This window comes from Ruegeria sp. CG11 (assembly GCF_056537245.1).
In genome coordinates, this window is the sequence record NZ_JBQFRE010000001.1 from 56,395 (window position 1) to 171,251 (window position 114,857).

General features: G+C 57.2%; 102 protein-coding genes and 3 tRNA genes (2 of these 105 only partly in view). 57 read left to right on the top strand and 48 right to left on the bottom strand.

Features of this window, described 5'->3' with window-relative positions:
- From ACR0KW_RS00285 to ACR0KW_RS00325, 9 genes are all read left to right on the top strand, one after another.
- Positions 1-125 carry the end of a hypothetical protein gene (locus tag ACR0KW_RS00285; protein WP_480803228.1) on the top strand. 367 nt of this gene lie to the left of the window's left edge, so only the last 125 of its 492 coding nucleotides appear in the window; its start codon lies beyond the left edge, outside the window; it ends in the stop codon at positions 123-125.
- A 2-nt stretch (positions 126-127) separates the two neighbouring features.
- Positions 128-1,426, top strand: a complete 1,299-nt coding sequence (locus ACR0KW_RS00290) for an AAA family ATPase (RefSeq protein ID WP_480803229.1) — start codon at positions 128-130, stop codon at positions 1,424-1,426.
- Between the two features lie 160 nt (positions 1,427-1,586).
- Entirely contained in the window at positions 1,587-3,629 is a 2,043-nt protein-coding gene (locus ACR0KW_RS00295) for an ATP-dependent nuclease (RefSeq protein ID WP_480803230.1), read from the top strand.
- Positions 3,611-4,525 carry a UvrD-helicase domain-containing protein gene (locus ACR0KW_RS00300; protein ID WP_480803231.1) on the top strand — a complete coding sequence of 305 codons (915 nt, stop codon included), beginning with the start codon at positions 3,611-3,613 and terminating at the stop codon, positions 4,523-4,525. The genes ACR0KW_RS00295 and ACR0KW_RS00300 overlap by 19 nt, the downstream gene beginning before the upstream one ends.
- Positions 4,522-5,700: a hypothetical protein gene (locus ACR0KW_RS00305; RefSeq protein ID WP_480803232.1), complete on the top strand. Its 1,179-nt coding sequence runs from the start codon at positions 4,522-4,524 to the stop codon at positions 5,698-5,700. The genes ACR0KW_RS00300 and ACR0KW_RS00305 overlap by 4 nt, the downstream gene beginning before the upstream one ends.
- Before the next feature lie 347 nt (positions 5,701-6,047).
- Complete coding sequence (locus ACR0KW_RS00310) at positions 6,048-7,451, top strand: Wadjet anti-phage system protein JetA family protein (protein WP_480803233.1); 1,404 nt, start codon at positions 6,048-6,050, stop codon at positions 7,449-7,451.
- A gap of 18 nt (positions 7,452-7,469) precedes the next feature.
- Positions 7,470-8,252 (top strand): DUF4194 domain-containing protein, encoded by a 783-nt coding sequence (locus tag ACR0KW_RS00315; RefSeq protein WP_480803234.1) that lies wholly within the window; start codon positions 7,470-7,472, stop codon positions 8,250-8,252.
- Positions 8,253-8,264: 12 nt separating this feature from the next.
- Complete coding sequence (locus ACR0KW_RS00320; RefSeq protein WP_480803235.1) at positions 8,265-11,840, top strand: SbcC/MukB-like Walker B domain-containing protein; 3,576 nt, start codon at positions 8,265-8,267, stop codon at positions 11,838-11,840.
- A gap of 58 nt (positions 11,841-11,898) precedes the next feature.
- Entirely contained in the window at positions 11,899-13,026 is a 1,128-nt protein-coding gene (locus tag ACR0KW_RS00325; protein ID WP_480803236.1) for a Wadjet anti-phage system protein JetD domain-containing protein, read from the top strand.
- Positions 13,027-13,590: 564 nt separating this feature from the next.
- Here ACR0KW_RS00325 and ACR0KW_RS00330 read toward each other — a convergent pair.
- The 4 genes from ACR0KW_RS00330 to ACR0KW_RS00345 all read right to left on the bottom strand — a co-directional run bounded on the left by ACR0KW_RS00330 (position 13,591) and on the right by ACR0KW_RS00345 (position 17,047).
- Positions 13,591-14,916: a tyrosine-type recombinase/integrase gene (locus tag ACR0KW_RS00330; protein ID WP_480803237.1), complete on the bottom strand. Its 1,326-nt coding sequence runs from the start codon at positions 14,914-14,916 to the stop codon at positions 13,591-13,593.
- Positions 14,917-14,928: 12 nt separating this feature from the next.
- Positions 14,929-15,141, bottom strand: a complete 213-nt coding sequence (locus ACR0KW_RS00335; protein WP_480803238.1) for a hypothetical protein — start codon at positions 15,139-15,141, stop codon at positions 14,929-14,931.
- Between the two features lie 420 nt (positions 15,142-15,561).
- A complete protein-coding gene (locus ACR0KW_RS00340) occupies positions 15,562-15,834 on the bottom strand; it encodes a helix-turn-helix domain-containing protein (RefSeq protein WP_480803239.1) in 273 nt (90 codons plus the stop codon).
- A gap of 778 nt (positions 15,835-16,612) precedes the next feature.
- Positions 16,613-17,047, bottom strand: a complete 435-nt coding sequence (locus tag ACR0KW_RS00345; RefSeq protein WP_480803240.1) for a hypothetical protein — start codon at positions 17,045-17,047, stop codon at positions 16,613-16,615.
- Between the two features lie 535 nt (positions 17,048-17,582).
- On the opposite strand from ACR0KW_RS00345, the gene ACR0KW_RS00350 reads away from it, so the two are divergent.
- The gene (locus ACR0KW_RS00350; RefSeq protein WP_480803241.1) at positions 17,583-21,203 is read left to right on the top strand and encodes a vitamin B12-dependent ribonucleotide reductase; all 3,621 of its coding nucleotides are present in this window, start codon (positions 17,583-17,585) and stop codon (positions 21,201-21,203) included.
- A gap of 540 nt (positions 21,204-21,743) precedes the next feature.
- Positions 21,744-21,989: an EF-hand domain-containing protein gene (locus ACR0KW_RS00355; protein WP_480803242.1), complete on the top strand. Its 246-nt coding sequence runs from the start codon at positions 21,744-21,746 to the stop codon at positions 21,987-21,989.
- A gap of 52 nt (positions 21,990-22,041) precedes the next feature.
- Here the strand turns inward: ACR0KW_RS00355 and ACR0KW_RS00360 are convergent, their stop codons facing one another.
- Complete coding sequence (locus tag ACR0KW_RS00360) at positions 22,042-23,583, bottom strand: trimethylamine methyltransferase family protein (protein WP_480803243.1); 1,542 nt, start codon at positions 23,581-23,583, stop codon at positions 22,042-22,044.
- 417 nt (positions 23,584-24,000) lie between these two features.
- Between ACR0KW_RS00360 and ACR0KW_RS00365 the strand changes: the two genes are divergently transcribed.
- The gene (locus tag ACR0KW_RS00365) at positions 24,001-24,519 is read left to right on the top strand and encodes an outer membrane protein (protein WP_480803244.1); all 519 of its coding nucleotides are present in this window, start codon (positions 24,001-24,003) and stop codon (positions 24,517-24,519) included.
- Between the two features lie 6 nt (positions 24,520-24,525).
- On the opposite strand, the gene ACR0KW_RS00370 is transcribed toward ACR0KW_RS00365, so the two are convergent.
- Positions 24,526-25,716, bottom strand: coding sequence for a pyridoxal phosphate-dependent aminotransferase (locus tag ACR0KW_RS00370; RefSeq protein ID WP_480803245.1), 1,191 nt, complete (start codon positions 25,714-25,716; stop codon positions 24,526-24,528).
- A 265-nt stretch (positions 25,717-25,981) separates the two neighbouring features.
- Between ACR0KW_RS00370 and cysS the strand changes: the two genes are divergently transcribed.
- Genes cysS through ACR0KW_RS00385 form a run of 3 tightly spaced genes read left to right on the top strand, consistent with a single transcriptional unit; the run spans position 25,982 to position 29,849 of the window.
- Positions 25,982-27,436, top strand: a complete 1,455-nt coding sequence (cysS, locus tag ACR0KW_RS00375; RefSeq protein WP_480803246.1) for a cysteine--tRNA ligase — start codon at positions 25,982-25,984, stop codon at positions 27,434-27,436.
- Positions 27,436-29,070 (top strand): citramalate synthase, encoded by a 1,635-nt coding sequence (gene cimA, locus ACR0KW_RS00380; RefSeq protein WP_480803247.1) that lies wholly within the window; start codon positions 27,436-27,438, stop codon positions 29,068-29,070. The genes cysS and cimA overlap by 1 nt, the downstream gene beginning before the upstream one ends.
- Before the next feature lie 2 nt (positions 29,071-29,072).
- On the top strand, positions 29,073-29,849 hold the full coding sequence (locus ACR0KW_RS00385) for a squalene/phytoene synthase family protein (protein WP_480804181.1): 777 nt from the start codon (positions 29,073-29,075) through the stop codon (positions 29,847-29,849).
- A 3-nt stretch (positions 29,850-29,852) separates the two neighbouring features.
- Here the strand turns inward: ACR0KW_RS00385 and ACR0KW_RS00390 are convergent, their stop codons facing one another.
- Complete coding sequence (locus ACR0KW_RS00390; RefSeq protein ID WP_480803248.1) at positions 29,853-31,079, bottom strand: MFS transporter; 1,227 nt, start codon at positions 31,077-31,079, stop codon at positions 29,853-29,855.
- Positions 31,080-31,175: 96 nt separating this feature from the next.
- Here ACR0KW_RS00390 and ACR0KW_RS00395 point away from each other — a divergent pair, with 96 nt between their 5' ends.
- From ACR0KW_RS00395 to ACR0KW_RS00410, 4 genes are read left to right on the top strand one after another with little or no spacing between them, the layout of a single operon-like run.
- Positions 31,176-31,808, top strand: coding sequence for a DNA-3-methyladenine glycosylase family protein (locus tag ACR0KW_RS00395; RefSeq protein WP_480803249.1), 633 nt, complete (start codon positions 31,176-31,178; stop codon positions 31,806-31,808).
- Positions 31,805-32,470: an alpha/beta hydrolase gene (locus ACR0KW_RS00400; RefSeq protein WP_480803250.1), complete on the top strand. Its 666-nt coding sequence runs from the start codon at positions 31,805-31,807 to the stop codon at positions 32,468-32,470. The genes ACR0KW_RS00395 and ACR0KW_RS00400 overlap by 4 nt, the downstream gene beginning before the upstream one ends.
- Positions 32,471-32,472: 2 nt before the next feature.
- Positions 32,473-32,976 (top strand): N-acetyltransferase family protein, encoded by a 504-nt coding sequence (locus tag ACR0KW_RS00405; RefSeq protein ID WP_480803251.1) that lies wholly within the window; start codon positions 32,473-32,475, stop codon positions 32,974-32,976.
- The gene (locus ACR0KW_RS00410; protein WP_480803252.1) at positions 32,970-33,272 is read left to right on the top strand and encodes a putative quinol monooxygenase; all 303 of its coding nucleotides are present in this window, start codon (positions 32,970-32,972) and stop codon (positions 33,270-33,272) included. Before ACR0KW_RS00405 ends, ACR0KW_RS00410 begins: the two co-directional genes overlap by 7 nt.
- Before the next feature lie 4 nt (positions 33,273-33,276).
- Here ACR0KW_RS00410 and ACR0KW_RS00415 read toward each other — a convergent pair whose 3' ends face one another.
- On the bottom strand, positions 33,277-33,702 hold the full coding sequence (locus ACR0KW_RS00415; protein WP_480803253.1) for a VOC family protein: 426 nt from the start codon (positions 33,700-33,702) through the stop codon (positions 33,277-33,279).
- Positions 33,703-33,733: 31 nt separating this feature from the next.
- Positions 33,734-34,339 (bottom strand): rRNA large subunit pseudouridine synthase E, encoded by a 606-nt coding sequence (locus ACR0KW_RS00420; protein WP_480803254.1) that lies wholly within the window; start codon positions 34,337-34,339, stop codon positions 33,734-33,736.
- A gap of 213 nt (positions 34,340-34,552) precedes the next feature.
- Here ACR0KW_RS00420 and ACR0KW_RS00425 point away from each other — a divergent pair, with 213 nt between their 5' ends.
- A complete protein-coding gene (locus tag ACR0KW_RS00425) occupies positions 34,553-35,140 on the top strand; it encodes an HNH endonuclease (protein WP_170335684.1) in 588 nt (195 codons plus the stop codon).
- Here the strand turns inward: ACR0KW_RS00425 and ACR0KW_RS00430 are convergent.
- Together ACR0KW_RS00430 and ACR0KW_RS00435 are read right to left on the bottom strand one after the other, a co-directional pair.
- Complete coding sequence (locus tag ACR0KW_RS00430; RefSeq protein WP_480803255.1) at positions 35,137-35,604, bottom strand: disulfide bond formation protein B; 468 nt, start codon at positions 35,602-35,604, stop codon at positions 35,137-35,139. The genes ACR0KW_RS00425 and ACR0KW_RS00430 overlap by 4 nt on opposite strands.
- Positions 35,601-36,179 (bottom strand): YqaA family protein, encoded by a 579-nt coding sequence (locus tag ACR0KW_RS00435; protein WP_480803256.1) that lies wholly within the window; start codon positions 36,177-36,179, stop codon positions 35,601-35,603. The genes ACR0KW_RS00430 and ACR0KW_RS00435 overlap by 4 nt, the downstream gene beginning before the upstream one ends.
- Before the next feature lie 145 nt (positions 36,180-36,324).
- On the opposite strand from ACR0KW_RS00435, the gene ACR0KW_RS00440 reads away from it, so the two are divergent.
- A tRNA-Leu gene (locus ACR0KW_RS00440) sits at positions 36,325-36,410 on the top strand.
- 120 nt (positions 36,411-36,530) lie between these two features.
- Here the strand turns inward: ACR0KW_RS00440 and ACR0KW_RS00445 are convergent.
- Positions 36,531-38,024 carry a BCCT family transporter gene (locus ACR0KW_RS00445; protein ID WP_480803257.1) on the bottom strand — a complete coding sequence of 498 codons (1,494 nt, stop codon included), beginning with the start codon at positions 38,022-38,024 and terminating at the stop codon, positions 36,531-36,533.
- Positions 38,025-38,428: 404 nt separating this feature from the next.
- Between ACR0KW_RS00445 and ACR0KW_RS00450 the strand changes: the two genes are divergently transcribed.
- The 3 genes from ACR0KW_RS00450 (at position 38,429) to ACR0KW_RS00460 (ending at position 42,538) form a co-directional block, all read left to right on the top strand.
- Complete coding sequence (locus ACR0KW_RS00450; RefSeq protein WP_480803258.1) at positions 38,429-39,397, top strand: TAXI family TRAP transporter solute-binding subunit; 969 nt, start codon at positions 38,429-38,431, stop codon at positions 39,395-39,397.
- A gap of 103 nt (positions 39,398-39,500) precedes the next feature.
- A complete protein-coding gene (locus tag ACR0KW_RS00455) occupies positions 39,501-42,110 on the top strand; it encodes a TRAP transporter permease (protein WP_480803259.1) in 2,610 nt (869 codons plus the stop codon).
- Positions 42,107-42,538 carry a universal stress protein gene (locus tag ACR0KW_RS00460; protein WP_480803260.1) on the top strand — a complete coding sequence of 144 codons (432 nt, stop codon included), beginning with the start codon at positions 42,107-42,109 and terminating at the stop codon, positions 42,536-42,538. The genes ACR0KW_RS00455 and ACR0KW_RS00460 overlap by 4 nt, the downstream gene beginning before the upstream one ends.
- A gap of 2 nt (positions 42,539-42,540) precedes the next feature.
- Here the strand turns inward: ACR0KW_RS00460 and ACR0KW_RS00465 are convergent, their stop codons facing one another.
- From ACR0KW_RS00465 to ACR0KW_RS00475, 3 genes are read right to left on the bottom strand one after another with little or no spacing between them, the layout of a single operon-like run.
- On the bottom strand, positions 42,541-43,581 hold the full coding sequence (locus ACR0KW_RS00465; RefSeq protein WP_480803261.1) for a lipocalin-like domain-containing protein: 1,041 nt from the start codon (positions 43,579-43,581) through the stop codon (positions 42,541-42,543).
- The gene (locus tag ACR0KW_RS00470) at positions 43,571-45,985 is read right to left on the bottom strand and encodes an FtsX-like permease family protein (protein ID WP_480803262.1); all 2,415 of its coding nucleotides are present in this window, start codon (positions 45,983-45,985) and stop codon (positions 43,571-43,573) included. Before ACR0KW_RS00470 ends, ACR0KW_RS00465 begins: the two co-directional genes overlap by 11 nt.
- Positions 45,982-46,629: an ABC transporter ATP-binding protein gene (locus ACR0KW_RS00475; protein WP_480803263.1), complete on the bottom strand. Its 648-nt coding sequence runs from the start codon at positions 46,627-46,629 to the stop codon at positions 45,982-45,984. Before ACR0KW_RS00475 ends, ACR0KW_RS00470 begins: the two co-directional genes overlap by 4 nt.
- Positions 46,630-46,787: 158 nt before the next feature.
- Between ACR0KW_RS00475 and ACR0KW_RS00480 the strand changes: the two genes are divergently transcribed.
- Positions 46,788-47,222 (top strand): ion channel, encoded by a 435-nt coding sequence (locus ACR0KW_RS00480; protein WP_480803264.1) that lies wholly within the window; start codon positions 46,788-46,790, stop codon positions 47,220-47,222.
- Here ACR0KW_RS00480 and cls read toward each other — a convergent pair.
- The 3 genes from cls to ACR0KW_RS00495 form a co-directional block, all read right to left on the bottom strand.
- A complete protein-coding gene (cls, locus tag ACR0KW_RS00485) occupies positions 47,219-48,631 on the bottom strand; it encodes a cardiolipin synthase (protein ID WP_480803265.1) in 1,413 nt (470 codons plus the stop codon). The genes ACR0KW_RS00480 and cls overlap by 4 nt on opposite strands.
- A gap of 23 nt (positions 48,632-48,654) precedes the next feature.
- Positions 48,655-49,629, bottom strand: coding sequence for an HAD family hydrolase (locus ACR0KW_RS00490; RefSeq protein ID WP_480803266.1), 975 nt, complete (start codon positions 49,627-49,629; stop codon positions 48,655-48,657).
- A gap of 68 nt (positions 49,630-49,697) precedes the next feature.
- Positions 49,698-51,308 carry an arylsulfatase gene (locus tag ACR0KW_RS00495; RefSeq protein ID WP_480803267.1) on the bottom strand — a complete coding sequence of 537 codons (1,611 nt, stop codon included), beginning with the start codon at positions 51,306-51,308 and terminating at the stop codon, positions 49,698-49,700.
- A gap of 200 nt (positions 51,309-51,508) precedes the next feature.
- Here ACR0KW_RS00495 and ACR0KW_RS00500 point away from each other — a divergent pair, with 200 nt between their 5' ends.
- Positions 51,509-52,189: a Crp/Fnr family transcriptional regulator gene (locus ACR0KW_RS00500; RefSeq protein WP_480803268.1), complete on the top strand. Its 681-nt coding sequence runs from the start codon at positions 51,509-51,511 to the stop codon at positions 52,187-52,189.
- 2 nt (positions 52,190-52,191) lie between these two features.
- Here the strand turns inward: ACR0KW_RS00500 and ACR0KW_RS00505 are convergent, their stop codons facing one another.
- The 8 genes from ACR0KW_RS00505 to ACR0KW_RS00540 all read right to left on the bottom strand — a co-directional run bounded on the left by ACR0KW_RS00505 (position 52,192) and on the right by ACR0KW_RS00540 (position 60,637).
- Positions 52,192-53,424, bottom strand: a complete 1,233-nt coding sequence (locus ACR0KW_RS00505) for a hypothetical protein (RefSeq protein WP_480803269.1) — start codon at positions 53,422-53,424, stop codon at positions 52,192-52,194.
- Positions 53,421-54,926, bottom strand: coding sequence for a VWA domain-containing protein (locus tag ACR0KW_RS00510; protein WP_480803270.1), 1,506 nt, complete (start codon positions 54,924-54,926; stop codon positions 53,421-53,423). The genes ACR0KW_RS00505 and ACR0KW_RS00510 overlap by 4 nt, the downstream gene beginning before the upstream one ends.
- Positions 54,923-55,906: a VWA domain-containing protein gene (locus ACR0KW_RS00515; protein WP_480803271.1), complete on the bottom strand. Its 984-nt coding sequence runs from the start codon at positions 55,904-55,906 to the stop codon at positions 54,923-54,925. Before ACR0KW_RS00515 ends, ACR0KW_RS00510 begins: the two co-directional genes overlap by 4 nt.
- Positions 55,906-56,379 (bottom strand): DUF4381 domain-containing protein, encoded by a 474-nt coding sequence (locus ACR0KW_RS00520; protein ID WP_480803272.1) that lies wholly within the window; start codon positions 56,377-56,379, stop codon positions 55,906-55,908. The genes ACR0KW_RS00515 and ACR0KW_RS00520 overlap by 1 nt, the downstream gene beginning before the upstream one ends.
- Positions 56,376-57,323 (bottom strand): DUF58 domain-containing protein, encoded by a 948-nt coding sequence (locus ACR0KW_RS00525; RefSeq protein WP_480803273.1) that lies wholly within the window; start codon positions 57,321-57,323, stop codon positions 56,376-56,378. Before ACR0KW_RS00525 ends, ACR0KW_RS00520 begins: the two co-directional genes overlap by 4 nt.
- Before the next feature lie 19 nt (positions 57,324-57,342).
- Entirely contained in the window at positions 57,343-58,320 is a 978-nt protein-coding gene (locus ACR0KW_RS00530; protein ID WP_480803274.1) for an AAA family ATPase, read from the bottom strand.
- 118 nt (positions 58,321-58,438) lie between these two features.
- On the bottom strand, positions 58,439-59,548 hold the full coding sequence (locus ACR0KW_RS00535; protein WP_480803275.1) for an acetoin utilization protein AcuC: 1,110 nt from the start codon (positions 59,546-59,548) through the stop codon (positions 58,439-58,441).
- Between the two features lie 3 nt (positions 59,549-59,551).
- The gene (locus tag ACR0KW_RS00540; protein WP_480803276.1) at positions 59,552-60,637 is read right to left on the bottom strand and encodes an AI-2E family transporter; all 1,086 of its coding nucleotides are present in this window, start codon (positions 60,635-60,637) and stop codon (positions 59,552-59,554) included.
- A gap of 150 nt (positions 60,638-60,787) precedes the next feature.
- On the opposite strand from ACR0KW_RS00540, the gene ACR0KW_RS00545 reads away from it, so the two are divergent.
- Together ACR0KW_RS00545 and ACR0KW_RS00550 are read left to right on the top strand one after the other, a co-directional pair.
- Positions 60,788-61,654 (top strand): YihY/virulence factor BrkB family protein, encoded by an 867-nt coding sequence (locus ACR0KW_RS00545; RefSeq protein ID WP_480803277.1) that lies wholly within the window; start codon positions 60,788-60,790, stop codon positions 61,652-61,654.
- Positions 61,651-63,549 (top strand): multiheme c-type cytochrome, encoded by a 1,899-nt coding sequence (locus ACR0KW_RS00550; protein WP_480803278.1) that lies wholly within the window; start codon positions 61,651-61,653, stop codon positions 63,547-63,549. The genes ACR0KW_RS00545 and ACR0KW_RS00550 overlap by 4 nt, the downstream gene beginning before the upstream one ends.
- Positions 63,550-63,836: 287 nt before the next feature.
- Here ACR0KW_RS00550 and ACR0KW_RS00555 read toward each other — a convergent pair whose 3' ends face one another.
- Positions 63,837-64,553: an RlmE family RNA methyltransferase gene (locus ACR0KW_RS00555; protein WP_480803279.1), complete on the bottom strand. Its 717-nt coding sequence runs from the start codon at positions 64,551-64,553 to the stop codon at positions 63,837-63,839.
- Positions 64,553-65,665 (bottom strand): Ppx/GppA phosphatase family protein, encoded by a 1,113-nt coding sequence (locus ACR0KW_RS00560; protein ID WP_480803280.1) that lies wholly within the window; start codon positions 65,663-65,665, stop codon positions 64,553-64,555. Before ACR0KW_RS00560 ends, ACR0KW_RS00555 begins: the two co-directional genes overlap by 1 nt.
- 241 nt (positions 65,666-65,906) lie before the next feature.
- Between ACR0KW_RS00560 and ACR0KW_RS00565 the strand changes: the two genes are divergently transcribed.
- The 5 genes from ACR0KW_RS00565 (at position 65,907) to ACR0KW_RS00585 (ending at position 69,319) form a co-directional block, all read left to right on the top strand.
- Positions 65,907-66,203, top strand: coding sequence for a virulence factor (locus tag ACR0KW_RS00565; RefSeq protein ID WP_480469750.1), 297 nt, complete (start codon positions 65,907-65,909; stop codon positions 66,201-66,203).
- A 26-nt stretch (positions 66,204-66,229) separates the two neighbouring features.
- Complete coding sequence (locus ACR0KW_RS00570; protein WP_480803281.1) at positions 66,230-67,156, top strand: methylenetetrahydrofolate reductase; 927 nt, start codon at positions 66,230-66,232, stop codon at positions 67,154-67,156.
- A gap of 9 nt (positions 67,157-67,165) precedes the next feature.
- Positions 67,166-68,227, top strand: coding sequence for a methyltetrahydrofolate cobalamin methyltransferase (locus ACR0KW_RS00575; protein WP_170324988.1), 1,062 nt, complete (start codon positions 67,166-67,168; stop codon positions 68,225-68,227).
- A gap of 126 nt (positions 68,228-68,353) precedes the next feature.
- The gene (locus tag ACR0KW_RS00580; RefSeq protein ID WP_480803282.1) at positions 68,354-69,181 is read left to right on the top strand and encodes a polyphosphate kinase 2 family protein; all 828 of its coding nucleotides are present in this window, start codon (positions 68,354-68,356) and stop codon (positions 69,179-69,181) included.
- A 64-nt stretch (positions 69,182-69,245) separates the two neighbouring features.
- Positions 69,246-69,319: transfer RNA gene (locus ACR0KW_RS00585), tRNA-Gly, on the top strand.
- A 2-nt stretch (positions 69,320-69,321) separates the two neighbouring features.
- On the opposite strand, the gene ACR0KW_RS00590 is transcribed toward ACR0KW_RS00585, so the two are convergent.
- Positions 69,322-70,179, bottom strand: coding sequence for a class I SAM-dependent methyltransferase (locus ACR0KW_RS00590; protein WP_480803283.1), 858 nt, complete (start codon positions 70,177-70,179; stop codon positions 69,322-69,324).
- 23 nt (positions 70,180-70,202) lie between these two features.
- Entirely contained in the window at positions 70,203-72,245 is a 2,043-nt protein-coding gene (locus tag ACR0KW_RS00595) for an ASKHA domain-containing protein (protein ID WP_480803284.1), read from the bottom strand.
- Between the two features lie 217 nt (positions 72,246-72,462).
- On the opposite strand from ACR0KW_RS00595, the gene guaB reads away from it, so the two are divergent.
- The 3 genes from guaB (at position 72,463) to ACR0KW_RS00610 (ending at position 77,558) form a co-directional block, all read left to right on the top strand.
- Complete coding sequence (gene guaB, locus ACR0KW_RS00600) at positions 72,463-73,911, top strand: IMP dehydrogenase (RefSeq protein ID WP_475209296.1); 1,449 nt, start codon at positions 72,463-72,465, stop codon at positions 73,909-73,911.
- Between the two features lie 93 nt (positions 73,912-74,004).
- On the top strand, positions 74,005-75,162 hold the full coding sequence (locus ACR0KW_RS00605) for an RsmB/NOP family class I SAM-dependent RNA methyltransferase (RefSeq protein WP_480803285.1): 1,158 nt from the start codon (positions 74,005-74,007) through the stop codon (positions 75,160-75,162).
- Positions 75,163-75,266: 104 nt separating this feature from the next.
- Positions 75,267-77,558, top strand: a complete 2,292-nt coding sequence (locus ACR0KW_RS00610) for a hybrid sensor histidine kinase/response regulator (protein ID WP_480803286.1) — start codon at positions 75,267-75,269, stop codon at positions 77,556-77,558.
- Here the strand turns inward: ACR0KW_RS00610 and ACR0KW_RS00615 are convergent.
- The gene (locus tag ACR0KW_RS00615; protein ID WP_480803287.1) at positions 77,555-78,148 is read right to left on the bottom strand and encodes a gamma-glutamyl kinase; all 594 of its coding nucleotides are present in this window, start codon (positions 78,146-78,148) and stop codon (positions 77,555-77,557) included. The two genes, ACR0KW_RS00610 and ACR0KW_RS00615, sit on opposite strands and share 4 nt — an antisense overlap.
- A gap of 192 nt (positions 78,149-78,340) precedes the next feature.
- On the opposite strand from ACR0KW_RS00615, the gene recA reads away from it, so the two are divergent.
- From recA to ACR0KW_RS00635, 4 genes are all read left to right on the top strand, one after another.
- Positions 78,341-79,408 (top strand): recombinase RecA, encoded by a 1,068-nt coding sequence (gene recA, locus ACR0KW_RS00620; RefSeq protein ID WP_170324960.1) that lies wholly within the window; start codon positions 78,341-78,343, stop codon positions 79,406-79,408.
- Positions 79,409-79,546: 138 nt separating this feature from the next.
- Positions 79,547-82,216: an alanine--tRNA ligase gene (alaS, locus tag ACR0KW_RS00625; RefSeq protein ID WP_480803288.1), complete on the top strand. Its 2,670-nt coding sequence runs from the start codon at positions 79,547-79,549 to the stop codon at positions 82,214-82,216.
- Between the two features lies 1 nt (position 82,217).
- A complete protein-coding gene (locus ACR0KW_RS00630) occupies positions 82,218-82,505 on the top strand; it encodes a DUF1330 domain-containing protein (RefSeq protein ID WP_170324958.1) in 288 nt (95 codons plus the stop codon).
- Positions 82,506-82,860: 355 nt separating this feature from the next.
- Positions 82,861-83,484 (top strand): transglutaminase-like cysteine peptidase, encoded by a 624-nt coding sequence (locus ACR0KW_RS00635; protein ID WP_480803289.1) that lies wholly within the window; start codon positions 82,861-82,863, stop codon positions 83,482-83,484.
- 140 nt (positions 83,485-83,624) lie between these two features.
- On the opposite strand, the gene ACR0KW_RS00640 is transcribed toward ACR0KW_RS00635, so the two are convergent.
- From ACR0KW_RS00640 to ACR0KW_RS00665, 6 genes are all read right to left on the bottom strand, one after another.
- Positions 83,625-84,287: a hypothetical protein gene (locus tag ACR0KW_RS00640; RefSeq protein WP_480803290.1), complete on the bottom strand. Its 663-nt coding sequence runs from the start codon at positions 84,285-84,287 to the stop codon at positions 83,625-83,627.
- A gap of 458 nt (positions 84,288-84,745) precedes the next feature.
- A complete protein-coding gene (typA, locus tag ACR0KW_RS00645; RefSeq protein ID WP_480803291.1) occupies positions 84,746-86,563 on the bottom strand; it encodes a translational GTPase TypA in 1,818 nt (605 codons plus the stop codon).
- Between the two features lie 76 nt (positions 86,564-86,639).
- Positions 86,640-86,975, bottom strand: coding sequence for a DMT family transporter (locus ACR0KW_RS00650; RefSeq protein ID WP_480803292.1), 336 nt, complete (start codon positions 86,973-86,975; stop codon positions 86,640-86,642).
- Positions 86,976-87,363: 388 nt separating this feature from the next.
- A complete protein-coding gene (locus ACR0KW_RS00655) occupies positions 87,364-88,521 on the bottom strand; it encodes an HD domain-containing protein (protein ID WP_480803293.1) in 1,158 nt (385 codons plus the stop codon).
- Positions 88,518-88,763: a hypothetical protein gene (locus ACR0KW_RS00660; RefSeq protein WP_170324953.1), complete on the bottom strand. Its 246-nt coding sequence runs from the start codon at positions 88,761-88,763 to the stop codon at positions 88,518-88,520. The genes ACR0KW_RS00655 and ACR0KW_RS00660 overlap by 4 nt, the downstream gene beginning before the upstream one ends.
- On the bottom strand, positions 88,763-89,416 hold the full coding sequence (locus ACR0KW_RS00665; protein ID WP_480670305.1) for an alpha/beta hydrolase: 654 nt from the start codon (positions 89,414-89,416) through the stop codon (positions 88,763-88,765). Before ACR0KW_RS00665 ends, ACR0KW_RS00660 begins: the two co-directional genes overlap by 1 nt.
- 177 nt (positions 89,417-89,593) lie before the next feature.
- Here ACR0KW_RS00665 and iscR point away from each other — a divergent pair, with 177 nt between their 5' ends.
- The 10 genes from iscR (at position 89,594) to ACR0KW_RS00715 (ending at position 97,405) form a co-directional block, all read left to right on the top strand.
- On the top strand, positions 89,594-90,052 hold the full coding sequence (gene iscR / locus ACR0KW_RS00670) for a Fe-S cluster assembly transcriptional regulator IscR (RefSeq protein WP_170324951.1): 459 nt from the start codon (positions 89,594-89,596) through the stop codon (positions 90,050-90,052).
- A 57-nt stretch (positions 90,053-90,109) separates the two neighbouring features.
- Entirely contained in the window at positions 90,110-91,153 is a 1,044-nt protein-coding gene (locus ACR0KW_RS00675) for a cysteine desulfurase family protein (protein ID WP_480803294.1), read from the top strand.
- 18 nt (positions 91,154-91,171) lie between these two features.
- Positions 91,172-92,692, top strand: a complete 1,521-nt coding sequence (gene sufB / locus ACR0KW_RS00680; protein ID WP_480803295.1) for a Fe-S cluster assembly protein SufB — start codon at positions 91,172-91,174, stop codon at positions 92,690-92,692.
- Positions 92,692-92,895, top strand: coding sequence for a hypothetical protein (locus ACR0KW_RS00685; RefSeq protein WP_480803296.1), 204 nt, complete (start codon positions 92,692-92,694; stop codon positions 92,893-92,895). Before sufB ends, ACR0KW_RS00685 begins: the two co-directional genes overlap by 1 nt.
- A gap of 49 nt (positions 92,896-92,944) precedes the next feature.
- The gene (gene sufC / locus ACR0KW_RS00690; RefSeq protein WP_170324947.1) at positions 92,945-93,700 is read left to right on the top strand and encodes a Fe-S cluster assembly ATPase SufC; all 756 of its coding nucleotides are present in this window, start codon (positions 92,945-92,947) and stop codon (positions 93,698-93,700) included.
- Entirely contained in the window at positions 93,700-94,980 is a 1,281-nt protein-coding gene (sufD, locus tag ACR0KW_RS00695) for a Fe-S cluster assembly protein SufD (protein WP_480803297.1), read from the top strand. Before sufC ends, sufD begins: the two co-directional genes overlap by 1 nt.
- Entirely contained in the window at positions 94,980-95,465 is a 486-nt protein-coding gene (locus ACR0KW_RS00700; RefSeq protein ID WP_480803298.1) for a YIP1 family protein, read from the top strand. Before sufD ends, ACR0KW_RS00700 begins: the two co-directional genes overlap by 1 nt.
- The gene (locus tag ACR0KW_RS00705) at positions 95,462-96,028 is read left to right on the top strand and encodes a YIP1 family protein (RefSeq protein WP_480803299.1); all 567 of its coding nucleotides are present in this window, start codon (positions 95,462-95,464) and stop codon (positions 96,026-96,028) included. The genes ACR0KW_RS00700 and ACR0KW_RS00705 overlap by 4 nt, the downstream gene beginning before the upstream one ends.
- Before the next feature lie 13 nt (positions 96,029-96,041).
- Positions 96,042-97,262: a cysteine desulfurase gene (locus tag ACR0KW_RS00710; RefSeq protein WP_480803300.1), complete on the top strand. Its 1,221-nt coding sequence runs from the start codon at positions 96,042-96,044 to the stop codon at positions 97,260-97,262.
- 66 nt (positions 97,263-97,328) lie between these two features.
- Positions 97,329-97,405, top strand: a tRNA-Arg gene (locus tag ACR0KW_RS00715).
- Between the two features lie 412 nt (positions 97,406-97,817).
- Here the strand turns inward: ACR0KW_RS00715 and ACR0KW_RS00720 are convergent.
- Positions 97,818-98,363 (bottom strand): hypothetical protein, encoded by a 546-nt coding sequence (locus ACR0KW_RS00720; protein WP_480803301.1) that lies wholly within the window; start codon positions 98,361-98,363, stop codon positions 97,818-97,820.
- Between the two features lie 717 nt (positions 98,364-99,080).
- On the bottom strand, positions 99,081-99,650 hold the full coding sequence (mepK, locus tag ACR0KW_RS00725; protein ID WP_170324942.1) for a peptidoglycan L,D-endopeptidase MepK: 570 nt from the start codon (positions 99,648-99,650) through the stop codon (positions 99,081-99,083).
- A gap of 354 nt (positions 99,651-100,004) precedes the next feature.
- Between mepK and ACR0KW_RS00730 the strand changes: the two genes are divergently transcribed.
- From ACR0KW_RS00730 to ACR0KW_RS00745, 4 genes are read left to right on the top strand one after another with little or no spacing between them, the layout of a single operon-like run.
- Positions 100,005-101,609, top strand: coding sequence for a L,D-transpeptidase family protein (locus tag ACR0KW_RS00730; protein ID WP_480804182.1), 1,605 nt, complete (start codon positions 100,005-100,007; stop codon positions 101,607-101,609).
- Positions 101,610-101,644: 35 nt separating this feature from the next.
- On the top strand, positions 101,645-102,736 hold the full coding sequence (gene lpxD, locus ACR0KW_RS00735) for a UDP-3-O-(3-hydroxymyristoyl)glucosamine N-acyltransferase (protein ID WP_480803302.1): 1,092 nt from the start codon (positions 101,645-101,647) through the stop codon (positions 102,734-102,736).
- A gap of 32 nt (positions 102,737-102,768) precedes the next feature.
- A complete protein-coding gene (locus ACR0KW_RS00740; protein ID WP_170324939.1) occupies positions 102,769-103,026 on the top strand; it encodes an acyl carrier protein in 258 nt (85 codons plus the stop codon).
- A 9-nt stretch (positions 103,027-103,035) separates the two neighbouring features.
- On the top strand, positions 103,036-104,244 hold the full coding sequence (locus tag ACR0KW_RS00745) for a beta-ketoacyl-[acyl-carrier-protein] synthase family protein (RefSeq protein ID WP_480803303.1): 1,209 nt from the start codon (positions 103,036-103,038) through the stop codon (positions 104,242-104,244).
- Positions 104,245-104,302: 58 nt separating this feature from the next.
- Here ACR0KW_RS00745 and ACR0KW_RS00750 read toward each other — a convergent pair whose 3' ends face one another.
- A complete protein-coding gene (locus ACR0KW_RS00750; protein WP_480803304.1) occupies positions 104,303-104,911 on the bottom strand; it encodes an invasion associated locus B family protein in 609 nt (202 codons plus the stop codon).
- Between the two features lie 428 nt (positions 104,912-105,339).
- Here ACR0KW_RS00750 and ACR0KW_RS00755 point away from each other — a divergent pair, with 428 nt between their 5' ends.
- Entirely contained in the window at positions 105,340-106,881 is a 1,542-nt protein-coding gene (locus ACR0KW_RS00755) for a helicase HerA-like domain-containing protein (RefSeq protein ID WP_480803305.1), read from the top strand.
- 45 nt (positions 106,882-106,926) lie between these two features.
- On the opposite strand, the gene ACR0KW_RS00760 is transcribed toward ACR0KW_RS00755, so the two are convergent.
- From ACR0KW_RS00760 to ACR0KW_RS00775, 4 genes are all read right to left on the bottom strand, one after another.
- Positions 106,927-107,178: a hypothetical protein gene (locus ACR0KW_RS00760; protein ID WP_170324935.1), complete on the bottom strand. Its 252-nt coding sequence runs from the start codon at positions 107,176-107,178 to the stop codon at positions 106,927-106,929.
- A gap of 187 nt (positions 107,179-107,365) precedes the next feature.
- Positions 107,366-108,679, bottom strand: coding sequence for a branched-chain amino acid ABC transporter permease (locus tag ACR0KW_RS00765; protein ID WP_480803306.1), 1,314 nt, complete (start codon positions 108,677-108,679; stop codon positions 107,366-107,368).
- Positions 108,676-109,686 (bottom strand): branched-chain amino acid ABC transporter permease, encoded by a 1,011-nt coding sequence (locus tag ACR0KW_RS00770; protein ID WP_170324933.1) that lies wholly within the window; start codon positions 109,684-109,686, stop codon positions 108,676-108,678. Before ACR0KW_RS00770 ends, ACR0KW_RS00765 begins: the two co-directional genes overlap by 4 nt.
- Positions 109,687-109,895: 209 nt before the next feature.
- The gene (locus ACR0KW_RS00775) at positions 109,896-110,273 is read right to left on the bottom strand and encodes a hypothetical protein (RefSeq protein ID WP_480803307.1); all 378 of its coding nucleotides are present in this window, start codon (positions 110,271-110,273) and stop codon (positions 109,896-109,898) included.
- A gap of 380 nt (positions 110,274-110,653) precedes the next feature.
- Between ACR0KW_RS00775 and ACR0KW_RS00780 the strand changes: the two genes are divergently transcribed.
- Positions 110,654-111,010, top strand: coding sequence for a hypothetical protein (locus ACR0KW_RS00780; RefSeq protein WP_480803308.1), 357 nt, complete (start codon positions 110,654-110,656; stop codon positions 111,008-111,010).
- 140 nt (positions 111,011-111,150) lie between these two features.
- Here the strand turns inward: ACR0KW_RS00780 and ACR0KW_RS00785 are convergent, their stop codons facing one another.
- The 4 genes from ACR0KW_RS00785 to ACR0KW_RS00800 all read right to left on the bottom strand — a co-directional run bounded on the left by ACR0KW_RS00785 (position 111,151) and on the right by ACR0KW_RS00800 (position 114,605).
- On the bottom strand, positions 111,151-111,699 hold the full coding sequence (locus tag ACR0KW_RS00785) for a hypothetical protein (RefSeq protein WP_480803309.1): 549 nt from the start codon (positions 111,697-111,699) through the stop codon (positions 111,151-111,153).
- Between the two features lie 2 nt (positions 111,700-111,701).
- Positions 111,702-112,532, bottom strand: coding sequence for an ABC transporter ATP-binding protein (locus ACR0KW_RS00790; protein WP_480803310.1), 831 nt, complete (start codon positions 112,530-112,532; stop codon positions 111,702-111,704).
- Positions 112,529-113,317 (bottom strand): ABC transporter ATP-binding protein, encoded by a 789-nt coding sequence (locus tag ACR0KW_RS00795; protein WP_480803311.1) that lies wholly within the window; start codon positions 113,315-113,317, stop codon positions 112,529-112,531. The genes ACR0KW_RS00790 and ACR0KW_RS00795 overlap by 4 nt, the downstream gene beginning before the upstream one ends.
- Before the next feature lie 106 nt (positions 113,318-113,423).
- Positions 113,424-114,605, bottom strand: coding sequence for an ABC transporter substrate-binding protein (locus ACR0KW_RS00800; protein ID WP_480803312.1), 1,182 nt, complete (start codon positions 114,603-114,605; stop codon positions 113,424-113,426).
- 160 nt (positions 114,606-114,765) lie between these two features.
- Here ACR0KW_RS00800 and ACR0KW_RS00805 point away from each other — a divergent pair, with 160 nt between their 5' ends.
- On the top strand, positions 114,766-114,857 hold the start of the coding sequence (locus ACR0KW_RS00805; protein ID WP_480803313.1) for a PQQ-dependent sugar dehydrogenase. It continues 1,003 nt past the right edge of the window; the window shows 92 of its 1,095 coding nt (coding positions 1-92); the start codon lies at positions 114,766-114,768; its stop codon lies beyond the right edge, outside the window.

Here is a 114,857-nt window from a genome sequence, read left to right on the forward strand (position 1 = left end):
CGAGGTTCAACATCCAACACCTGCTGGATGACCCGCTCCGGTGTCAAAGTTGCGGCTATTTGGGTCAGATTGCCTGGACGGCAACCGGTCATCGGTGCCCGTGCTGCGTCTCCAAAGGACTGTAGAAATGGTGCTCAAGAGACGGAAATGGGAAGACGCTGAAGTCAGACGGCTCTCTGGGTTCGACTGGGAGTTCCAGCACGTTGTGCGCCGCGCTGTCGAAGTTGTTGGAGACAAGCGTGAATGGGACGAACTCAAGGCGCGCATTATCGACCAGCAGCCACCTGAAAACGCGTTCAAGGTCATCAAAAGCAGGGGCGCTGAAGCATCAATGTATACCGTTTCGGACGACACAGACTGGCGACAAACCGAGATCGACAAACTGAAAGAAGACGACCCGATCCCGACATCTTACGCGGCCGACGCAATCAACCAGATGCCCAGCATGGATTTGTGGCACCAGGTCGCTGAATTACTTGTCAAAAACTACCAGACGAAGCTCGCAGAAGATGGTGGGTCTGATGAAGATCCCAATAAGCTCGACGCGCGTTACCTCATCGGCCAAAGCGACTTTGATTACCTGCCGCGCAATCTCAAAAACGAAATGCCAAAACACATCCAGGAGTTGGTTGAATGGAGCGGCCAGTTCGCGCGTCTCAAAGTTCCGGATCACCTTGAGAAGCTTCGCTTTCTGACGACAAGTTTCCCGCACTGCAAGCGGGCGGTCGACGGTATTGTTCACGACATCGAATTGAATTGGGGCATGGGATCCGATGTCATCCGGTTCCGACCGACGCTTTTGGTTGGTTCTCCTGGTATCGGCAAAACCAAGTTTTCGAGGGAGCTTTGCAAGGCACTTGGCCTATACGCCCAGTCTGCCAATGTGGGTGGCATCTCGGAAAATCATCTGTTCGGCTTGTCCGCGGGGTGGCACAGCGCACATCCGGGCATTGTAACGCAGGCCGTCGCTTCGGCGCGCGTTCTTAACCCTGCCATTATCCTGGACGAGATCGACAAGACCCATTCGGGTAGAAACGGGGATATCCAGGGTGAACTCCTGGGTCTGTTGGAACCCGAGGAATCCGGAAGTTACCGGGAAAAATACCTGGCCACCGAAGTCGATGCATCACATGTAAACTGGATCTTTACAGCAAACGTGCTGGGCAAGATCCAGGCGCCGCTGCGGAGCCGTTGCAGGGTCTATGAGATCCCGCAACCGACGCAGGAGCAGGTGCCGGCCATCATCAACAGTCTCGTCGATGGATACGCGGCAGACCACGGTCTCAGGCGGGAGTTCTTCTCGCTTGATATCGGCGAGGTCGAAGCGCTGGCTGACACGTACAAGGTGCACAATTCCATCCGGCTCCTGGGGCGCCTAGTGCACGGATACCTCCATGAGAAATCGATAGAACTGCCGTCTGCATGAGGAGGAACGGTCGAGTTTAGCCAGATTGCCTTTGCGGCAATTGGCCGCTAAGATTTTGAAAAAATTACTCTTTTTAAGGTTTCGTGCGTGCATTCGGTTAGAGGTAATGATACCCTGAGGTTGTGAGAGATGCGCGCGAGTCAACACTAAGGAAATTTTCTTGCACATAGAAGCAATAAAGATCGAAAATTTTCGCCTCCTCAAAGATTGCCAGATCGATGTAAGAAAAGAAACGACACTTCTTGTAGGTAAGAACAATACAGGCAAAACCTCATTCGCAGTTCTTTTGGAGAAGTTTTTAGTCAAGCCCGATAGCTTTTCGTATTCGGATTTTCCGCTTGCTCTTCGCAATGAACTAAAGGGCATCAATCAAGATTTCGATCCGGTACAACATGCTATTCGTATGGTGTTTCGCATCTACTACAACGAAGCCGACGACTTATCCGTTCTCTCGGAATTTATGCTGGATCTCGACCCAGAACGTCGGCACGCCAACATCTTATTCGAATGCACTGTAGACAAAGACAAGCTCCTTCGAGCCCTCCCTGAGAAAAAAAATGAACGCGACCGGTTCATTGAGAACAATCTGGGTGAAAGGTTTCTTACTACCAGGGTCTATGCATTTGATGACCACGAATATGAAGGTGACGAACCTTATTACCTCACCATGCGGGATCAACTTGAGGAGAAAGATCGTCGGTTTGTAAGCACACTCTGTAATCTTCAGGTTATCCATGCTCGCAGAAACGTTGCCAGTTCTGAAGATACCGGTCGGGGGGCTAAACCATTATCAGCAATATCGACGAAGTTCTTTAAGAAACTTGAAGGCTTCTCCCGATCAGCCGACGGGAAAGTTGAAGCCGTAACCGAAGCAGAGAGCGAGAGCATGGTAAAACTCCGTACGATGCTAGCTGACATTGATAACCAATTGGAGAGCCAGTATGATGAGGTGTTTGGCGAGTTCCTAAAGAATTCGCGCGACTTCTTGGAGCTGGGTGATCTGAAAGTTGTCTCCAATCTTCAATCGCAAGCTCTAATCGAAAGCTCATCTCAAGTCATCTACGGCAACAGGGACGAGTCTCTTCCCGAGCAGTTCAGCGGGCTGGGGTATCTCAATGTGCTATACTTGCTGCTACAAATTGAGCTTTGCCGCGATGATTTTAAGCGGACTGGTGCGCCCTTGAACATTCTTCTCATGGAAGAGCCCGAAGCCCACACACATCCTCAAATGCAGTATGTTTTTGCCGACAAGATCAATGCGTTAGTTGTTGATATTTCGAACCTTCAAACGCTTATGACTACGCATTCGTCACACATCGTTTCAAAATCTAATTTTGAGGACATACGGTATCTTTCTGCTAGTGCCGCTACCAAAACTGTCGTCATCAAGAATTTTCATGATGACCTTCTGGCTATCTACCAGGAACTTGGCGACGATGGCGCAAAGCTTTTCCAGTTCCTTAAGCAGTACCTAACGATTAACTCGGCAGAGCTGTTTTTTGCCAACAAAGCAATTTTCATTGAGGGGACTACAGAACGCATTCTCTTGCCGTGGTTCATCGAAAAACGTGACAAGGATTCTGGTCATGACAAGGCTGGCGGCGGGTTATCATCGCAAAACATCACGGTGCTTGAAGTTGGCGCGAATGCCCGAGCTTTTGCCCCATTCTTGGAACTCATTGATGTTCCGACCCTTATCATTACCGATATCGATACCACAGTAGCTGTGAAAGATGAGAAGACGGGAAAGACACGATTTAGGGCGTGCAAGGTTTCTGAGTCTACGCATACATCGAACGACACGCTGAAGCACTTTTTGTCAGCACCGGACGACATCCACTCAGATGCCTACAAGGAATGGCATAACAACCTTTTGAAGGGTGCCCTTACACAGGAGGATTCCAAAGTGAGAATCGCACATCAAACCGAGGAAAATGGATACCATGCAAGAAGTTTCGAAGATGCATTTATCGCCCTTAACGCAAAATCCGTCTCCGACCGCAAGAATTTGCTTGTGGGCCTGAAGAAAAAGGAACTGTTGGATGATTTAGAAAAACCCGACTATTTCACGCTCACCCAAAACGTTCTTGACAAGAAATCTGACTTTGCCGGGTCGATACTGTTCTCGGCTTTAGTTGAAGGGCAAGACTGGCGAGTGCCTAATTACATAATGGAGGGCTTGGCATGGGTTCAAAAACAGTAAACCCTGTTCAAGCTGTCCTAGAACTCATCCAACAGCGCCATAATTTCCTTCTTCAAGGGGGAGCTGGAAGTGGGAAGACGGAAAGCCTAAAGAGGGTTGTTCAAACTCTTGCAACTGAAGATCCTTCAGTAAGGATCGCTTGTATCACCCACACAAACAAGGCCGCAGATGAGATACAAGAACGCGTGGGGTCAGGCGCCACGGTTTCTACTATCCACTCGTTCCTAGCGTCTCTGATTAAACCGTACGGCCGAAACATCCAGCAGGTATTCCCGAGCCTGTTCAATCTCGAAAAGTTTGAAGCGTTTGCGCCTGATGTCTACGGTGGTGATGAAAAGGTTTGCAAAAAGGGTGAGCATGATCGATTCAAAAAAGCGCATAAATCTCTGACAGATCGCCGAAAGATTGTTCTTGATAAGGGAACTTCAAAAGTCACGGGAAAGAGGGATTACGACAAGAATCCCGGGCAATACAACAACGAGCTGAATGTTCTGATAGATGAGGTCAATGCAGAAATCCTAAGGCAAGTGAGCGCGCGAAAAGCCTCAGAATTTTTTTATAACGAAACCATATTCGACAACTTTCATGATCCTTCGTTTGGGCATGATGGGTTGCTATCTATATCCTCATTCATGTTGGAGCAGTTCCCATTGCTTGGGAAGTTGCTTTCCGACAAATACGACTGCATCTTTATCGACGAGTATCAGGATACGAACTCCGAGGTAATCCGCTCGTTCCTGCAATCATTGCCCCCCAAAAAGACTGTGGTCGGTCTGTTCGGGGATTCCGAGCAAGCGATCTACGAAGACGGCATAGGTAGTGCTCAGGAATATGTTGCTTCAGGGCAACTCATACTTGTTGAAAACGAGACAATTTTCGATGCTCCCCTCAAGTGATCGATGTTGCAAACCGGTTCCGAACCGATGGTCTAACTCAGGAAATTGCACTTAAGAGCCTCGAGAATGGCACTCTGGAGAGCGCGGAGAGCCGCGAAGGAACCGTAGTGTTTTGTTACTCGATTGCGCCAGGAATTGAGGCTACCGGTGATGAGACTAAAGATAAATACAATCACTCAGTAGCTTGTGAAGCGCGACGAGATGAACTTGTTGCTGTCGTCTCTGAGAGGCATCCGAACTATGTACAGTTGAAGTTGACCAACAAATCTATCGCCAGAGATGTAGGTTTTGGGCAATTGTATGACATTTTCAATAGCAGATACCGCGATCCACGAGACCGGATAAAAAGCACCCTTGATAGGCTCCAGTTTGGGGAAGTGATAGAGTTGATTGGGCTTTTTAAATCCTTGCCCGGTGATCGGCGTGCATACAACCAATTAATCTCGAAACTTCGAAGACGCCATTTCTCAATCCGCTCTGTGCAAGATAAGGCAAAACTGGAAGGGTTGCTCTCCGAACTTGTCGCCGAAGAACGAGGTGCCTACGACACGGTTGATTTCGCCGTTGATGCTGGGATAATTCGACGTTCCGATAGCCATACGGCTTTCCTTGAGAGGCGGAAAACAAACTTAGAGGAACTGGCGGTTGATGCTATTTTTCAGGAATTCTGCGGTTTGTATAATCAAGGTGCAAACACCCTTGCCAGAATGAAAAAGGCGTTGCCCGAACATGCGTGCCTAGAGTTGAGCGAAGAACTGCTTGATGAACGATTTGGAGCGTTGGAGCGAAACTTTAAGCACAAACAGTTTCTTGAAAAACTGTTTTCAAAGGACATGCTGTTCTCAGAAATTGAAGCATACTATCGCTACGAAGAAGATGACGCCACATTCGCCACTATGCATAAGACGAAAGGCACAGGCATAGAAAACGTAATGGTGGTTTTGGATGAGTACAATTGGCGAGATTACGATTTTCTCAGTTGTTTCTCGGGGGCTCTTCCGCTGACCAAGACAGAGATATCAACACGGAAGCTCCTCTACGTCGCCTGCTCCCGAGCGAAAAAAAACCTGGTCTGCGTTCGTTTAGTAGGAGATCAGACGGAGGCAGATAGGATTGCTGCCTTTTTTCCCTCTGCGGAACATATCGACTTGGATACCAAAGCCGTCGCTACCTAGAGGGCAAATCCTTGGGTGCAGGAGGGAATGATGGTTTAGTTTCGTCTAGGACGTTTTGGCAGGAAAGCAGCTCAGGAAGAGCCCTGTTTGGCTGATGTATTAGACCCGGCAATTAGCGATCAGTCGTCCGTGATTGTAGCGACCGCAGCTACCTTCGTTGTTGGAGTATTTTGCGTATTCGAATGCAGCTAGGTCGGAATATGGATTTACTGTGTTTACACCTTGTGTTGAAATCGGAATGATACTTGGCCGGGGTGTGAACGCCACACCAATATCGTGCAGTAAATGATAAAATTTTCGCCTTAGGATTGATACGCCTCGGGTGAGTGAAAAGGCAGTCACAAATCATGTTTGGCCCCATCGAGCGCAGACATTTTCAACTGTTTTCAACAAAAAGCGGTCAGTTCTACGCAGACTTACTTGAGCACCTAGAAACTAAAGTACTGAACTTTTCAACGGAACTGCTGAAGAAGAAAGAGCTTCAGGCGGCAATCTTTGAGTTCATTGAACACAAGCAGTGGCAACTCGAACTTGAAAAAGATGAAGATCTAACTTCGGATAATCTACCAATCCATACCTCTGTATATTCTCGCCTCTGTCAATGCGGTTGGTTGGTCGAGCACAGAGTGGGCTTAAAGACGGTAGTTGATCTCGACAGTGAAGCGAGACTGTTACTTCAAGCACTTCTAGATATCAAAAATGGAAAAGTTCGCTCATTTGGGGGCGAGGTTCTACAGGTGAATACACTCGTAGAATCTGCAATCAACAACCCTGATGAAAAGGCTCAAAACATAATTTCAGCGGGCAACCATTCCCGACGCTTCATGACCAACCTTCGGGCGATCATTGGAGCTATGAGAAAGATTGAGCAGGATATGAAAGGGCATTCTACCGTTGGAGGCGTCATAAATAGCTTCTTTGTCACATACGTTTCCAATGAACTGATATCAGACTTCAAAAAACTCCGCGCCAGTAACAACCCTTATCGTTTTCGACATCAATTACTGGAGCGCGTGCAACTACTGATGGAAGATGACTTAAGGCTGAAAGACTTGGTGAGGTCTTACGTTGGAGAGTTAAATCTGAGTCCTGAGAGCGCCGAGGAATCTATTCTTACAGACCTCAATACAATCTTCGAAGTGTTCCGTGTCGTCGACGTTCATTTGGACATGATCGAAGCGGCCAATCTACGCATTGAGCGTCGTATTCGAAATTTGGCGCGCTTTCTTGATCGCATGGGCGACGATCAAACCGGGCAGTTCGTTGAGGCTGCTAAAGTTCTTGGAGCGTCCAACATTGCAGCAGATAAAGATCTCAACATCCAGTGCAACCTGATCCAATTCGAGCGGCCCGTTGGCCCAGGCTCTCTTTACAAAGCCCGCAAAAAGCCTAGGCCAACACCTCCTGTTGTCGCGCGGAAAAAAGTGAGAGATCCGGCGTTAATCATGTTTGAAAACGCGAAACGCTTTTATGCAGATCGAGCACGCGTGAGTGAAGCCAAAGTGAGGATCTATCTCGAACGGGAGCTCAAGGATCGAGAGGAAAAATCTGGTTCAGAGATGCAGATTACTAACCTGGATGATTTTTTCGTATTCGAAAGGCTTCCGCATCTGACGACTCAGTTTCCTGACGGGCTTGAGGAGTACGAAGTTATAAAAGAACCCGGGTTGATCGACAACGACTGGCTAATTACCCCGAACTTCAAAATCCGCAGATCGGCCCCGATAGAAACACTAAACACTAAACACTAAAAAAATTGGAGAGCGGTGGTGATCCTCCTAGAAGAATTTGAAGATCGCATAGAAAAAGAGAAACGGGAAAACCCACAGGCGGGAGAAGATGATGAGATTGTCGCCCGGTTTCAAAAGGCAGCAAGAGAGCTTCTCTTGCGCCAAGTCTTGCACGCTGATGATAATCAGAAAGCCCACTACCAGATTATTGCTCGTCACAGGTCTTACTTTCAGGCTCTAATGGCGTCCTTTGGCTATGGGCTGACCTACGATAGCACCTATCAGTACTTTCACCTGAAGCCTGGTCAAATTGACGTTGAGTCGCGCCGCGGTGCATTCAAGAAGGACGAAACTATTCTCCTTTTTGCCTTACGCATCATGTGGGAAGAAGGTTCGCGTGACGGCGAAATGGATGAGTTGGGCCGGATATTGATCGACACCAACCTTCTGTTGGATCGCTACATGACTATTGGCGGCGGCGAACTGCCATCGACACCTCGCATCAAAGAAATCCTGAATAAGCTCGCTGACCGCCGTTTCATTCGCTTTGGCGAGGAAGACAAGGAAGAAGAAGTCCTAGAAGTGAGTATTATGCCGGTGATTGCCGAGCTAGTAAGTCCGGAGTTGGCTCAGGAAGTCATAGAGTTCGCCGAGGATCCAATCACCAGAAACCCTGAAGGTGATACCATTTTCGAATGCCTCGAAACCAAACGAATGGCTGCCGAGGAGGCTGCGGCCCAAGCATTAGATGACGAAAAACAGAAGTTTCAAAAAGACGATGTGGCAGAACCCGAACAGCCTGGTCTTTTTGTTTCCAAGTAACAAGGTATCCAGATGTACAAGTTGATCCGCATCTCCGCAATGAATTGGAACTTGATCGATGTCGAGGATATCGAAATCAGGAATACAACGGCTATCATTGGTCGAGTGGGCGTTGGAAAATCCACCATACTGGATCTCGTTCAAACTGTGTTGAGCGGCAACCAAAAGCGCGATCTGCGCCTCAACCGAGCTGCTGGCAGCATAAAATCAACCCGAACCGTTCAGGAATATTGCCTAGGCGTCACGGAAGAAACCAAGGCCCTAGGTGAAGTCCGTAATGTTTGCGATTCTATCGTCGCGTTGACGTTTGAACACTCTAGGTTGAAGCATCAGGTTTCCATTGGCCTCTGGCTGCACGCTGACGATGAGATGCCTAAAGAAATTACCAAGATGCGGTTCGTGGCAGCGGGTGCCGGGTTCAGTTTCAACGAGCTTGCTGACCGAGATGATGAAGGGCAAATGATCGTGGCCTCGCCCGAGGTTCTGCTGGACCGTCTGAAAGAGAGGTCTGGCAAAGGGTGGGAGACCTTCAACAACAAGGCCGGCGCATTTGTCGACCACTATTTACGGACAATGCGGATCAAAGGTGCCGCGCCGAATGCTACACAATACCTCAAGCGCCTTCGCAACGCGATTGCCTTTGAAGAGATCGCTAACCCGACCGATTTTATCCGAAACTTCGTACTCGAAGAGCGCCCTATTGAGACAGATGCGCTGAAAGAGAACTTGGAAACCTGGGAAGAAATTTCTGCCAAGATCAAGGAGATTGAGGAAAAGATCAAAGAGGTCCGCCGTATTCAGAATATTTACGTTCGGTATGGCGAATATATTCAAAACGTTCAGCACAATGAATTTCGGCAGACCTGGCATGGGATTCAAAAAGAGAAGGCCATAGTGAAAAGCCTCGCAACAGAAGCCTCTCAAAAGAAAAGACGATTGGACTTCTTGAAGTCGGAAAAGATCAGGATCAAGGCCGAGATCAGGTCAGACGAAGAAGTGTTGGACCGAAAGCAGGCTTTTGTTTCATCCAGTGGACTATCTGACAGTCGAGAGGCAATCCGCCGTGAGATCGAAGCACTCGAAAAACAGATGGGAAATAGCGCTGACTTGATCGTGTCTTCGTTCAGAAAGGCACTCGATCTTAAAGGTACTGAGCGTTTGGATAGATACCTTCCCGCAAAGGTAAAGATCGCGAGGAAGGAGATTGAAACGATTGAGACCATTCGAGACAATATCCGAAAGACTGGCAATATCGGACTTCCAGTGGATGTCTTGCTCGAAGCGCTAGCGACCATCAAGTCAGTTGGAAATCACATTGACGCACTGGACGCCAATCGCGACACCGAGTCACACAAGCTGCGTGATCTCGAAAAGAAGAAAGCAGACCTCGACAGGCAGTTGCGAAATCGACATGGAAAAGGACCCATTTTGGACCCGCAGGTTCAAGACTACCTGAACGATTTGGTGAACCAGGAAATTGTTGGTCAAGCACTCCCCTCTATTGTCGACATCACTCCCGGAATGGACGGCTGGGTTCGCGCGGCCGAGAGTGTATTGGGGCCGTATCGACAGGCGATTTTTGTCGACCCAAGTGACTTCGATGAGGCGTTTCGCATCATGCGCGGAGGTCGCCGACATGGCTACCAGTACTATGACCGGGTTCGCCTGATTAAAAGCGACAAGATTGCAAGAGGCTTCAAAATGCGACCGGCAAAAGAGGGTTCAATTGCTGCCGTTTTGAGCACTGAGAATGAGATCGTCCGCAAATTTCTGGATGACATGTTGGGCTCTATCATCATGGTCAAGGACGAAGAAGATCTCAAGAATTATGAAAACGGCGTTGCCCGGTCAGGTGCGCGAAGTGAACGGCTGACGGTACGTGTTACAAAAACACAAGACCCAATTTTGGGTCAGGCCGCGCAAGCAGCTATGTTGGAAACCTTACAAGTGGAATCCCATCAAATAGCTCGGGAAATAAAAGTCTGGACCAGCTTGGTCCGCGACATGCGCAGCGGGATCAACGCATTGTCTTCTGCATCTTCGATTGATGTTGAGGATGTTTCCAAGGCAATCCATTCTCTGAACCAGGCCAAGGGTCAGATCGATGATCTGAAAAAGCGACGTGAAGCGGAAGAACCACCGGAAGTCGCAAAGGTTTTGCGAGAAATCGACAGCATCAAAGACGGTATCAAGTCTCTCCGAGATATGGTCGAAGAGGACATCCCGGAAGAGGAAAAATCAATCTCTGCTGAGTTGGGTAAGATTGAAGAAAAAGTATCTGAACGGACCCGGGAACTGAAAGAACTAGAAGAAAGAGCGGAAGTGATGCTTCAGGCCGATTTCGGTGAGCCCTACGATACTTTCAGGAAAGCTTTCGGCGATATCGAGCATAAGGGCCGCGGCCACCGTCTGTCGAGCATCAAGGAAGTACTTGAGCGCAGCAATACCGAGGACCCCGATTGGCATGAAGAACAAACTGTTAAGCTGAAAGCTGAGCGCAGGGAATTCGATACCCCTGATAAGCTACGGAACCTGAAACGTAACCTTGGTGATATCCATGGGTATCTAAGGAAGTATAACGAAGATGGCAAAGTAGGCTCGCAAGATCCTGAGCAGATACTGCGATGGTTAATTGCTCGCTTCTTCACGCTTCAGGACAACGAGCTTCGGCATTATCAGGGCGAAGTCGAAGAGCGAAAAGCAGAAGTGCGCAATGAGGTGCGCGAAATCCTTGTAATGAAATTGCATGACAGTTTCCAAGGGGCGCAATCTGAGCTAAAAAAGCTGAACAAGCGGCTATCCAAGCACAAGTTCGAGGGTCTCACGTATTTCTTTAAGCGCTCGGTAGATCCCTCTATGCAGGCTCTCTACCAAATGTGTCAGCAGGTTGCGGCGGACCCAACCAGGGCTAACGAATTCCTCACACATGGCGGTAATGCTCAGCTTGATGAAGCGGTTGAAATTATCCGCGGAATTTTCACCAATGAGGGCATTGAATCCAAGTTTGTCGACTATCGACAGTACTTTCGCTACGAGCTCAACATGACAGCAGATGAGGTCGATGACTATATCATCGACAGTATGGATGACACCGGCGAGGCACCGAGCAATGTGAAAATTCTTGGTAGTCTGTCCGAGCGGTCTGCAAAGGGGTCTGGTGGACAGAAGCAGACGCCGTACTATGTGGCAATCGCGGCCTCGATGGCAGCTGTCTATTTTCCCAATGCACGCCCAGACGACAACGAGGGCATGGGATTGGTTTGCTTTGATGAAGCATTCTCAAAACTGGATATCAAAAACACACAGCAACTCATCCGCTTCTTTCAGGATTTGGGTCTACAAATTCTTGTGGCGGCCCCTGAGGAAAAGAGAACGAGTTTCATGGAGTTGATGGACACAATCATCAATATAGCCAAAGAACCTGGTAAGACAGAGTTGTACATCGATCCCGAATACCCAAAGCAGAAACTTAGAGAGGAGCTTATGGCCGCCAATCCTGAACGTATCGGGATTACAGGATTTCGTGCTAAAATCAGGGAGGGAGACACCATCGCAAATTTGGATGTTTCTCAAGCCGGAAATGCGTAGACGACACACAAACTCAATGGCTCTATTCAATCGTCTTCTAGATCGTTTTGAGGATGCGATGGGTTCCCAAAAGCCTGGCAACCAGTTTGCTGAATTTGTTTCACAGCGCTTTGATTCACTTGCTGAAGAGCAGAGTTTCAAGATTTCAGTTGAGCACGCCGAGCAAACAGGAGCCGTGAGCTTGGAGATGGACAAGGGCGACAATGATCACCTGATGAAGCGAGTGACCCTTGTTGATGCGCAGCGTCTGTATGAATTTCTTGGACGAACACCAAAGAGCGACAAACTGGCAGAGGCTAAGAAAGTCATTGACGCGTTTGTGTTGACACTATCTTCAGAACATCGTCCACACGCATCAGAGGCTGCCGAGAAACTTTTGAAGCAGTGGAAATCAAACAAGCGTCCTCATCGCCTCAGCGAGACCGACATCGATGCCGTCTCGGATTTCTTGAGAGCCTATGGTGCTGCCCTCGCTAAGGAAGATTCGGATGGGAGAGATCTCAGGACCTATTCCCGGGTCAGTTGCGGGGACTCGAAACTGATCGAGAGTCAGCTTCCTAAGATCATTTCCGAACTACGGGAACAGCAGAAATTCGGGCCTGATCTCAGCGACGATGCAATCGTCTCAGAGCTTGGCTTGGATAAGTTTCCACACTTGGTACAATTCGCCGCCGATATTCCATTTTCAAAAGCCCATTTCCAGAACAAGGTTCATATTGGGATTCATCCTAGGATGATTGAAAAACTCGAAGTTCCACCGCTTCATACTTTGATAACTGTTGAAAACTATGCCAGCTTCAATCGGTTTGTATCGGAGGCCATGGAACCGAGAATGGCTGTTGTGTACACAGGAGGGTGGCCTGGATCCGGAGAAAAAGCCTTAATTAGGAAGCTTTCTCGACATCTGAGTGAGGGAGTATTTCACTGGGGCGACATCGATATGGCAGGAGCCGCTATCGCAGACGCGGTGTGGCGGATCGTTGAATGCCCATTTCAACTTCACATGATGTCTCCAGACCTTGCGCGTAAATTCGGAACACCAAGTTCTTTTGACAAAATCTCTGTAGACCCCAAGTCTCCCTCATATGAATTGATCCATTGGCTTTCAGGTGAAGATGCCCATCGCTTGGAGCAAGAGGAACTGGATCCATGCCCAGTGCCTACAAATGCCAAAATCAAGCTTTGATTTAACAATGGTTGCACCACATTAGCATTCTTGGTTAGCGCATTTTGCCGTTGTACAAGCCGATCACTTTCCGCGGTCGTCTCCTCCAAGTGCTCCTTGACTTCACGAAGCTTGCCTTCGAGTTGAACAACTCGCGCCGTTTCGCTTTTCGAAGTGCAGTCATTGAATGAGACGACATCGTAAAAGAGAGCGGTTTTCGCTTCTTACCCGCGTCCTGCAAACTGGACGGCCAGTGTGCCAAATATGCTCAAACATTTCCTCCGCGACCATGAACTGGAGCGGTTTGGTTGCTTCATCGGACTTTGATGTCGTCACGGGTTTCTCCTTCTTATTTGGATGTGGTCACGTTCGGTTTTGCCGAGGGTCCACTTTGAATTGCTTACTCTCGACGCGGATCTGGTTCTCAGTATCACTACGGTTGAGCCAAAGGTTGGTTGCAACTGGAATTTTGCGCCGGAAATCTCGAATGGGGACTACAAACCGCGATGTTCAAAAAGGACAAACTGCCCTATACACAAATGACTAAAAGTTGGGTTTCAGAGCATCCGCGAACACCATGAAGCCTTATTCCACGTTGGACAAAGCTTCCAAGTAGTCACACCATCTCTGTGTAAACTCTCTCCTAAGTTCTTCCATTTCAGCCCTCGCATAAATTGCGTCGACATCTCTTGTTGAAGATTTGTGATTGCTTAGCTTATCGCGAATATCCCTACTACCACCCACATCCTTAACCCATGTCAGTCCCGCCCTTCTGAGATCGTGACTGGACATTTCTTCATTTATGCCAATTTTGGATCTCTGTTTGGCGATTGAATGAACTACGTAATCCTTCGTTACTTTAAAAACTGAACCTTTTCTTTGTCCAGACAGACCTTCTAGTAATTCTACAGATTGAGTGCTCAGAAAAACTTTGTGCTCCTGGCTGTTTTTCACTTTCTCGGCCGGGAGGGTCCAAATGGCTTGTTCGATATCGATTTCACTCCAATCCATTTGCGTGACTTCGCCAACACGGCTAAATGTCTGAGCTTGGAAAAGTAGAGGGAGCCAAGTTTTTTCGAGGTACTTTTCACCCTTTGTCATGAACGCGACAAGATCATCTTTTGTTGGAAAGTATTGATTAGGTGTGTAGTCTAGTCTTTCTGCCAATTGCCCTGGATTGGGGTGGTCACGAGGGAGCCACGCCTTTGCGATGGCACCTTTGGTTTTGATGCCAGAGCCAACTGAATAAATTCGACTGATCAAAGCTCGTACGTTTTTAGCTTGCTTGGGTGCGCCCGCGCCGGTACGCCCACCAAAGTTATACAAATGAAAAGTGAGTTCTTGAACATCCTCATAGGTAACGTCGAGTGCCATTTTTGATCCCAGCTTGGGGCGAATGTGCAGATTGATTCTGTCTTGGTCTTGTTGCCAAGACTTCCTCTTTAGCTTGGCATACCGGTCTAGGAAAAGATCACAGAGGTCGCTTACCGTTAGGCGTTCTCCCTTTTTTTCTCGTAGCTTAGGAACTTTCCCTGCAAGCCTTTGAGCTCGAAGATCGCTGTAATATTCTCTTGCTTGCTCTAAGTCCATCAATCCGTCAGCTCGTTTTCCAAACTTTCCAAACGTCAACTGATTTTGCTTGTTAGTAGCCGGATGCCTATACCGGTAAATGATGGATATGCCCTTTCTGTTCCCGCATTCAAATCTCAGTCCAGGATGCATTGGGTCAGAGAGCTTTTGGCCGGGCCTCATGACTTCAAGAGTTCTAGTTGTAATTTCGGTACGAATTTGTCCGCCGCACATGTCGCGCGCTTGAAGCAGTACGCCACGCAAACAACCTCTAGGATTGAGCGAAAGGGCCTCTTCAATCAGTGGCGCAATCTTCTCTCTAATCGATTTTTTTTCCCCCACCGACAACCCGTGCTATGAGTTGCGGCGACGCTTTGGCATGAATCGATTTTGTTCCAGGAAGGAAGAAAAACTTCTAAGGTCAACGTACGTAGCGCGGCCAACTTTAATCAGTTTGATCTCACCATGTGCTGCTCGGTCATAAATTGTACTAGCTGCCCAGCCAGAAAACCCTACAAAATCAGGGCGCAGCTTCATTGTTTGCGGGATTTGTTTGAGTTGCGTCATAACTTATCTCCCATAAATGTGTTTTGGTGGTTGAATATTTGAGAGGAGTGCCCCCTATCGTGTCAACTAAAAAAATCCACCTAAAGGATTGATAAGAATAAAATAATTTTTTATCCTTGCTGGTCGGTAACGTGCCAAGAATAGTTTGCAGTTTTCGATTACACCAATGTTGGGAACAAGAGCTGCGTACGATGGTATCGAATCACTCTGAGCCTCAGTCGAGAATGCAGCGAAAGCTCCTTGCGGCATCTAAAGTGGGTACATGACACCTCTACAGCATTGGGTTTAAGGCTTAAGTCATCTGCGCATTATAGTTTATACAATTTGGCTCCGATTTGTTTGGGCGAAATTGCTTGTTGGGTCACATTCCATTTTGGTTGGAAGTCGATCCGCATGCAAAATTTGTCTTTTGGTACAAACTTATCCGCGTTCGCCTTTGGAATTTGGAGTTCGCTCAACTTCTATTTCAATTTCGGCAATCAACTGACTGAGTGTTAAGCCTAGGGCTTCGCTCAATAGATTTAATGACTGTAAGGTCGGCTGGTGCTTGCAGCTTTCCAGTAGCGACACATATCGCATGCTCCTGTTTGCGCGATGCGCAAGCTCCTCTTGAGACAATTTTGATGCCTGACGATGCCGTCGTAAGACTTTAGCAAACGCGATGAGTAGGGGGTCGGTATTTGTTTTGGCCATCTTTGACAAATCAAGTATGGCGAGCCATCATTCTATGAAGTAAACTGTGAATGCGGGAGCTGAATTGAGTCCGTCAACCCAACCCAACCCAACCCAACCCAACCCAACCCAACCCAACCCAACCCGTCCCGGGCCAGACGCCTGTTGCACTTCACTGAACGCATGGAGAGGAACCATATGAGCGAAGTAAATCTTTCACAGGCACAGATAGCCGAGTTGGTCGAACAGGTTAAACGGTAAATTTTGGAGAGCACTACTGAAAAAAAGTTCACGACTTGCTGCGCCGGCGAGGAACACAAAACCCAGGAAGTAGCACATCGACCCGCTGGCAGGCCCAGATCGAAATACACTGGGCAGTTGCACCTGAAAGTTTTGAAGGAGGACGAAATCTGGTTCAACGAACTCGCGCGTGAAATTGAGGTGCAGAAGGGTAAGTTATTTAGTCTTCTTAGGCAGTGTTTCGAAACTAATAGGTAAATCAGTCCGCAAACACTTACTGCTTGTACATTCCCGACGCAGAATCTCTCCCTAACAAAGATCTGGTGAGTGGGAGACTCAGATGGCCTTTTTCTTGGATTCGAGATTTTTTCAAGAATCAAGTAGTGTGCTTCGAGCGAAGCAGTGGCTAGGAAAGTGAACTCGATTAGAGATAAGTGAGGCGGGATCGAAGGACCATTCTTCAAGCCTTTGAAATAAATTTAAAAAATAGTTTACTCCCATTGTTTTGGGTACAGGGGGTCGTAGGTTCGAATCCTGCCGCCCCGACCACTTCTTTCCTTCATATCGGTGAACCACCCATCGTCTGGAACAGCGCGCCAAGCGCCTGATCCAGATTCTTGCTTTCCACTGGGACGTTGACTGCAGGGCCCTGTTTTTGGGGCACGCTAAAGAACAGCTCGGCATCCACGCGGTAGCCCGAGGTGTTCTTGGTCGATGTCATCCGCATGACACTCTTGGGCAGGTCCTGCGGGTATCCATCATAATTGAGAATCAGAAAAGCGGTTGTGTCCGGTGGCAGCAACTCGGTGCATTCATAGACCCGATTCCCGATTTTCTGGAATTGCTCACCGGGCCCGGCACATTGGGTTTCGAACGTATCAAAAAGCCGTTCAGGGTATGTGTCGAACTGCGCGCTGCGCGTTGGCTGGGGCACATCTTGTGGTGTGCAGGCCACGATCAACGCCATTACGGGAAGTAAGCGAAACACCAACATTGGATCTGGCCCCCTCGATAATTCGTTTTTCACGAAATGAATTTTGTCCAACACACCGACGAGCGATTTTTTTGATTCTTGTTCAGCCTACCCATCTTAGCGCCGGATTACCAAATGCCGGTAACTGTGCCGAGAAACACAGTTAATCCCGCTGGATGATTTTCACGGAGCGCGGCGTGGCCGGTGGATGAACCTGTGGAGGAATCGCAATCCGGCCGCAGAGGGGCCTCCGAAACCTTTGGGTCAATATAAAAGATTTCGAAAATGACTGAAAAATGACATTGACGATCTATGGCTGAATACGCCAAGTTGTATGGGCCGAAAGGGATGCCACTAAATCTGGTAGAATAACCGGAGCGGGGCATAGGGCGAGGGTCGGAAAGCACTTCTATTAAACGTGCAACCGTACGAACGGTTTCGCGCTGTCAAAAACAGCGCCGGGTCGTTTGCGTCCAAAATTTCTGGCACGGCTGACGGAACGCTAAAAACGCCCCTGATGCCAAGGGACAAGTTGATTGAATCTAGGGCTGCGGACATGAAGATTGACAGGAAATTCACCAAATCGGGGCAGGACGCGTACGCAGAGCTGGACTTTGTGTCCGCGACATCAGAAATCCGGAACCCGGATGGCACCATCGTGTTTCGCCTCGACGAGATCGAAGTTCCCGCAAAGTGGAGCCAGGTGGCCAGCGACGTTATCGCGCAGAAGTACTTCCGCAAGGCCGGCGTCCCTTCAGCGCTGAAGAAGGTCAAGGAAAAGGACGTTCCCGAATTCCTGTGGCGCTCGGTTCCGGCCGAAGGTGCTGAATTCGGTGGTGAAACCTCTTCCAAGCAGGTGTTCGACCGTCTGGCCGGTGCGTGGGCGTACTGGGGCTGGAAAGGCGGCTATTTCTCGACCGAGGAAGACGCGCGCGCCTATTTCGACGAGATGCGCTATATGCTGGCGACCCAGCGCGCGGCACCGAACAGCCCGCAGTGGTTCAACACCGGTTTGCATTGGGCCTATGGAATCGATGGCCCGGCGCAGGGGCACCACTATGTCGACTATAAAACCGGCAAGCTGACCAAATCGAAATCCGCTTACGAACATCCGCAGCCGCACGCGTGCTTCATCCAGTCGGTCGATGATGATCTGGTGAACGAAGGCGGCATCATGGATCTGTGGGTGCGCGAGGCGCGCCTGTTCAAATACGGCTCGGGTACCGGGACCAACTTCAGCCATCTGCGTGCAGAAGGCGAAGCGCTGTCGGGTGGCGGCAAGTCCTCGGGTCTCATGGGCTTTCTCAAGATCGGCGACCGCGCCGCTGGCGCGATCAAATCAGGCGGGACAACCCGTCGAGCAGCAAAGATGGTGATCGTCGATGCAGATCACCCGGACATCGAGCAATTCATCGAATGGAAGGTGATCGAAGAGCAGAAGGTGGCCTCGATCGTTGCCGGATCGAAGATGCACGAGAAGATGCTGAACGGCATTTTCGAGGCCATCCGCAGCTGGGACGGTGCGCAAGACGATGCGTATGATCCCAACAAGAATGAAAGCCTGAAGAAAGCGGTTCGCGAGGCGAAGAAGGTCGCGATCCCCGAGACTTACATCAAGCGCGTGCTGGATTACGCCAAACAGGGCCACGACAGCATCGAATTCCCGACCTATGACACGGACTGGGATTCGGAAGCCTATAGCTCGGTCTCGGGTCAGAACTCGAACAACTCGATCCGCGTGACCAACGCGTTCCTGACTGCGGTCGAGAAAGACGCGGATTGGGAACTGATCAACCGCACCGATGGCAAGGTCGCCAAGACCGTCAAGGCACGTGATCTTTGGGAAAAGGTCGGCCACGCCGCATGGGCTTGCGCTGATCCGGGCATCCAGTTCCACGACACGGTGAACGAGTGGCACACATGCCCCGAAGACGGTCAGATCCGTGGCTCGAACCCGTGCTCGGAGTACATGTTCCTGGACGACACGGCCTGTAATCTGGCGTCGATGAACCTGCTGACCTTCCTGAAGGATGGTGAGTTCCAGGCAGCGGACTACATGCACGCCTCGCGTCTGTGGACCTTGACGCTGGAAATCTCGGTGACGATGGCGCAGTTCCCGTCGAAGGAAATCGCGCAACTGTCTTATGACTTCCGTACGCTGGGTCTGGGTTATGCCAATATCGGCGGCCTGCTGATGAATATGGGCTACAGCTATGACTCGGATAAGGGTCGGGCGATCTGTGGCGCACTGACCGCGATCATGACCGGTGTGGCCTATGCGACTTCGGCCGAGATTGCCGGAGAGCTTGGCCCGTTCAAAGGCTACGAACGCAACGCCGACCACATGCTGCGTGTCATCCGTAACCACCGCCGTGCGTCGCAGGGTGTGACCGAGGGCTATGAGAAACTGGCGGTGAAGCCGGTTCCTCTGGATCACGACAATTGCCCGGACAAGCGTCTGGTCGATCTGGCCATGTCAGCCTGGGACGAGGCGCTGAGCCTCGGCGAAAAGAACGGTTACCGCAATGCGCAAGCGACTGTAATTGCGCCCACCGGCACCATTGGTTTGGTGATGGATTGCGACACCACCGGGATCGAGCCGGACTTCGCTCTGGTGAAGTTCAAGAAGCTGGCCGGCGGCGGTTACTTCAAGATCATCAACCGCTCAGTGCCGTCGGCACTGGAAAAGCTGGGTTATTCCTCGTCTCAGATCGAAGAGATCGTAGGCTACGCGGTTGGCCACGGCACCATCGGCAACGCGCCGGGGATCAACCACACGTCGCTGACCGGTCACGGCTTTGGCCCGAATGAGCTGGCCAAAGTGGATGCAGCTCTGGAAAGTGCCTTCGACATCCGGTTCGTCTTCAACCAGTGGACTTTGGGTGAGGATTTCTGCACCGGCGTTCTGGGCATCCCGGCGACAAAGTTGAATGACCCGACCTTTGATCTGCTGCGCCATCTTGGCTTTACCAAGGCGGATATCGACGCAGCGAATGACCATGTCTGCGGAACCATGACGCTGGAAGGTGCGCCGCACCTGAAGGAAGAGCATTATTCGATCTTCGACTGCGCCAACCCGTGTGGCAAGAAAGGCAAGCGTTTCCTTGGCGTTGACAGCCATATTACCATGATGGCGGCGGCGCAGAGCTTCATCTCGGGCGCGATCTCGAAGACGATCAACATGCCGAATGACGCGACCATCGAGGATTGCCAGAAGGCCTACGAACTCAGCTGGTCGCTGGGTGTGAAAGCCAACGCGCTGTACCGCGACGGCTCGAAATTGTCTCAACCTCTGGCCGCAGCTCTGGTCGAGGATGATGACGAAGCGGCGGAAGTGCTGGAAAGCGGTTCGGCGCAGGAAAAAGCCGTCGTTCTGGCCGAGAAGGTGATCGAGAAGGTTGTGGTCAAGGAAATCATCCGCAGCCATCGCGAAAAACTGCCCCATCGCCGCAAGGGATACACCCAGAAGGCGATCGTAGGCGGCCACAAGGTCTATCTGCGCACCGGTGAGTTCGAAGACGGCAAGCTGGGCGAAATCTTCATCGACATGCACAAGGAAGGCGCTGGCTTCCGGGCGATGATGAACAACTTTGCAATCGCAGTGTCGGTCGGCCTGCAATACGGGGTGCCGCTGGAAGAGTTCGTGGATGCCTTCACGTTCACCAAGTTCGAACCGGCCGGGATGGTGCAGGGCAACGACTCGATCAAGAACGCGACGTCGATCCTGGATTACATCTTCCGCGAGCTGGCCGTGTCCTATCTGGACCGCACCGATCTGGCCCATGTGAAGCCCGAAGGTGCAACCTTTGACGATCTGGGGCGTGGCGAAGAGGACGGTTTGTCCAATGTCTCGGAAATCAGTGACAGCGCGGCCTCCAAGTCTTTGGAAGTGCTGAAACAAATCAGCTCGACTGGGTATCTTCGCAAGCGTCTGCCGCAAGATCTGGTGGTCTTTAATGGCGGTCAGGCAGAGGTGAACGGCATGGCCGAAACCGCGCCCACCTTTGAAGCGCCTTCAACTGAAACCGCTGTTGCAACCAGCATGGATGCACGGACCAAAGCCAAGATGCAGGGCTATGAGGGCGATCCTTGCGGCGAATGCGGAAACTACACGCTGGTGCGCAACGGCACCTGCATGAAATGCAACACCTGCGGCGCAACCAGCGGGTGTAGCTAAGACAATCGCCCCGGCACCCCGGGGCGCAGGGGTCGGATGCTGCCACAGTGACCGGCCCCGACGAATACGGAGAAAGGGTCTGAGACTTACCTAACGACCTTTCTCCACTCGGCCGACATGCCCGTGTTGGCCGGGAACAGGGTGGGGCGGAATATTTGCTCTTTTCCACTCTTTCACGGGGCGGGTGCGCTCGTCCCATGCGCAGTCCAGGCCGCAGGCAAAAAAACACCGGGCGGTCAACGAAATGAGCCTGGAAGGCGAAACTGGCAGGGGGCTTCGGCCCCCTTTCTTTTTTCAGCGGCTTCACCCGGGATTTGAGCAGAGCTTTGCCGGATTGTGCATGACACGTCGGGCAAGACCCGCCGAATCGAGGATTCCTAGTTTTTTCCGGCGGTTGATCGCAGATGCGACTCCGCCAAACACGCGGAGATTGGCGCGAAATCGGAAACAATCCTGAATGCAGGTGACACAGTATCCCGTTGCGGTGTTTCTGATGCTGTCCGGACGAAAGACACAAAAACTCAATCAGGAGTAATCACAATGAAACCGCAAGTTCTGACCGCTATCTCTGTCCTTGCCCTTGGATTGCCGATGCTGGCCGTCGCCCAAGCCTCGGCTGACGCCAATGGGGATGGTGTGCTGACAATCGAAGAAGTGCAGGCCGTTCTGCCCGATGTTGACGCAGACGGTTTCGCGGCAATGGATGCAAATGGTGACGGCGCGCTGGATGAGGCCGAAATCGCCGTGGCGCAGGAAGCAGGTCTGCTTCCGGCGACTGACGGCTAACCCCGAAATAGAAGGCGGCCAGATCAAATCTGGCCGCTTTTACAATATTCTATCAGGCGAGGTGAATGTTGAACTTGCCGCGAATCTCGGCGTCCAGCAGCGGATCGAACCGGGCCGGTGACGGGGACGACAGGATCTCTTCCTTCCGCTTTGTCGCTTTCTCGATCAGATCGGGTTTGCCAAGTTCCGCCCATTCCTTGGGCGAGGTCCGGTCACCGAAGGTTGGGTAAACATAGTCCGCCTGCATTCGGCTGAGCGTTGCGTCGGTGCCCAGATAGTGGCCTGGTCCGCCCATGCAAACCTCGGCGATCTGGTCCAATGCCAGCGTTTCATCGGTCACTTCGATTCCACGCACACAGCGCTGCGCCTGACCGATCAGGTCGTCGCTGAGGATGAGGCTTTCCAGACAGAAGCCCAGCAATGAGGCGTGCATACCTGCCGCTTCGTACACCATGTTCACACCCGACAGCCCGGCCATGACGTTCGAGCACATCTGCTCCCATCCGGCCTGCATGTCGGGCATTTTCGAGTCGGACGCACCAGCGGCGGCCCCGCCTGCCAGGTCGTAGAACCGGTGCATCTGGGCGCAGCCTGCGGTCAGCAGAGCCTGTTCGCCGGACCCGATCGACATGGCGCCTGTGCGTAGGTCCAGACCAAATGGCCAAGTGCCAAAAATCGCCGGCGCACCGGGGCTTACGGCGTTTACATAAACCAGTCCGGCCAGACATTCCGCCGTGGCCTGAGTGATCGCACCGGCGATTGTCGAAGGTGCGGTCGCGCCCGCCATCCCGGCCGACAGCAACAGAACCGGCATCCCGGCCTTGATGCACAGTTCCATAACCTCGCAGCTTTCGGTCGCAAATTTCATCGGCGGCACGACAAAGCAGTTCGAGTTCGAGATGAACGGACGCTCACGGAATTTATCTTCGCCGCCGGCGATTGTGTAGATCATCTCCATCGCCGGGGCCACGTGATGCGGTTCGGTGAAGGATGTGCCGATATGTTTGAACGTACCCGAACACGCGGCGTAGATCGTGTTTAGATCCATCTCCAGGTTGTCGGGAATGTCGCGACAGACCATCGGACGCTGAACAAAGTGAATATTTTCAAGCTGTTCGCAGATGCGGGATGCGTCATGCAGGTCTTGAACTGTTGAATCACGGTATTCATTCCCGTGAACGTCAACCACGCTGACGGCCGCGCCTGCGGTTCCGTAGTGAACTTTGGTGCCGGACAGGTCCAGATCGGTTTTGCCGTTCCGGCTGTACAACGTGACCGAACGGTTGGCCCTGGCAATCGTGTCCTCAACGAGGGCTCGGGGGAAGCGGATTCGGCCATCGTCGCCCAGTGTACAACCCGCACCGACGAGGTAATCGATCCCGCTTTGCGGGGCGTCGGCCAGGCCGATGGTCTCCAATGCGGTCAGAGCAGCCTCGTGAATGCGTTCTATTTGTGCCTGGTTCAGAACATTGAGGACGCCGCCCTCCATGCCGGGGCGGATGGGACGCAGGTGTTCGGGCAGGGCGGTGGCACGAGCGGCACGGCGCGCGGCGCGTCCGCCGCTGCGGGAAGAGGTACGGGTTTGATCGTTCATGAGTCAGAATCCAGTAGAAAAGGCGTCAGGAGTGAGGGTGTTTTCACGCCCTTGTTGGCCGCCCCCGCGCCGCACGACCACGATCCGCACCAATGGTACGGCTGATCAGCCGAATTTTCCAAACGTCGTTTTGCATCTGTCCTCGCGTTTCGGAGATCAGTATTCCGATGTGCACATCTGCTTTCTGTCCTGTTTGCGACCTGAGAGTTCAAAAGCGAAGCTGTGATACATGTGTCACGGCAATTATTTAGTAGCGGAAGAATTTTTCCCGCTAAGGCAGAAATCTGTTATGGTTCCTTCACTTATTTAAGAGTGGTTCGTGAGCTCAATTGAATCTTAACGATTGCGGACCAGGTTTCTAAGTTACGTTGACTCAAAAGACCAAAGTTCTGGCGAAAGGTTCTTTAGGAGAGTTTAATGAAAGCCCTTAAGGCCCTCAGTCTCATTTTGGTGGCGAGCATTGCAGCCCCGTCAATGGCTGAGGATTGGACCGGGGCTTATGCCGGTTTCAGTTTTGGATATGCCGAAGCAGATGGACCGAACGGATCAAGCGGCAACGACACTGTCTTTGGGCCTCATATAGGGTATGACCGGGATTTCGGCAATTTTGTCCTGGGTGGTGAACTGGAATATAATCGCTTGTCCCTGGATCTGGGTGGCGGCGAGGGCAGTCTGGACAGTATGACCCGCCTGAAACTGCGTGGCGGTTATGATTTCGGTGGCGCCCTGGGTTACGTCGTGGTTGGTGCGGCCCGGTTGGATGCTTCGGTCGACAACGACACCGCCGCCGTCTACGGAATCGGCGTGGCTTATCCCATCAACGACCGTTTGGTGATCAGCGGCGAGGCGTTGCGGCAGAATTTTGACGATGTCACCCGAACGGATGGCGGGTTGGATTCGAACGTGTTCAACTTGCGGACGTCTTTCCGCTTTTGATGTCTGTCAGCCGACGGTGGCGTGACGCTCAGCCAATTCAGATGCAAATGCACAAATCGTGGACAGGGCGGTTGCGAATCTCTCATCGTCAATCGTCATCGCCACGCGGATATGGCCTGCGGCTGCAAACCCGAAGCTCTCACCCGGCATTACCGCGATTGCGTGCGTATCAAGAAGGGCATTGGCGAACCCGTCACCGCTGAGGCCGGTGGCACGGATATCCAGCATCAGGTACATCGCCCCCTGTGCCGGAACCAGCCCGATGGAGTTCTGCGCCTCGAGAATGCCAACGGCCAGCGCGCGACGTCGGCGGAAGGGTTCGGCAATCTGTTCTTCCAGATCATTGCCCGCATTCAGTGCGAAACTGGCGGCGTCCTGAATGAACCCGGGGACACCGTAGGTCGTATGCGTGGCGAGGTTGATCAGATGAGAAATCACCTCTTCAGGCCCGACAATCCAACCGCAGCGAGATCCGGTCATCGCGTGAGATTTCGACATCGATCCGACAACCAGAGTGCGTTCGGCCATATCTGGCAGGGTACGCGGCGAAATGTGTTCGCCTTCCCAAACCTGCGTGTCGTAAACCTCGTCCGAGATCAGCCACAGGTCACGCTGACGGCACACCTCGGCGATCGCTTCGAGGGTCTGGCGGGAATACACAACACCGGTGGGGTTGTTCGGCGTGTTGACCAGCAAGGACACAGCGCCGTCGGCGGCGACCTCGATCTGCTCGGCGCGGGGCTGGAACGCGTCTTCGGCGGTGGTTTGGATCGAACGCGCCACGGCACCGGCGCCGCGGATCGTGCCGGGGTAGGTGGCGTAATACGGGTCGAGATACAGCCCGACATCACCAGGATCACACACCGCGACATGGGCCGCAAACAAGGCCGATTGTCCGCCAGGCGTGATCAATACATTGTTGCGCTTGGTGGGCACTCCGGTACGCGCCTGCAGTCGGGCGGCCACTGTGTCACGCAGCAAATCGGTGCCAGGGACCATCGCATAACCGGTGTGACCTTGCCGGGCGGACAGGTCCATCGCTTCAAGAATCGACGCATCGGTGCGGATGTCATGTTCGCCGATCGTCAGCTCGGTCACTGCGTAACCGTCGCTGATCATCCGGCGGGCCCGATAGAACACTTCCCAGCCGTCACTGCCGCCTTCGGTCAGATGAGTGATACGCTGCGACAATTTCATGGCACGCCTCCGTCTGGTGTCTTGCGCTGACAGGGCCAGAGGCGTTCGGGAATGTCAATCGGCGACGCACAGGGGCGGAACTCGGGGCTTGGCGCAAGGCGGTCTGCGTGCTACTGGGACAGAATGAACCGGATGACCTGCATCATTATCTGCTGCATTACCTGCTGATTTATCACGCGGGCCGGTTTCTTTCGTTTTCATCCCTGAGACAAGTTGCTAAGCCCGCGCCAACGCGAGAAGCCACGCTGTCTTTAGGAGCCGACCGATGACGACGATCAAACTGCACAACACCCGGACTCGGACGAAAGAGGATTTCGTTCCGATCAGCGCCGACAATGTGCGGATGTATGTCTGCGGACCGACCGTCTATGATCGCGCTCATCTGGGCAATGCACGGCCGGTGGTTGTATTCGATGTGCTCTACCGCTTGCTGCGGCACACTTACGGCGCGGATCACGTGACCTATGTGCGTAACTTCACCGACGTGGACGACAAGATCAACGCAACCGCCTTAGCGCGGCAGCAGGCCGGTGCCGCGGGCACGTTGGAACAGTTGGTGCAGGAGCGTTCGGACGAGACCATCGGCTGGTATCTGCATGACATGGGGGCGCTGGGGGCGTTGGAGCCCAACGAGATGCCGCGCGCTACGCAATACATTGACCAGATGATCGCGATGATCGAAGACCTGATTGCTAAGGGTCATGCTTACGCGGCCGAGGGGCACGTTCTGTTCGCCGTGGACAATTGGAAAGAGAAATACGGCGCTTTGTCTGGACGCTCTGTCGATGACATGATTGCAGGGGCACGGGTTGAGGTCGCGCCCTACAAGAAAAATCCGATGGATTTTGTGCTGTGGAAGCCCTCGACCGATGAGCTGCCGGGTTGGAACAGCCCCTGGGGCCGGGGACGTCCGGGCTGGCATATCGAATGCTCGGCCATGAGCTATGAGCTGCTGGGCGACAGCTTTGACATTCACGGCGGCGGCAACGACCTGATGTTTCCGCACCATGAGAATGAAATTGCGCAAAGCTGCTGCGCGCATCCCGAAGGGGAGTTTGCGCGGGTTTGGCTGCATAATGAGATGCTGCAGGTCGAAGGTAAGAAGATGTCCAAATCGCTGGGCAATTTCTTTACCGTGCACGATCTGCTGGAGCAGGGCGTGCCGGGTGAGGTGATCCGCTTTGTCTTCCTGCAGACCCACTATCGCAAGCCGATGGACTGGACCGAGAAAAAGGCGCGTGAGGCCGAGGCGACGTTGCGCAAGTGGCGGGCGCTGACTGCGGGCATCGAGCCCGCCGCCAGCGCGGCGCCCGCAGTTGTCGCTGCGCTGAGTGACGACCTAAACACGGCGGGCGCATTGGCCGAGCTACACGCTCTTTTCGCCCGTGTTTATGCTTTGGAAACAAAAGCCGTTTCGAAGTTAGAAGAATATGAAAGCCCAGAAGACGCCAAAAGAAGTTTTGTTGCTTCAGCTCAGCTTCTTGGGCTTCTTTCCGAACAAATGGGTGAGTGGGCGGATACTGGTTCAATAGACCTGTCTGCACACGCAAACCGGCTTGCAGATGCCCGGGCAACTGCGATGCAAAGCAAGGACTTCTCTGAAGTGGATCGCCTGAAAGCCGCTTATGTGGCCGCGGGTCTGGAAGTTCGCATGAGCAAGGACGGGGTGGAACTGGTGCCGGGTGCCGGGTTTGATGCTGCCAAGCTGGAGGAAGTGTGATGTCAAAGGAACGCCTTTACCTCTACGACACGACCCTGCGGGATGGGCAGCAGACGCAGGGCGTCCAGTTTTCGACCGCCGAAAAGGTTCAAATCGCGCAGGCTCTGGACAAGTTGGGCGTGGACTATATTGAAGGCGGCTGGCCGGGGGCGAACCCGACGGACAGCGCGTTTTTCGAGGTCGCGCCCAAGACCTCGGCCCGTCTGACCGCGTTTGGCATGACCAAGCGATCGGGTCGGTCGGCCGAGAATGACGATGTTCTGGCCGCCGTGATGAATGCAGGGACACAGGCGGTGTGTCTGGTCGGCAAATCGCACGATTACCACGTCACCCATGCGCTGGGGATCTCGTTGGAGGAGAATGTCGAGAACGTCCGCGCCTCGGTCGCGCATATCATGGCGCAGGGGCGTGAGGCGCTGTTCGACGCCGAGCATTTCTTTGACGGCTACAAGGACAATCCGGGCTATTCGGTTGAGGTGTGTCGAGCCGCTCTGGACGCTGGCGCACGCTGGGTTGTGCTGTGTGACACCAATGGCGGCGCGCTGCCGGCTGAGGTCTCGCGCATTGTGTCCGAGGTGATTGCTGCGGGGCTGCCCGGGAATCGGTTGGGTATTCACACACATAACGATACCGAGAACGCGGTGGCCTGTTCTCTGGCCGCCGTGGACGCCGGGGCGCGGCAAATCCAGGGCACGTTGAACGGCTTGGGCGAGCGTTGCGGCAATGCCAACTTGACGGCGCTGATCCCGACGTTGCTGTTGAAGGAACCCTATGCGTCGGGCTTTGAAACAGGTGTCACTTTGCAGGCGCTGGGAAGTCTGACGCGCATCAGCCGGATGCTGGACGATATTCTGAACCGGGTGCCCAGCAAGCAATCAGCTTATGTGGGGGCCTCGGCCTTTGCGCATAAGGCGGGGCTGCACGCCAGCGCGATCCTTAAGGACCCGTCGACCTATGAACATGTCGAGCCGGGCGCGGTCGGCAATGCGCGGATCATTCCGATGTCAAATCAGGCAGGGCAATCGAACTTGCGTAAGCGGCTGACCGAGGCCGGTCTGGTCGTGGAAAAAGGTGACCCGGCGCTGGGGCGTATTCTGGACCGGATCAAGCAGCGTGAGGCTGAGGGGTATTCCTATGACACCGCTCAGGCGAGTTTCGAGCTGCTGGCGCGCGATGAGCTGGGGCAATTGCCCGAGTTCTTCGAAGTCAAGCGCTACAAGGTCACCGTTGAGCGGCGCAAGAACAAGTACAACAAGATGGTCAGCCTGTCCGAGGCCGTGGTTGTCGTGAAGGTCGACGGGGAAAAGAAGCTCTCGGTCAGTGAGTCCATGGATGAAAACGGCAGCGACCGGGGGCCGGTGAACGCGCTGGCCAAGGCGCTTTCGAAGGATCTGGGGCAGTACTCACAGATTCTGGCCGATATGAAGCTGGTCGACTTCAAGGTGCGCATAACCCAAGGCGGGACCGAAGCGGTGACCCGCGTGATCATCGACAGCGAAGACGGGCAGGGGCGGCGCTGGTCGACCGTGGGCGTCAGTGCGAACATAGTCGATGCCTCATTCGAGGCGCTGCTGGACGCGATCCAGTGGAAACTGGTGCGCGATTGCGGGTCGCAGACGGCGGTCGCCGAGTGACCGTGGACTTCGACGACAACGTTAAGGCCTGCGCGGAACTGGTGCATCGCGCCGATCCCGACCGGTTCATGGCGGTGATGGCGGCGCCCGTTGCGGCACGGCCGCTGTTGTTTCCGCTCTATGCGTTGAACGTCGAGGTCGCGCGCGCACCGTGGGTTACTCAGGAAGCGATGATCGCCGAGATGCGGCTGCAATGGTGGCGCGATGCGTTGCAGGAGATTGCCGAGGGTAAGCCCGTGCGCAGGCACGAGGTTGTGACGCCTCTGGCGCAGGTTCTGTCGCCGCATCTTGCTGCTATGTTGGATGAGTATGTGGCCATAAGGCGCTGGGATATCTACCGAGATCCGTTCGAGGATGAGGCGCATTTCGACGCCTATATTAACCATTCAGCCGGGTCTTTGATGGTCGCGTCAGCGCAGGTGTTGGGTGCTGCGGATGAGGGCGTTCTGCGCGACTTCGGTTATGGCGTCGGCGTGGCGAACTGGTTGCGGGCCATTCCAGATCTTGAAACGCGGGGCCGTATCCCTTTGCTGGACGGCACGCCCGATGGAGTTCAGGTTCTTGCGCAGAAGGCTTTGGATCGGCTTCGGCAGGCGCGTTCCAAAGCGTCCGGTGTTTCGGCTGAAGCCCGGCCTGCGCTATACGCGGGATGGCAGGCAGAGTGGGTTCTGCGGCAGGCAGTAGCTCACCCGGATCGTGTGGCCGCCGGGGATTTGGCACAGGGTGAAATTCGCCGCAGGCTGTCGCTTATGTGGACCGTGGCCAGCGGGCGCTGGTAGGTCCTATACCGTTTCCGCCTCGGACGGTTTCAGCACCAGCCACAGCAACGCGCCGCCCGCCAGTGTCAGCAGCGGGATCATGGCGAGGTTCACCGCCGTCCAGCCCTCGACCGCTGAACCGCCCGAGCAGTTCATCAGCCCGCCCGAGGCCAGCGACGCAAGCGTGACGCCACCAAACACCAGCAGATCGTTCAGGCCCTGCATCCGCCCGCGTTCGCTTACGTCATGTGAGGAGGCCAGCATTGTGGTCGCGCCGATGAAACCAAAGTTCCAGCCGACCCCCAGCAGGATCAGGGCGACGAAGAAATTGCCCAACTCGACACCCTGTAGGGCAACCACGCCCGCGCCAGCCAGAATGGCAAGGCCGAGGGCGACGATTTTCTCGACCCCAAAACGCGCGATGAGCTGGCCGGTGAAAAAGCTGGGTACATACATTGCCAGCACGTGGCTGGTGACCACATCCGCGGCGTCATTTGCGCTGAACCCACAGCCCACTACCGCCAGCGGGGTCGAGGTCATCACAAGGTTCATCAGTGCGTAAGACACCATCGCGCAGATGATCGCCACGGCGATGCTCGGGGTCTTCAGCATCTCTAGCCGGGACCGCCCTTGGGGCGCGTCTTCCTTGGGTTTCTCGGGCGTTGGAATGTCGAGGAAAAAGAACAGCGCCGAGCCGAAAACATTCAGAGCGATCACCGCCATGTAGGTGCCTAGGAACGGGATCACATAGGCGGTCGAGGTCAGCTTGACGATCTGCGGCCCGATGATGGCCGCGGCCAGACCGCCCGCCATAACGTAAGAGATCGCCTTGGGGCGGAACGCATCCGATGCGGTGTCGGCGGCGGCGAACCGGTAGAATCCGTGAGCGCTCATGTAAATGCCGGTCAGAAAGCTGCCCAGCAGGAAGATCGGGAACGAACCCAGATACAGCCCATATGCACCTACGAAACCGCCGCAGGCACCTGCGGTGGCACCAACCAGAAAACCGGCACGCCGCCCCCAGCGCTGCATGATCGCCGAAATAGGTGTGGCGGCCAGCATGGATCCCAGTACGATCAGCGAAATGGGCAAAGTCGCCAGACAGGCATTGGTCGCCAGCGACTGTCCCGCAAGACCGCCAACGATGAAGATCATCGGCATCTGAGACCCCAGAATGGCCTGCGCAGCCACCAAAACGGCGACGTTGCGTTTGGCCTGGCTGTTGTCCGGGGTGGTGGCGGTCAGTGTCATGGGCCTATGGGTATCCGCGAAAACTCAGCCGCACAAGCGGGTTGCATATGCGGCAAAGCAGCCTAACGTGCACGTGATCATCAGCCCGGAGCGCGCATGTCCGTAGGACGTATCATCGAAACCAACGAATGTGTGTCGGAAGGGGCCGCGTGGCTGGCCGAAACGTGTCCGCGCATGGCTTATGCGATGGACCAAACCGGGCCATTGCCCTTGCGTCGCCGTCCGGATGGGTTCGCGCAGCTGCTCAGTGCGATTGTCAGCCAGCAAGTCAGCGTCGCCTCGGCCAATGCGATCTGGAAGCGACTGCAGGACGCCAAGCTTACCGGTCCGCGCAAGATCATGTGGGCAACCGATGACGATCTACGCGCCGTGGGGCTGAGCCGCCAGAAAATCCGATACGCCCGCGCGCTGGCCGAAGCACGTATTGATTACAGGGCATTGCGCGATGCTCCTAACGCGGATGTCGTTGCGACATTGACCGAGGTTCCGGGTATTGGCGTCTGGACCGCTGAGATCTACGCGATGTTCTCGCTGGGCCGCGCCGACGTGATCGCGCCGGGCGATCTGGCGCTGCAGGAAGCCGCGCGAATTCTCTACGACCTACCCAAACGCCCGACTGACAAGGAACTGCGACAGATGGCCGAGGCCTGGTCGCCATGGCGGTCGGTTGCGGCGCGGGTTTTGTGGGCCTATTACCGGGTGGCCAAAGAACGAGAAGGGATCAGATGACACGGGTTTTGAATGCGCTCCGAAAAGAGCCGGTTTCGGGCGACGCACGCTCGGTCGTGGTGTTCGTGCACGGCTACGGCGCAAATGGCGCCGATTTGCTGGGGCTGGCCGATCCGCTGGGTGAACACCTGCCTGATACGCTGTTTGTTGCCCCAGATGCGCCCGAGCAGATCCCCGGAATGCCAAACGGCTATCAATGGTTCCCGATCCCGTGGATCGACGGCTCGTCCGAAGAGGAATCGCGGCGCGGCATGGAAATGGCCGCTGATGATTTCAACGCATTCCTCGACGCGCTGATGGTGGACGAAGACGTGCTGCCCGAGCAGGTTGTGCTGTTCGGATTCTCGCAGGGCACGATGATGAGCTTGCATGTCGCCCCGCGGCGTGAGGATCCGGTAGCCGGGATCGTGGCCTTCTCGGGCCGCTTGCTGGAACCCGATCTGCTGCCTGATGAAACCGTCAGCCGGATGCCGATCCTGCTGGTGCACGGGGATTCTGATGACGTGGTGCCACCGCAATCTCTGCCCGAAGCGGCCGAAGCCCTGCAGGCGGCGGATTTCAAGGAAATCTACGCGCATGTAATGAAGGGCACTGGCCACGGTATCGCGCCCGACGGCCTCAGCGTCGCGCTGGCCTTCATGCGCGACAAGCTGAGCCTGTAGCCATGATCGCGGTCCGCCCCATGATGCCCGAGGATGTCAGCGCGGCCTGCCGCATCCTCAACGATATCATCGAGATCGGAGGCTCGACCGCGTTTGAAATCCCGTTTTCCGAGGCTCTGTTTGCGCAAAGTTATCTGGGCGGGGCGGACAGGATTTGCTGCCACGTCACCCTGGACGATCAGGGCGAGGTTGCGGGATTCCAATGGCTGGGGGCGCATGACACGCTGCCCGAAGATTGCGCCGACATCGCAACCTTCACCCGCCGCGCGCCGGTGCTGAAAGGGGCCGGACGGGCGCTGTTTACGGAAACCGCCAGATACGCCGCCGGGGTCGGTTTGAACGCAATCAGCGCAACCATTCGCGCCGATAACGGAATGGGGCTGGGCTATTACGACAAGATGGGGTTCCGTGACTACTCGGTCGCCTACGGTGTGCCGCTGCGGGATGGGCGACCGGTCGACAGAATCACCAAGCGGGTTGACCTGAGAAAGGGCGCCCTGTGCTGATCGTGACGGGAACAGTGGAAGTTTCGCCCGAAGGCGTTGAAAAAGCAGCCAAAGCGGCGCAGGCGATGGTGGTGGAAACGGTGAAAGAACCCGGCTGTCTGGTTTACGAGTTCAGCAGGATTCTGGGGCAGCCCACACGGTTTCGCGTCTATGAGGAATGGCAGGACCAGGCTTCGTTAGAGGCTCATTTTTCGGCGCCGCACATGGCGGCGTTTCAGGCTGTTTTGGCCGAGGTCGGCGTCGTCTCAAGCGATATCTACCGCGTTGTTGGTGGGGAAAAGCAACCTCTGCGGTGACCAGTCAGTCCCACAAATGACCCTCTGCAAACTCGACTGAATTGCCGGACGGGTCGCGCACGTAAAGTGAGCGTGCGCCACCTGGCCAGTCGAATTCAGCATCCACCGGAACATTCCAGTCCAGAAGATGCTTGCGCATCACATCGATCTCATCACGCGTCAGGATCAGGCAGACATGACCGGGACCGCGCGCGCCATGGGGCGGTACTGGCAGGTCGGGGTTGCCGGGCGGTTTCTCGGTTTCATCCGCGTTGAACAGCAACAAGACCGAGCCGCCGACACGGAAGAACACGTGCCGGTCTGCCACGCGTTGAATTTTCTTCAACGCCAGGATTTCGCCGTAGAACCGCTCTGCCGCATCCAGGTCATCGACGTAGAGCGCGGCCTCGAGAACTCCGGCGGGCGCGGGTATGTCCGGTGTGACTTTCATTCTATAAGTGTATCACAACACGTGGTTTTTGTCACCGGCGCGGGCGGCGGTCCCGTTTTCGTTGTGGTGCGGAGTTCAGCGCCGGAGCGGGCAGGCTGTCCCATTGGCCGGGCTCAAGGCCGTCCAGCGACCAGTCGCCGATACGGGCCCGGATCAGGCGCAGGGTGGGGTGGCCGACGGCTGCCGTCATCCGACGCACTTGACGGTTGCGGCCTTCGCGTAATGTCAGTTCGATCCAGCAATCCGGCACCGACTGGCGCACCCTGATCGGAGGATTACGCGGCCACAGCCCTTGCGGTTCATCGATTAGGCGTGCCTTGGCAGGCCGGGTCACGCCGTCTTTTAACTCTACCCCGTCGCGCAAGGCTTTGAGGGCCGCGGCATCAGGCAGGCCCTCGATCTGAACCCAATAGGTTTTGGCCATCTTGTGCTTGGGGTCGGAGATCTGCGCCTGCAGTCGCCCGTTGTCGGTCAGCAGCATCAGCCCCTCGCTATCGCGGTCCAGCCGTCCGGCCGGATAGACGCCGGGCAGGTCGATATAGTCCGACAAAGTGCTGCGCGGCGACTCCGCATTGGCGCGGTCGGTAAACTGCGGCAGCACGTTGAATGGTTTGTTGAATCGGATGAACCAGCTCATGACCTTCGCCATAGCCCGCAGGCCACATTGGTGCAACCTGTGGATAACTGTCACGCAAATGTTACGGATTCGCCTTACCCAATACCCGAGATATTGTGGAAACTCAGGGCTTGTCAGAGTTTTAACACGATATATAGTTAAGTTAAGGCCGGGGCGGGTGTTCCCCGCTCTGATGTCAAAAACGGGCAGAGCAGAGCGAGGAGCGATTCAGAGATGGATGGAGACTTCAGAACCGAATTTGTCAGGGAACCCGGTGCGCTCAAGCATCATCCGGCATTGGTTTTGAACGCCGATTATCGTCCCTTGTCTTACTACCCGCTTTCCCTGTGGCCGTGGCAAGAAGCGATAAAGGCAGCCTGGCTGGACAGGGTGGACATTGTGGCCGAGTACGACGAGGTCGTCCGAAGCCCGAGTACCGAGATACGAATACCGTCGGTCGTTGTCCTCAAAGATTATGTAAAACCCAGAAAGCGCGTGGCCTTCACGCGCTTTAATTTATTCTTGAGGGACGAATTCCGCTGTCAGTACTGCGGCAGCAAGGGAGATCTAACCTTTGACCATGTTGTGCCGCGGGCCGCTGGGGGTGTGACCAGCTGGCAGAACGTGGTCGCGGCGTGTAGCCCCTGCAACCTGAAAAAGGGGTCGAAATCGCTGAGGCAGGCGGGAATGACCCTACGCAAACCGCCACGTCAGCCGGATGCCGAGGCGCTGCGCAACGTTGGGCGCAAATTCCCGCCGAACCACCTGCATGACAGCTGGATCGACTTTCTATATTGGGATGCGGAACTGGACGAGTTCTAACGGCCCGCCCGCCACGCGGCGATCCAGACCAGCACCAGAACGCCCGACAGGATAGCGTTCCACCCGGCCATCGAAACGCCCAACATCTGCCACGGGATATCATCGCAACGCACCAGCGGCGCAGACATGATCTGATCCATCAGCTCTTGCGTCGACAGGCCGCCGATATCGCCCGAGGTACAGCTGGTGGGGCCTTCCCACCATTTTTGCTCGACCCCGGCGTGGAACACACCGATGGCTGCGGTCGTCAGTGCGGCGAGCGCGCCCAGAAGGGGCAACAGGTTTACACGCGGCAGAACCAGCGCCACTGCACCGATCAGAATGGCTACGCCGTGGGGATACCTTTGCCAGATGCACATTTTGCAGGGCGCGAGCCCACCGAGATGCTGAAAGCCCCACGCCCCAAGCAGCAGCGCCAACGAACCGCAGCTCGCGATCAGGACCAGAATGTTTTTGCGTGTCATAGGTACCTCACCGCAAGAAACCCGCCGAACAGAAGTACGACGAACAGTGTGAACATAAGGCCCAGGCGCTTCTCAATGAAGGCCCGGATCGGTTCTCCGAAGCCCCAAAGAAGTCCAGCGACCACGAAGAAGCGCAGCGCGCGGGCAAGAATCGAGGTGGCGATGAAGGTGCCCAGCGGCATCCCGGTCCAGCCCGACATGATGGTGATGACCTTGTAGGGAAACGGTGTGACACCGGCGCCCAGAACGGCCCAGAAGCCGAAATCGTTGAAGCGGGTGTTGAACTCTTCCATGGCGTGCGCCTTGCCCATGGATTCCAGAATCGGCTGGCCGATGCTTTCGTAGAAGAACGCCCCGATAGCATAGCCCAACAAGCCCCCCAGGACCGAGGCCACCAGTGCGACCGTTGCAATTAGCCATGCGCGCGAGGGGCGGGCCAGGATCATCGGAATCATCAGCACATCGGGCGGGATCGGAAAGAACGAGCTTTCGATAAAGGCCACAACGGCCAGCGCCCACAGGGCATGCGGATGTTCGGCCAGACGAATGGTCCAGTCATAAAGCGAGCGCAACATATGGTGCTAAAATCCTGTGCTTACGTTGCGCAAGCCAAACCACGCGCCCGGTGAGGCGTCAACCACCGCTGTGAAAACAAAGTGGATTTGGGTTGGTTTTTGCCTCTGGACCTTCCCGGACTTGGGCGCTAATCCAGTGTTCGTGGCCCAAGTGGCGGAATGGTAGACGCAGGGGATTCAAAATCCCCCGATGGTAACATCGTGAGAGTTCGAGTCTCTCCTTGGGCACCACCTCCGTGAATGAAGTGAATAAGCGATAGTTTCACGGATCGCGCCTCAGGCTCAGCCAGATCAGAAACCCGATATAGGCAAAAACGCTGAGGTTTAGTAGGGTGTCGATGAAGGCGCTACTCATGTCTGTTCCTCTCGCGCCAGGCTTTTGAACAGGCAGACCACGAGGACCGGCACAATAAACACAAAGGCCATAGCCGACAGTGCAATGATTGACCGGACCAGAGAAATATCCCCCACCAGTATCATCGCCAGTCCCAACGCCCCCAGAATCAACCCCCAGACCGTCCGGACGCCGGGGGACGGATTGTCGTCTCCGCCCGTTCCGATCATTGCCAGAGTGAACCCGGCGCTGACGACGCTGGTCACGACGAACAGAAACGCAGCCAGGATTGTTGCAGTCTGCGTCAGGCCGCCGAGAGGGAATTTGGCGAGCAGGGCGAATGTTGTCGCGTCCAGATTCTCGGCGTTGACGGCGGACAGGGCGCCGTCCTGCCGCAGTGCGTCGTAAAACCCGAGACCACCAAAGATGCCGAACCACAGGATCGAGAAAAGGGTCGGGGCGACGATGACGCCGATCAGGAACTCTCGGATGGTGCGTCCGCGCGATATGCGTGCGATGAAGATACCCACAAAGGGGGACCATGCCAGCCACCAGATCATGTAGTTCAGGGTCCAGCCATGAAACCAATCGACGATGGTGTCGTCAAAGAACTCTGCTGTTGAAAATCCCGCAGGCAGGACCTTGAACACGTAACGCCCGAACCCGGCAACGATATCGTTCATCAGAAATGAAGTCGGACCGAGGATCAGCAGATAAACCATCATCCCGACGGCGATCAGCATGGCGGCATTGGACAGCAGGGACATCCCTTCACCAAGGTCCCGCCGCAAGGGGATGATGAACGCGACACAGAGCGCGGCAAATACAGGGAGTGTCAGCATTCCGGGTGTTTCGACGCCGATCAGACCCGCCAAACCTGTCTGTATCTGAAATACGCCCATCGCCATCGAACCCGCCAGACCCACGGCAATGGCAACAATCGACAGCAGATCGAACATCCACCCCATCGCCTTGATCCAGCGCGCCTCGCCCAGCGCTTCGGTCAGCGGGGCGCTCAGCAGTAGCGTGCGGTGTCGACGATAGGCGAAATAGGCGATGACCAGCCCGACAATCGCGTAGATGGCCCAGGCGTGGAAGCCCCAGTTCAGATAGGTCACGAACAGGGCATAACTGGCGGCCTCGGGGTCGGGGTTGTACTGACGCAGGACTTCGAAATGGGTCAGTGGTTCCGCCGCGCCATAGAACAGCAGCCCGACACCCATTCCGGCTGCAAACAGCATGGCGATCCAGGCCGGGGTAGAGAATTCGGGCTCGGCACCGTCCGGGCCAAGGCGAATGTCGCCGAACCGCGACAGGGCCAGATACAGCGCCACAAAAAGCAGGCCGCTGACCTCGAGCATGATGAACCAGCCGCGGCTGTTGAACTGTGTTGCCACCGCTTCTGATGCAAGACGCCCCAATCCTTGTGGGTCGGCGATACCCCAGGCCGCAATCGCCGCGCTGATGGCAAGGGCGATGATAAGCAAAGGGCTGGGCGAGGGGCGTTTCATTCGGGGTCCTTTTTTCCGGTTTCGGAACAAATTCCTTTATTGCCGTGCGGTTACAGAGATGTACCAAGGCTGCACGAAGACTAGAGGCACGGTTCGCGACATTCAAAAGAATAATATCTGGCAGTGGTTGCGCCTGTGGGGGGGACTTTTCACGCCTTCAAGCCGGTTGGTGGGGGGAAACTTTGGAAAAACCCCTCAGATATGCAGCTTGGGGCGGTTGGACCGCGCGCGGGGGTTGACAAGTTGAGTGTCTGAATGAAACGTCGAAGATGTTGGGAGATTTTGGAATTTCAGGCGCTTGCACCTGTTGCAAGGGGCTTGCGCTTGCCTTAGTCGGCGAAGTCCCTGGAGGGGGGGCCGCCGGGCGGTTTCCCATCCACCATAAGAATTGGGAGTTCTCAAAAATGAAAAACAGCAGCAAGCTCAGCCTCGGCGCGGTGGTTACCGCGGCCCTTATGGCTCCTGCCGCATATGCAGAAGAATTCATCACCATCGGCACCGGCGGTGTGACCGGTGTGTATTACCCGACCGGTGGTGCGATCTGCCGTCTGGTCAACAAAGGTCGCAAAGAGCACGGCGTTCGCTGCTCGGTCGAGTCGACTGGTGGTTCTGTCTACAACATCAACACCATCCGCGAAGGCGAGCTGGAGTTCGGTGTGGCGCAGTCCGACTGGCAGTACCACGCGTACAACGGCACCTCGAAATTCGAAGAGGCCGGCCCGTTCGAAAACCTGCGCGCCGTATTCTCGGTACACCCCGAGCCGTTCACCGTTGTGGCCCGTGCCGATTCCGGCATCAGCAGCTTTGAGGACCTCAAAGGCAAGCGTGTGAACATCGGTAACCCCGGTTCAGGTCAGCGTGGCACCATGGATGTTGTGCTGGAAGCAATGGGCTGGACCATCGACGACTTCGAGCTGGCGTCCGAGCTGAAAGCGGCCGAACAGTCGGCAGCGCTGTGCGACAACCAGATCGACGCAATGATCTACACTGTGGGTCACCCTTCGGGTTCTATCCAGGAAGCCACCACCGCGTGTGACTCGGTTCTGGTGAACGTGACCGGTGACGCGATTAGCGGCCTGATCGACGGCAACTCGTACTACCGCACCGCGACCATTCCGGGCGGCATGTATCGCGGGTCCGACGGCGACACCACCACCTTTGGTGTGGGCGCGACCTTTGTGACTTCGGCAGACGTGTCGGAAGACGCGGTTTATGCGGTTGTCAGCTCGGTCTTCGAAAACTTCGACGACTTCAAAAAGCTGCACCCTGCATTTGCAAACCTGAAGCCTGAAGAGATGATCGCGGACGGCCTGTCGGCACCGCTGCATCCGGGTGCCGAGAAGTACTACAAAGAAAAAGGCTGGATTCAGTAAGCCAGACCTGATGCAGGGTGCCTACGGGCACCCTGCCACCCAAGCCCGGTTCGAACGGGCGGTGAATAAGGCCAAAATGGCCGCATGACGGGGAGACATCTATATGAGTTCCGACACACAATCCAACCGACCGCTATCCGAAGAAGAGCTACAGGAGCTTGTAGCCTCATCCGATGCGGGCGGGCGCAACCCGGTCGGTAATGTCGGGATTTTCTTGGCCGTTGTGGCGGCGCTCTGGTCGGTGTTTCAGGTTCTTCTGGCCTCACCGATTTCAAACGTTGTGCTGCCGGGCAGCGTGGTGAACAACTCGCGCCAGATCCATCTGGCCTTTGCGATGTTCCTGGCTTTTGCAGCCTATCCGGCGCTGCGCTCCAGCCCGCGGGATTACATCCCTGTGCAGGACTGGATCATGGGCGCGCTTGGCGCGTTTGTGGCGCTCTACGGGTATTTCTTCTACGACAAGATCGTGAATGCGGGCGGTCTGGCGGACGACACCGACAAATGGGTCGCGCTGGGTGGTCTGCTGTTGTTGTTTGAGGCCGCGCGTCGCGCGCTTGGCCCGGCGATGGCGATCATCGCGACGATCTTCCTGGCTTATGTCTTCTTCGGTTCCTCGGAATGGGTGCCTGAGGTGATCCGCTGGAAAGGCGCAAGCCTGAAAAAGGCCATGAGCCATATGTGGATCACGTCCGAGGGCGTGTTCGGCATCGCCCTGGGTGTTTCGACGAAATTCGTGTTCCTGTTCGTTCTGTTCGGCGCATTGCTGGATAAGGCCGGGGCAGGGAATTACTTCATCAAGATGGCCTTTGGTGCTCTTGGCCACCTGCGCGGTGGTCCGGCTAAGGCGGCGGTTGTTGGTTCTGCCGCGACCGGTCTGATCTCGGGTTCTTCGATTGCCAATGTGGTGACCACCGGGACCTTCACCATTCCGCTGATGAAGCGTGTGGGCTTCAGCAGTGAACAGGCGGGCTCGGTCGAAGTTGCGTCCTCCGTGAACGGTCAGATCATGCCGCCGGTCATGGGCGCTGCGGCGTTCCTTATGGTGGAATATGTGGGTATCTCTTATGTCGAGGTGATCACCCACGCCTTCCTTCCGGCCGCGATTTCCTACATCGCGCTGGTCTATATCGTTCACCTTGAGGCCGTGAAGCGGAACATGCCGACGCTCGGCAATCGCGAGGTTCATCTGGCGCGCACCGTGGTTGGGATGCTGTCCTTCTTCCTCGTGTTCGCTGGCCTTTGCTATGGCTCGCAGTTCCCGGTCGAGGCAGTCACCAGCTGGGCACCATCCTCTGCGGGTCTGATCCTGAGCCTGATCGTCTGCGCGGTCTACGTCGTATTGCTGTATCTGGCCGCGCAAGTGCCAGATCTGGAGCCCGACGATCCAAACGCCAAAGAGGTCGAGCTGCCGGTTATCGCAGAGATCTACAAAGCCGGCCTGCATTACCTGCTGCCGATCATCGTTCTGGTCTACTTCCTGATGATCGAACAGAAATCGCCGGGTCTGTCGGCCTTCTGGGCGACGGCGCTGCTGTTCGTGATCCTGCTGACGCAAAAGCCGCTCAAGGCGCTGTTCCGCGGGCAAAGCAACCTGAAGGACAACTTCATCGACGGTGTTGCCGACCTGTGGCAAGGCCTGATCGATGGTGCGCGCAACATGATCGGGATCGCTCTGGCCACGGCCACGGCGGGTGTGATCGTGGGCACCGTGACCCTGACCGGAGTCGGGCAGGTGATGGCCGATCTGGTCGAGTTCCTGTCGGGCGGCAACCTGATCCTGATGCTGGTGATGGTTGGCTTGCTCAGCCTGATCCTCGGCATGGGTCTGCCGACCACGGCGAACTATATCGTCGTCAGCTCGCTGATGGCTGGTGTGGTTGTCGAACTGGGTGCGCAGAGCGGACTTATCGTGCCGTTGATTGCCGTGCACCTGTTCGTCTTCTACTTTGGGATCATGGCGGATGTGACGCCACCAGTGGGTCTGGCCAGTTTCGCCGCTGCCGCTGTATCGGGCGGCGATGCGATCAAGACCGGCTTCACGGCGTTCTTCTACAGCCTTCGCACAGTTGCTCTGCCGTTTGTGTTCATCTTCAACACTGACCTGCTGCTGATTGATGTCACCTGGGTTGAGGGTATTACCGTCGCGATATTCGCGACAATAGCGATCCTTGTCTTCACTGCAGGAACAATGGGGTATTTCCTGACCCATAGCCGTATCTACGAAAGCATCGCGTTGATCGCTGTTGCTTTCGCCTTGTTCCGGCCCGACTATTTCATGGACCGCATCGCGCCGCCTTATGCCTCGGTTGAACCAGCGGCATTTGTGGAAACCATCGGACAGACACCACCGGGGTCCGAGGTGCGTCTGGTCGTCAGCGGCCCGGATTTCGACACGCTCGAGATGACGGACACCACGGTTGTTGTCACAGTCGGCAACGAAGAGGGCGGTGAAGCCCGCGTCGATGCGATGGGCCTGCTGCTGATGGAAGAAGACGGGTTGATCAAGCTTGAGGAGCCGATGTTCGGCACGCCTGTCGCGGATGAGCTGGACATGTTCGATTATTACGGGGATGAGGCGGTTCGCCTGACCTCGGTCAACCTGCCGTCCAGCCAGCCTCCGAAGCAACTTATGTATATCCCCGCGCTGATCCTGCTGGGTCTGATCGCATTCCTGCAACGTGGCCGTGCCGCCAGACAAGAGGTGCCCGCATGACAAACTCTGTTCTCTGCGCCGTCGACATCAGCAACGGTGACCTTGACGTGAATGTACTGAAAACTGCGGCGGCCTTGGCCGATCAGGACAGCGCGCAACTGGATGTGGTGACCGTTCTGCCCGATTTCGGCGAAAGCTGGGTGTCCGGTTTTTTCCAACCCGATTTCCACGAAAAGGCATTGGAAGAAGCGCAGGCCAAATTGTCCGAGCTTTGCATTTCAGCCCTTGGAGCGGAGCGGAACGAAAAGATCCGCCATGTGGTCGCTACCGGCACCGCTTATCAGGAGATCCTGAAAACCGCCGAAAGCGCTGGCAGTGATCTGATCGTGATCGGCGCGCACAAGCCCGATCTCAAGGATTACCTGCTGGGGCCGAACGCGGCGCGGGTAGTGCGACACTCGACCGTTTCGGTCTACGTCGTGCGCTAGGGTCAGTACCCCGTCATCTCAAGGTATCCGCGCCCTTGGTGGCTGCCGGAAACGGTGACGGGGCCTTCCCAATATTCGAATCTTGTGCCCATCCACGCGCCGGGAGTAATGGCCGAAATCTCAATGTCCAAATCGCGGTCCGGCAGGGTCACGCGCCATTGGACGGGCACGTCCCGTCCCGCCACACTCGCGGTGTCCAGCGGCGTAAAGGATACGGATCCATCCGGCAGGGGTGTCGTCGTCCCGTCCGGCGAGATCCATGTGGCCGCCGTGAAATCTCCGCGTCCGCCGCGCAGGCGGAAAGCCATCAACTTGTCGCCGTCTTCAAAGCTGAGCGAGAACCAATCCCAGCCGCTCTGATCTGACGCCAGCGGTTGCGAGGACCACTCGCGGTCTAGCCAGCCTTGACCGGTGACCGCAACATCGCCCTCGGGCAGGTGCAGAACGCCTTCGACCGTGTAGAAAGGCTGAGAATAATAATAGCTGGCCTGTCCGTCGCCGGATTTGACCGAGTATCCGGCGTTTCCGTGAAGCACCAGCGGGCCTTGGGCTTCCAGAGCCAGATTGTAGGCGAAGTCGGCGCTGTTGGCCGACAGGGTCACTGCGCTGGGGTCTGCTCCGCGCATGTGCCATTCGTCGATCCAGGCTTCGAAGGGGGCGGCTGTTACACCGGCCTGACCGATCCCGCCGCGCGACAAGCGTTCGGCGAAGTAGTGAGTGTCCGGTGTGGTGACGGCTGCGTGTCCCATCCAGAGTTGGGGGCTCTGCCAGCCTTCCGCCTCTAGCGGCTTCAGGGCTGATCTGAACAAGGTCCATTGAATGCCGTAATCTCGCCCGTCCTCGCCGGTCAGGTTCGCGGTCAAGTACCACCATTCGATCCGAAACCCGGGATGTGGGCCGTGATCGCGGGGAAATTCGAACTGGTAGCCAGGTTGCGGGATGCCGAATCCGTCGGCCGAGCCGCCAAGCCCGGCATAGCCCTGCGCGCGTAAGGCGGAAGGGAGCAGCAGGAACAGGACACATAGCCAGGTCTTAACGTTCATTGGCAAACACCCTAAGCAAATCGGCAGGCGGCAGGCGAAGCAAACGCAGCGCGGGCAGGGCGGCAGCGACAAAGGCGGCCAGCAAAGTCAGAGCGAACAGATAGGCCCAGTCCAACGGGAACAGATACATCGGTAGCCGCCAACCAAAGGCTTGTACGTTGATCACCGCCAGTAGGGCCCAGGCCAGAACCAACCCCAGCGGCAGGGCCAGTGCTGCAGTCAGCGCGGCCAACAGCACGCTGCGCAACAGTTCCAACCGTGCCAGTTGCGCCCGTGTCAGCCCCAACGCCCAGACCGGAGCAATTTGCGGCAGGCGTTGGGTCCACAATGTCAGCAGACTCGTCAGGATGGCAAAGCCAGCAACACCGAGCGTCAGAACGTTCAGCGCCGAAGTTACCACAAAGGTCTTGTCAAAGATCGCCAAAGACTGAGCCTTCATCGCCGCTTGCTGTACGACCGCCTGACGTGGCAAGTCAAACTGGTCGCGCAGGGCTTGCGCCATCTTGGTTGCCCGTTCGGGGTCCAGACGGATGCCGAACCGGCGCGTGTCTGCGCCCGGTGCGATCCGGTCCAGTTGCGGCATCGACACGATGGCCTGACCGGTCGGGTTTCCGTAGTCGGAATAGACGCCCGCAATGGTCAGAGTATGACCTTCTTTAAGGGTCAGCGCGTCTCCGGGCCATAGGTTCGCGCGCCGGGCGAGCTGTTCGTTGATCAGCACGGCCTTGCCCGCATGAAGGCGGTCCCACACGCCATCTGAGGATGCGATGATCGGCCAGTGATCGCGGTAGGTTTGATGGTCTACTATCCCATACAGAAACAACGGCCCCGTTTCGTGCGCCAGTTCAATGCTGCGGATCGGTAGAACCGCGTCCGCCTGCGGGTCCAGCCATCGTGCGATCTGCTGGCCTTGCTGATTGTCGGCGGCGGTTACGTAAAGTTCGGAGGCTAGGCGTTGATCGAGCCAGCCGGTGAAGGTCAGCCGAAAGCTGGATACCATGGTGCCGACGCCGATATTCGCCGCCAGCGCCAGCAGCAGCGCCATCAATGCCAAGGACAGGCCAGGCAACTGCGCTTGCATATCGGCCCAGACCCACTGCGCGATTGGCCTGCTTGCGCTGCGTTGGAAGGCCGACAGGGCAAGTGAGAGCAGATAGGGTAGGATCAAAGCGGCCCCCGTCAGGATGCCGCCTACCATGGCAAACCCTGCGATCAGTCCCTCGAATGCGTATCCGACGACAATACCGCCTGCGATCAGGATCAAACCGATCAACCCGATGGTGCGGTGCCCGGTTTCTGCGCCTCGCCAGGACTGCAAGCCAGCCCCGGTCAGCAAAGGCATTCGCGACAGGCGGAAGAGGGCCTGACCGCTGGCCAGCAATGTGCCTGCCAATGCCATCGCCAGACCGGCCAGACCCCATTGCGGTTGCAGGGTCATCTGCCCGTCGACCGGCGCGCCGTATAGCCCTCGCAGGGTGGCGGCAACGTCGGGCAGCAAGGCTCCGGCCAGAAAGAACCCGAGCACCAATCCCAACAGGCCGCCAATCAGGGCCAGCAGGATCAGTTCGGCCATGATCATCCAGACCAGCCGCCGCATCGACATGCCCAGTGCTCGCAAGGTGCGGATCATCGCGCGCCGCTGGGCAAAGGCCAGCCCGACGGTGCCATGAACAATGAACAGACCAACGGCAAAGGACAGCAGGCCAAAGGCCGTCAGGTTCAGGTGAAAACTGTTCGTCAGTTGCGCCGCATCCAGTCTGGAGGAGGCCTCAACGCGCTCCAGTTCAGGCGCGATGTCTGACAGCCGAGGGATGCTGCGTGGTTGATCGGGTAGCACCAATAGGCGGGAGATCTGGCCGGGTTTCTCCAGCAAGGTCTCGGCGACGCCGATATCGGTGAGGATCAGGTCGGGCGGAACTGCGTCTGACTGCAAGATCGGAGGAAGACCGTTTTGCGCAATCAACAGTTCGGCCAGTTCGGGGGATGTCAGGAGACGACCGGGCGCGGTCAGCATGTCGGCCGGATCAGGGGGTGTTTCGGATTGTTCGATCTGCGTTACGGCGGGCAGGGCGGGATAGGCAACCATATCGACGCCCATCACCTGCACCGTGCGCCCGTTCAGGCGCAGAGGGCCTTCAAGAACCGCCGCCACTTGCCACCCGGCGCGGCGCAGCGTGACGTAGCGTGCAATTGGGATCGGGCCGGACGGGTCGCGCAATTCGTCGTACAGACCCAGCGCAAGCTGATCGCTGGCGCGCTGATAGCTGGCGCGCGCCTCGGCGTTGATCGCCTGCACGGCGGACCAAAGCCCCGTGGCCAAGGCAATTCCGATCAGCAGGGTCGCCAATTGCAGCTTGTGACGCCGCCAATGCGAAAACAGAGCCTGTATGACCGCGCCGGTCATGCGATGTGACCACCGGCCAGACGCGCGTGCCGGTCCAACCGCCCGGCGATGCTCTGCGAATGAGTGACCAGCAGCAGGGCGGCCCCGGTATCGGCCACTAGCGCCAGCATCAGGTCCAGCACAGTGGCGCTGGCGGTTTCGTCCAGATTGCCTGTAGGTTCATCCGCCAGCAGCAGCTTCGGCCGCGCGGCCATAGCGCGCCCGATGGCGACGCGCTGTTGCTGCCCACCCGAGAGGCTTTCGGGGAAGCGAGTCAGCAGGTCGGACAGGCCCAGCCGTTCGGTCAGTTGTCCAGTCCAGTCTGCATCCTCGCGGCCTGCCAGCCTAGCGTGGAACGACAAGTTCTGCGCGACTGTCAGCGAAGGGATCAGGTTGAATTGCTGAAACACTAGCGAAACGCTTTGGCGTCGCAGTGCGGCGCGCCCCGCGTCATCCAGAGGCGACAGGGCGGTGCCGCCCAGCGTGATCTCTCCGCCGTCGAAACCGTCCAATGCCGCCGCCAGATTGAGCAGCGTGCTTTTGCCGCTGCCGCTTTCTCCGGTCAGAGCCAGTGTCTGACCCTGATCGAGGGTCAGTGACACGTCCCGCAGAACGGGGCGCCCACCCGGATAGGATTTTTGGACCCTGTCGATCGTCAGCAACATGCAAATACCTCGGACTGTGCCAGAAACAATGTGCGCTGCTGCTCGCCAGAGTCCAGCACCCAGCCGCATTCGTTTCCATTCGCCGCAGCCTTGTCCTTTGCAGGTTAAGTCGCCATTGTGGTGGAACTTCTTCAGGCCGGAACAAGATAAGCGAATTGATGACGTTAACGCAGCAGATCCTTTGGGGCAGTATCTATCTGGGCATCTGCTTTCTGATCGAGATCATCCTTCTGACGTGGTGCACGCAGGTTGTGCGGGTTGCGTCCCTGCGCTTGGAGAACAGCAAAAGGTTCGTTTCTATCGCGGCCCCGATCTGTATCGCGCTTTTCTTTATTGTCGCCATTCACACGTTTCAGGTCTGGCTTTGGGCGATTGTCTGGGTGTTTGGGGACGTGCTGCCCGACTGGAACTCGGCTCTGTATTTCTCGCTGGTGACATTCACGACTCTGGGCTACGGCGACATCGTTCTGGGGGAACCACTACGCATTTTCGGGGCCTTTGCCTCAGTTACGGGCTTGTTGGCCTTCGGGTTGTCGACCGCCTTTATGGTCGCGTTGATGACACAGGTTTTCAAAGAAGAACTGATGTCCTAAAGGATCGGCGCGAACAGCCGCGCAAGGGGCGACCCAAATCTGATAAATGCCGGTTGGTCGGGCAGTTTCTTGGTCAGCTCATAACTTTTTTCGAAATCGGCCCGCAGCATTTCGTCCACCGCTTGCGCTGCTTTTGGATCAAAGAACAAGGCCATTGCCTCAAAGTTCAGACGGAAAGAGCGGTTGTCCAGATTGGTGGTTCCCACGGCTGCCAGAGTGTCGTCGACCACAAAGGCCTTCTGGTGCATGAAGCCATCGGTGTAGCGGAACACCCGCGCGCCGCAATCCGTGACCTCGTCGAAATAGGCAAACGCAGCCAGCCACGGCAGGCGGTGGTCGATCACGTCCGGCACGAGGATCCGCACATCCACACCACGCAAGGCGGCGTGTTGTAGGGCGGTCATTATGTCGATGTCGGGCACGAAATAAGGCGAGGCGATCCACAGCCTTTCTTTCGCTTCGGTGATGGCGGCAAAGAACATCATTGCGCCAGTTTCCGTTTCATCGCCCGGGCCGGTTGCAACGATCAGGGCGTTCATGTCCTGCTCGGATTCCGATCCAGCCCAGTCCAGCTGTTCGATCAGGTCCTCTTCATGGGCCCAGTGCCAGTCTTCGGTGAAAATCAGCTGCAACTGCCGAACGATATGGCCGGTCATCTGGATATGTGTGTCGCGCCAATGGCCGAAATGCGCGTTTTGGCCCAGGTATTCGACACCCACGTTGTGCCCGCCGATAAAGCCCTTCTCGCCGTCGATGATCACCGTCTTGCGGTGATTGCGGTAATTCAGCTGAAAGCGGTATTGCGGTCCGCGGCGGTCGCGCGGATTGGCGATCTCGATCCCGGCGGCGCGCAACTCGTCCAGGTAGGCCGTCGGCAAGCCATAGCTGCCGACCGCATCGGTCATGAAGCGCACCGACACACCGCGCTTGGTCGCGGCGATCAGCTTGTCCTTGAGTTGCTTCCCAAGTGCATCATCCCGGACGATGTAGAACTGGATCAGGACATAATTCTGCGCTGCATCGATTGCTTGGAAAATGGCGTCGAACGTCGCTTGCCCGTCAATCAATAACTCGGCGCCGTTCCCGCGTGAGACCGGCAGATGCGCCAGCACCTCGAACGGGCGGGGGTTGATGGGCATCGTGCCTGGTTCGGGTTTCGAGAAATCCGCAAAGGTCTTGATGCCCTCGACGACCTGCTCACTGTGCTTGCGCGCGATGCGATAGCCGCGGAATCGGTGGTGCCCCAGAAACAGATACAGCGGAACTCCGATAAACGGGACCGAGATCAAAAGGACCACCCACCCGACGGCCCCTTGTGGCGTGCGGGCGGTTTGCGCCGCCCGTATCGAAAACACCGCGGCCGTCACATACAGGAAGAAGACGAACGCGGAAACAAGCAGTGTCCACATGGGGTTATCGGTCTCTGAGTGTGTTATTCGCCGCCAGTGTAGATGCGTTCCCAGTCTTGCGCCATATCAACAATGATCCAGCCTATGCCGGGGCCCTTGTCCAACCCATCGGCCAGTTTTCCGATCGGGCTTTCGCGATCATAGGCCCATTCGCGTTCGGCATCGGTGTGGTGGATCAGGACGCCCAGACGCGGACCATCGCCGGCGGTGGTCCATTCCAGCATGGCGAAGTCACCGTCCGAGTTACCGACCGCCAGAATGGGGCGTCTGCCGATCGTGCGTTCGATGTTGATGGGCTTGCCTTCTTTGTCATCGATAAAGGCGATGCCCGGGGCCTTGGTGATAACCGGCGAACCATTGGCCGTTTCATAAGTCGTGTCGGCATAAGTCCCCAGAACCTGCTCGGGCGGAATGCCATAGGCATCCTCGGCAAATACGCGCATGAAATGCAGACCACCGCCCGAGACAATGTAGGTGCTGAACCCTTCATCCCTGAGATAGCGCAGCAGTTCCACCATCGGCTGATAGGTCATCTGATCGTAAGTCAAACCGGTATCGGGGTGGCGCGCGGTATCCAGCCACTCGGCGACTGTCGACTGGAATTCTTCGACACTGACGCCGGAATGCGTGGCGTTCAGAACTTCGATCAAAGCATCGTGGCCGCCCTCGGCAACGGCTTGCAAATCACCCTTTGCCGCAGCTTCCAGTGTCGGCGTAGTCAGGATCGAGGGGTCCGCTTCAGCCAGCTCGGCAAGGCGATCCAATGCGAAGGTCAGTTGAAAATAGACCGGCTGCTCGGCCCAAAGAGTGCCGTCATTGTCGAACACCGCAACCCGCTCGGCCGGGGTTACGTAATTGGCGCTGTCCGTGTCGGTGACAGCCTCAACAAACTCGATGATCCTGTCTTTGGACGCGGACGTGCCCCAACTGGGCAGTGGGTCGGCAAACAAAGTGGCCGGTATCATGAAAACAGCAACCGAAAGAACGGCATTCCTCATTTGAAAATTCCCTAGTTAAATCGGAAAAGGGCCGCCGTTTAACGGGCGGCCCTTCATTTGCTGAGGGGTTAGTTGTTGGTCGGCGTTGTCAGCTTTTCCATAACCTGATTCAGGTTGAAGCTTGCTGCTTTCTGGCGCGGCGGGAACTCCTGGAAGGTCGCCAGGAATTCGCCTACGAATTGCTGAGCCGGAACCAGGAAATACGCCCGATCCAGCAACCAATCGTAGTAGGTGTTGGACGTGCGGTATGCGCGCTCATACGGGTCACGACGCAGGTTGATGATCAACGGGACACGCAGTTCGGTCCAGGGTTCGATCCACGCACGCAGTGTTGCCCATGCCTTCTGCTCCAGGAAGATCAGTTTCCAATCGTCATAGCGCAGGGCCGTCAGATCACCGTCATCCGAGAAATAGAAGATTTCGCGACGGGGGCTTTCCGCGGTCTCACCGGTCAGCAGCGGCAGGATATTATAGCCATCCAGGTGCACCTTGTAGTCGCGGCCCATGCCCGAGGAGCTGTAGCCAGCCTTCAGCTTTTCCTTGATGTCGGGGTCACCGGCAGCAGCAAGGAAGGTCGGTAGCCAGTCCATATGGTGCACGATCTCATTGGTGACCGAGCCCGCTTCGATCTGTCCGGGCCAGCGCACCATCGACGGAACGCGCCAGCCGCCTTCCCAGTTGGTGTTCTTCTCACCCCAGAACGGCGTTGCCGCTGCATCCGGCCAGGTGTTGTAATGCGGGCCGTTGTCGGTCGAGTAATGCACGATGGTGTTGTCAGCGATGCCAAGCTCATCCAGCAGGTCCAACAACTGACCCACATGCATGTCATGTTCGATCATGCCTGCGGTGTATTCGTCCGCAACGCCACCAATGATCTCGTTCGCTTGCGCGCGCATTTCATCCTTGACGTGGGTGCGGAAGTGCATACGGGTGCCGTTCCACCAGACATAAAAGGGCTGGCCCTGCTCATGGGCACGCTTGATGAAGTCGACCGCTGCGGCAATGGTTTCTTCGTCCACCGTCTCCATGCGTTTGCGATTCAGTGGGCCGGTATCCTCGATGGTGCCGTCGGCCTTGGACTTGATGACACCGCGCGGCCCATAGGCCTCGCGGAAGGTGCGCCCGTCGGGCAGAACCGCATCGCCGGGATAGTCCTCGTTTTCAGGCTCTTCTTCGGCATTCAGGTGATAAAGATTTCCGAAAAACTCGTCAAAACCATGGTTTGTCGGAAGATGCTCATCCTTGTCGCCCAGGTGGTTCTTGCCGAACTGACCAGTGACATAGCCATGGTCTTTCAGCAGGCCCGCGATGGTCGGGTCTTCGACCTGCATCCCCAGATCAGCGCCCGGCAGACCAACCTTGGACAGGCCGGTCCGGAACACCGATTGACCCATGATGTAGGACGAGCGGCCAGCGGTACAGGATTGCTCGCCGTAGTAGTCGGTGAAAATCATGCCTTCCTTGGCGACGCGGTCGATGTTCGGCGTCTGATAGCCCATAAGACCCATCGTGTATGCTGAGATATTGGACTGACCGACATCGTCACCCCAGATGACCAGGATGTTGGGTTTTTGGTCCTGCGCCCAGGCGGGAAGTGCCAACGCAACGGCGACAGTTGCCACAGCGATGCGACGCAGCTCGGTGCGCCACCTGTTTGCAATCGAACGTGGTGGTGACATGGTATGCTCCTGATCTGTAAGGGTCTCTATGGCCCGGAGGTGTGTCGGTGTTTGATGGCTGGCGAAATCAGCCAAAACGGTTTGTAAAAAATGATCGAATTCTGAACGGCAAAGCATCACCCTTCCGGGAATCGAACGCGATCAGATTAGGCGATTTGCCGGATTGAAAACTCATCAGATGATGATATTGGAAATTTCTAATGTTTGACAAAACGAACAATATTAAGCTGTTGCAGAAGACCGGGTGGTTTAGCAAACGCTCGGACGCGTTTCGCTGCGGCTTGCTGGCCTGCGGGGCTGGAAAGTTCTTTGAGCTGGGGGAAACTCTGTTCCATCACGGAGACCCGGCAAACGGAATTTTCGCCGTCCTCAGCGGCGGTGTTCAGATTACTGCGCCAGCGGATGACGGGCAGGAGTTTGTGCTGCACCGCGAGGGCGCGGGTTTCTGGATCGGGGATCTGGCTCTTTTTGCCGACACCCCCCGACTGATCAGCGTCGTCGCCACGCAAGAGACGCACACGTTGTTTTTTCCACATTCGCGCATAGCCAAGCTGGTTCGGGACAATCCGAATTTCGTTCGCGACTTTTATGCGTTGACTCAGGAGAACATGCAGACGGCGCTTCGAATAATGGCCAATCTGGCCGTGACCGGCAGTGAAAAAAGGCTGGTGTTGCGACTGCTTCACCTGGATGAGGGCGCATCTGAATCCGAAGGTTGGATTGATGTGTCTCAGGACGAATTGGCTGAGATGATCGCCGTGTCGCAGCCCACATTGCACCGCATATTACACCGGCTAGCTGACACGGATCTGATCGAGCTCGGATATGGGCGCGTGCGGCTGAAGGATCGACAGGCGTTGATCGCCAGTTGCCAGACCTGAGATCAGGGGTTCAGCGGCGGAAGGGGTCGGACACGGTTTTTTGGTGCAGCCACGAGTTCTTTCATAGCGGAAACGGCACCAGACCAATCAGGCGTTTTCATCGTGTTATCAGCGCTATATCGCGTTGAGCCAATCTTGCTCAAACATGCTTCTAGGCCGTGATACCCTTGCGGGTCATCACAGCGCCGCTTCCAGGTTTCAAGCGCGGAATACGCGGCCGACAGGTCTTGGTTATGCAGTGCGCGGCGCAGTTGCGCGAGGGCGAATTCCGGGGACGCACGGTATGCCTGTTCACGCGCCGCCTTCCATCTGCGATATCGCGGCGTCATCCAACGTATAAGGGTCCGGACGGCCACCACTGCTGCGGCGACCCACACGAAATACCTGATCAATGTATCTGCGGACGGAGGTTCGGGTTTGGGCGCAGCCAGCGTTAGGTCCACGGCTTCGACGTCAACGGTTTCTACGACGTTCGTTGTCAGGTTGAACCATTGCAGAGAAACCGGCGGCAGCTGAGTTTCACCGCCGTCCTGGGCCAAGTAGACAGTTTCATCAATACGTTGGCCCGACAGAATGCCGCGATCCTCGGTTTCGGTGAACCGTGCCTCTTTGGGATAAGGGCGTAGCAGAGGGTCCTGATTATTCTGAATTAACTGCGGTATCATGATCGGGCTTGTGCCTGAAATACGCGCTGTCAGTCGCCGGGTGACCGCATCGCCCGCCTGCATTTCGGTTGGGCCTTCTACCTCCTGCTCCAGTTCAAAGCCCGTCGCGATAATCAGAGGGTTCAGGTCGCGCGCGCCATCCGGGACCACGGCGTTGATCTTGATCGGCGGCAGCGGAATGGAAACCTGGATTGGGCTGTTCGTTTCCGGGTCCGCAAAGGTGACCATCATGTCCTGAGCATCAAACTCAATCGCGCCTGGCGCCAGAGGGTAGATGCGATAACTTCGTTTAACGCCGGACCAAGTCGCGCCGTTCACGGACTCGCTGACAGGTCCCGAAGCGCGCTCGGGCAGGCGCACCAGAAGGTTTTCCTGTTCAAGTGCGGGAAAGATCGGAGGGGACGGCATGAAGGTCGGCACCAGAACCTTTATGCGCAGGATGGCCGGTTGCCCGACGATCACGTCCTCACTTGGCGCCTGCACCGTGACTTGTGGTCGGGGTGAGTTCGAGGATTGTGCGAATGCGACGCACGGAAGGAGCCACAACATGAGGAGGGGAAAATATCTCATTGTTCCTGCTCCTGATTTTCTAGGCGAAACCGGTTGCGCAAAAAGTCCTGCATGTCTGTATCAATCGCGCTGATCCACTGATCCGCCGAAAGGGGTTTGGCGTCTTCGGTCTGAGCCTGAATGGTCGTGTTTTCCCCACGTGCAGCTTCGTTGTCGAACACAGTGTCATCCGCTCCGATGCCAGATTCTTCGCCGGTATCGGATTGTTCCCGCGTTGTTTCGACGTAATCCAGAATGGCTGTGGCAACCTCAAGGTTATGCTGTGCTTCCGGCCAGTCCGGGCGGCGATCCAATGCCGTTTCAAAGGCCGAAATGGCGGGCCGGTATTCGCGATTGCGAATGCGTGCCATGCCTTCGGCAAAGGCGGCCTCTGGCGTGTTCAATTCGGCGAAGATGGCTGCGGCGTCCGGGTACTGGCCAGCCCTCAGCCTCGCGTAGCCTTCGTGATAGGGTTCCTCAAACAGCTCTGCGGCGTCCGCGTAGCGTTTCTGGTTCATTGCGATCTGGCCCTGCTGATCCGGTGTCAGGAACCAATCTCGCCAACCTTCTGCACTGGCGGGGCCCGCGGGCTGTATCAGAAACAGTCCCAGCAAGGCCCAGCGGATCACCCAGCCCCGCCGGAACCAGAGCAGCGACAGCAGGGCTGCGGGCCATGCCAGTATCCAACCCCGATCCTGCCAGTCCAGACGATCATCGTCATCCAACGCATCCACATATGCCGTCTGAATTTGCCGCTGTAGCCGCGCGATATCCCGGTCATCATTGGAAAACGGGACCACGACGGCGTTCTTCAGGTTGTTCAGTTGAACAATGTCAACGCCATTAGGGAGCATGGTCAGAAAGTAAACCTGCGTCGATGTGTTCTGAAACTCGGTCAGCTGTGATGGGTCGAGATCGTCCAGAGCAAACAGAACAGCCCCTGGTGTTTCACTTTCATCCAATATGCTTCGCGCGAGCGTCAGTGCATCACCGGCGGCATCCCCTTGCTTGGGCATCACAGCTGGGGTCAGCCCCTCAAGCAGCGGGCGCAGGATATTTGCGTCTTCGGTCAGCGGGGCCACGCGGTGCGGTGAACCGGCATAAGCGATCAGAGCCGTTCGCGCGCCGGCGCGGGCATTGATCAGGTCGGTAATCTTGAACTTTGCACGCTCCAGCCGCGATGGGGGCAGGTCGGCGTCCTCCATGCTCTCGGTGACCTTCAGGGCGATGACAAGCGGGGCCGTATCCGCCACAAGCGGGTTCTGCGCACGCGACCACGTTGGCCCCGCAGCAGCAATGGTGACCAGCACTGCGGCGATCATGGCCACGTCAATGGGATAGATGCGCCGCTTGTCCTCGCTGCCCAGCCGCAGGGCCGCAGCAAGGTGTGGAGCCACACCAGATGGCAGATCAGTCTGCCCCGAGCGTTTCGGGCGAGCCACCCACCAGAGACCCGCAATCGGTATCAGGAAAAGCAGATAAGGCGCTCTTAAAAAATGAAATTCCGTCAACGCGTCGATCATGGAAGGCTCCTTCGACGCTGTGCGAAGTGCAACCCAGCGGCGCTGCCCAACATAAGTAGAAGAGCGGCCAACAACGGATAGTGTGCGAGGCTTTCTCGCGGTCGGTAGCTTTGGGTTTCAACTATTCTGGGGTTTTGCTCATCAATGCGTTGGTAGGTCTGGGCCAGCGCGGCCTCGTCATTGGCAAAGAAGTATTCCCCGCCGGTCCGATCCGCGATGGCTTTCAAGGCGTCCAGGTCTACACGATCCTCGCCCGACGCATTGGGATCGCCAACACCGATGGTGTAAATGACGACGCCTTTGTCAGCCGCAATGGCGGAGGCGTTGGTGGGCGTCATGCGGCTGGACGTATCTGCGCCGTCGCTGAGAACGATCATCAGGCGCTGGTCCACCTCGCTTGCGTCAAAAGTGCGGATACCCAGGCCGATAGCATCGCCCAGGGCGGTGTTGGGACCTGCCATTCCAACTTGAGTTTGATCCAGGAACCCATTCAAACTATTGAGGTCTTCTGTGAACGGTGCTTGAACAAAGGCCCGGGTTCCAAAGATGATCAACGCCATCCGATCGCCCTGACGTTCGGCAATGAACCTGCGCATCACGTCTTTGACCGCCGCCAGCCGTTGTTTGGGCGTGCCGTCGGTGGACTGGAAATCACGCTGATCCATCGATCCTGAAATATCGAGCGCCAGCACCACGTCTCGGGCGGACTTTTCGATCACGATCGGTTCTGACAGTTTTTCCGGGCGTGCCAAAGCTGCCACCAACATCAGCCAGATGAGAGTGACCACAGCGGTTTGCAGCATTGTCCTGTGTGCGATGACCGATCCCGATTTGGGTTCAATACCTGCCGCTTTGGCGACATGGCGGAAAAAGGGGATGCGGATCGAACTGGATTTCTCCCGGTGAGGTGGCGCAAACCGATAGACCAGCAAGGGCAGTGGCAGAAGAAGAAAGACCCAAGGCGCTGCAAAAGAGATCATCACAGCCTCCTCGGAGCTTTGTGGGTCCTGATCCAGTCTCGCGCGAAATTGGCGACGTTCGGATTGGGAGGGCTGGACCTGTATGGGGCGTCAACAAGGGCTTGCGCATCAGATGAAGAAATCGAAATCTTATCAGCGGATTGCTTGAGAAACGTAATCCATTCCGGGCCGTGAAGGCTGGCCACCTGATCACGCGGAAAAGCGGCCAGTGCGGTACGTCGCAGGATTTCCGCGATCTTGGCGACGTCACTGTCGGCAGCTTTCAAATCGGCCAGCGCGACACGGCGGTACGCATTAGATCTTTGGTGCCGCCGGTACAGGTAAACGGCGCAAACGACCACCGCAGCCAGAAGCAACACCAACACAGCCCAGCCCCATGTCTGCGGCGTCATAGGTATCGGCGCGGGCGTTGGTGCGGGTTCGAGCATGTCCAGCAGCTCGACAAGGGATTTGCCTTCGACATCGACGCTCATCTTTGTCCTCCGCGATGGCCGAATTGCCGAAGCAATTGATCCAGGGCCGGTTCTGCGGTGGTCAGCGGCACAATCGGAAAGCCATAGCGGCGCGACCACTCTCGCAGCTGCGCCAACCTGTCCTCCAGCGCAGCCCTGATGCGGCCCGACAATTCCGGATCCGAGCTGTCGAGTTCGATTTGAGCGTCCCCATCCGAGACGGTGGTGCGCAGCCCCGGGCTCAGGTCACGCGAACTGGGGTCGGAAACATTGAACAAGATCAGATCGTTTGACCGCGCCAGTCCTCTCAGCAGGCTTTCCGAGGCCTCATCCAGGCCATCAAAGTCCGAAAACACGCATATCAGCGCGTTGGTATGTGCGATCCGGGCGGCCTGTTTCAGGACGTCGTTCAGCGAAACGGTCGGCTCGGGCCGCAGCGTTGCGTTCAGGTTGCAATTCAGCGCCGCGACTGAAGACAGGAAGCGTTTCAGCGCAGCGGGGCGGCGTTGGGGGCGATGCTCGGCCAGATCGGTGTCGCCAAAGACAATCCCGCCCACGCGGTCGCCTTGGCCCAGAACGCGATGGGCGGCGATTGCGGCAGCTTCGGCCGCGATGACCGATTTCATGTAAACCTCGGTTCCGAAAAACATCGAAACGCGCTGATCGACCAGCAAGAGGGCAGGGCGGTCCCGTTCCTCGGTGTAGACCCTAACATGCGGTCTTCCGGTACGGGCGGTCACCTTCCAGTCGATTGTTCGGATGTCATCGCCGGGCAGATAGGTGCGCAGTTCTTCGAAGTTCAAACCCCGCCCACGCAGGCGTGACGTGTGGCGCCCGTTGAGGATCGAGCGCGCCGGTTGCCGCGGCAACAAGCTGATTGCGCGCGACCGGACACCCAGTCGTAACAGATGGTCCGCATCTACATGGATGCGCGGGTCGTCGGGGTATGTGGCGGTTTGGGCCACGGGCTCTCTTTCTGTTCAGTCAGGGCAGCGAGACGAGGCGCAGGATTTCCGCGATCACATCGTCCGCCGTTTTGGCGTTGCCCTGTGCCTCGAAACTGAGCGTGATGCGGTGGCGAAACACGTCGTGGGCGATAGCGCGAATATCAGCGGGGTCCACGTAATCGCGTTCATTCATCCACGCGTGCGCGCGCCCACATTTGTCCAGCGCCAGCGATGCGCGCGGGCTGGCGCCAATTTCGATCCAGCTGGCAAGCTCTTCGCTGTACTTCTCGGGTGTTCTGGTCGCTTGCACGAGGTCGGCCATATACCTGTCCATGGCGTCGGACACGTGGATCTGCCCGATTTCCGCCCGTGCCTGAAACACTGCATCCTGTGGGATTGGTGGCGGTATCTCGCCCGTCGCACCGGACCCTGAGGCGATGTCTTCACCGCGCACCAGACGGATCACTTCAACTTCGTCCTCGACCGGAGGATATGTGATTTGCACATGCATCAGAAACCGGTCCATTTGTGCCTCTGGCAAGGGGTAGGTGCCCTCCTGCTCGATCGGGTTCTGGGTCGCCATCACGATGAACAGCGGTTCCATTTTGTGCGTGGTACCCGAGACGGTGACCTGCCTCTCTTCCATCGCTTCCAACAACGCGGCCTGCACCTTGGCCGGGGCGCGGTTGATCTCATCAGCCAGAACGAGGTTTGCAAAGACCGGGCCGGGGTCGAACCGGAAGGTGCCGCCGTCATCAGTTTGCTGGAACACTTCAGTTCCGGTCACGTCCGAGGGCAACAGGTCGGGTGTGAACTGTATCCGGCTGAAACGGGCATCCAGATTGCGCGCCATGGCTTTGACGGCGCGGGTTTTTGCCAGCCCGGGCAGGCCCTCGATCAGAAGGTTACCGTTTGCCAGCAAGCCGATGAGCAGCCGGTCAATCACCTCGGTCTGGCCAATAATCGCCTGCCCCATGCGGGTTTTAAGATCATCTATCTGATTAAGTGCATTCATTGATTTGGTCCAATCATGGCCGGACGTCTGGATGTGACATGGCAGGGTACGCCGGGGCGAAATAAGCGGGATTGTTTAGTAACGGACGGACGTTAGCAGTCTTGTTGCGCGCGTTCCACTATGAAATCCGTTCCGCGATATGTTGCAGATCGGCGCGTAGCTGGGGGCGAATTTCGCCGTGGTTCGGGGCGTCGCATAGCGTTTCGAGCCAGTGCCGCGGTGGCTGCTTTCCGGCCGCGCGGTTCCATGTCAGTTCGCCGAGTATGGATCGCGCCTCGTTGTTCAGAAGGTCAGGTATGTCGATCCCGTTCAGGGTTGCCCAAACACCGCTCCAAAGCCGTGCGACGGACCACGGATTGTAGCCTCCGCCGCCCAGAACCAGCAGACGAGGGGCCATGTCGCGCAGACTGGAAACTGTGCGCCAATGGGCATTGTTGGACAGGGTCAGCCGCGACAAGGGGTCCTCGGCCACCGCATCCGCGCCGCATTGCAATACGATGGCCTGAGGGTCAAAAGAGGCCGTCGCCGGCAGTATCAGCTGATCGAGGATGGCAAGAAACTCATCATCATTGAGGTTGCGGGCAACTGGCAGGTTAAACGCCGCCCCACCCGCATCGTCGTCCAATGTACCACTGAAGGGCCAGCGGGCCCTTTCGTGAACCGAGATCATTCGAACCTTCGTTGATCCACGAAAGGCCGCTTCGACCCCGTCACAGTGATGGGCGTCGATATCGACATAGACGATACGATCAAGTCCGGCGCTCAGTAGGGACAGGATCGCAAGAACCGGGTCGTTCAGATAACAGAACCCGTTTGCCCTGTTCGCCAGCCCGTGATGCGTGCCCCCTGCGGGGCTAAAGACGATGCCGCCATCGCGGATCAGTTCGACCCCCAACATCGACCCTCCGGCAGCGGTGGCCGGGCGTCGGTACATTTCGGGGAAGACGGGGTTTGACAGGGTGCCCAGCGCGTATTTCTGTCGTGTTTCATCGGACACGGCCTGATCCCACTCGGCCTGTTGCAGGGCAGCGATATAGTCAGGCGTGTGAAACGCTGTCAGCGCCGAAGGCTTCGCGCAGGGGCTGACGCGATAGTTCGAGGGCGACAGCCACCCCTGCGCCCGGCACAGATCAATGACGGTGGAGACGCGCGGAATGGCCAATGGATGCTTCGAGCCATAGGTCGAGTTGCGATAGATTTCCGAGCCGATGAACAGCGGGCGTTTCATCGTCTATCCTGTGGTACGCGGAGAGTTCTCTTCGCCCAGCCTGCCATCAAGCGACATCAGGATTGCAACAGGGCGTAGCGCGGGAATATGGCTGAACACGATCAGGATGCAGACAGTCAGCGGGACGCTGAGGAAGGCTCCGATCAGGCCCCAGATTGTGGTCCAGAACATCAGCGCCAGAATAACCAGAAAGGTGGACATGTTCAGCGAACGGCCCAGCAGGGCGGGGTCCAAAAAATTGCCGATCATGAACTGAATGGTGCCGCAGCCCAGCACGATGATCAGGAACGGGCCGATGCTTTCGAACTGAACCAATGCAATCATTGACGGAAAGATCACCGCGATGATGGACCCGATGGACGGGATAAAATTCAGTGCAAAGGTCAGCACGGCCCAGGTCTCGGCAAATTCCAGGCCCAGCAGCTTGAAAACCGAGTAGCTGATGCCCGCCGTGATCAGGCTGATCAGGGTTTTTACCCCGACATAGCGTTGCAGGCTGAACGTGATGGCATCCAGGATCGAGGCGAACTCTATACCAGTTTTCGGGTCACCGGCGGCCAGTTGGATTTTTTTGCGGAAAGCTAGCCGTTCGGCCATCAGGAAGGCGACGTAAAGGCTGATCAGAAAGAACTGGTTCAGCAATGACGTGGCGCTGCCCAGAAGGACGCGCGCAACATAGGACATGTCGATGTTGATCAGGTTGTCGCGGATAAACTTGGTCACGTCATTGCCCACCAGCCCAGTGACGCGGTTGACCGCTTCGTCGAACTGGTTCTCATAGGTGCCGATCGTGCGGGCAAACTGGGTCGCCTGGCTGCCCAGAATATACATGATCACGAACAAACCGGCCAAAACCACAGTGACACCCGCGACATTGGCCAGCCAGACCGGCATGCGGGTCAGGGCGATGATCCGGTCGCTGAGCGCGATGATCAGGACATTGATCAGCAGGGCCATCGTTAACGGGATCAGAAACGCAGAACCGGCGTACAAACCCAGCACCACAAGGGTCGTCACAATCGACACATCCCGAACAACGGACAGCTTGAGCTTTGTCGGTCTCGCGGTTTGGTCTTGGTCCGGTGTCATGACTTGGCTCATCCTGAGAATTGCGCTTGTGTCCGATCCTGCACAGCAGGGCCGGATTATGCAATGCGCCCAAATGTTTGTCAGAGATTATTTGCGCAGAAAGCGGATTTGCCGGTTTAGCGGTCAATGCTGGCGGGTTAGGGTTTTGGAATGAATGCCAGTGTGATTCCCTTTCTCAACAGACCGATTCAGGCGCTTTGGGTGGCCATTACCCGGTTTGATGCCAAGAACGGCTTTGTCATGAGCAGCCACGTCGCCATGTCGCTGATGATGGCGGTGTTCCCCTTTGCCCTGTTTACCGTAGCGCTGGCGGGCTCGCTGTCGCAGGATTACGTGACCAACGAGTTGATCGAGCTGATTTTCGGCGCATGGCCGAAGGATGTGGCCGATCCGATTGTTGCCGAATTGCGCTCGGTTCTGGCCGAGTCCGGCTCGGGCGTGATCACGCTGGGTGGCTTGCTGGCGGTGTTCTTTGCCTCGAACGGGGTGATGGCGGTGCGCAAGGCGATGAACCAAGCCTATCATGACTTCGACAGCTGGCCGTTCTGGAAAACACGGCTGCTGTGTCTGGGTCTGGTGATCGCGGGTGGCATCACCATCATGATCATTGCCGCGGTCGAGGTCATCCTGCCGGTCTACACGAATCTGGTTTCCGAAAAGACGGACGTGAAAGTGTCCGAATGGTTGTCGGTGGATCGCTTGCGCTGGACTTTCACGGTGGCCGTTCCGGCCGGTGCCGTCATCCTGGCGCATCTGATCCTGCCGACCGGGCGCCACAAGTTGCGGCAGATCCTGCCCGGCGTTTTGCTGACGCTGGCCTTGTGGGCGGCAGGAGGCTGGGGCTTTTCGGTCTATATCGCGCAGTTTGCCTCGTACAGCGCCACCTATGCAGGGCTGGCCGGTGCGATGGCCGCGCTGATCTTTCTGTATCTCTGCGCGGCGATCCTGATCCTGGGCGCGGAATATAACGGCGCCCTGATGGACCTGCAGAACGATTCCGACGGGCCCGAAACGTGAGGGCGGCGCTTCTTGTCTGGCTGTTTCTGCCGGGGTTCGTATTTGCTCAAACGCCGGAATATGCGGGCTCGGATCAGTGCATCGAATGCCACAAGGCTGAGGCCGAGGCCTGGGCGACCTCTCATCACGCACTTGCCTGGACCGAAGTCGAGGCCGGGCATGTCGTGGCGGATTTTGACGGAACCCGGTTTGACCATGACGGCTTGGCGGTCGAGTTCAGTGTGACCAGCGACGGCCTGCGGGCCAACGTGACCGAAAAGGACGGCGTCACAACCGAATACGGGGTGCATTCGGTTGTGGGGATCGAGCCCCTGCAGCAATACCTGTTCGAAACCGAACCCGGCCGGTTGCAAAGCTTCGATGTCGTCTGGGGTACTGAGGCCCGACAGTGGTTCCACCTCTATCCCGATCAGGACCTGCCGCCGGATGATGGGTTGCATTGGACCGGTCCTTACAAGAACTGGAACGCCCGGTGTGCCGAATGCCACGCGACCGGGTTTGAAAAGAACTACGATGCGCAGACCCGAAGCTATGCCTCGACGCAGTCCGAAATTGGGGTTGGATGCGAGGCCTGCCACGGCCCGGGATCGGCGCATATTGACTGGACGCAGGGCCAGAAACTCGCCGCCGATCTTGGCGAATTCGGGTTCACCATGAGCTGGGGCAGGGGCCGGACCGAGGACGAAATCCAACAATGTGCCGGATGCCATTCGCGGCGCGAGGCGCATGGCGACGGCAATCCGACCCCGGGAACGCCCTACCACGACGCCTATAATCTGGCGGTGCTGCGCCCCGGTCTTTATCATCCGGACGGGCAGATTTTGGACGAGGTCTACGTCTATGGCTCGTTCCTGCAATCCAAGATGTACGCGCAGGGCGTCGGGTGCATGAACTGTCATGACCCACATAGTGTCGAGCTTAAAGCGGATGGAAATGGGGTCTGCACGCAATGCCACTCCCCGGCGGGCAACTCTGATTTTCCGACACTGACCACCAAGGAGTATGACACCTCTGCGCACCACCACCATCCGGAAGACAGTGCGGGCGCGCAGTGCAAGTCCTGCCATATGATCGAACGTGTCTATATGGGCGTCGACGGGCGGCGCGATCATAGTTTCCGCATTCCGCGCCCCGATCTTGGGTTGGGCGAAGATGCCTGTACCGATTGCCACCAGGCCGAGGATCAGGCCTGGGCCGCCCAACGGATCGAGGAGTGGTTTCCGGCGTCCTCCCACCGCATGCCGCACTATGGCACCGCGTTTCAGGCGGCTATGGACGGGCGTGCTGACGGGCCGGATGCGTTGCTTGGAATCGCGACTGACACTTCCCAGCCGGGCATCGTTCGCGCCACGGCAGCTTATCTGCTACAACCTTTCGGCTCAGTAGAAGTCGCGGAACAAACGGCACCATTGTTGTTTGACGCAGACCCGCTGGTGCGCGCGAACGCGGTGGTTTTGCAACGTCAGGCTGCCTTGCCGGATCAGATCCAGCGGCTGGAGCCCTTGCTGTCCGACCCATTGCGCAACGTCCGCATCTCAGCTGCCAAAGAGTTTCTGAACATCCCCGGCCAAGCCCTGACCCCGGAACAGCAGGCGCAGGTCGCAAGGGGCATGGAAGAATGGCAGGGTACGATTGCGAACCGTCTGGACTTCCCGGAAACCCACCTTGTTCTGGGTGGCATGGCTCTGACCTTCCGCAACGCCCCGGCCGCAGAGCGCGCGTTTCGAGAGGTCGTCACCTTGGACCCACAACGGGCTGAGGCCTGGCCCATGCTGGTGCAACTGGCGCAGATCAACCGCGGCCCGGATGCGGCGCGGGAGGTGTTGCAAGAGGGGTTGGAAGTGCTGCCGAACGATCCCGCGCTGCTGCAATTCAGGGCGCAACTGGCCCCGTAAAACGGCAAGGCTTGGCCCGGTTTCGGTCACGATCCCGGCAAATTTAGGCGTTAACCATGGTCCTCAATGATGTCTTGTTTCGCTTGTACGGTTGCCTATGTCACAGAAACCGATCCACACGTCGCAGCTGCAAAACCCCTTGTCCGTGGGTCAGAGGGTCGCTGATTTGCAGGCTAAAAAGCCGGAGTATATAAACCACGGCGAGGCGCTATTGTTGAAACAGACTGCCACCGCGTCGCTGCGTGAGCAATTTTTGACCGGAGATCGAAGCTGGATCGACGACTGATTCAGCCCCGGAACCCCGTGGCGACCACAAATTTCTCGGAACTGTCGGGACGGGATGCGGGCGGTTTTACATTGGCCACCTTCTCGAACTTCTGTTTCAACAGCTTCTGCAGATCGCCCTCGGCGCCCCCGGCCAGAACCTTGGCGACAAAGGTGCCGCCTTCTTCCAGCACGTCAAAGGCGAAATAGGCCGCTGTTTCACACAGGGACATGATCCGCAGGTGGTCGGTTTGTTTGTGCCCCGATGAGGCCGCCGCCATATCCGACATGACCACGTCGGCTTTACCGCCCAGCCAGTCTTTGACCTTCTGGTCGGCATCGTCCTCCATGAAGTCCAGCACATGCGCCGTAGCGCCCGCGACGGGTTCAACTTCTTGCAGGTCCACTCCCAGAACGGTGCCGATCCGCTTGCCGCTTTTTTCGCCCAGCGCGTTCACCCGTTTAACCGCAACCTGCAGCCAGCCGCCAGGCGCGCAGCCCAGATCGACCACCCGCGCGCCGGGGACGAGGAAGCGGAACTTGTCGTCCAATTCCAGAATCTTATAGGCCGCGCGACCGCGATAACCTTCGGCATTCGCGCGTTTCACATAGGGGTCATTCAACTGCCGCTCAAGCCAACGGGTCGAGCTGAGCTTACGCCCGCGCGCTGTCTTGACTTTGACTTTCAGGTCGCGCTGTCCACGGCCTGAGTTGTTTTTGCCACTCGGTGTCTTCGCCATCAGAACGGTCCGTCTTCCAATACACCGTCCGCGCTCATCTGTGCGTAAAGCAGACCTTCGCGCAGCCCCCGGTCCGCCACAGAGAGGCGGTCGGTGGGCCAACAGCGAAGCAATGCCTGCAAAATGGCTGAGCCGGACATAATCAGGGCCTGCCGGTCATCGCCGATCCGCGGATCGCGCCGCCGCCCCAGTGGGCCGAGTTCTAAGTACCCTCGTATGACTTTGTCAATCTGATCGCTGGTCATGCGCAGACCGTCCACCTTGGTCCGGTCATACCGCTTTAGGCCCAGATGTGACGCGGCCACGGTTGTCACGGTGCCGCTGGTGCCGACGATCTGGAACCCTTCGCGGGCCTGTTCATCCTTGTAGGGGGCGAAATCGGCGAGGTTCTCTTCGAAGAACCAGCTCATCAGTGCAAAACGGGCCGAGTCGTCCTCGACATCGTGGAACTGGTCACGCAGCGTTGCGACCCCCAGGGGCACGCTGATCCAGTCCACCACTTTGGCTGCTGGAAAAGGGCTGTCGGCCGTATGGAACCCGTGGTGCAGACGCATGATTGCAGCAGGGCGGTCACGGCGCGGAACCGATGAGATGTCGATCCACACCAGCTCGGTCGAACCACCGCCGATATCGACGACCAGCAACTGCTCGGTCTTGGTCGACACCAGTGGCGCGCAGGAGATCACGGCCAGACGCGCCTCTTCCTCAGGCTGGATGATCTCCAACGTCAGTCCGGTTTCGCGCCTCACCTGCCGGATAAAATCCCGTGAGTTCTTCGCGCGCCGACAGGCTTCGGTCGCGACCAGCCGCATCCGTTTGACCTTGTTGCGTTTCAGCTTTTGCTGACAGATGCGCAGTGCCTGTATGGTGCGCGCCATCGAGGACCGAGACAGCCGTCCGGTCCGTTCCAGACCCGCGCCCAACTGCACGGATTTGGAGAAGCTATCCACCACATGGAACCCGCTACCCTTGGGCTGGGCTATCAACATGCGGCAGCTATTAGTTCCCAGATCCAGCGCCGCATACAACGCATCTGGATCGGGTCTTGCCGGCGCGGGGCTTTCGACCGCCTTCGGGAACGCGCCCGCACCTTTGGGACGCTTGGGCGCCATCTTAAACGCCCTCCGATTTTCGAGTTACCCCGACCATAGGTCGGGCAATTGTTTCGTGCAAGACGCTCATTAAAGTGATGAGTATTTTGATGTGCGCGTTTGCGTTAGAATTCAGTACAAGCCCTGTATCCCGTTGTAGGCAAAAAGGTCGCTTGAAATACGCCGTGTGTCGAAATTCGACCGACCTGAGCTCGCATAGAAGTTTAGAAACTGCCCATCTGGTTAGGAGGAATCAAAGGCAATGCCTGACGTCACCATCGTATATTGGCGCGACATTCCCGCCCAAGTTATCGTCGGCAAAGGCCGTCGTGGCGCAAAGCGGCAGTTGGAGGAGCGGTTTGAACAAGCCATCGACCGTGCTGCCATGAAGGTGAACGCCAAGGATAGCGATGCCTACCTGGCCGAATGGCGCAAGGCAGAGCCTTTCGCGGTTGAGGGCGACCCGTCCGAGATTGCCGAGGCCGAAGCTGTGCGTCTGGAAGCTGAATACGATCAGGACCGCATCAAGGCGCTGATCGCTAATGACGGTTGGGCATGAGCCCCAGATCTATATGGGAGGCCACTATGGCTTTGCTGAACTTTAAGAAACGTGATGCGGCCGAAAAGGCCCCGGTAAACCCGACCGTCGAAGCCTTCTTGCAGGGCTATTCGATCGAGGTAATGCCCCGCACCGCCGAGAAAGTCGAAGACTTCCGTGCGCTGCTGCCCGAAGGCACCCGTGTCTACATCGCCCATATCGAGGGCACGCCGATCGAGGACATGGTCAAGACCGCCAAGCGGATCGCGGCCGAAGGGTACCCGGTCATGCCGCACTTCCCGGCGCGGATCATCAAGGATGCGGCGACGCTCGAGAACTGGATCTCCATGTATCAGGGCGAAGCAGGCGTAGACCAAGCGCTGCTGCTGGCTGGTGGCGTTGCCAAGCCGCACGGCGATTTCGACAGCTCGACGCAGCTGCTGGAAACCGGTCTGTTCGACAAGGCGGGCTTCAAGCGTCTGCACGTTGCCGGCCACCCCGAGGGCAACAAGGACATCGACCCCGACGGATCGACCAAAAATGTTGACGACGCGCTGCGCTGGAAACAGAAATTCTCGGAAACCACCGATGCGGAAATGGCGCTGGCGACCCAGTTCGCGTTTGACGCCAAGCCCATCATCGCATGGGCGGACAGCCTGAAAGAAGCGGGCGTCGATCTGCCGATCCACATCGGCATCGCAGGTCCGGCCAAGCTGCAGACCCTGATCAAATTCGCTATCGCCTGTGGCGTTGGCCCGTCGTTGAAGGTTCTGCAGAAGCGTGCCATGGACGTGTCCAAGCTGCTGCTGCCCTATGAGCCCACAGATGTTCTGACCGAACTGGCCAACCACAAGGCGGCGAACCCGGACTTCAACATCACCAACGTGCATTTCTTCCCGCTTGGTGGCATCAAGACCAACGCCAACTGGGCAATCGAAAACGGCGGCGCTTCGGCAAAGCCAGTAAACTCCTAAGGAACGGACATGACCCGTACAGTCGTAGAATCAAAAACAAAAACCGCCGTTCTGGGCTTCGACGAACCGTTCTGCGTGATCGGTGAGCGGATCAACCCGACCGGCCGCAAGAAACTGGCCGCTGAACTGGAAGCAGGCGATTTCTCGACCGTCGAGAAAGACGCCATCGCACAGGTTGCTGCAGGCGCGACCGTTCTGGATATCAACGCGGGCGTTGTCTACAACTCGAACCCCAACCCGAACGAGACCGAGCCGCCGCTGATGACCAAGATCGTCGAGCTGGTGCAGGGTCTGGTCGACGTGCCGCTGTGCATCGACTCGTCGGTTCCGGGTGCTCTGGAAGCCGGTCTGGCGGCAGCTGAAGGCCGTCCGCTGCTGAACTCGGTTACCGGCGAAGAAGAGCGTCTGGAGATGGTTCTGCCGCTGGTCAAGAAGTACAACGTTCCTGTTGTTGCGATCTCGAACGACGACACCGGCATTTCGGAAGACCCCGATGTCCGTTTCGACGTGGCCAAGAAGATCGTTGAGCGCGCAGCCGATTTCGGCATCCCCGCGCATGATATCGTCGTTGACCCGCTGGTGATGCCGATCGGCGCGATGGCAACTGCTGGCCAGCAGGTTTTTGCACTGGTCCGTCGTCTGCGCGAAGAGCTGGGCGTGAACACCACTTGCGGTGCGTCCAACATCTCATTCGGTCTGCCGAACCGTCACGGCATCAACAACGCCTTCCTGCCGATGGCAATGGGCGCTGGTATGACTTCGGCGATCATGAACCCGGTGGCTCTGCCGGTGACGCAGAAGAAGATCGCCGAAAAGAAAGAGGCCGTTGCCGCAGCTGGCATCATCCTGCCCGAGGGCATGGACGACGAAGCCTTCGTTCAGATGTTCGGTCTGGGCTCGACCCTGCCGCGCGCTGGCAAGGAAATGGAGGCCATCCGCGCCGCCAACCTGCTGACCAACAACGACCCGCATGGTGGAGCTTGGATCAAGTTCAACAAATCGCCTGAAGAGGCCGGTGCTGCCGGTGCCGCAGGTGGTCGTCGCGGTGGTGGCCGTCGCCGTCGCGCTTGATTTCCTAAGAATTCGATCAAAGGCCGGGCCATGTGCCCGGCCTTTTTCGTTTTGACCCTGATCAAGGCCGGGAATTGTCGGGATTGCGACAATGACACAAGCCCGCAGCAAAAATCAGGTGTCTTCATGACCAAACATCACCCTCCGAAATTGGCGGACGCCGATCTGAGCAAGCGCCTCAGTAAGCAGGACTATTTTGAAGAACTGGTCGATCTTCAGGCACAACTGGCGCTGATCCAGCAGGCGTTTCTGTTTCATGGCGCGAAAGGCGTGCTTGTGTTCGAAGGCTGGGACGCGGCAGGCAAGGGCGGCACGATCCGCCGGATCAGTCAGGCGCTGGACCCGCGTAGTTTCAAGGTTTGGCCTATTGGTGCACCACGCAACTACTACCTGAACCGTCATTACCTGCTGCGGTTCTGGGAAAGACTGCCCCCCGAAGGCGCCATCTCGGCCTTTGACCGCAGCTGGTACGGCCGCGTTTTGGTCGAGCGGCTGGAAAAATTCACTCCGGAAAAACGCTGGCAGGCCGCGTATCGTGAAATCAACGATTTTGAGCGGATGTTGGTCGATGACGGCACCCGGATCGTGAAGCTGTTTTTCCACATCTCTCCGGAAGAGCAGATGGCACGCTTCACCGAGCGTCTTCGCAACCCGATGAAACGGTGGAAACTGACTTATGAGGATTTCCGCAATCGGGAGAGGTGGGCTGAGGCCGAAGTGGCCGTGGACGAAATGCTGGCGCGGACCTCGACCGAAGTCGCGCCTTGGCACGTCATTCCGGCGAACAACAAGAAATACGCCAGAATCAGCGCGATGCGCGCGATTGTTGATGCGTTTTCCAAGGACATCGACCTGAGCCCGCAACACCTGGACCGGCGTACACTGGACGCGGCCTGTGAGGCATTGGATGTGGATCAGTCGTTGATCGACAGTCTGCGCGCCCGGACCGAGTAATTGCTCGGTGCCTTGGAAAGGCGCTTGAAGTCGTTCAGCGGGCGGTGTTATCCAGCGCTACGCGGCGGGTATGATGTAATGGTAGCCTGTCAGCTTCCCAAGCTGAACGCGCGGGTTCGATTCCCGCTACCCGCTCCAAATTACTCGGATCGACGGGCCTGAAACAGGTTGATGACCGCAGGGATGCGGGGTTCCGTCCCGGTTTGCAGGTTTTGGAACTCGGCGGTGACGTCTTTCTGAATGGCTTGAACGTCCTTCTTGTTCCCGGCGAAATGTGAAATGACCCGAGCAGCCGGTCCCACGCGCGTACACAGTGCCGCTGTATCCTCAACGCCATTAACGCCTTGGAGTTCCAAATGGACTGCGTCGGCCTTCACTTCAGACAACCCGGCCTGAACCATCATTCCTGTGACATGGTCTACGTCGTGAAACGCGAGGGGGCCAGGTGCATAGCGGTCCACGCGCGGAGGCTGTCCCAATCGTTTCACGGCAGCAATATGAGGAACGCGGAACCACGGGTTTACGTCCAAAGGACCCCAAGCCGCAAAAGTCATCTGAGCGCCGGGTTTCAGTGCCTTGGCAATATTGGCAAAGGCAGCCACTGAATCACTGAAGAACATGACGCCGAACCGCGAGATCGCTGCGTCCATGAGGGCGGGTTCAAAGGCAAAGGTCTGCGCGTCAGCGTACTGGAATCGAATGTTGTCCAACCCGTCTTCTGAAGCGCGCGTGGCGGCGCGATCCAGAAAGGGTTGTGAAATATCGGCAGCCAGAACACGCCCGTCCGGCCCAACGCGACGGGCTGCGGCAAGGGTGCTGACACCCGTGCCGCAACCGATATCCAGAACCTGCATTCCTGCAGACAGGTCAGCCCGGCTTAGAACCAGATCCAGGACAGGCGCAAGCACATGGTCCAGTTGATCTTCGTAGGTCAACCATTTGGTGCCGTTCTCAGACTGACCCCAGTATTCTGCCTGTTCTTCGTTTGCTAACGTCATCTGTGCCCCCGTGGTTGGGGCGACTATGACCTCCTGCGGCGACGGCGGCCAGACTTTTCCTCATCTCCGCCGGTGTTGAACGAGGGCGCGGGCAGGGTGACGACCTGCGCCAGTTCCGGGAACGGATCGGTTTTGTGCGGGATCGCGTTTGCGGCCACGAAGTGATCCTGGAACTTGGGCTCGATGGCGGTTTCGACCTTGGTGATCTCGCGAACGACGCGTTCGATCTCGGTCCGGGCACCGATGTTGCACAGCGCGATCCGGGCACCGGTGCCCGCGGCGTTGCCTGCGCTGGACACCTTGTCCAAAGGTGCGTCGGGGATCATGCCCAGAACCATCGCGTGTTTGGTCGAAATATGAGCACCAAACGCCCCGGCCAGAACAACCCGGTCGACCTTGTCGACCTCCATGACGTCCATCAGCAGGCGCGCACCGGCGTAAAGCGCGGATTTGGCCAGTTGGATCGCGCGGATGTCGCCCTGTGTCACCGTGATGCGCGGGCCACCTTCGGCGCTGGCATCGTGGATCAGATAGGCGTTGGTACGGCCTTCCGGGACACAGCGTTCGGTACCGGTTTGTGCGGCCGATCCGATCAGGCCGCTTTCGTCCAGCAGGCCAGCGATGCGCATTTCGGCCACGGCTTCGATAATGCCCGAGCCGCAGATGCCAGTGATGCCGGTGGTGGCGACGTCCTGATCGAAGCCTTCCTCATCGGACCATTTCTCGGACCCGATGATGCGGAAGCGGGGTTCCTTGGTCACAGGGTCGATCTCGATCCGTTCAATGGCACCGGGTGCGGCGCGTTGGCCGGAACTGATCTGGGCACCTTCGAATGCCGGACCGGTGGGTGAGGAACAAGCCAGAACGCGGGTGGTGTTGCCCAGCAGGATTTCCGCGTTGGTGCCCACGTCCACGATCAGCACGAGGTCTTCGGATTTGCCCGGCTCTTCGGACAGCGCAACTGCGGCACAATCCGCACCCACGTGGCCCGCGATACAGGGCAGGATATAGATTTGCGCCCGCGGGTTCATCTTGGTCAGGTCCATTTCGCGCGCGGGCAGGGACATGCTTTCCGAGGTTGCCAGCGCAAATGGTGCTTGCCCCAGCTCGACCGGGTCCAGCCCCAGCAGCAGGTGATGCATGACCGGGTTGCAGACGAAGACCGTCTCGACGATCAGTTCGGCATCGATGCCCGCTTCTTCAGCGATCGAGGTGGTCAGATCATTGATCGCCTCGCGCACGGCCTTGGTCATCTCCTGATCACCGCCGGGGTTCATCATCGCGTAGGACACGCGGCTCATTAGGTCTTCGCCGAACCGGATCTGCGGGTTCATCAGGCCCGAGGATGCCTTGACCTCACCGGTTTCCAGATCGGTCAGGTGCGCCGCGATGGTGGTCGAGCCGAGGTCAATAGCAAGACCGTACAGCCCGCTTTCATGCAGGCCAGGCCAGATTTCGACGATGCGGGCAACAGTATCCTTGTGGCCTTTGTGGACGGCCACGGTGACTTCCCATTTGCCCTTGCGCAGAACGGGCTGCAGCTTGGACATCAGCGACAGATCAGCGGTGACGGCCTCGATATTCCACTGCTGGCGCAGGGCGCGCTCCAGACGCTCCAGATCGCCGGTGGGCGAGTGCATGTCGGGTTCCTCAACCACGACGAAATACAGGCGCGTTGCCGGGTCCATGGTGATAGCGCGCGCAGCGGCGGCCTTGCGGACGACCTGGCGGTGCACCTGGCTTTCGGGCGGTACGTCGATCACGATGTCGCCCTGAACGGTGGCCTGACAACCCAGTCGGCGGCCCGGTTTCAGCCCACGCTTGTCGTCATAGCGCTGCTCAACCGCGTTCCATTCGCTCAGCGCGCCTACGGAAACGGTCACGCCGTGTTTGGGAAACTCGCCATAGCTGGGGGTGATCTGACATTTCGAGCAGATCCCGCGCCCGCCGCAAACCGAATCCAGATCGACGCCCAATTGACGGGCGGCGGTCAGAACCGGGGTGCCAACGGGGAAATGCCCGCGTTTGCCCGAGGGAGTAAAGACAACAAGGGGTTCGGTGGTCATATCTGGCCTGCCTTTTGTATTCGCGCGTATGCCGGGCAAGATATGAGTTTGCGCGCAAAGGGAAAGGGCATTCAGCGGCACGTTTTGTACGGGTTGCGTCGTTTTTTCTCTTGGGATTGGCCCGCAGAAGAAAACTAGTTGAGCTCTGGGGCTTTTCCTTGGGTTAAATCCATGTAATAGGGTCACCGCCAAACGGGCTTTTGCATGGGGTTAGCAGATGCAGATTCGTGAGGCACTTACCTTTGACGATGTTCTCTTGGTTCCGGCGTCCTCGTCGGTGCTGCCGGCGACGGCGGATACAAGCACGCGCGTGACGCGGGCGATCACCATGAACATCCCACTGCTGAGCTCAGCCATGGATACGGTGACCGAGGCGCGCATGGCCATCGCCATGGCTCAGGCGGGCGGCATCGGCGTCATCCACAAGAACCTGACTGTGGAAGAACAATCGCGTGAAGTACGGCGGGTGAAACGGTTCGAATCGGGCATCGTCTACAACCCGGTCACGCTGCGGGCGGATCAGACGCTGGCGGACGCCAAGGCTTTGGTCGAACGCTACAACTTCACCGGTTTCCCCGTGGTCGACGAAGAGGGCCGCGTGGTCGGCATCGTCACCAACCGGGACATGCGCTTTGCAACCTCGGACGATCAACCGATCCGCGCGATGATGACCACTGACAATCTGGCCATGTTGCAGGAACCGGCTGATCTGGAAGAGGCCAAGAGCCTTATGAAGGCGCGCCGGATCGAAAAGCTGCTGGTAGTCGATGGCGCAGGCAAGCTGACCGGTCTGCTGACGCTGAAAGATACCGAACAGGCCGTGCTGAACCCGACAGCTTGCAAGGACCCGCTGGGCCGTTTGCGCGTGGCTGCGGCGACCTCGGTCGGTGATGCCGGGTTTGAGCGTTCGGAACAACTGGTGGATTCCGGAGCCGATATCATTGTCGTTGATACCGCGCACGGTCACTCTCAGGGCGTTCTGGACGCGGTGAAGCGCGTTAAAACCCTGTCGAACGAGGTTCAGATCATCGCCGGTAACGTTGCAACAGGTGATGCCACCAAGGCGCTGATTGATGCCGGCGCGGATGCCATCAAGGTCGGCATCGGGCCGGGCTCGATCTGTACCACGCGTATGGTTGCCGGTGTAGGTGTGCCTCAGCTGACGGCCATTATGGATTGCGCGTCCGCAGCCGGAGATGTACCGGTAATCGCGGACGGTGGCATCAAATTCTCGGGCGATTTCGCCAAAGCGATCGCGGCGGGCGCGTCCTGCGCGATGGTCGGCTCGATGATTGCGGGCACCGACGAAAGCCCGGGCGAGGTAATCCTGTATCAGGGCCGCTCCTTCAAATCCTATCGCGGCATGGGCAGCCTCGGCGCCATGGCGCGCGGCTCGGCGGATCGTTACTTCCAGAAGGATGCCGCCAACGACAAGCTGGTGCCCGAAGGGATCGAAGGGCAGGTGCCGTACAAGGGCTCGGCCAGTGCCGTGGTACACCAATTGGTTGGTGGTCTTCGCGCCGCGATGGGCTACACCGGCTGTGCAACGGTTGAAGACATGCGCAAGAACTGCAACTTCGTCAAAATCACTGGCGCGGGCCTGAAAGAGAGCCATGTGCATGACGTTCAGATTACACGTGAGAGCCCGAACTACCGGGTGATGTAACCCCAGCATTCAAGGATCACGGCGCCCGCAGTAGGGCGCCGTTTTGCATTTGTGGCTTGGGCAAAAGCCACTTTACCAGCATCGGAAGACAGCATGACTCCGGCCGCACGTATTCAGGCTTCGATCGAAATCCTTGATGAGATTCTCTCGGGCGCGCCCGTCGAGAAATCTCTGACCAACTGGGCTCGCCGCAGCCGGTTTGCCGGTTCCAAGGATCGGGCTGCGGTCCGCGATCATGTATTCACTGCATTGCGGTGCAAACGATCCTTTGCAGCGCTCGGTGGGGCCGAGACCGGGCGTGGTTTGATGATCGGTGCCGTGCGCGCATCCGGTGCGCCGATAGAGGATGTGTTCTCGGGATTCCGTCACGCCCCCGAGGTATTGGCCGAAACCGAAGTCGGACGTGATTTCGTCTCCGAGGCCGAGCAGTACGATATCCCTGATTGGCTTTGGCATAGGTTCGAGTCCTCGCTAGGGGACCAGGCGATGCCGGTTGCGCAAGCCCTGCAAAGCCGTGCGCCTGTGCACCTGCGAGTCAACCTGATCAAGGCGGATGCGTCCAAGGCGATCGCTGCGTTGGCCACGGATGGGATTATCGCCACGGCGCATCCGGCTTGTAAAACGGCGTTGGAGGTCACCGAAGGCGCGCGCAAGATCGCACTAAGCCGGGCTTACGTGGATGGACTGGTCGAGCTTCAGGACGCGGCCAGCCAGGCGGTAGTCGCAGCGTTGGATTTGCGTCCGGGTATGCGGGTGTTGGATTATTGCGCAGGTGGCGGCGGTAAATCTTTGGCCCTGGCCGCGCAAGAAGGGGTGTCGGTTTTTGCCCATGACGTGAATGCCGCACGAATGCGGGATATTCCGTTGCGGGCGGACCGGGCCGGTGTGCGGGTGGAGATTCTGACGACCCAGGATCTTGCGCAACAGACCCCATTCGACGTGATCCTTGCGGACGCACCGTGTTCCGGCAGTGGGTCGTGGCGGCGGGCTCCGGCGGGGAAATGGGCGCTGACCGAAAGTCGCCTGCAGGAACTGATGGGTATTCAGGTCTCCATTCTGGACCAACTGGCGCCGATGACCGCGCCGGGTGGTGTTCTGGCCTACGCGACCTGCTCAATGCTGGACGACGAAAACGGGGAAGTTGTCGACGGCTTCTTGCGAACACATCCGGACTGGTCCGAGAAATTTCGGAAAACGTGGCTTGTCTCCCACGGCACGGACGGTTTCTTCACATCACACTTGACGCGATAGCGCATCAGGTCATAGCAACTCAAAGGAGAGTTCCCGGTTTCTTTTAAGCGGGCATTAACCTTATTTGGGCTGACTGCGTGAAAGCCCACTGATCTGAGTTGTTTATGACTGATACAACGGAAACTTTCTCTGATCCGTCCTTTCAAAACGCCCCGTCCGGATTGCGACTGGCCCCATTGGTCGTCATCGGCGCACTGCTGAGCCTTGCGCCCGTTGTGGGTCTTGTGCCGCAGCTTTGGCACACCGGTTTTGTCGTCGCGGGTGTATCGCTGCTGGCGGCGAGTTTCCTGGTGGTGCTTCGCGGAAAGATCGTGGACCATCTGGCGCAGCAGGCGGTGGAGACCATGGCGGTTTTCGCCGAGCAGGATTTGTTTCCCTGCATGATCGCAAACGCTCAGGGTGATATTCTGGCGGCCAATTCCGAGGCGCGAAACAAGTTTCAGGCCTTTCCGGGCGTACGATTGGAGCACTGCCTGAAGTCCATGTTTGCGAATCCTGCGGCAGTCCTGTTGCGTCTGCAGTCGAAAGCCGAGATTTTTGGCAAAGCGCGCGAAGACATCGTGACCGTCGGATCGACCATTCCAGTTTCGGTTTTCGACGTCGGCAACGGTCTGTATTGCTGGCGATTTCATCTGGACACCCCGGGACAGTGGGACGAAGTTGCCGTTCCGGTACTGACCGAAGGTCGCAACGGCACATTGCTGCGGGTCAATGTTGCGGCGGCTCATTTGCTGGGGCACAGGCCGGACAGGCTTCAACAGGTCCTTTCTGCCGACCCGGGCCAGCAGGGCGACATCCTGCAGGTTCAGACGGCAAATGGAACCGTCTCTGCCGCCGTGTGCGAGCTTAACCGGTCCGGCACCGTGCGCAACCTGCTCGTGCTGCCGACAGAGGCGGTGGGTCAGGCCAACAGCGGGACTTCCTTTGCCGATTTGCCGGTTCCCATCGTGCGCCTTGCACCCGATGGGCGGATTTTGGAGGCTAACCGACTGGCCGTGAAGCTGATCGGGGATATCGCGCCCGGCGAAACCAATGCGGACCAGATCATGCACGGGCTTGGCTATCCGGTATTGGACTGGTTAGTCCGCACGGCCGCCCAGGAACCGGCAATGCGGTCCGAGTTCCTGCGCCTGACCCGGCAGGACAAAGAGGTGTTCGTTCAGGTCACGCTGAACCGCGTGGTGAATGATGGGCAGGTTCAACTGATTGCGGTACTGAACGACGCCACTGAGCTTAAGACGCTTGAAGCGCAGTTTGTTCAGGGGCAAAAAATGCAGGCAGTCGGGCAACTGGCCGGCGGCGTTGCCCATGACTTCAACAACCTGCTGACGGCGATATCGGGGCATTGCGATCTGCTGCTGTTGCGGCATGACCAGAATGACCCGAACTATGGGGACCTCGTACAGATCAACCAGAACGCCAACAGGGCGGCCGCTCTGGTCAGTCAGTTGCTGGCTTTTTCGCGGAAACAGACGCTGCAGCCCGAGGTGCTGGATCTGCGGGATACGATCTCGGACCTGATCCACCTGCTGAACCGGCTGGTGGGCGAGAAAGTCCGCCTGATCCTCAGCCACGATCCGGTTCTGAAACCTGTGCGGGCTGACAAACGGCAGCTTGAGCAGGTGCTTATGAACCTCGTTGTGAATGCGCGTGATGCCATGCCCGATGGCGGCGAAGTGCGGATCGAGACCGAGGTTGTGGTGCTGAACGAATCCCTCGCGCGCGACCGGGCGACGGTGCAGCCGGGCGAATATGTCACCGTCAAGGTGATCGACAGCGGCGTCGGCATTCCTGCGGACAAGCTGCAGAAGGTGTTCGAACCGTTTTATACCACCAAACGCACCGGGGAAGGCACCGGTCTGGGTTTGTCGACGGTGTATGGCATCGTCAAGCAGACGGGCGGATTCATTTTTGTCGACAGCCTTCAGGGGCACGGGACGGAATTCATCGTCTACCTGCCTGTCTCAGTTGCCACGCCTGAAGCCCAACCCGACGTGATACCCGCCGCCGATACGCAAACCGCGCGTCAGGGCGAAGGGGTTGTTCTGTTGGTCGAAGACGAGGCGCCGGTTCGCGCCTTCGCGACACGTGCGCTGCGGTTGAAGGGCTATACCGTGCTCGAGGCCGAGTCGGCCGAAGAGGCGCTGCGCCTGCTGGAAGACGGCGCGCTGAATGTCGATGTCTTTGTCACCGATGTGGTCATGCCCGGCGTGGACGGGCCGACCTGGGTTCGCAAAGCGATGGAGACGCGGCCGGATACAAGGGTGATCTTCATGTCCGGCTATACCGAAGGCGCGTTCGGAGATTCCGGTCCCGAGATCGCGAATTCCACCTTCCTGCCCAAGCCGTTCTCGCTGAATCAACTGACCGAGGCGGTGTTTCAGCAAATCAACTAAAGCGCTGCGTCATGACAGGCGAACTCGGCCGCGTGCCGCTTGTGGAATTTGCGTTCCGTCTCGGGCGACAGCAGCAGTTCGCGATGGGGTGAGACGTTTTCCTGTTTCAGGTCGATCTGCATGTTCAGCCGGTCCTGCAGGAAATTCAGGATCTTGTCCTGGTTTTCATACTTAAAGACGTAGCTGGCGCCAAAACCGTTGCTCCGGGTGCGGAAGAACTGGCTCTGGCTGCCGACATCAGCAAATTCGGGGCGGGGGCTTTGCATATAGGCTTGCACGAAATCATCAAAGCTCAGGTTGCGGGTGGAATGCGGATGCCCAATCCGATCATCCCGGCTACGGAACTTGTACCAGCTGCCCAACCAATCGATCGGTTCGCGCACGACCGCCATGATCTCCATTTCGGTGTCGTACATTTTCCGAAAGATGTTCTGAAAAAAGCGGTCATAGCGCCGCACGGGGGCGTGTTTCAGCTCTGGCGGACCCGTCACGACAAAGTCGGCGCGGTCGCGCAGGGCGGTGTGATATGCCGTGCTGCCTGTTTTGGGAACGGCCAGAAACGCAAGGCGTTCCTTATAGAAAACAAGCATTTAGTCGCCCTTTGCCAATCTTTGTTACTGTCGCAGATTGGCGTAAACGACTCTTTAACACAATTGCTGAACAGTAAGTATTGTAAGTTTTAGTTGAAATGTTCTCTTTTTGGTCCCATAAGGAACAAGAGGCGAACAAAGCAGCGATTGCCGCCCGTTCAAGGGTGTGACAAAAGGGAAGGCGACAGGACAATGGCGGATCTTCTGACGATGAGCGACAAGAAAAACGCAGACAAGCAAAAGGCGCTCGACAGCGCATTGGCGCAGATTGAACGGCAGTTCGGCAAGGGCTCGATCATGAAGCTGGGCGAGGACGCCAAGCAGGATATCGACGCAAGCTCGACCGGCTCTTTGGGTCTGGACATTGCGCTGGGGATAGGCGGTCTGCCGATGGGCCGGATTGTTGAGATTTACGGACCGGAAAGCTCGGGTAAGACGACGCTGACGCTGCACTGTATTGCAGAGCAGCAGAAACGCGGTGGTGTATGTGCGTTCGTTGACGCGGAACACGCGCTGGACCCGCAGTATGCCCGCAAGCTGGGCGTAGATCTGGATGAGTTGCTGATCTCGCAGCCCGACACCGGCGAACAAGCGCTGGAGATCACCGACACGCTGGTGCGGTCGGGTGCAGTGAACATGGTCGTGGTCGACTCGGTGGCGGCGCTGACGCCGAAATCCGAGCTGGAAGGCGACATGGGCGACAGCAATGTCGGTGTGCAAGCCCGTCTGATGAGCCAGGCGATGCGCAAACTGACCGGCTCAATCAGTCGTTCGAACTGCATGGTTATCTTCATCAACCAGATTCGGATGAAAATCGGCGTGATGTTCGGCAGCCCGGAAACCACGACCGGTGGTAATGCGCTGAAATTCTACAGCTCGGTCCGTCTGGATATCCGCCGGATCGGCGCGATCAAAGATCGGGACGAGGTGGTCGGCAACCAGACCCGCGTCAAGGTCGTCAAGAACAAGGTGGCACCGCCGTTCAAGCAGGTGGAATTTGACATCATGTATGGCGAAGGCATCAGCAAGATGGGCGAGTTGCTGGATCTGGGCGTCAAGGCCGGTGTGGTCGAGAAGTCGGGCTCGTGGTTCAGCTATGGTGACGAACGGATCGGGCAGGGGCGGGAGAACGCCAAGCAATACCTGCGCGACAACAGTCGTGCTGCGCTGGAGATCGAAGACAAGATTCGTGCCGCGCACGGTCTGGAGTTCGACATGCCGCCGGGTGCTGCCGAGGATGATGATATCCTCGAAGCCTAACGGGTACTGAGAATTTCTCATGCAAGGCGGTCCGCTGGGCCGCCTTGTTTCGTTCGGCGCCTCCAATGCTGTGGACTATCCGCAGGGACGGCGATAAACCCGTTTCAACACAATATGATTGCGCGCTGAGAGAAGCTTATGCCCACGCTGAACGATATCCGATCGACCTTTCTGAACTACTTTGCCAAACAGGGGCATGAGGTGGTGGCGTCCAGCCCTCTGGTCCCGCGCAATGATCCGACGCTGATGTTCGTGAACTCGGGCATGGTGCAGTTCAAAAACCTGTTTACCGGCGTGGAAACCCGCGATTATCAGCGTGCGACCACGGCGCAGAAATGTGTGCGCGCCGGAGGTAAACACAACGACCTGGACAATGTCGGATACACCGCGCGGCATCATACGTTCTTTGAGATGCTGGGGAATTTCTCATTCGGAAATTACTTCAAGCAAGACGCGATCCCCTTTGCGTGGGAACTGATCACCAAGGAATTCGGCATCGACAAGAGCCGTCTGCTGACCACGGTGTATCACACTGATGATGAGGCGTTTGAGATCTGGAAAAAAGTCGGCGTTCCCGAAGACCGGATCATCCGCATCGCGACCAATGACAATTTCTGGCAAATGGGTCCGACCGGCCCGTGCGGGCCGTGCACCGAGATTTTCTATGACCACGGCGATCACATCTGGGGTGGCCCTCCGGGTTCGGCCGAGGAAGATGGCGACCGGTTCATCGAAATCTGGAATATCGTTTTCATGCAGAACGAACAGTTCGAGGACGGCTCGATGGTCGAACTCGACATGCAGTCGATCGACACCGGCATGGGGCTGGAGCGGATTGGCGCGCTGCTACAGGGTAGCCATGACAATTATGACACCGATCTGTTCAAGACGCTGATCGAGGCGTCGGCGGATGCGACCGGGGTTGATCCTTACGGGGACCAAAACGTCCACCATCGGGTGATTGCGGACCACCTGCGTTCGACCTCGTTCCTGATTGCGGACGGGGTAATGCCCAGCAATGACGGTCGCGGTTACGTCCTGCGTCGGATCATGCGCCGGGCTATGCGACACGCGCATCTGTTGGGGGCGAAAGATCCGGTCATGCACCGTCTGGTGCCGACGCTGGTGCAATTGATGGGCGCGCAGTATTCCGAACTGGGCCAGGCGCAGCCGCTGATCGAAGAAACGTTGTTGCTGGAAGAAACACGCTTCAAGCAGACCTTGGATCGCGGCTTGAAGCTGTTGGATGACGAGGTTGCGGACCTGTCCGAAGGTGCGGCTCTGTCTGGTGATGCGGCGTTCAAGCTGTATGACACTTACGGTTTCCCGCTGGACTTGACGCAGGACGCGCTGCGCGAGAAAGGCCTGACGGTAGATACAGATGGTTTCGATGCTGCCATGGCCGAGCAAAAGGCCAAGGCCCGCGCTGCATGGGCCGGGTCGGGCGAGGCCGCGGATCAGGCCATTTGGTTCGACGTACTGGATCAGGCCGGGGCCACGGATTTCCTTGGCTACGATACCGAGAAAGCCGAAGGGCAGGTGGCCGCACTGGTTGTTGACGGTGTACTGGTTGACAAGATCGAACAAGGTGGCACCGGCTGGGTTATCGTCAATCAAACGCCATTTTACGGCGAAGCCGGTGGTCAGGTCGGCGATACTGGTGAAATCCGGCGTCTCGAGAACATGCAGGATGTGTCGCGGATTGAAGACACGCGCAAGTTTGCCGAAGGCAAGGTCTATGCGCATCGGGTGACGGTCAGCCAGGGTGCCTTGTCAAAAGGCGACTCGGTTGAGCTTGCAGTCGATCACGCGCGCCGCACGGCGATCCGGGCCAACCACTCGGCCACGCACCTGCTGCATGAGGCGCTGCGCGAAACGCTGGGTGATCACGTGGCGCAACGCGGGTCACTGAACGCGTCGGACCGGCTGCGGTTCGACTTCAGCCACTCCAAAGCGCTGAGCCCAGAGGAAATCCAGAAGGTCGAACGCGATGTGAATGACTTCATCCGCCAGAACTCGACCGTTGAGACCCGGATCATGACGCCGGACGATGCGCGTGAACTGGGTGCTCAGGCGCTGTTCGGTGAGAAATACGGCGACGAGGTTCGCGTTGTGTCGATGGGCAAGGCCCCGACCGGTAAAGGACATGACGGCGAAACTTGGTCGATCGAACTGTGCGGTGGGACCCACGTGCGTCAAACCGGAGATATCGGCACCTTTTTCGTGCTGGGTGACAGCGCCAGCAGTGCGGGCGTACGCCGGATCGAAGCGCTGACCGGGGATGAGGCTTTCCGCCATCTTTCGGCACAAGATCAACGGCTTGGAAAGATTGCGGCCGAATTGAAGGCGCAGCCTGATGATGTGGTCAACCGGGTCAAGTCACTGCTGGATGAGCGCAAGGCCTTGCAGAACGAAGTTGCTCAGCTGCGCCGTGATCTGGCGATGGCGGGCGGCTCGGGGCAGGGCGGAGCCGAGGCCCGCGACGTGAACGGAGTACCCTTCCTGGCCCAGGCGTTGAGCGGTGTTTCGGGCAAGGATCTACCTGCGTTGATCGACGAACACAAAAGCCGGATGGGCACGGGCGCGGTGCTGCTGATTGCGGATGCCGGTGGCAAGGCTGCCGTTGCGGCCGGTGTGACCTCGGACCTGACGGACAAGGTTTCGGCCGTTGATCTGGTTCGGGCCGCAGTGGTCGAACTGGGTGGAAAAGGCGGTGGCGGACGCCCCGATATGGCGCAGGGCGGTGGCCGTGACGCCTCGAATTCCGATGCGGCGATCAAAGCCGCTGAGCAAGTATTGGGAGGATAACATGCCCGCACTCTGGATTGCCCATGTCACCGTGACTGACGCCGAGGCCTATGGAAAATACGCCGAGTTGGCGGGCCCTGCCATTGCCAAGCACGGGGGTGAGTTCATCGCCCGTGCCGCGCGTTATGTACAGCTTGAAGGCAAAGAGCGGCCTCGCAATGTGGTTGCCCGGTTCCCTTCAGTCGAGGCTGCGGTGGAGTGCTACGAATCCCCCGAATATCAGGCTGCGTTGGACCACGCCCGCGGCGCCAGCGAGCGTGAATTGGTCGTTGTCGAGATCACCGACTAGAATCACCTCGGCAAACTTGTGCCAAATTCTGATCGGCTGGGCGGATTTCAGCCAACGCGTAAATTAGGCGGTCTGAGTGGCCGCCTTTTCGTTTTCCAATCAGTTTCCAGTTAAGTCTTTCAAATGCTTATCGCCGATGTCGGGTGAAAAGTTTATGTTAGGTCACCCTAAGATTGTGGCGAGATTCCCTCAATTCTTGCCTGAAATGGTCAAAATTCGGAACGAATTTCCGCCTCTATTTGCTTGCAACCTCAGCACAGATTGCGCACACGGCCCCATGCACTGATAGTTAGCAAAACAATCTATGGTCCCGTTGTTCGCAATCGCATGGGTGAATTTGGATTGAGGAACAGGCATGAAACCGTTGAGCACTGAATTCAGAGCCGTTATTGCGCGGTTGACCTCATCTATGGGGCGATTGTTCGCAGTCGCCGTGCTGGCATCAAGCGCTTTTGCCGCGGGCACCGCTGTAGAAGCACGCGAAGGCAGCTTTCTCAAAATCGTCGCGGCGTCGCCGCCGCCTTCGGGCGCCCGTCAATTGTGCCGTCAGTACAGTTGGGCCTGTTCCGGTAAGGCGTCTGCGCCCATGTCCAGCCAGCAGGAAATGAAGATAATCCGGCGGGTCAATCGTCAGGTCAACGCAACCACACGTTCTGTGACGGATTTTTCACAATACCGGACCGCTGAAAGATGGGCGCTACCGACGTCTCGGGGTGGGGATTGTGAAGATTTCGCGCTGCTGAAGAAACGGGACCTCATTCGCGCCGGGGTCGATCCCAGCAAATTGCTTATCGCGACGGTGTTGGACACGCAGCGGAATGCACATGCAGTGCTCGTTTACCGCTCGGCAAGTGGTGATCTGGTTTTGGATAACCTGACAGATCAGATCAAGCCATGGTCGGCAACGCGTTATTTGTTTCTTCGGATGCAAAACCCGCGGAAACCCAGTGGTTGGGTTGGGGTTTACAGCCGCAGTTAATACATCTCCTGCTACCTTCTCGGCTTATTGAGGCATATGGAAGGGCGACGCGAGGGCCGCCCTTTTCATTTTCAAAGCTTTGTTTTTCGGATTCGGCTGCGCTACATATTGATTTATGACGCGAGCCCGCAGCGTTTTAATTAGAAAACCCCGCCGCTGCCAGCGCCTCCGGAATTACCACCGCCGTCACCGCCGCCAGTACCGGCGCCACCGGTGTTGCCGCCGCTGCCGCTGTCGTTGTTGCCGCCGTTGCCGTCACCGGTGTTGCCGCTGTCGCCGTTATTGCCGCCGTTGCCGCTGCCTTCGTTGCCACCGCTGCCGTTGTTGCCGCCGTTGCCGTCGCCGTCGTTACCGCCGTTGCCGTTATTGCCGCCATTGCCGTCGCCTTCGTTGCCACCGCTGCCGTTATTACCGCCGTTGCCGTCACCGTTGTTACCGCCGTCGCCGTTATTACCGCCGTTGCCGTTGCCGTCGCCGTTGTTGCCGCTGCCGTTGCTACCGCCGTCGCCGTTGTTGCCGACGTCGTCACCGCCGTTGTTGCTGTCGTCGCCACCGTCGTCACCGACGTTGTTGCCATCATCGCCACCGTCGTTGCCGTTGTCATTGCCTGTGGAAGATGGGTTACCATCGTCGCCGCTAGATGTACCTGCGAGACCGGAGTCAGAATCCTCACCATCACGCGCCGATGCTGCCACAGTCGCTGTTGTCGGGTCAGTCAGAACTGCAGCAAATGCTGGACAGCTTTCCAGAGTTCGCGCCAGGATATCTTCGAAATCAGCCCGTCGCTGAATGTAGCGCAACATCCTCGTATCGACGACCGTACAGGCGCACAAAGTATCAGTCGACACGGAGTGCCGAGCTGTTTTGATATTACATCTTTCTGCTAGTGCCGCACTGGCTGTGATCAGTGGGAATGTCGCTGAAACAAATACAATAGACAATAGTCGAGACTTCACGCGCATGGCGCCACTCCTTCAAAACTCGTTAAACACTCGCCGCACAAACTGCGGTGACACATGGCTCATGTAATACTATCGCGCCACACTTATTCCTTAATTACATCCGTTTTTGGTCACAATTTCAAGGGGAGCATGTATGGAATGGAATTGAGTTATACACCCTAAAGTTGAAAATAACCAAAAAACAAAAAGTAAGCCCGCCAGTTTGGCGGGCTTTTCGGTAATTTATGGGGCCGCTACGGATGAAAAACCGCCGTCGCTGTAGTATTGTTTCACAAATGTGAACAACAAGACTGTCAACCTTAGGCAGACTTTGCCATGCGTTTACGCTCGTGCGGATCCAGAAAGCGTTTGCGCAGGCGAACGGCGTTTGGGGTAACCTCGACCAGTTCGTCATCGTCGATATAGGCGATGGCTTCTTCCAGTGAAAACTGTACATGGGGAGTCAGCCGTACCGCGTCGTCAGATCCGCTGGCGCGCACATTGGTCAGCTTTTTACCTTTGAGCGGGTTCACTTCCAGATCGTTGTCGCGCGAATGCTCACCGATCACCATGCCTTGATACACATCGGTTTGGGGACCAACGAACATGCGGCCACGCTCTTCGAGGTTCCACAGGGCATAGGCAACGGCCTGACCATTTTCCATCGAGATCAGTACGCCTGCGCGACGGCCCGGGATCGGGCCTTTGTGGGCTGCCCAGCCATGGAACACACGGTTCAGCACGCCGGTGCCGCGTGTGTCGGTCAGAAACTCGCCATGGTATCCGATCAGGCCGCGTGACGGCACATGCGCGATGATCCGGGTTTTGCCTGCGCCGGCGGGGCGCATTTCGACCAGTTCGCCTTTGCGCGCACCGGTGACCTTTTCAATCACCGCGCCCGAAAACTCGTCGTCCACATCGATGGTAACCTCTTCGATGGGCTCCATACGCTGGCCGTCTTCGTCCCGGAACAGAACTTGCGGACGCGAGATGCTGAGCTCGAAACCTTCGCGGCGCATGTTCTCGATCAGAACACCCATCTGCAATTCGCCACGACCGGCAACCTCGAAGGCTTCGCCGCCGGGGGTGTCGGTGATGCGGATAGCGACGTTCGATTCCGCCTCTTTCATCAGACGATCACGGATGACGCGAGACTGAACTTTTTTGCCGTCCCGTCCAGCCAGAGGAGAATCGTTGATGCCGAAGGTCACAGTGATGGTCGGCGGGTCGATTGGCTGGGCGGGCAGCGCCTCTTCGACCTGCGGCGAGACCAGCGAGTCGGCCACGGTGGCCTTGCTCATGCCTGCGATGGTGACGATGTCACCGGCTTCGGCCACGTCGATGGGCTGTTGCGCCAGGCCGCGGAAGGCCAGGATTTTCGAAGCGCGGAAGTTCTCGATCAGCGTGCCGTCACGCGACAGCGCCTTAAGGCTGTCACCGGCTTTCAGCGTGCCGCTTTCCACACGACCGGTCAGGATGCGGCCGATGAACGGGTCGCTGCCCAGTGTGGTGGCCAGCATCCGGAAGGGCTCGTCTTTTTTGTCTGCCTGTTTGGGGGCAGGGACGTGGTCGACGATCAGGTCGAACAGGGCGGTCAGGTCCTTGCGGGGACCGTCCAGCTCTATGTCGGCCCAGCCCGAACGGCCCGAGGCGTACATGGCAGGGAAATCCAACTGATCGTCATCGGCGCCAAGGTTGGCGAACAGGTCGAAACATTCGTCCAGTGCGCGGTCAGGCTCAGCATCCGGCTTGTCGACTTTGTTTAGGACCACGATGGGGCGCAGACCCAGAGCCAGCGCTTTGGAGGTCACGAACTTGGTCTGCGGCATCGGGCCTTCGGCAGCGTCGACCAGCAGGACAACGCCGTCGACCATGCTAAGGATCCGCTCGACCTCACCGCCGAAATCAGCGTGGCCGGGGGTGTCGACGATGTTGATCCGCGTGCCTTTCCACTCGACCGAAGTGGCCTTGGCGAGGATGGTGATCCCGCGCTCGCGTTCGAGGTCGTTGCTGTCCATGGCACGCTCGGCCACGGCTTGATTTTCCCGGAACGCGCCGGATTGTTTGAGCAGCTCATCCACCAGGGTCGTCTTACCGTGGTCCACGTGAGCGATGATTGCGATATTGCGCAGGTCCATGAGAGGTCAGCCTTTGAACGGGAAGTTGCCGCGCGCATAACGCGGCGCGACAAAATATACCAGCCCTAACCGAAAATCAGTGCCCTGCCGTCTTGGAAAACAGGTGAATGATCAGGATTCCGGTAAGAATCATCACAAGGCCGATGACCGCTGGCCAGTCCAGTCTCTGCCCAAAGACGATAAAGCCGATGATCGCGATGAAAACGATGCCAAGGCCGGACCAGATCGCGTAGACGATCCCGACAGGCATGAATTTCAGCGTCAGACCCAGCAGATAGAAAGCAATTCCATAGCTGACCACGACCAGCACAGATGGCCAGAGACGGCTGAACTGCTGACTGGCTTGCAGGGCCGTCGTACCAATGGTCTCGGCGATGACCGCCAGAAACAGGATCAGATAAGCGTGGGGCACGGTGAGGTTCTCGACAGAAGTTTTGCGAGGTTGAGCACGAAATCAGCCGGGCGAGCAAGAGAAATTTCGGCCTGAATGCCCGCCCGAAGGCGCCACTCAGTCTTGAGTGCCTGTCGTAGGGTCAGGATAACCTGACTGTTTTTGCACGATACTCTGTGATAAAAAGCTTTTGTTTTTAAAGGTTTTTGTTTTGTGAGTGTTTTTTATGACGAAATTCGCGAGATATATTGTCATTGTTTCAGCGCTGATTGTGGCGCTTGGGTGGCTTGCTGGCGGGGGGTCCGTCGACAAAAACGCGGTCAATTTTGTTGAACGGTTAGATAGTATTCAGGTTTGAGCGCCTGCTGAAACACGGAAAAAGAGGCTTCTGGGCCTCTTTTTCTTTTGCCTAGGTGTTTGTTGTAGCAGTGAAAAAGGCATCAAGCTGCGGCTGTAGCCACGTCCACAGGCCCGGTGCGCCCCGCTTGATCGGGGTGCCGACACGCTGTTCGATCTGGGCATAGGTGACGTTGTAATCCGTCCATGATCCGCCACCCGTAGCAAGGTTGCCGACCGGGGCCTGAAAGCGATCTATGGCCTTGGCGAAACGGGCATCCGGGCTGTCGGCTGCTTCGAACTCGTGCCACAAGGACATAAAGGCCTCTTTCTGGTCTTCTGGCAGCAGACCGAACAAGCGTTCTGCGGCGGCCTGTTCCTCGGCCTCCTGCGCGGCGTGGTCGACCTGTCCGTGGATGGGATGATCTCCGGCGTCAATTTCAACGATATCATGCAGCAACAGCATTTTCAGTGCGCGGTCGATCGAGGCACCGGGGGCTGCGTGTTCGGCCAGAATCCACGCATACAACATGATGTGCCAGGAATGCTCAGCCGAGTTCTCGCGCCTCGAGCCGTCCAGCAGGCGCGACGCGCGATAGACGGATTTCAGCTGGTCGGTCTCGGCCAGAAAGGCAAGGCGCGTCGAGAAGGGTGTTTCCGCGGGCTGGTCACCGTCCAGCAGGCTTTGAGCCGCGGCGTAGGCCTCGGGAAACTCGGTCTTCAGATAGGTTGCGCGCCCGCCGTTTAAATTGTCCTGAACGATTGCCCGGTGTTCAGGCATTGGATTAGGCGCACACAGAACCTGGAACATCGGCTGGCACCGATCCAGATACTTGGCAAATTTCGCATCCGGGCTCTGGTCGGCCTCGAATTCCTGCCACAAAGCAAGGCAGTCGGCGGCCTGATCTGCGGGCAAAAGTCCGAACAGCTCAGCTGCGGCAGCTTTCTCAAGCCGCTCGACGGCCTGCCAGTCGGTTTGCAGGTGGATTGGGTGGTCGCCCACGATGATCTCGACCAGATCATGCAGTAGCAGCATCCGAATGACCCGGTCGATGCTGACATCCGCACCGGCCAAAGGCTGCATCACCAGCGCCCAAAGCGCCAGTTGCCAGCTATGTTCGGCGGCGTTCTCCGGGCGGGACTGGTCCAGAAGAAAGTTGGCGCGATCAACCGATTTCAGGCTGTCCGCGCGTTTCAGGAATTCGATCTGCGCGGACAGTCTTTCGGTCATTGTTTCTCGATCGCTTTTGTTTTGGAACGGTGATCCGTCAGTTTCTGAATCACGAATTTGCGGGCTTTCCGCTCGGCCAACCGGACGCGGATTTCGGTCAGGAACGCCTCTTCCAACGTCTGAGAGGACGCCCCCAGAAGATCGCCCACCTCGACAAAAAAGCGGTCGTCCCCGGTTTCGTCCATCACTTTCATCGTGTCCTCGGCCAGTTTCGACGCGAGGGTGGTGATGGTGTCAGACATCAGCGCGTGTTCTCGGTCAGGCGGCGTTTCACATAGTCGCTGACATCGGTGATCAGCGTGTCCATGTGACGTTCCTGGAAGAAGTGGTCAGCGCCTTCCACCTCGTTATGGGTGATGGTTATGCCTTTTTGCTCGTGCAGTTTGTTCACCAGCGAGGTGGTGTCAGCCGGAGGCGCCACGCGGTCAGCCGAGCCATTGATGATCAGGCCGGACGAGGGGCAGGGCGCCAGGAACGAAAAGTCATACATGTTTGCGGGCGGCGACACGCTAATGAACCCGGTGATTTCCGGGCGGCGCATCAGCAGTTGCATTCCGATCCACGCGCCGAACGAGAAACCGGCGACCCAGCAGTGTTTCGAGTTGTTGTTCATCGACTGCAGGTAATCCAGCGCCGATGCTGCATCGCTCAGCTCACCCACGCCCTGGTCGTATTCGCCTTGGCTGCGGCCAACGCCGCGGAAGTTAAAGCGCAACACGGTGAAACCCATGTTGTAGAACGCATAATGCAGGTTGTAGACGACCTTGTTGTTCATGGTCCCGCCGAATTGCGGATGCGGGTGCAGCACGATGGCGATCGGTGCGTCTTTTTCCTTTTGCGGGTGGTATCGGCCTTCCAGGCGGCCTTCGGGTCCGGGAAAAATCACCTCGGGCATGTGTGCTTTAGTCCTGTCTTTTTCTTCCGGGTGCCGGGATATACTTGACTGTTATCGTCAGGCACCTTAGAACGGTTCTAATTGTATTGCTTTGCGCAAGTTGCTGCCTGTCGGAGATACGCACTGGCAGCGGCGGCGTCAATGTTTTCGCGCGGTACTAGCCTAGAGGAGTAGACAATGAAGCTTTCGACCAAGGGTCGTTACGCAATGGTTGCGCTGGCCGATATTGCTACTCAGCCTGAGGATACCCTTGTAACATTGGGGGAAATTTCAGAAAGGCAGGATATCTCGCTTCCGTATCTGGAACAGCTTTTTGTGAAACTGCGCCGTGCTGATTTGGTGTCTTCGGTTCGCGGGCCGGGTGGTGGCTACCGTTTGGCGCGCCCTGCATCGGAAATTCGCGTGGTCGAAGTTTTGGCTGCGGTTGATGAAACGGTTGATGCGCTGCAAAAAGGCGCAGGGGCGTCCGGAGCGTCATCGGGAAGTCGGGCGCAATCGCTGACCAACCGTCTGTGGGAAAGCCTCAGCGCACATGTCTATGTCTTCCTGCATCAGACGCGGTTGTCGGATGTAATCAAAAACGATCTGGCCCCGTGCCCCGCGGTGCCCAGCCTGTTTGCCGTTGTCGATGAGTGACGCAATGCACCATGGATTCGGCACCCAGGGTTTTCGCGTTTGGAAAAAGGTGAATCCATGATTCGTGTTTACCTGGATCACAACGCGACAACCCCTTTGCGACCCGAGGCGCGCGACGCGATGATCGCAGCGATGGAGTTATGCGGTAACCCGTCCTCGGTTCATGCCGAGGGGCGCGCGGCCAAAGCAGTGGTGGAGCGCGCGCGGGCGCAAATTGCATCCGCATTTGGGGCCGATGGAGCGGATATCGTGTTCACTTCGGGCTCGACCGAGGGGGCGGCGCTGGCGCTCGGTGGCCGTAACCTGCACGGCTCTGCGATTGAGCATGATGCTGTAAGGGCTTGGATTGCCGAGGTTTTGCATGCCGCGAAATCCGGTCAGGTGCAGGTGTCAGAGCCGGCAAACTCGACCCTGCAATTGGCCAATTCGGAAACCGGGATCGTTCAGAAGCTACCCAAGGGACTGGCCGTGACCGATGCAACGCAGGCCTTTGGTAAACTGCCGGTCGCTTTCAATTGGCTGGAAACACAAATGGCGCTGATCTCGGCCCATAAGTTTGGCGGCCCAAAGGGCATCGGCGCTATCGTGATGAAGCGTGGCACGGATTTGCCTGCCCAGATCAAGGGCGGAGGCCAGGAGATGGGCCGCCGCTCGGGCACGGAAAATGTCATTGGAATAGCGGGGTTCGGGGCTGCAGCTGAGGCAGCGGCTCGGGATCTGGCCAATGGTGTTTGGGAGCAGGTTCAAGAATTTAGAAATATTCTAGAAAAGGCCCTTGAGGCTGGTTCTAAATCTACTATTTTTGTCGGGAAAGATCAGGATCGCCTGCCCAATACCTTGTGTTTCGCCACCCCTGGCTGGAAGGGCGAAACGCAGGTGATGCAGATGGACCTGGCGGGTTTTGCGGTGAGTGCGGGATCAGCCTGTTCCAGCGGCAAAGTCCGCGCCAGCGCGGTTCTTACGGCAATGGGTTATGACGAGGTCACAGCAGCCAGCGCGATACGCGTGTCGCTTGGCCCTTTGACCACGCAAGAAGATGTGCTGCGCTTCGCCGAAGCGTGGCTTGAAAAAGAGAAAAAGCATCGCGCGCGTGCCGCGTGATTTGACGGAGTGAAGGATATGGCCGCTTTGGACCAGACCCAGGTAAAAGAAGGTGTCGATCAGGAAACCGTGGATGCGGTGCGCGAGGTCGGCACTTACAAATACGGCTGGGATACCGATATCGAGATGGAATATGCGCCCAAGGGCGTGAACCCGGATATCGTTCGCCTGATCTCTGAGAAAAACGAAGAGCCGGAGTGGATGACCGAATGGCGTCTGTCGGCCTTTGAACGCTGGACCAAGATGGAAGAGCCGACATGGGCGATGGTGCATTACCCGCCGATCGACTTTCAGGACCAGTATTACTATGCCCGTCCGAAATCGATGGAGGAAAAGCCGAAATCGCTGGATGAGGTCGATCCCAAGCTGCTGGCCACTTACGAAAAGCTGGGTATCCCGCTGAAAGAACAGATGATTTTGGCAGGCGTCGAAGGGGCCGAAGACATGCCCGCAGAAGGCCGCAAGGTCGCTGTGGATGCGGTTTTCGACTCGGTATCCGTGGGTACGACCTTCAAGGACGAACTGGCCAAGCATGGCGTGATCTTCTGCTCGATCTCCGAGGCGATCAAGGAACACCCTGAACTGGTGAAGAAATATCTGGGCACCGTGGTTCCGGTTTCGGACAACTACTATGCCACACTGAACTCGGCCGTGTTCTCGGACGGATCCTTCGTCTACATCCCGCCGGGCGTCCGCTGCCCGATGGAGCTGAGCACCTATTTCCGTATCAACGCGGAAAACACGGGTCAGTTCGAACGCACGCTGATCATCGCCGACAAAGGCTCGTACGTGTCCTATCTGGAAGGCTGCACCGCGCCTCAGCGCGACACCGCGCAGCTGCACGCGGCCGTGGTTGAGATCATCGTCGAGGAAGACGCCGAGGTGAAATACTCGACCGTTCAGAACTGGTTCCCCGGGGATGAGAACGGCAAAGGCGGCATCTACAACTTCGTGACCAAGCGCGCCGATTGCCGCGGCGACCGATCCAAGGTGATGTGGACTCAGGTGGAAACCGGCTCGGCCGTGACCTGGAAATACCCGTCCTGCATCCTGCGCGGAGATGACAGCCAGGGTGAATTTTATTCGATCGCGATCACCAATAACTATCAGCAGGCCGACACCGGCACCAAGATGGTTCATCTGGGCAAGAACACCAAGTCGCGTATCGTGTCCAAGGGCATCAGCGCGGGCAAGGCACAGAACACCTATCGTGGTCTGGTCTCTATGCACCCCAAGGCGAAAGACAGCCGTAACTACACCCAGTGCGACAGCTTGCTGATCGGAGACAAATGCGGAGCGCATACGGTTCCGTATATCGAGGTCAAGAACAATTCTTCGCGCGTGGAACACGAGGCGACGACATCCAAGGTGGATGACGATCAGCTGTTCTATTGCCGTCAACGCGGCATGGACGAGGAAGAGGCCGTGGCGCTGGTTGTCAACGGGTTCTGCAAAGACGTGCTGCAGGCGCTGCCGATGGAGTTCGCCATGGAAGCGCAGCAATTGGTGGCAATCTCGCTGGAAGGCTCTGTCGGTTGATGGCGCGGACACCCCGGAAAAGCATCCAAAGGGATGATGTGCTGACCTGGCTTGGATATGCACTGCCGGTATTGGGCGGCCTGCTTGGGGTGGCCTACGTCAACATCTTCTACATGGACTTCATCAACCCGGTCTGGGCGGTCGGCATCGGGGCAATCCTTGGGTGGGTTGCCGCACGTCTGATCCGCAAAGTGCTGGGATAGGAATTTATCGGGGCCGGGGCGCCCCTTGCGATACGCAAAAGGACAAAACATGCTGGAAATCAAGAACCTGCACGTACAACTTGAAGAAGAAGACAAGCAGATCCTGAAAGGTGTGGACCTGACGGTTGAGGCTGGCAAGGTACACGCAATCATGGGGCCGAACGGTTCGGGCAAGTCGACGCTCAGCTATGTGCTGTCGGGTCGGGATGGCTATGAGGTCACCGAAGGTTCGGCCACTCTGGACGGTCAAGACCTGCTGGAGATGGAGCCGGAAGAGCGCGCTGCTGCGGGTGTTTTCTTGGCCTTCCAGTATCCGGTGGAAATCCCCGGCGTTGGCAACATGACCTTCCTGCGTACTGCCGTTAACGCGCAGCGCAAGGCCCGCGGTCAAGAGGAACTGTCCGCCGCTGAATTCCTGAAAGAAGTGCGTGCCAAGGCAAAATCTCTGAAAATCGACGCCGATATGCTGAAGCGTCCGGTTAACGTCGGTTTCTCGGGCGGTGAGAAAAAGCGTAACGAAATCCTGCAGATGGCCATGCTGGAGCCCAAGATGTGCATTCTGGACGAGACCGACTCGGGCCTCGACGTGGATGCGATGAAGCTGGTGTCCGAAGGCGTTAACGCCCTGCGTGACGAAGGCCGCGGCTTTCTGGTGATCACCCACTATCAGCGTCTGCTGGACCACATCAAACCTGATGTCGTGCACATCATGGCGAACGGCCGTATCGTGAAATCCGGCGGCCCCGAGCTGGCGCTGGAAGTTGAACATAACGGTTACGCCGACATTCTGGCCGAGGTGAACTGATGGCTTTGCCGCAAGCAAAACAGACCGCTACCGAGGAACGGTTGGCCTCGTTGACCATGCCCGATGCCGGATGCACGCGTGCCGCGCGTGAAGATGCTTTGGCGCGTGTGTTGGAGATGGGTCTGCCCGGACGGCGCGACGAGTATTGGAAATACACGCGCCCCGACACTTTGATTTCGCCGGAAGCGCCACATGCTGCGCTGTTCCTCTCGGATGAGGAGACCTTGTTCGGCGAGATTGACCGTTTGAAAATCGTCTTCATCGACGGCGTGTTCAGCGCCGAAGAATCGGATGATCTGGAGTTGGAAGGCGTCAACATTGATCGGATCGAGGATATTTGCTGCAAGGATATCCATTGGGCCAAGGAATTGTACGGCGTTCTTGAGGCGCGCGGGCAATCTCCGGTTCAACGGCCGCTGGCAGCGCTTAACACGGCTTTTGCCGGGGATGGCGTAGCGATTCATGTCACCGGCAAGCCGTCCAAGCCGATCAGCCTGATCTATCGTCACGCATCAGAAACGTCGGATGCCATGCTGCATCACATTGTCCGTGTCGAAAGCGGGGCCGAAGTTACGATTCTGGAAAACGGTCCGGCAGCGTCCCGATTCAACAAGTGCATGGAAATCGACATTGCCGATAACGGCACGCTGCATCACGTGCGTGCGCAGGGTCGCGATCACGAGCGCCGGGCAATGACCCATATGTTCACCCGTCTGGGAGCGGAATCGACCTACAAATCGTTTACCCTGACCGCAAATGGAGTTCTGACCCGCAATGAACAGGTCATCGAACTGACCGGTGACGATGCGGTGGCCCATGTGGCGGGTGCCTGCGTTGGCGATGGTGACTTCCACCACGACGACACGGTATTCATCACCCATGACGCGGTGAACTGCGAAAGCCGTCAGGTTTTCAAAAAGGTTCTGCGCAATGGCGCGACCGGTGTGTTCCAGGGAAAGATCCTGGTCAAGGCAGGCGCGCAGAAGACAGACGGCTATCAGATCAGCCAGTCGCTGCTGCTGGACGATGACAGCCAGTTCCTCGCCAAGCCCGAGCTTGAGATCTACGCCGATGACGTCGCGTGCTCGCACGGATCGACCTCAGGGGCAATTGACGAGACGGCTCTGTTCTACCTGCGCTCGCGTGGCGTGCCGCACAAGGACGCTACCAATATGCTGACCCTGGCTTTTCTGGCCGAGGCGGTGGACGAGATCGAAGACAGCGCATTGGCCGAAGAGATCGTGACCCGTCTGGAAGGCTGGCTGGCGCGGCGCAGCTGATGCCTGTCACATCAGATATCGTGGCCACTTACCGGGGGCCGGGGCGTGTGGTGCGCCGGCTTCTGGATTTGGGTGAACGCGAGGACAGGGCGCTGATTTTTGTCATGGGGTTCTGCGTGGTGGCCTTTATCGCGCAGCTTCCCAGCCTTGCCCGGCGTGCGCATTTTGAGGGCGTGGAACTAAATGCACTTATGGGTGCAAGTTTGTTCGGTACCGTCTTTATTCTGCCTCTGTTCTTCTACTTGCTGGCATTTGTGTCTTATGGAGTGGCGCGGCTGTTTGGTGCGCGCGGTACTTCGTACGGTGCACGTTTAGCATTATTCTGGGCGTTGTTGGCGTCAACACCAGTGGTGTTGTTACACGGCCTTGTTGGTGGGTTTATTGGATCGGGCCCAGCCCTTACGATTGTCGGCGCTGTCTGGTTTCTTGTTTTCCTTTGGTTTTGGTTCGCTGGTCTCAGACAAGCGCAAGGGTGGCTGGAATGAACTCCATGTCTCTTGGCAACCTTGCGGTCCTGACGTTGACCAACCCGGCGCAAACCGCGCGGCAATTGCTGGCCCTGCGTCCCGGACGCGAGGTTTTGTGGTTGGGGTTTTTTCTGGCCGTGGTTCTGAGCTGCCTGCTTCAGGTGGGCGTTGCCCAACTGCTGCCAATCCCCCCCGGCCAGCCCGTTCCAGCGACCGAACCGGTGCTGCTGGTCCTTGCCCGTTCAGCCGGGGCCATCATGCTGAGTATATTGGCGTTTTTGATGTTTGGGCGCCTGCTTGGTGGGACCGGGTCATTTGACGAGGTTTTCCTTCTGACGGTCTGGCTGCAATACCTGCAGATCGCCGGGTTGGTGTTGTCGCTGGTATCGTTGCTGGTGATGCCGTTGCTGATCGTCGTGATAACCCTCGCAACGGCGGTGTTGAGCCTTTACGTCACGCTCCATTTCCTGAATGAAGCGCATAAATTCGGATCGCTCTGGAAATCCTTCGGGGTCATTTTGTTGTCTGCCCTTGTGGCGGTGCCCTTTGTCCTCGCGTTAACGCCCAGCGGCCCGGTATAGGGATAAGAAGACCATGTATGACGTAGAAAAAATCCGCGCAGACTTTCCGATTCTGTCGCGCGAGGTGAATGGCAAGCCGCTGACCTATCTGGACAACGGGGCCTCGGCGCAAAAACCTCAGGTTGTCATCGATGCGGTGACGCGGGCTTATGCCGAGGAATACTCGAATGTTCACCGTGGTCTGCATTTCTTGTCGAATCTGGCAACCGAGAAATACGAGGCCGTCCGCGGGACCATTGCTCGTTTTCTGGGCGCGGCGGATGAGAATGAGATCGTCCTGAACTCGGGCACGACCGAGGGGATCAATCTGGTGGCCTATGGCTGGGCGATGCCGCGACTGCAGGCGGGGGATGAGATCGTCCTCAGCGTTATGGAGCATCACGCCAATATCGTGCCCTGGCACTTCCTGCGAGAACGTCAGGGGGTTGTCCTGAAATGGGTTGATGTGGATGCCGAGGGCGGTCTGGACCCGCAGGCCGTGATTGACGCAATTGGGCCCAAAACCAAGCTGGTCGCCGTAACCCAGTGCTCGAATGTTCTGGGGACTGTGGTTGACGTGAAAGCCATCACCGAAGGCGCCCACGCCAAGGGTGTTCCCGTGTTGGTCGATGGCAGCCAGGGCGCCGTGCATATGCCGGTCAACGTGCAGGAAATCGGCTGCGATTTCTACGCAATCACCGGGCACAAGCTGTACGGTCCGTCCGGCTCAGGTGCGATCTACATCAAATCCGAACGCATGGCCGAGATGCGCCCCTTTGTCGGTGGCGGCGACATGATCAAAGAGGTCAGCAAGGATCAGGTGATCTACAATGATCCGCCGATGAAATTCGAGGCCGGAACCCCCGGTATCGTTCAGACCATCGGCCTTGGCGTGGCGCTGGATTACATGATGGATCTGGGGATGGAGAACATCGCCGCGCATGAGGCGGGGATTCGCGACTATGCGATGCAGCGCCTGAACGGCCTGAACTGGGTGCAGGTGCAGGGCACCCGCGCGGACAAGGCGGCCATCTTCAGCTTTACGCTGGACGGGGCAGGGCACGCGCATGACGTCTCGACGATTCTCGACAAGAAGGGCGTCGCCGTCCGGGCTGGCCATCACTGTGCAGGTCCGTTGATGGATCACCTTCGAGTCACAGCAACCTGCCGCGCCAGCTTTGGTCTGTACAACACCAAGGACGAGGTCGACACGCTGATCGATGCACTGGAACTGGCGCATGATCTGTTTGCCTGAAACCTGGCCGATCCGGGAAGATTTGCAGTTGCACCCGGATCGGAACAAGGTTAGCTAACGGCCAAGGCACCTGTAGCTCAGCTGGATAGAGCGCTGCCCTCCGAAGGCAGAGGCCAGAGGTTCGAATCCTCTCAGGTGCGCCAATTTACCTTAACCGTTTGAAAATAAAAGGTAAATTTTGGAAGCTTGCGAAGATTTCCAATTTACCTTGCACGATTTATGTTGGCCGGAGTTTTGCTTGTGACTTCAGCATGATGAAGTTCCGTCCGTCTATTTCTGCGACGGTACTATCTATACGCGTTAAAAAGAATTTCCCGAGGTCGGTCATCCACTCCAATTCGAGGTCTCAACGTCTATGCAACCAGGAAACTGATCGATGTTGATGCCCACGGGGCGGAGATTCAGCGCGTGTTTTAGCGGTATCTCCGAACCCTGTTCAGCGAGGGCAGTCGGCGATTAAAGAGCCCGCAGGGATTCGGGGTGTTGTGTGGGGAGAGCGACCAATGATTGGAAGAAATGTAACCCTCTACAAATCAGGGTGGGTTTTCTAAGAAGCTATGTTTTCACGCTGACAAGTCCGACTTGTGTTGGGACTCCAGCATACGAATAGACTGCTTCAGAAAGCCGTTTTAATCCTTTGTCAAATGTAAGTAGCATGTCGCAATACGCAGCTTCTTGAATGTGGCAGCAATCCCTAAACTGTCCTTTGTAATGCTGTCTGCCTTTCGAACCAGCCTTTCTAACTCTGTTGTCTCGAACCAGCCCGCAGTTAAAGAGAAGGAAGGCAAATCCTACCAAATCACCTTGCTTGGGTTGGGTTTCACGGAAACCCTTAGGATATTCCTGCCTAACAATTTTCATTTCTTGCGGGGGCAAACTGTCAATAATCAGTTCTACTGCTTCGCGCGGTGGAAGTTCATCCAATTGAGCGTAATTCGCTGGAAGCCTAGCCTTAAGGGTCTCTCTGGAAACCAACTCCTCTTGAAGTGCGGAGTCTAAATCAATCGTCAGAAAACGATCATGCGCATCGTGAAGATCGGATATCAGTGTGTCCGGAACATTGGGCATCAGCTCTGAGATGCTGCTTTGAATTTCTTGCAAGACACTTCCCTGGACCGCCTTTGAATTAGGTTCTTCAGCCATCCGCTAGTGAATTGCATTGGCTGCAGAAACGCATCCAACGCTTGAAGGGCTGTTAGGTGAGAAGCGCCTTCACTCTTAGGCAGAGACGCCGGGTCGAATTCCTCTAAGGAGCGTTGAATGGGGTTGTTTGGTACTGGAGTAAGTAGCTTCGCCGAGAGGCTCTCCAAAACCTTTGCGAATTCCACAGGTTTACCGGACCCATAGCACTCTAGAAGCGTGTGGTTCGAGATCACAAAAACGGCTCCGAAGTTTCGGAGTTTTTCCATGAGTTCAGATAGGTGGGGCCGCAAATCTCTGTGCTCGCGTAGTTCGCATAGAACTCGCTGGTCCAAATAGACGTGAAATCTAGAATTCAAAGGAGCACCTTTTTCTTTCCCTATTTCGTCATTGACCAAAAGCCAGTTTTGAGCGTTCTAGTGGTGCTTAAACCAGTTTCCAAAACTCATTGTAACCCATTGGTTTTTGGTGGCGCGATCACATTGCAGTTTCCATCATAACCCATTGAAAAATAACAATAGACGTGGACCTCTCAGGTGCGCCATACTCCCTTTTTATTAGGCTCTGCGCAGCGCTCGTTGTGACGGCCGTTTTCCGCAAGCCTTAGCGCCCTTTCCGGTGCCCCAAAAAACCAAGAGCGCCCAAGGGCGCTCGTCGTTTCGAAACTGTGCAGGGTGTTTAACCGCCCCAGCTGCGGACTTGACCGCAATCCATGTGGACGAAGTTTGAACGGGAGTATTTGCCCACTCCACCAGCGCGGCAGGACATGGCCGCCTTGGCCATCTGCGAGACCGAACGGGACGACAGGCGCAGGTCGGCGGCCTGACCTTTCATATGCAGCGAGTTCTTGGCAACCCGGCGCGAGCGCGACCGCAGCATCGCGTTTGTCTGCGGTGAGCGATAGCCCGAAAGAAGCATGTAGGGTTCGTTTACATCCAGAAGATTGTGTGACGCCGCCATGATGTCGATGGTGCGCAGGTCCATGTCCTTGACCTGATCGGTCCGCCAGTCGCGCATGAAATGGTTGACCTCTTTCACGGCGTCTTTGATGTATTTTCCATCGACCCAATAGATCATGTCGATGCGTTCGCCGGTGCGGCCGGAATACATACGAATACGACGGATGTCGCCACCGCCACGAAGAAACCCTGCCGCATTGGAATAAGTCGGTGCCGCCACAACTGCCGTAGCCGCGAATGCGCCCAGAAGGGCACGCCGGGTCAAGCCCGAGGTACTGCTCATCGTCATTTCAGTTTCGTCCCGTACTGTTCCTGCCTGCGCACGATGTTACGCGCGCGTTCTTAATTTTTTCCCATCCCAGATGCGGGATTTATGACACAGTCGCGAAAATCAGCCAAGAAGTCTTTCAAAATCGCCTTTTCAAGGGGGGATTTTCGGCAGTTTTTTGCGCAGGTGACGCGATTATGTATAATCCAGAGGCACTTGGCGGCGCTATTCCGCTGGGCGATGCAAACACGCATCACGCTCTGACAGATGCGCTGCGGTGATACATTTGTGAATAGACAAGCTGTACGGGACGCAATCATAGTTGATCGGCACGCTCCCCAGCGGCGTAAAATAATGAATAATCAAGGCCATCCCATGTTCTCAGGTTTTCGGACGCGTTCTGGTTTTATTTTAACGGCATGTTTTCTGGCTTCAGCATCAACCGCAGGCGCAGAAACCCGGCCGGCAACGGCTTATCAGATGGCTGTCGCGGAATTTGCCCCCTTGGGGTCAGGGATTGCGGAGTTTTACCGGGAAAACGGGTTTGCGCCGGTTTGGGTGGGGGAATCGCCTGAGCACCTGGCGCGGCGGGCGCGTTTGATCCGGGCCTTGTCGGGCACTGACATGCACGGTCTGCCGCAGGGCTCGTACAGCGTTCAGGCGCTATTGGATCAGATGCAGAACGCCCGCACGACACGTGATCTTGGCGCGGTCGAGATCCAATTGAGCCGCGCGTTTGTGGAATATGCCCGCAACCTGCAATCTGGCGCGCTGCGGCCCTCTGCAATTGACGACGGATTGGTGCGCAAGGTCGCGCGGACTTCGGCCAAGAATCATCTTCAGGCTCTGATCGCGGCAGAGAACGGCAGCTATTTCGATCAGCTTGCCCCGCAATCGACGCAATACCGGGCGTTGATGAAGCAGAAACTGGTTCTGGAAAAACTCGTCAACCAGGGGGGCTGGGGGGCGACGGTTCCGGTGTCCAAGCTGGAATACGGTGACACGGGACCCAATGTAATAAAGATGCGTAACCGATTAGTTTCCATGGGTTATCTTCGTCCGAATGCCAGCCCGGACTTTGACGATGCTTTGTTGGCCGCGGTGCAAGCATTCCAGACCGATCACGGGCTTGCAGCCGACGGCGTTGCTGGTCAGGGCACGATCACCGAGCTTAACCGCAGTGCTTCGGATCGGCTCAAGGCGGTTTATGTCGCGCTGGAACGCGAACGCTGGTTGCCGCGCGAACGCGGCGCGCGTCATATTCTGGTCAACCAGACTGATTTCTCGGCCAAGATCATGGATGAGGGTGCGATCACTTTTGAGACCCGCGCCGTTATCGGAAAGAACACCCATGACCGCCGCAGCCCCGAATTCTCGGACGAGATGGAACATATGGTCATCAACCCCAGCTGGTATGTCCCGCGCTCGATCATCACCAAGGAATACCTACCTAAGCTGAAGTCTAACCCGAACGCGGTCGGCCATATCCAGATCACCGATCGCAGTGGCCGTCAGGTCAATCGCGGTGCGGTGGATTTCAGCCAGTTCAATGCGCGCAACTTTCCGTTTGCGATGCGTCAGGCGCCGGGAACGAGTAACGCATTGGGGCTGGTGAAGTTCATGTTCCCCAACAAGTACAACATCTATCTGCATGATACGCCTCAGAAAAGTTTGTTCGCGCGTGAGGTGCGAGCGTTTTCGCACGGCTGTATCCGCCTGGCGCAACCCTTTGAGTTCGCCTATGCGCTGCTGGCCAAGCAGGAAGAAAACCCCAAGGCGTTTTTCCACCGGGTCCTGAACACTGGCAAAGAGACGACAGTGCATCTTGAGCAGCATGTTCCGGTCCATATCATCTATCGAACGGCCTTTATCGGGCCGAAGGGTAAGGTTCAGTATCGTCGGGATGTCTATGAGCGGGACCAGAAAATCTGGGAGGCACTGCAGAAAGCAGGGGTAGCCCTGCCGGACGTTCAGGGGTAATCAGCGGGGCAGGTCCTTAATCCGGGAAGCCCGATATGCACTACACCATCCAGCAAATCGCCGACGCCCTTGGTGCGGAAAGTCTGGGCGACACCAGCCTTACTATCGAACGCGCCGCCGAACCGGCGGATGCCAAGGCGACCGATCTGGCGATGGCGATGTCTCCGAAATATGCCGAGGCGCTGAGCGGTGCGTCCGCACGGGCCGCCGTCTTGTGGGAGGGTGCCGATTGGCAGGCGTTGGGTCTGGAAGCCGCGATTTTTGTTCCCCGGCCGCGTATGGCGATGGCGGGTGTGACCGCGATGCTGGATCGCGGGCAGGGGGTTGAATCGGGGATTCACCCCTCGGCCGTGATCGACCCGACCGCAGAAATCGGTGAGGGTGCCTCGATCGGACCACTGGCCGTCATCGGAGCGCGGGTGAAAATCGGCAAGGGCGCGGTGATTGGCCCGCATTGTGTAATCGGGATGGACGCGGTTCTGGGCGATCATGCGCTGCTGCGCGAGATGGTCAGCATCGGTGCTCGGGCGCAAATCGGGGACCGTTTCATTGCCCAACCCGGCGCGCGGATCGGTGGCGACGGGTTCAGCTTTGTCACCCCTGAGGTTTCCGGTGCCGAAAACGCGCGCAAGACGATGGGCGATCAGGGTGACGCACGGGCGCAAAGCTGGCTTCGCATTCACTCGCTGGGTGCTGTCGAGATTGGTGACAACGTCGAAGTTGGTGCCAATTGCACGGTCGATAACGGCACGATCCGCAATACCCGCATCGGCAACGGCTCGAAACTGGATAACCTCGTGCATGTCGGCCACAACACCCGTGTCGGGCAGGATTGTCTGCTGTGCGGCCAAACCGGTGTGTCCGGCTCGGTCGAGATCGGTAATAACGTGGTGCTGGGCGGCCAGACCGGTGTGGTCGACAACATATTTATCGGCGACGGCGTGATTGCAGGGGGCGGTACAAAGATTCTGTCAAATGTCCCTGCGGGCCGTGTAATCATGGGCTATCCGGGCATCAAGATGGACACCCATACCAACATCTACAAAGCACAGCGTCGTCTGCCGCGCATAGCTCGTGACGTCGAGGCGTTGAAAAAGGCTGTTTTCAAACAGCCTCCGAGTGATTAAATCATCCGCAACGGGATAATCAGAGGACCGACATGAGCATCACCGACCGCGTCATCGCAATCATTGCTGAGCAGGCCGTGCTGGAGCCTTCGGACGTCACACCCGAAAGCACACTTGAGGATCTGGGAATCGACAGTCTGGGTCTGGTCGAAAGCATCTTCGCCATCGAGGAAGAGTTCGACATCTCGGTGCCTTTTAATGCCAACGAACCCGAGGCCAGCGATTTCGATATCTCGAACGTTGCCGCCATCATCGCCGGTATCGAAAAGCTTGTGTCGGAAAAGGTCTGACAAAACCTCATGAAACGCGTTGTTATTACCGGGGCCGGCACGATCAATTCGCTGGGCCATTCGGTCGCCGAAACGCTTGAAGCCATGCGCGAAGGGCGCTGTGGCATTTCAGAGCTCGAATTCCGCGACGTTGAGCGGCTTTCCATCAAGATTGGCGGTCAGGTCCGGGGGTTCGAGGCCGAAGGGCGGTTCAACCGCCAGCAAATGAGCCTCTATGACCGGTTCACTCAATTCACCCTGACCGCTGCGAAAGAGGCGATCGATCAATCCGGGATCGAGTTTCACGGTGATCTCGCCGCGCGGTCCGGCGTGGTATTGGGCACAGCCGGGGGCGGTGTTTCGACCTGGGATGACAATTACAGGTCAGTCTACGAAGACGGCAAAAACCGCGTTCATCCTTTCGTTGTGCCCAAGCTGATGAACAACGCCGCAGCCAGCCATGTGTCGATGGAGCACAACCTCAAAGGGCCGAGCTTTACCGTCTCGACCGCCTGCGCGTCGTCCAACCATGCGATGGCGCTGGCGTTCCAGATGGTGCGAAGCGGGGCGGCACCTGCGATGATCACCGGCGGTTCGGAATCGATGCTGTGTTTTGGTGGCGTTAAGGCCTGGGAAGGGCTGCGCGTCATGTCCCGGGACGCTTGCCGCCCGTTCAGCGCCAACCGCAATGGCATGGTTCAGGGCGAAGGTGCTGGTATCTACGTCTTTGAAGAATACGAACACGCGCGCGCCCGTGGCGCCGCTATCCTGTGCGAGGTTGTGGGATTTGCCATGTCCTCGGACGCGTCAGACATCGTGATGCCCAGCAAACAGGGCGCCGCCCGGGCCATGGCGGGTGCATTGGCGGATGCGCGACTGAATGCGGACCAGGTTTGCTATATCAACGCCCACGGAACCGGCACAGCCGCGAATGACAAAACCGAGTGTGCCGCCGTTGCCGATGTGTTCGGGCCGCACGCAGATGATCTGATGATTTCTTCCACGAAATCCATGCACGGTCACCTGATCGGCGGAACCGGCGCGGTGGAACTGCTGGCCTGTATCATGGCACTGCGCGATGGTGTGATCGCTCCGACCATCGGCTACGAAGAGCCCGACCCGGAATGCGCGCTGGACGTGGTGCCTAACGAGGCTCGCGAAGCAAGGGTCGAGGTTGCCTTGAGCAACGCGTTTGCCTTTGGCGGACTTAACGCGGTACTGGCGCTCAAGAAAGTTTGAACAAGCAACCAAGTTGAAAAAACGTCGCCGTTCGATCACGGCGACGTTTTTTTTTGTCTTAGTTCTGGTTAACGCTCAGCCCGTCAAAGCCTGCGGTAAAGCCCGACAGGGACATTTCCAGTTCTATCAGTTGATTGGGCGCAAGAACCGAAACCATCGACAGTTTTGCTTTGCTGCCTGCTTTCATTGCGTCTACGTCGCCTTGGGTGAAACCCAACTGGGCAATGCACCCGACTGGGGTGCATGTGTGATAGTTATAACGCTTGCCCGGCGCCCCATCAATCGAGAAAGCCAGCTGCGCTTGCAGAAGAATTTCCAGAGGGACGATGACGGTTGCGCCAGCAATGGCCGGTGCGCCCTCGCCAAGCTTTTCAATGGTGACTTCCGCGATGGGCTGACGTTGCGGGCCCAGCAGTATTTGCCGCAAGGCACAAGGGTCGTTATCCGTACCCGAGTTGATGCACGTAACGGACCAGTCACCGACCTTTTCTTTGACAAATTGTTCGCCAACGCGCGGGCCGCTTTCGCCCAAGTCGAGCTCGGTTCCTGCTTCTGTCTGCGGCGTTTCCGTCGGGGTCTGGCTTTCCTGAGCCGCTTCTTGCGCGTACGCGGCACCACACCAGAGCGCAGCGGCCACTACGTTGAAAGAGAAAAGTTTCTTGATCATGAATGCCTCGGCAGTGTGATTGAGATTTTTTGTGGGTCTTACCATCGTTCGATCACGGTGTCAGGCACTAAGCTGAACAAACGTCCGGATGTGATCGGATTTTTGCCATCCACCGGTATTTCCGGCCAATGAAAAAGGGAGCCGGTGGAGCGGCTCCCTTTCAGAATTGTTCTCCCCGTCGGACTGGCCGACTTAGTTATGGGCAGACGTTACGAAAGGCGGGCGCAGCGGTCAACTGCAAACCTTGAATTTTAACGGAAGATACAGGTTTCCGTTAAAAAAACCGCGCCCGAAGGCGCGGTCAGTCTGACAGGGAGGAAGTTTGCCACCTTGCAGCATTCGCGACGAAGGCGGCGATTTGACTATCGCAGTCAAAGGTTAACTTTGTATGCTGGGGGCAGATCGGTGGAAATTAAGGCCTTACATACATGGAAAATAACATTTTTCTGGGTGGCGCGGGTGACGACTATAGCCAGCCTCAATCCCTGACGTTGAAATATGCCAATCGGCACGGGTTGATTGCCGGTGCAACGGGCACAGGCAAGACGGTTACCCTGCAAATCCTCGCCGAAGGGTTTTCGCAGGCCGGGGTTCCTGTGTTCCTGTCCGATGTCAAAGGGGATTTGTCTGGACTGGCCAAGGCGGGCAGCGAAACCCACAAGCTGCATCAGGCGTTTCAGGATCGTGCAACACGCATCGGTTTTCAGGATTATGCCTATGCCGCGTGCCCGGTGACGTTCTGGGATCTGTTTGGTCAGCAAGGCCACCCGGTGCGCACAACGGTGACCGAAATGGGCCCGTTGCTGTTGTCGCGCCTCATGGACCTGAGCGAGGCACAGGAAGGCATTCTGAACATCGCTTTCCGGGTCGCGGATGAAGAGGGGATGCCGTTGCTGGACCTTAAAGACCTGCAAGCCCTGCTGGTCTGGATTGGTGAGAACCGGGCGCAATTGTCTCTTCGCTACGGCAATGTCTCAACCGCTTCGATTGGGGCGATCCAGCGGCGCTTGCTGGTGTTGGAAAATCAGGGTGGCACCAACCTGTTCGGCGAACCGGCGCTTGAGCTTGCCGATTTGATGCGGACGGATGAGAACGGGCAGGGGATGGTGAACATTCTGGCCTCGGACAAGCTGATGGGCTCTCCGCGCCTGTATGCGACCTTCCTGTTGTGGCTGCTGAGCGAGTTATTCGAGGAACTGCCCGAGGTCGGCGACCCGGACAAACCCAAGTTGGTCTTCTTTTTTGATGAGGCGCATCTGCTATTCGAAGACGCGCCCAAGGTTCTGGTCGATAAGGTCGAACAGGTCGCGCGGCTGATCCGGTCCAAGGGTGTTGGGGTGTACTTTATCTCACAAAACCCGGCAGACATCCCCGAGGACATTCTGGGGCAACTCGGTAACCGCGTGCAGCACGCCCTGCGCGCGTTCACCGCCCGGGACCGCAAGAACCTGCGTCTGGCCGCCGAAACCTATCGCGAGAACCCGGCCTTCGACACCGAAGCTGCAATTCGCGAGGTCGGCGTGGGCGAGGCGGTGACCTCGATGCTGCAGAAAAAGGGGGTGCCGGGTATTGTTGAACGCACCCTGATCCGTCCGCCCGGATCGCAGCTTGGGCCAATAACCGAGGCCGAGCGTCAGGCAGTTCTGGCGGCCTCTCACATGCAGTCGAAATACGGCACGCTGAAGGATCGCAGGTCGGCGTTCGAAATCCTTCAGGGCCGCGCGGATGAAGCTGCCAAAGCTGCTGCAAAAGCGGAAGAGAAGGAAGAGACCCAGACAATAGCAGAACGCGAATTCGCCACGGCCCGCCGATATTCCGGTGGCCGAGTGGGGCGGTCATCCTCCCGTGTCGTGCGGAAGAAGGATACTTTTGCCACCGCCATGAGCGAGGCGGTCATCAAAGAGCTCAAAGGGACAACCGGCCGCCGTATCGTCCGCGGTATTCTGGGCGGGCTGTTTAGGGGCCGATAAGCGCATGGCGCCGCGCGGTGTGTCTGCCGCCCGGCGCCGATCCGGTTACTTCAGGCGACGCTGGCCTTCCTGTTTGCAGTAGGCGTCCGCCTCGGGCACCGACATCTTGGTGGCCGGGAAATCGATGGCGCGGTCCCAGGATACCCGGTCATGTCGGTACAGTTGGCAAGTCACCACGCCCTTGGGGGTCTGGACCTTGACTGGTGTGGTCTCCAAATCTTCGGGGGACGGGATACATGCAGCCAGGCTGGCGACGACTGGCAGCATGAGGATCTTGGGGAAAATGGAAGTTTTCATACGTCGTCTTCTTACTCTCGAGAGGTGGCCTGTAGTTTCAGCCCCGATTGACTAATTAAACCTGAAGGCGATCTGGCGCAGGTCCGGAATGTGCCTAACGATGACCTCGTCTATTCACGTTAGGTTCATGAATCAAGAAACCGCGCCGATTATGTGGCGTGGTTCCAAAATTTTCTCGGAGCGTGATCTATTTTTCCGGGATCAGGCCCCTTGGACTGAATCTGAGAACAATCAGCAGGATCAGGCCCATGGTCAGCAGGCGCATATGCGCGGCGCTTTCGATCAGATGCGCCTTGAGCGCGCTGCCATCGGGCAAACCCGAAGTGATCAGGTTCATCAGCCACAGGCCGATGGGTTCGACCTGAACCCACAGGAACCAGATCACGAAAGCGCCCAGTACAGCGCCGAAATTGTTGCCCGAGCCACCAACAATCACCATCACCCAGACAAGGAAGGTAAACCGCAGCGGCTGATACGCACTGGGGGTCAACTGACCGTCCAGAGTGGTCATCATCGCGCCCGCAATACCGCAGATGGCCGAGCCCAGAACGAAGATCTGAAGATGGCGGCGGGTGACGTCCTTGCCCATCGCCTCGGCCGCGACTTCGTTATCGCGAATGGCGCGCATCATGCGGCCCCAGGGGCTGTGAAGGGCTTTTTGTGCCATCCACAGCAGCACCAGCAACACGATCAGGAACAGAAGCGAATAGCCCAGCTTGACCGAAAGAGTCGACGCTGTGACCGGATCCAGCCCCAGCCATTCGGCACGCGCCACAAAACCCGGGTCGTTCTGAAGATCGACTTCATAGCCTACCACAGGGGCAGGGCGCGGAATGCCGTAGACGTTCTTGACGCCTCGGGCCAGCCAGTCTTCGTTTTTCAGGATTGCAATGATGATTTCCGCGATACCCAGCGTTGCAATCGCCAGATAGTCCGAGCGCAGACCCAGTGCGGTTTTGCCAATCAGCCAAGCTGCACCCGCAGCCAGCAGGCCCCCGGCAGGCCAGGCCAGCAGTACGGGCAGGTTTAGCCCGCCAAGGTTGCCGGCGACCGCAGGTTCAATCGCCTCGACAGCTGCCGTGTTGGGATCGAGAACGGCACGGTAGATAAAGAACCCAACGATCAGAATGGCGATGATCGACAGGGTTCGCACCCGGCCTTTCGGCATCTTCTGTGCGACCAAAACGGTGGCCACGACGGTCGCGGCCCCCAGCAACATGGCCAGAACGATACCGTATCCACCCGCGGACCACGCTCCGGGCGTGGTCGGGGTCGAGACCAGCACGACCGCCAGCCCGCCCAGCGCGACAAAGCCCATGACGCCGACGTTGAACAGCCCGGCAAAGCCCCATTGCAGGTTCACCCCAAGCGCCATGATGGCCGAGATCAGCCCCATGTTCAGGATCAGGATCGCGGCGTTCCAGCTTTGCGTGAACCCGGTCAGCAGGATCAGGCCGCCGACCACGGCGAAAAGCAGCGTGTTTTTGACAGACTCGGTCATACCGCTTTCCCCTTAAACAGACCCGTAGGTTTGAACAGCAGCACGATCAGCAGGATCACGAAGCTAACCGCGAATTTGTAGTCGGTGGACAGGAACTGCACCAATCCCGACGGCTCCAGGCCTTCCGGCGCCAGATAGGTCAGCACCTTTTTCCAGGCATATGTGATCGTCACCTCGGAAAAGGCGATGATGAAGCCGCCCGCGATGGCACCCAGAGGACTACCGAGACCGCCCACGATGGCAGAGGCGAAAATAGGCAGCAGCAGTTGGAAATAGACGAAGGGCTTGAAGCTCTTGTCCAGACCGTAGAGCACCCCGGCGGTGGTCGCCAAAGCAGCAACTATGATCCAGGTGATCATCACCACGCGTTCGGGGTTGATACCGGACAAAAGCGCCAGATCCTCGTTATCCGAATAGGCGCGCATCGACTTGCCTGTGCGGGTCTTGTTGAGGAACCAGAACAGCAGCGCCACGGCGACAACGGCTACGATCACGGTGATGCCCTGAGAGGTCTTGATCGCCAGACCCTCGCGCAGGCCGGTCATCTCACGGAAATCCCGGGCGGACACGATAAAGCGCGCGCCGTCCGAGAATCTTTGGTCATCCGGCCCGATGATGAACCGCACCAGACCGTTCATGATGAACATCACGCCCATCGAAACGATCACCAGAATGACCGGTTTGGCCTTTTGCTCCCGGTAGAACCGATAAACCAAACGATCCGTGATCAGCACCAGAACGATACAGCCCAGAATGGCGAAGGGCAGGGCGAGCAGAGCAGTCGGAAGCGGTCCGAAACTGACCCCCGCGGCCTGTAAGCCCCAGGTGACCAGCACGGCGATCATCGCGCCAAAAGCCATCGTGTCGCCATGGGCAAAGTTCGAAAATCGAAGGATGCCATAGATCAGAGTGACGCCCAGCGCCCCCAATGCCAGTTGGCTGCCATAAGCAATTGCAGGCACCAGCACAAAATTCGCAAGCGCGACTAGCGCGTTTAGTATGTCCATCTCACCTTCTCATTCCGCCGGGTGCGGCCTTATGGCATAGCAGTGAGCAAGGACACAATATTTCCAGTCATCGAGGACAGCGAAAACCACAGAAAAACCGCAACAGAAAACCGTTTTATCCGAATGAGAGGCACGCGCCGGAACGGGTTCGTACTTGCCCGGCGCAGTGCTCGCCTAAATTCGCGTATTCGACGAATGTGAATGCAGCCTTAACCAGGAAGCTCGCAGGTGCCGCGCTCATTTCGTTGTTGGCCGCCGGTTGCGCGAATCTCAAGATGCCCAGTGTCGGACGTCACAGTGTATCCGACCGTTCCGGTGCCTTGAATATGTAGAAACTCCTGCGCGCCTAGGCTGGGGATCACCATAACATCGTGCTCCTGACCATCCAGCTGAACCAGTCCTTTGGATCCACCTGCAATCTGTTTCAGCGTGACCTGATGTGCTGGATCAATGGGTTTGCAACCGCCGGGGTTGCAGCTTTCGGTGATCTGGCACTCGTAAACAACGTCACCTTCCCCTGGGTTTTGCGATACGGCCTGCGCAGTTGCGGGCAGGGCAATTGCGGCAAGCGCTGCCAGATATTTCATGGTGTATCTCCTGAATGGGGCGTTTGCCCGAAATGGTTGAGAATCGCGTACCCGAATCTCGTTGTTCGCGCGCTGTGATTAGGTGTCGATCATGGCAAGAATTCAGCTTAGACCGGGCGGAAATCTGGATGGCGTGAGTTTTCTGCCAAGAGGCTCAGTCGGGTAAGCATCTGAGAACGCATAGTTTAAATCATCGACGTTTCGACACGGGTAGATGAGAAGGTGTCATCGCCTCATTTTGGCCATTTTTGCGTTCCGCACACGTCCATTCACCTGGCTTCAAGAACGAGTGAAACGAGGGCTGTAGCCTGTTGAATCTTTTGAGTTTCGCATTGTTTTGTATCGAAGCGTGGGGGCGCTGATACAAAATGAGGTTAGAAATGAAATTTTACGCAACTCTGATACTGGGTGCGGCTTTGCCTGTGGTGGCTCAATCTGCGACGAGCGATCCTCTGAACGGTGCTGATTTCGTCGTCAACTGCGTGTCGGAAGGCAATGGCGGCGCAGTGACGTTGGCGCGGTCCGGCGCGACCGACAAAGGGTTCATCGTTATTACGGACGACATTCGCGGAGAGGCGACGATTATCGCAGGGCTGAACTCACTGACCTTTCTGCACATCATGGACAAGGATGTCGTGACGTTTGTTGTGGATTTCGAAGATCGAAACTACGACATGTCGATCAAAGGGCCGCATGCAGGGCAGGATTTCGGGAAGTGTGGTGAGCCAGTCTTTTGAGTGAAATAGAGGGTTTATAAGCGCCGTCTAAAGTCAGTGCCTACTTATGTGCGACGTTCTAAAAAGGGTGAGTGGCACTGGCGATTGCGGGAACAAGGACAAAGTTGGAGAGCGCCACAAGGGCGTTGAGGAAGTCCATACTATTTACCATACTCCGGGCAGATCAATTTGATCGTTTCAAACTGCGATGCGGAGCTGTTACGTTTTTCGTACAGCTTGAACCAAAAATTCCGGTTCTCCCAGAGATCATCATAGTCGTCTTCACCGCTTAAATTCGCTTCGAAAACAAAAGCATAGGACTGTTCATCGTATGGCGAGACTTGCTTACCGGAAAGCCAATCGTTGAGGCGAAATTCCCACGGGTCATCCAGCTCAAAGTTGAAACGATACCAGATGGGAAGAGGGAACCGCTTGTTCGGATAGCGAGGCAAGTCTATCCAAACAATTCGTTCGACATCCCCGATCCGACCGTTGGGATCCGCGTAGTTTTCTGGCGATAGCGGAGCCATCTGCACGACTGTCGTGAATATCAGTTCGGTTTCTTCGTCCGCTTGGACGCACAAGTTTTGAACATCGCATCTTTCGACAACGACACAGTCATAAATCTCAAGATTACTAGCCGGGCCAGTAAACGCTGCTAGCGACATTGGGAACAAAGAAAAACCCAACGCCCAAAATACTTTATACATCCTCACCCCCCCAGGAAGCTCTTCCGAACTTCCGGATCGGCCAACAGTTCCTTACCCGTGCCGGTATAGGCATTCCGCCCCTGAACCAGAACATACCCCTTATCCGCGATCTCAAGCGCCTGGCGGGCGTTCTGTTCGACCATCAGGATCGGCAGGCCGGTGCGGGAAACCTCGATGATCCGGTCGAACAGCTCGTCCATTACGATGGGTGAGACGCCGGCGGTCGGTTCGTCCAGCATCAGCACCTTGGGCTGGGTCATCAGCGCGCGGCCCACGGCGACCTGTTGGCGCTGACCGCCTGACAGCTCTCCAGCCGGTTGGTTGCGCTTGTCGCGCAGGATGGGGAAGAGGTCATAGACCTGCTCCATCGTCTGGCTGATATCGTCGCGGCGGATGAAGGCCCCCATTTCAAGGTTTTCTTCCACCGTCATGGACGTAAAAATGTTCGAGGTTTGCGGCACGAAACCCATGCCTTTGATCACGCGGTCCTGAGGCGAGAGTTTGGTGATATCCTCCCCATCCAGCCGTACGGAACCGGCACGAACGTCCAGCATTCCGAACACGGCCTTCATCGCGGTGGACTTACCGGCACCGTTGGGGCCGACGATGACGGCGATTTCACCCTTGTCGACGGCGATGGTGCAGTCGTGCAGGATATCGGGGCCTTTGCCATAGCCGCCGGTCATGGTGTCACCGATCAGGAACGGACCGCCGCCGACATAATGCGTTTCACCGCTGGTCTGATGGGCGGGAGTCATGGTGCCCGCACCATGGGGATTGGTGATCGTCGCGTCCTTGTTGCCGTGATCGTCTTGGTAGGGGTTGTCGCTCACGCTCCGGCCTCCAGCTTGTCTTTGTTCTTCAGACCGGTGCCAAGATAGGCCTCGATCACGCGCTCGTTGGCCTTGATCTCGTCCAGAGTGCCCTCGGCCAGAACCTTGCCCTCGGCCATACAGATGACCGGGTCGCAGATCTTGCCGATGAAATCCATGTCGTGCTCGATGACCACGAAAGTATAGCCACGCTCTTTGTTCAGGCGCAGGATGGTGTCGGCGATCGTCATCAGCAGGGTGCGGTTCACGCCCGCGCCAACCTCGTCCAGAAACACGATCTTGGCATCGACCATCATGGTGCGGCCAAGCTCCAGCAGTTTCTTCTGCCCGCCTGAGACCTGGCCCGCCTTGTGATCGGCCAGATGTTCGATGGTCAGAAACTCAAGCACCTCGTCGGCCTTGGCTCGCAGGGCCCGTTCTTCGTCGGCGATGCGCTTGCGCCCGAACCACGTGTTCCACAGCGTCTCACCCGATTGCGCGCCGGGGACCATCATCAGATTCTCGCGGCAACTCATCGAGGAAAACTCATGCGCAATCTGGAAAGTGCGCAGCAGGCCCTTGTGAAACAGCTCATGCGGGGGCAGGCCAGTGATATCCTCGCCATCCATGACGACGCGCCCGGATGTCGGCGGCAGAACGCCTGCGATCACATTGAACAGGGTGGTCTTGCCGGCGCCGTTCGGTCCGATCAGGCCGGTGATCGAACCCTTTTCGATCTTTAACGAAGCGCCATCCACCGCGTGGAAGCCGCTAAAATGCTTGTGCACGTCTTCAACGACGATCATGGTTTTCCCTTGTCTTTTCCCCGAAAACAGAGGTGCAGCCTTTTGTCATTGAAACAGCCCGGGCACAAGGCCCGGGCTGCTCCGTTTGGTCTAATTTGACGCTGGATTAACGGTAATTAACCGTCTTCATCTCACCGTCGATAACTTCGATTTCCTTGTAGGCACCGGCGCTTTCACCCGGGCCGATCAACTCAACGCCCGAGGCACCGACATAGTCGATTTCCTGACCAGCAGCGAGCAGTTCCAGACCTTTGGCCAGTTCGCCCGGATAGATTTTCTCACCCGGTTCGTTGGCGACGTCCATGATCTTGCTGCCATAGTCTGCCGGGTTGCTGGAGCCTGCGGCCTGCATGGCCAACAGGAACAGGGCCGCCGCGTCATAGGATTCAGGAACAAAGATCGACGTGCCGTCAAAACCTTCGCTCTCAGCCATTGCACTGAACGAATCCGCGGCCTCGCTTTTCGAACCCGGCGCCTGACCATAGGAACCGTTCAGATCCGGGCCAACGTTTTCGGGCAGTGAGTCACCGATCATGCCGCCCGGCAGGCCGAACGTGTCGAATGCTCCGCTGTCCAACGAGGATTGGATGATGCCCAGACCACCCTGGTCCAGGTAACCGGCCACAACCAGAATATCGCCGCCAGCCGATGCCAGCGCGCCAACTTCGGCCGAGTAGTCGGCTTTGCCGTCTTCATGCGCGGCCACAATGGTGACTTCACCGCCCAACGCTTCGAACGAGGATTTGATCGCCTCGGACAGACCCTTGCCGTAGTCGTTGTTGGTATAGGTCAGAGCGATCGAGTTCACGCCGCGCTCTTTCAGGATGTCGGCCATGATCTCACCTTCGCGCGCATCCGACGGCGAGGTGCGGAAGAACAGGTCATTGTCTTCCATCACGGACAGGCCGGGCGAGGTGGCGGACGGCGAGATCATCACCATGCCGTTCGGCACGGCGACGTTTTGCAGGATCGCGCCGGTCACGCCCGAGCAGTCACCTCCAACAAGGCCATTGATGCCTTCGGCAACCAGACGTTCGGCGTTTGCAGTAGCCAGCGCGTTGTCGGCGCAGCCCGTGTCGGCGCGTACGGGGGTTACGGTCGATCCGTCCAGCAGCTTGCCGGACTCCGAGACTTCTTTCATCGCCAGTTCCGCACCGGCGGCCATGGCAGGCGACAGCGATTCAATCGGGCCGGTGAAACCGAACATAATGCCCAATTTGACGTCTTCGGCCATGGCGGTGCCGGCCAGCAGAGCGGTTGCTGCAGTTGCGGTAAGCAGCTTTTTCATGAGGTTACTCCCTGAAGTGGTCTTCATTCTGCGCACGACCCTAGGCAAGCTGTCCGGAAAAGAAAAGTCCAAACGGAAAAGTGTTATTTGCGGCCGGGAGCCCTATTTGTTCGGATGGATGCAAAGGCGCTGTTGCAGCGGGAAACGACGGAGGAACAGGATGATCCGGACGATTGCAATCGTAATGTTGGCTTGGGGCAGCGCCGCATGGGCCGAAAGGCTGCAAACCTTGCAAGGCCCTGTCGAAGTTAC

Excerpts from the sequence above, each read along its gene's own strand:
- ACR0KW_RS00660 (WP_170324953.1), bottom strand. The coding sequence starts at position 88,763 with ATGTCTGACACCATCACCACCCTCGCGTCGAAACTGGCCGAGGACACG.
- ACR0KW_RS00360 (WP_480803243.1), bottom strand. The coding sequence starts at position 23,583 with ATGAACGATCAAACCCGTACCTCTTCCCGCAGCGGCGGACGCGCCGCG.
- sufB (WP_480803295.1), top strand. The coding sequence starts at position 91,172 with ATGGCCGCTTTGGACCAGACCCAGGTAAAAGAAGGTGTCGATCAGGAA.
- ACR0KW_RS00480 (WP_480803264.1), top strand. The coding sequence starts at position 46,788 with ATGACGTTAACGCAGCAGATCCTTTGGGGCAGTATCTATCTGGGCATC.
- ACR0KW_RS00640 (WP_480803290.1), bottom strand. The coding sequence starts at position 84,287 with ATGTTGCGCTACATTCAGCGACGGGCTGATTTCGAAGATATCCTGGCG.
- cysS (WP_480803246.1), top strand. The coding sequence starts at position 25,982 with ATGACGACGATCAAACTGCACAACACCCGGACTCGGACGAAAGAGGAT.
- ACR0KW_RS00795 (WP_480803311.1), bottom strand. The coding sequence starts at position 113,317 with ATGATCGTCGTTGAAGACGTGCACAAGCATTTTAGCGGCTTCCACGCG.
- ACR0KW_RS00530 (WP_480803274.1), bottom strand. The coding sequence starts at position 58,320 with ATGAATGCACTTAATCAGATAGATGATCTTAAAACCCGCATGGGGCAG.
- ACR0KW_RS00340 (WP_480803239.1), bottom strand. The coding sequence starts at position 15,834 with ATGGCCAAAACAAATACCGACCCCCTACTCATCGCGTTTGCTAAAGTC.
- ACR0KW_RS00350 (WP_480803241.1), top strand. The coding sequence starts at position 17,583 with ATGAAGATTGACAGGAAATTCACCAAATCGGGGCAGGACGCGTACGCA.
- ACR0KW_RS00765 (WP_480803306.1), bottom strand. The coding sequence starts at position 108,679 with ATGACCGAGTCTGTCAAAAACACGCTGCTTTTCGCCGTGGTCGGCGGC.
- ACR0KW_RS00520 (WP_480803272.1), bottom strand. The coding sequence starts at position 56,379 with ATGAGCGTCGATGTCGAAGGCAAATCCCTTGTCGAGCTGCTGGACATG.
- ACR0KW_RS00705 (WP_480803299.1), top strand. The coding sequence starts at position 95,462 with ATGAACTCCATGTCTCTTGGCAACCTTGCGGTCCTGACGTTGACCAAC.
- recA (WP_170324960.1), top strand. The coding sequence starts at position 78,341 with ATGGCGGATCTTCTGACGATGAGCGACAAGAAAAACGCAGACAAGCAA.
- lpxD (WP_480803302.1), top strand. The coding sequence starts at position 101,645 with ATGCACTACACCATCCAGCAAATCGCCGACGCCCTTGGTGCGGAAAGT.
- ACR0KW_RS00435 (WP_480803256.1), bottom strand. The coding sequence starts at position 36,179 with ATGTTGCGCTCGCTTTATGACTGGACCATTCGTCTGGCCGAACATCCG.
- ACR0KW_RS00515 (WP_480803271.1), bottom strand. The coding sequence starts at position 55,906 with ATGATCTCTTTTGCAGCGCCTTGGGTCTTTCTTCTTCTGCCACTGCCC.
- ACR0KW_RS00470 (WP_480803262.1), bottom strand. The coding sequence starts at position 45,985 with ATGACCGGCGCGGTCATACAGGCTCTGTTTTCGCATTGGCGGCGTCAC.
- ACR0KW_RS00635 (WP_480803289.1), top strand. The coding sequence starts at position 82,861 with ATGAAACCGTTGAGCACTGAATTCAGAGCCGTTATTGCGCGGTTGACC.
- ACR0KW_RS00770 (WP_170324933.1), bottom strand. The coding sequence starts at position 109,686 with ATGGACATACTAAACGCGCTAGTCGCGCTTGCGAATTTTGTGCTGGTG.
- ACR0KW_RS00605 (WP_480803285.1), top strand. The coding sequence starts at position 74,005 with ATGACTCCGGCCGCACGTATTCAGGCTTCGATCGAAATCCTTGATGAG.
- ACR0KW_RS00590 (WP_480803283.1), bottom strand. The coding sequence starts at position 70,179 with ATGACGTTAGCAAACGAAGAACAGGCAGAATACTGGGGTCAGTCTGAG.
- ACR0KW_RS00775 (WP_480803307.1), bottom strand. The coding sequence starts at position 110,273 with ATGAAATATCTGGCAGCGCTTGCCGCAATTGCCCTGCCCGCAACTGCG.
- ACR0KW_RS00555 (WP_480803279.1), bottom strand. The coding sequence starts at position 64,553 with ATGGCGAAGACACCGAGTGGCAAAAACAACTCAGGCCGTGGACAGCGC.
- ACR0KW_RS00445 (WP_480803257.1), bottom strand. The coding sequence starts at position 38,024 with ATGAAACGCCCCTCGCCCAGCCCTTTGCTTATCATCGCCCTTGCCATC.
- ACR0KW_RS00730 (WP_480804182.1), top strand. The coding sequence starts at position 100,005 with ATGTTCTCAGGTTTTCGGACGCGTTCTGGTTTTATTTTAACGGCATGT.
- ACR0KW_RS00290 (WP_480803229.1), top strand. The coding sequence starts at position 128 with ATGGTGCTCAAGAGACGGAAATGGGAAGACGCTGAAGTCAGACGGCTC.
- ACR0KW_RS00500 (WP_480803268.1), top strand. The coding sequence starts at position 51,509 with ATGTTTGACAAAACGAACAATATTAAGCTGTTGCAGAAGACCGGGTGG.
- sufD (WP_480803297.1), top strand. The coding sequence starts at position 93,700 with ATGGCTTTGCCGCAAGCAAAACAGACCGCTACCGAGGAACGGTTGGCC.
- typA (WP_480803291.1), bottom strand. The coding sequence starts at position 86,563 with ATGGACCTGCGCAATATCGCAATCATCGCTCACGTGGACCACGGTAAG.
- cls (WP_480803265.1), bottom strand. The coding sequence starts at position 48,631 with ATGTGGACACTGCTTGTTTCCGCGTTCGTCTTCTTCCTGTATGTGACG.
- ACR0KW_RS00415 (WP_480803253.1), bottom strand. The coding sequence starts at position 33,702 with ATGAAAGTCACACCGGACATACCCGCGCCCGCCGGAGTTCTCGAGGCC.
- ACR0KW_RS00615 (WP_480803287.1), bottom strand. The coding sequence starts at position 78,148 with ATGCTTGTTTTCTATAAGGAACGCCTTGCGTTTCTGGCCGTTCCCAAA.
- ACR0KW_RS00760 (WP_170324935.1), bottom strand. The coding sequence starts at position 107,178 with ATGAAAACTTCCATTTTCCCCAAGATCCTCATGCTGCCAGTCGTCGCC.
- ACR0KW_RS00740 (WP_170324939.1), top strand. The coding sequence starts at position 102,769 with ATGAGCATCACCGACCGCGTCATCGCAATCATTGCTGAGCAGGCCGTG.
- ACR0KW_RS00560 (WP_480803280.1), bottom strand. The coding sequence starts at position 65,665 with ATGGCGCCCAAGCGTCCCAAAGGTGCGGGCGCGTTCCCGAAGGCGGTC.
- ACR0KW_RS00450 (WP_480803258.1), top strand. The coding sequence starts at position 38,429 with ATGAAAAACAGCAGCAAGCTCAGCCTCGGCGCGGTGGTTACCGCGGCC.
- ACR0KW_RS00405 (WP_480803251.1), top strand. The coding sequence starts at position 32,473 with ATGATCGCGGTCCGCCCCATGATGCCCGAGGATGTCAGCGCGGCCTGC.
- iscR (WP_170324951.1), top strand. The coding sequence starts at position 89,594 with ATGAAGCTTTCGACCAAGGGTCGTTACGCAATGGTTGCGCTGGCCGAT.
- ACR0KW_RS00460 (WP_480803260.1), top strand. The coding sequence starts at position 42,107 with ATGACAAACTCTGTTCTCTGCGCCGTCGACATCAGCAACGGTGACCTT.
- ACR0KW_RS00780 (WP_480803308.1), top strand. The coding sequence starts at position 110,654 with ATGAAATTTTACGCAACTCTGATACTGGGTGCGGCTTTGCCTGTGGTG.
- ACR0KW_RS00510 (WP_480803270.1), bottom strand. The coding sequence starts at position 54,926 with ATGATCGACGCGTTGACGGAATTTCATTTTTTAAGAGCGCCTTATCTG.
- ACR0KW_RS00755 (WP_480803305.1), top strand. The coding sequence starts at position 105,340 with ATGGAAAATAACATTTTTCTGGGTGGCGCGGGTGACGACTATAGCCAG.
- ACR0KW_RS00610 (WP_480803286.1), top strand. The coding sequence starts at position 75,267 with ATGACTGATACAACGGAAACTTTCTCTGATCCGTCCTTTCAAAACGCC.
- ACR0KW_RS00700 (WP_480803298.1), top strand. The coding sequence starts at position 94,980 with ATGCCTGTCACATCAGATATCGTGGCCACTTACCGGGGGCCGGGGCGT.
- ACR0KW_RS00595 (WP_480803284.1), bottom strand. The coding sequence starts at position 72,245 with ATGACCACCGAACCCCTTGTTGTCTTTACTCCCTCGGGCAAACGCGGG.
- mepK (WP_170324942.1), bottom strand. The coding sequence starts at position 99,650 with ATGACGATGAGCAGTACCTCGGGCTTGACCCGGCGTGCCCTTCTGGGC.
- ACR0KW_RS00575 (WP_170324988.1), top strand. The coding sequence starts at position 67,166 with ATGACCCGTACAGTCGTAGAATCAAAAACAAAAACCGCCGTTCTGGGC.
- ACR0KW_RS00320 (WP_480803235.1), top strand. The coding sequence starts at position 8,265 with ATGTACAAGTTGATCCGCATCTCCGCAATGAATTGGAACTTGATCGAT.
- ACR0KW_RS00535 (WP_480803275.1), bottom strand. The coding sequence starts at position 59,548 with ATGAAACGCCCGCTGTTCATCGGCTCGGAAATCTATCGCAACTCGACC.
- ACR0KW_RS00335 (WP_480803238.1), bottom strand. The coding sequence starts at position 15,141 with ATGACGCAACTCAAACAAATCCCGCAAACAATGAAGCTGCGCCCTGAT.
- ACR0KW_RS00630 (WP_170324958.1), top strand. The coding sequence starts at position 82,218 with ATGCCCGCACTCTGGATTGCCCATGTCACCGTGACTGACGCCGAGGCC.
- ACR0KW_RS00355 (WP_480803242.1), top strand. The coding sequence starts at position 21,744 with ATGAAACCGCAAGTTCTGACCGCTATCTCTGTCCTTGCCCTTGGATTG.
- ACR0KW_RS00425 (WP_170335684.1), top strand. The coding sequence starts at position 34,553 with ATGGATGGAGACTTCAGAACCGAATTTGTCAGGGAACCCGGTGCGCTC.
- ACR0KW_RS00395 (WP_480803249.1), top strand. The coding sequence starts at position 31,176 with ATGTCCGTAGGACGTATCATCGAAACCAACGAATGTGTGTCGGAAGGG.
- ACR0KW_RS00420 (WP_480803254.1), bottom strand. The coding sequence starts at position 34,339 with ATGAGCTGGTTCATCCGATTCAACAAACCATTCAACGTGCTGCCGCAG.
- ACR0KW_RS00310 (WP_480803233.1), top strand. The coding sequence starts at position 6,048 with ATGTTTGGCCCCATCGAGCGCAGACATTTTCAACTGTTTTCAACAAAA.
- ACR0KW_RS00745 (WP_480803303.1), top strand. The coding sequence starts at position 103,036 with ATGAAACGCGTTGTTATTACCGGGGCCGGCACGATCAATTCGCTGGGC.
- guaB (WP_475209296.1), top strand. The coding sequence starts at position 72,463 with ATGCAGATTCGTGAGGCACTTACCTTTGACGATGTTCTCTTGGTTCCG.
- ACR0KW_RS00565 (WP_480469750.1), top strand. The coding sequence starts at position 65,907 with ATGCCTGACGTCACCATCGTATATTGGCGCGACATTCCCGCCCAAGTT.
- ACR0KW_RS00545 (WP_480803277.1), top strand. The coding sequence starts at position 60,788 with ATGAATGCCAGTGTGATTCCCTTTCTCAACAGACCGATTCAGGCGCTT.
- ACR0KW_RS00345 (WP_480803240.1), bottom strand. The coding sequence starts at position 17,047 with ATGTTGGTGTTTCGCTTACTTCCCGTAATGGCGTTGATCGTGGCCTGC.
- alaS (WP_480803288.1), top strand. The coding sequence starts at position 79,547 with ATGCCCACGCTGAACGATATCCGATCGACCTTTCTGAACTACTTTGCC.
- sufC (WP_170324947.1), top strand. The coding sequence starts at position 92,945 with ATGCTGGAAATCAAGAACCTGCACGTACAACTTGAAGAAGAAGACAAG.
- ACR0KW_RS00800 (WP_480803312.1), bottom strand. The coding sequence starts at position 114,605 with ATGAAAAAGCTGCTTACCGCAACTGCAGCAACCGCTCTGCTGGCCGGC.
- ACR0KW_RS00475 (WP_480803263.1), bottom strand. The coding sequence starts at position 46,629 with ATGTTGCTGACGATCGACAGGGTCCAAAAATCCTATCCGGGTGGGCGC.
- ACR0KW_RS00655 (WP_480803293.1), bottom strand. The coding sequence starts at position 88,521 with ATGACCGAAAGACTGTCCGCGCAGATCGAATTCCTGAAACGCGCGGAC.
- ACR0KW_RS00540 (WP_480803276.1), bottom strand. The coding sequence starts at position 60,637 with ATGACACCGGACCAAGACCAAACCGCGAGACCGACAAAGCTCAAGCTG.
- ACR0KW_RS00570 (WP_480803281.1), top strand. The coding sequence starts at position 66,230 with ATGGCTTTGCTGAACTTTAAGAAACGTGATGCGGCCGAAAAGGCCCCG.
- ACR0KW_RS00580 (WP_480803282.1), top strand. The coding sequence starts at position 68,354 with ATGACCAAACATCACCCTCCGAAATTGGCGGACGCCGATCTGAGCAAG.
- ACR0KW_RS00710 (WP_480803300.1), top strand. The coding sequence starts at position 96,042 with ATGTATGACGTAGAAAAAATCCGCGCAGACTTTCCGATTCTGTCGCGC.
- ACR0KW_RS00785 (WP_480803309.1), bottom strand. The coding sequence starts at position 111,699 with ATGTATAAAGTATTTTGGGCGTTGGGTTTTTCTTTGTTCCCAATGTCG.
- ACR0KW_RS00400 (WP_480803250.1), top strand. The coding sequence starts at position 31,805 with ATGACACGGGTTTTGAATGCGCTCCGAAAAGAGCCGGTTTCGGGCGAC.
- ACR0KW_RS00455 (WP_480803259.1), top strand. The coding sequence starts at position 39,501 with ATGAGTTCCGACACACAATCCAACCGACCGCTATCCGAAGAAGAGCTA.
- ACR0KW_RS00505 (WP_480803269.1), bottom strand. The coding sequence starts at position 53,424 with ATGAGATATTTTCCCCTCCTCATGTTGTGGCTCCTTCCGTGCGTCGCA.
- ACR0KW_RS00675 (WP_480803294.1), top strand. The coding sequence starts at position 90,110 with ATGATTCGTGTTTACCTGGATCACAACGCGACAACCCCTTTGCGACCC.
- ACR0KW_RS00495 (WP_480803267.1), bottom strand. The coding sequence starts at position 51,308 with ATGTCACCACCACGTTCGATTGCAAACAGGTGGCGCACCGAGCTGCGT.
- ACR0KW_RS00490 (WP_480803266.1), bottom strand. The coding sequence starts at position 49,629 with ATGAGGAATGCCGTTCTTTCGGTTGCTGTTTTCATGATACCGGCCACT.
- ACR0KW_RS00430 (WP_480803255.1), bottom strand. The coding sequence starts at position 35,604 with ATGACACGCAAAAACATTCTGGTCCTGATCGCGAGCTGCGGTTCGTTG.
- ACR0KW_RS00365 (WP_480803244.1), top strand. The coding sequence starts at position 24,001 with ATGAAAGCCCTTAAGGCCCTCAGTCTCATTTTGGTGGCGAGCATTGCA.
- ACR0KW_RS00750 (WP_480803304.1), bottom strand. The coding sequence starts at position 104,911 with ATGATCAAGAAACTTTTCTCTTTCAACGTAGTGGCCGCTGCGCTCTGG.
- ACR0KW_RS00465 (WP_480803261.1), bottom strand. The coding sequence starts at position 43,581 with ATGAACGTTAAGACCTGGCTATGTGTCCTGTTCCTGCTGCTCCCTTCC.
- ACR0KW_RS00665 (WP_480670305.1), bottom strand. The coding sequence starts at position 89,416 with ATGCCCGAGGTGATTTTTCCCGGACCCGAAGGCCGCCTGGAAGGCCGA.
- ACR0KW_RS00370 (WP_480803245.1), bottom strand. The coding sequence starts at position 25,716 with ATGAAATTGTCGCAGCGTATCACTCATCTGACCGAAGGCGGCAGTGAC.
- ACR0KW_RS00685 (WP_480803296.1), top strand. The coding sequence starts at position 92,692 with ATGGCGCGGACACCCCGGAAAAGCATCCAAAGGGATGATGTGCTGACC.
- ACR0KW_RS00325 (WP_480803236.1), top strand. The coding sequence starts at position 11,899 with ATGGGTTCCCAAAAGCCTGGCAACCAGTTTGCTGAATTTGTTTCACAG.
- ACR0KW_RS00300 (WP_480803231.1), top strand. The coding sequence starts at position 3,611 with ATGGGTTCAAAAACAGTAAACCCTGTTCAAGCTGTCCTAGAACTCATC.
- cimA (WP_480803247.1), top strand. The coding sequence starts at position 27,436 with ATGTCAAAGGAACGCCTTTACCTCTACGACACGACCCTGCGGGATGGG.
- ACR0KW_RS00390 (WP_480803248.1), bottom strand. The coding sequence starts at position 31,079 with ATGACACTGACCGCCACCACCCCGGACAACAGCCAGGCCAAACGCAAC.